Raw genomic sequence first — 115,343 nt, 5'->3', positions numbered from 1 at the left:
AGGAATGCCAATCCTCTTAACCCAGGACGGGCGACTTCCACAAGCTACGCAAACTGCACTATATGACTTGAAAGCATCCGAAACACTTGTCATTGGTGGGAAGACCGCAATCCATGACAGCGTATTGCGTCAAGTACCGAAAGCGAACCGCGTATCCGGTGCGGACCGATTTGCTACATCAGTTGAAATCGCGAAGCACTTTGACTTAGATACAAAAGAATACTATGTAACTACTGGAATGGAGTTCCCTGACGCCCTTGCCGCAGCAGCAATCGCAGCAAAAGACGACACCGGAGTAATTCTAGTAGGAAAATACGTCCATGATTACATGGAAGAATTCATCACAGCAAAAGACTTCGACATCCTTACCATCGTTGGTGGACAAGCCGCAGTAAGCGACGAAATCTTTGATGAATTTAAACGCTTGATTGACTAAATTCTAAATCTTCTCCGGCTTTTTAAAAGCTGGAGAAGATTTTTTTGGGTTGGGGCTGACAGAGGATCGGAGGCTTGTCCCACTTGTCAGTACCTTGTAGTGCTGTGAATTAGCTGAGGTGGGCACTGCTAGGAGCAGTCAGTTACCTAAAGCGCTGAAATTCAGCGGGATCGGGCACTGACCAGCCTTGTCAACGATCTACAGCAGGGATATCTTCCGGGAAAGGTAACAGAGAAGCACTCTCTAAGCCCTATTAACAGCGATTCATTGAAATACTGTCCAATAGAGTGCTTCTATTGGACAAACTTAATCGAAAATCATGCCAAGCTGTCTAATAAAGTGCTTCCATGAGACAACCTCAACCGGATCTCATGCAAAATTGTCTAATAGGGCCCTTCAATCAGACAAATTCAACAACAATACATACATAACAGTCCAATAGAAATAAATCAGCACGTAATAAGTTAAAAAAATATACACGATACAAGGTCCGAGCACGCACCCGACTGGGACAAAAGCTCTGACCCCGCTGTCCCGCCAAAAAAATCCAGAAAAACTAACAAATTTCGCTATTATTCTGGTATGATAGACTTAAACTGCCATTCTATCAAAGTAAAACATCGCACTTTTAGACAGTTAGTAGGCACTAATAACTATATTTCGTTTGGTAGAAATTTTAAAGAAAATAATAGGAGGGAACCATGAAGAAGCTAAATTTGCTCACTGTTTATACGCTCATACTCGCGTTGTTACTACCTGCGCCCCTGGCTGTCCAAGCAGAAACAGGACTGGAAGAAAAAGCGGAAGATGAGCCACGTGGGGACGTATACAACGTACACGGCATCAAGCAAGGCACCATCATCTACGGAGAAGACATCAGTGAACTCCCTGAAGAAGAACTACAATATATCCCGGAAGGCTGGCGTGACGGGGAATTCGAAGAGCCGCACGGGACGGTTGATGAAGATTATGATCCAGAGGGAGCGAAGGGTAAGCTGCAAAGCAATTATCCTGATGTCAACAAGTACATAGCAAACATGGAACATGCCGAAATCGAATATCAGCATAAGCAACAATTTCCCCGTTTTCCTTACCGTTACGGTGTAGGAAGACCAGAGGGTGTTGTTGCCCATGATACGGGAAATCCGAATAACGACAAGATTGAAAACGAAATTGCCTACATGGAACGGAATTATCATAACGCATTCGTCCATGCTTTTGTCGATCATAATCGGATTATTGAAATCCATCCGCCAGATTACGGGGCATGGGGTGCTGGACGTTATGGAAACCAGCGATTCATCCATGTGGAATTAACCAACTTACGTAATTTTGATGACTTTGCCAAGTCGATCAACAACTATGCTTACTACATCGCAACCCTTTTAAAAAACTATAACTTAGGTGTTACGAGTGCTGAGTTAAGTGGCAAAGGATCACTTTGGTCACACTGGGCTGTGTCCAAACATCTCGGCGGAACAAACTCGCCTGACCCGCATCAATACTTCGAAAAATGGGGATACAGCTGGTACGAATTCACTCAGCTTGTTGTCCAGAAATACGAAGAACTAGATGTTACTAGAATTTCCGGTGGCAGCAGATACAAAACTGCCGTGAAAGTAAGCCAGTCGGGCTGGGATCGTTCGAACAATGTTGTCCTCGCTCGTGGCGATCAATATGCCGATGCACTAGCAGGCGTTCCACTCGCTGCAAAACATGACGCACCATTACTTTTAAGCCAATCGAATAAATTAACAGAAGTGACGAAGAACGAAATTAGCCGCCTGAATGCCAAAACGGTTTACGTTCTCGGCGGGGAAGGTGCGCTGGATAAAACAGTCGAAAGCGAGCTGAAGAAGCTTGGTGTCATTGTCAAACGAATTAGCGGCACGACACGAATTGGAACAGCAACCGCAATCGCAAAAGAAATCGGCGGGAATAAAGCAGTTATCGTAAACGGCTATAACTTCCCAGATGCGTTGTCTGTTGCGGGCTATGCTGGACAACTCGGCATGCCGATTCTGCTGACACAACCGGAACGCTTGCCAGAAGAGACGGAGCAAACACTCGCAAACTACTCTGAAACAATTGTCGTTGGTGGTAAAGGAGCGATATCGAATGACGTTTTAAACAAGCTGCCAAAACCAACACGAATCAACGGAGATAACCGCTATGCAACAACTGCAGCGGTAGCGAGACATTTTAACCTAGATACGGATGAGTATTATATTGCAACCGGAACGGATTTCCCTGATGCTCTTTCAAGTGCGGCTTTAGCTGCGAAAAATAAAACCGGTGTCCTGCTCGTAAATAGAGGAGTGCCGTGGCAAGTGCGTGAAGTTTTAAAAGATCATAAGATCGAAAAAGTAACCATCATTGGTGGACCAGCAAGTGTCGCACCAGGTGTGCAGCGCAACCTTTCAAATATTATCAATTAAAAAAAGAGAGTCAGATGAAAATAATCATCTGGCTCTCTTTTCACATTTTATTCATAACCGGAAACTTGCTCATAGCTATTATTATAAGAATCTTGTTCTTGTTCTTCTTGCTGTTCATACGGCTGCTCATATTCATTCGTCGCAATCTCCAAATGTTCCTTCAACTCCATCTGAACCGCATATAAAGATTCTTCGTCTGCAATTTGGTAACTGACGCCATTAATCATCGTTGGATATGTCTCGACATTCAGCTTTTCAATCTTGTTCGTATTGAAGCCGGCATATTGTTTTGCAAAGCCGAGTCCCTCTGAAACTTTAAGATTTGTTTCGACGTTTCTACCAATCTCTTGAACGAGATCATCAACTTTCGTAATCGTGCCAACAGATACAGCTTTATCGATAATTGCTGAGATTACTTCTTGCTGGCGCTCATTTCTGCCGATATCACCACGCGGGTCTTCATATCGCATACGCGCATAAGCAAGCGCATATCTGCCGTCCAGTCGCATTTCACCTTCATAGAATTGAAGTTTCTCTGCTTTCCGGTCATCACTGTTTTGCTGGAAATCAAACGGTACATCAACCGTGATTCCACCAAGAATATCTATTATATTTTTAAACGCGTCAAAGTTTACTGTTGCATAGTAATCAATCGGGATACCTAGGAAGTTCTCTACTGTATCAATCGTCATCGTCTTCCCGCCAAATGCATGGGCGTGGTTGATTTTATCTTCATAGCCGCGGCCAGCGATTTCTACCATCGTGTCGCGCGGAATACTGACGAGCTTCAATTTCTCATCATTCGGATTAAAGGTTGCGACCATTAAGGTATCGGTCCTGCCTAAATCTCCATCCGACTGATAATCCTCAATACCCATTAATAATACGGAAACGGGATCATTACTAATCGAGACTGCTTCTTCCCGCAGTTCGGATTTCTCTCTCCCAAGGTCATCATAGGATTCACTAGCAGCTTGCATCGTTTGTACTGCTAAATATCCACCGAAACCAACAACTCCTAGGAACAACAGCAAAACGATGAAAAGAAACACCCGTAAGCGTCTAACTTTTTTTCTTTTTCTTCTAACTACTCGTTTCCCCATGGTTATTACTCCTTTTAATGGTTATCCTCATTATTATAAGTTCATTCTCGGAACATTGCAATCTTAATTTTTGGTAATAGGTCCACTTCTTTCAATGAACCACTCTCTATTATAGACGAAATAAACCTATAAAAGGTTACAATCACAATACAAATTTCTTAGTTTCATAGAAAATATGTAATGAAATTGTCTTAATTTGGGGGTCGGTACATTTCTTCGACAAATGGCTCGAGATCTAGATGTCTTCGCATTGTCTCTTGGATTTCTCGTCTGCTTTCTTCGTCGACTTGGAAATACCAGCCGCCGTCTGCCATGTAATCGCCAATTCCATCCAGATTCAGTGTGTCAATCTGAATATTGCCATCTAACGCATAGGAGAAAAATCCGCGAATCTCCGGCATTCTGAGATTTGTACTCATATTTCTTCCAACCGCTGTCATGACGTCATCCAGCTTCAATAGGGAAGAGGTGGATAACACTTCATCGGCAATTGCCTTGAGAATTTTCTGCTGTCTTTCTCCGCGCTGGATATCACTGTCATATTTCCGAGTTCGGGCGAGTGCCAATGTCTCTTCCCCATCTAGATGCTGATAGCCTGGATAGAGACGGATGGAATCCCGTTTATTCCCAGAGTTCGGCTCGGAGATTTCATACGGTACGTTATACCAAATCCCGTCAATCGCGTCGACAAGATCGACAAACGCATTAAAATTTACCCGGACATAATAATCAACCGGTACATTTAAAAAGTCTTCTACCGTTTCCACCGTCGCCCGGGCACCGCCAAATGCGTGGGCATGGTTGATTTTAGTGTAATAGCCGACTTCCGGGATATGGACATAAGAATCCCGCGGAATGCTGAGGAGTTTCACGGTGTTTGAATCTTTATTGAACGTCGCAAGCAAGAGCGCATCTGACCGGCTCCTGTCATTCTCAATCTCTTCACCGCTATCAACCCCGATGAACAGAATCGATACATGGTCATCAACTGGATCGACTTCTCCTGTTCGGAGGGCAGATTTTTCATTCTCCCGCCCGATCTCCTCATGTGCATCGGAGACGAGATTATTTGCTTCATTATATAAATAAGCCGCATAACCGATCATAGCGGTAAATGCGAGGCCGACAATTACAAGTACTGTAATGATAATTTTCTTTTTTCTGCTCAATGTTTAGACCCCTTTTGACAATCTTCTTCTAGTTTAACGCGAATCTGCTTTCCGTCATAGTGTAAAAATCAATTTTCTCTATTATTATGGATGATTTTTTCGTAATTCATGCAAGCTTGCATTGGAATATTTCTCGAAAATGTTGAGTTACCTATGATGTTTGGGGTATGATTGATTTGTTAGACATGATTTACAAAATAACAAGTTGATAAATAGAATAATTGGAGTGACATAGAATGACGAAACCAATACGAGTAATGACGATTTTCGGTACGAGGCCGGAAGCAATCAAGATGGCGCCCCTCGTGCTAGAACTAAAAAAACGTCCAGAAGAATTTGAAGCGATTGTAACCGTAACCGCTCAGCACCGGGAAATGCTGGACCAAGTGCTTGAAATCTTCGGAATCACACCGGATTTCGACCTAAACATTATGAAGAAACAGCAATCCCTCGCACAAATTACGACCCGTGCGTTAGAAGGATTAGATGAAGTAATGAAAAAAACACAGCCGGATATCGTGCTTGTCCATGGTGACACGAGCACAACATTCGTAGCCGGTCTTGCTGCTTTCTATAACCAGATTGCAGTCGGCCACGTGGAAGCGGGTCTCCGTACATGGGATAAATACTCCCCGTACCCGGAAGAGATGAACCGTCAGTTAACAGGTGTCATGGCTGATTTGCATTTCTCACCGACAGAGAAATCAAAGCAGAACCTACTTAATGAAAATAAACCAAAAGATGCGATTTCCGTTACAGGAAATACTGCGATTGACGCACTGAAAACAACGGTTGACGAAAATTATTCTCACCCGATCTTGGATGAGATTGGTGACCGTCGCCTCGTGCTCATGACTGCACACCGCCGGGAAAACTTAGGTGAGAATATGCACCAAATGTTCCGCGCGATCAAACGTCTAGTGGAGACGCATGATGATATCCATGTTGTCTACCCAGTACACTTGAACCCAGTTGTTCAAGAAACGGCTAATGAGATTTTAGGAAATGACGACCGCATTCAATTAATCGAGCCACTTGATGTTGTCGATTTCCATAACTTCGCAGCTCGTTCATACTTAATCTTAACCGACTCAGGCGGGGTACAGGAAGAAGCACCGTCCCTCGGCGTGCCAGTTCTCGTATTACGTGACACAACAGAACGCCCAGAAGGAATCGACGCAGGTACGTTGAAGTTAGCAGGAACAGAAGAAGAAAACATCTTCCAGCTGGCGAATGAATTGTTATCCGATGAGGATGCACATGAGAAAATGGCCAAAGCCTCGAACCCGTATGGTGATGGAGAAGCCTCCCGCCGAATCGCCGATGCAATCACCGCCCACTTTCGGAAATAGCGGGACACTGGGGTCAGAGTGAATGTCCCACTTTTTAGGACTGGGACATAGGGGTCAGAGCAACTGTCCCACATACTCGGACTCATTTCTACACAAAATATTTAAATAAAATAAACATCAAGAAGGCCTGTCAGCACCATTATCAACCATATCTAGAGTTGAAGGGGAACGGACAGGCCTTTTTTTGAACTAAATTTTATATGGATTAATGTGTGCTATGGTGAGATAATCTAACCTTTTTAAGAAATGTCTCATCATAGCTAGGAGGAAGACTGCATGCGAAGTTACAACATGCGTGATATTCATGTTACTAGAAGGAGCTGATTAGAGAATGGAAGCAGCGGAAAACGTAAGACAAAAAATTAGAACAGGCACATGGGCTCAGCCGACGACAGGCCAAGTCCCAGGTTACACGCAGGCAAACCTCGTTATTTTACCGAAAAAGTATGCCTATGATTTCCTGTTGTTCTGTATGCGCAACCCAAAGTCATGTCCATTAATCGAGGTGACAGATGCTGGATCTCCAGTACCGAAAAAATCAGCACCAACTGCAGATTTACGTACAGATCTTCCGAAATACCGCATTTACAAAAATGGGGAGCTAACGGAAGAAGTAACGGACATCACCGCTTACTGGCAAGATGATTTCGTATCTTTCTTAATAGGCTGCAGCTTCACGTTTGAGAAACCGTTGCTGGAAAATGGAATTCCGATTCGCTATATCGAGGAAGACCGCAATGTTTCGATGTATAAAACAAATATTCCTTGCGAGTTTGCCGGTATCTTTCAAGGTCCGATGGTCGTCAGCATGCGGCCAATGAAGCCGGAAGAGGCGATACGAGCGGTGCAAATTACTTCCAGATTCCCTTCTGTTCATGGTGCACCTGTCCATATTGGTGACCCCGAACAAATTGGAGTCACAGACATTAACAAGCCGGATTTCGGTGACGCTGTTACGATTCACGAGGGAGAAGTTCCTGTATTCTGGGGGTGCGGGGTCACTCCGCAAGCAGCGGTAATGGCGAGTAAGCCGGAACTGGTCATTACACATGCACCGGGGCATATGTTTGTTACTGATGTGAGGGAAGAGGAGCATGCTGTGTTTTAAAATGCAGGGGATGATTGTTTCGGTTGATTGAATAATTTTTTAAAGGAAAGGCCTGTCCATACTTTGAAACAGCAATAATTAGCTGTAAGGGGTGTGGAAAGGTCTTTTTTTGATGTGAATCGGAGGAGATGCTGAAGTCCACCATTAAACTGGGACACTTGCTCTGACCCCAATGTCCCACTACTTCCTGAGTGTCTAACGTTTCATTCAATGGAGAGTTGGTTAAAATGGTAGGTAAGGGAGGTTTTTCACATGGGAGCATTTACGGTGCTAGGTGCGATCATTATACTTACTGGGTGGTTTGCGCTTATGGAATACGATCAATATCCCGAATCAGAACGGAAAAGGATTGTAGAGCGAATAAAAAATAGCCCTGCAGCCATCATCGCTGTTGCGTTGATGCCTGTTGGGATTGTTGTCAATATGTTAGGAAATGCAATTGGCTCTTTATGGATGGTTGTCATCGGTGCGACGCTCATATTTGTGCAGAGTATCATCGTTTCCCTCTTGTTCTGGAAAAGAAAACGCTGGAAAAGTATTGTGCTGCTTGTTACCATGATTGTGCTGGGAGTTTTCTTGTATATGCCGTTATTTATGTGAAAATCATTTTTTAACGTGGTCATACCTTGGCAGTAATTTGATGTGTTTTGCTAATCAGTTTAATGTACTTTTCATTATACATCCATTGTTACTTTCGATTTTTAGATACAATTACTAAATTGATTACAGACACCATAAGAGCTACAAGTGAAATGATTAATGCAATCGTAACCATAATTTTCATCCTTTATGTTGATTTTTTTGAATAAAGAGGGTATGATTAACATAGAATTATGGGTAGGAGGAGATTTTACTCCCCTCCGTGGTGTTTAGAACTCTAACGTTGCGATCGTTTAGAGTTCTTTTTCTTTTTACGTCTTTTGTGTCTGTCTAATACTATGACAATCAGATTAGTGCTTGCTATTATCAAATTGGCTACAGACGTAATCAGAAGCAAAACCTGCTCCATACTTCTATGCCATCCCTTCTATAAAGGGATGGAAGGTATCATACCCTCAAGTCGAAATATACATAATTATTTACATTTACTCAAGTCACTCCAAGACTTTAAGACCCATTTACAGTATATTTTCTTCGTGCATATCACAATATTGGTGAGGATCCGATGGGATTGAAATCTTGAATACCGGAGCGGTGGATCTGATAATGGAACTATCGCTTATTTTATTTGAGAAACCTCTCAACATTGATTTCAATACTGGAATTTCCTTCTCTTCCTCTTTATTCATTGTTATTCCCTTCTATCTGAACGATATTGGCTGGAATGATTATTTTTTCCACCCACAGAATAAACTATTTCCAAAAAAGTTTCTCACCCTCACACCCCCAATCCCCACCCCCCTTCGATTATAGAGTTGAAAGGGAGGTGAGGCACATGGCAACACAAGACTTAACACAGTCGACACTGCAACTCGTTTTTCTGACAGGGGTTGACCCGGAATCGGGTAACTCCACGTACAAGAATAAGAGCTTTAACAACGTGAAAACGAGCGCAACGGCGGATCAGTTATATGAAATCGCGATTGCGTTCGAAGGGTTGCAGCAGCACCCGCTCACGCAGATCAACCGTCGTGACAACTCCGAGATTCGCGAAGGCTAAGCTCGAACACGCAGCCTAGATCCAAGCGAACCAATCAACTACAGAGAGGAGGGGGACCATGAAAAGGTTACAAATGCAATTTGAAAACCAAGAAGGAAAAGTCGTCACGTATACACTGGATGACCCGGTTGAGCCAATCGACCATGAAGCGGTAAACGAGGCAATGGATACGGTTATTGCCCAGAACGCGTTCAATTCCAGTGGCGGTGAATTAGTTGCGAAACGAGGCGCTCGTGTCGTTGAACAGATAACAGAAGAAATCGAGATTTATTAAAATCTAGAGATTAGCGGGGCCCCAATTGTTCATCTGGACGATTGGGGTCTTGCGCTATATTAAAGAAAATGAATCAATCACTTTCAAGAAGGAGGGATGAGAGATGGATGCTTGGTATTCGTTTGTCGCGGAAGTTGGCTTCCCGATTGCGGTGACTTTTTATTTACTCTACCGGATCGAAGGGAAACTCAACCTGCTCATCGATTCCATTCACCAGCTGCCGGATAAGATGAAATAATAGATGATCATTCCAGTTTATTCTTGCATAACAAAAAAACCTTATTCCGACAAATGAAGGAATAAGGTTTTTTAGACTTTTTAGCAAGCTGCAATAGCTTGATGCGCCGTCTTGGCTGCACGTTATATTATTTCATATCCAATTCCTAATATTCGAATTCCCCATGTGGTCAAATAAAGAAGTGGATCTACGTCAATATTTTGGATACAAAAAAGTTAATTTATCTAAATTTAATGAATTTCATAATAGTATTTAATGCTTCGCCATCACCATATGTAGTTGAGTTGGTTCGTTCCCAACTACATATGGTGATGGAAAAGCTGACTTTGGTAATTATGAAATTCATTCGAGTGATAAAAAATATCATGTATGTTCTAATTTAGTTAACGGAAGGGTGTACCTGCTTTCCAAGTACCCTTCAAAAGATAGGAAGAGTAGGGATTTTCTGTTTTAAAATGCCGGAACTGCTGATTCTCCTTCACGTTCCTCCAAGAACTCTCGTACTTCTTCACTTGTCATTGCTTCAGATAATTTTTGAATTAACTCTGAATCTACGTTATCTTCGCGGGCTACTAATGTAATAGCAAATTTATTATCTTCTTTTTCAGTGATAAGCGCATCATCAGCCGGTGTTAAATCTAAATGACTCGCATGCGTTGGATTCATAATGACACCATCTACATCTTCGTATAAACGTGATAACGAAGCAATTTCTGCTTGCTCAAAACCGTAGTTGTGTGAGTCATCTATGATATCTTCTAATCCATATTGCTCTCCGTCAATCTCACTTAACTCAATTAAACCATGTGAATCCAATAAGCGTAAAGAGCGATCAACATTAGATGGATCATTGGCAATACCAATTGTTACGTCATCTGGTAATTCATCAATACTTTCATATCCATCTGCATAAAGACCGAAGTTAGCAAAATAAATCGGTTGAACGTCAACTAAGTTACCATCTGCGTTTTCATTAAATTGTTGCATAAATGGTATGTGCTGTGAAAAGTTTGCATCAATCTCTTTATTTTTTAATGCTTCGTTTGGTTGAATATAATCGCCCATCTCCACAACTTCTAGCTCAATACCATCTTCAGCGAGAAGTTTTTTTGCAATTTCTACAACATCTGTCATCGGTGACTCTACAGCTGCAACTCTTAATGTTTGTGCGTTATTTTCTTCATTTGTATTATTATCTTGGTTATCACCACATGCAACGAGTAAAGTTACAAGTGCGGCGATCATTACGAAAAGTGATTTTTTCATAGATTGTTCCCTTCTTTCTATCGTTTATCTATTTTTCTTGCTAAAGTGATTCCTGCATATTGGATCAGTTGTACAAATATTACGATAATGATAATGATATAAAACATTAAATCTGTGCGATATTGTAAATAACCATAGCGAATGGCAAAGTCTCCAATTCCGCCACCACCGACAACCCCCATAATCGTTGAATAAGAAATAAAACTAATTGTAGATGTTGTCATACTTAGAACGAGTGCAGAACGTGCTTCAACATATAAAAACTTAAAGATAATATCTTTGACGGATGCTCCCATTGAAACAGCTGCATGAATCACCCCCTTTGGTACGTCAAGAAGGGATTGCTCCACAAGACGTGAGTAGTGCGCAATTGCGATCACCATCATTGGAAGTGTTGCGGCAGCTGTGCCAATTGCTGTCCCCATAACAAAACGAGTAAATGGAATCATAAAAATAACGAGCAATAAAAATGGGAATGATCGAATAATGTTCACGATTAAATTTAATGATGAGAAAACGAATCTGTTCTCAAGCAATTGCCCTTTGCGACATAAAAATAAAAATGTTCCAATGGGTAGTCCAACTAACAATGCTGCTATTACTGAAAATCCTACCATAATAGATGATTCGCTAATCGCCACCCAAATCTCAGATTGATACTTAATTAATATATCAGGAAAGATTGGTATCTCCCCCTGACTTCAGCTGTTCGACAAATGCTGCTGCACCTTTTTCAATTTTATTTACACCTGTCGGCTCTATGTCTACTACATCATAAATTTGACCATCTGCCATAACTGTCACTCGCTCAGCAAGGCTTCGAATGACTTCCAACTCATGGCTCACAATAACGATTGTTACGTTAAATTGCTGATTAATTTGTTTTAGTACCTCAAGTATTTCTGTTGTCGTTTTTGAATCAAGTGCTGATGTTGGTTCGTCACATAACAATACTTTAGGATTATTAACAATTGCGCGTGCAATAGCGACACGCTGTTTTTGTCCACCACTAAGTTGGCTAGGATATTGATCTTTATGTGTTTCTAGACCGACGAAACGCAAGCTCTCCATAACGCGTTCTGTTCGGTCCTTCTTTGTTATTTTAGCTATTTCTAATGCCACAGCGACATTATCAAAAACCGTTTTATTGCCAACTAAATGATATCCTTGAAAAATCATGCCTAAGAACTGACGTATATGACGAATCTCTTTACCTTTTAAATGGTTGAGTTTTTTATTATTAATAATGACATCGCCTTCATCAGGCTTTTCAAGTAAATTCATCATACGTAACAGCGTTGATTTTCCTGCACCGCTTGCACCAATAATACCGTGAATTTCACCAGCCTTAATGTTTAATGATATTGACTGAATCGCTTTAAACGTGCCATATCGTTTGGTAACATTGTGAAGAGTAATCATATAAATCTCCAATCTTGACTAAAGTTCATTCGGTATATTTCTGTATTCATTTTCAGGTTGTTATAGTTTAATCTCTATGGCGAGTGTAACAGTTATGTTCTGCTTATTCAAGGGTTAAAAATCTGTTATAGTCAATTAAGGGGGGCTGATCAACTGTTCTTAAATAATGTAGAATTTTATTCTCATGATGAAGTAAAGGAAAAAATTGCTAAATGGCTGAGTTAAGATGAGCAATATTAGCAATAAGTGATTTAGATGATAGCATAGCAAATAGGATTAAAAGGACTTCCACCAGCTGAGGGAGATATTGAAAGACCTATAGGGTAAACCGATTTGTATCGATGAAGAATCGGGACTTTTCGTGTACTTTTTAATATCGACCATCAAAAGCAAATCGTTTATATCGAAGCCATTGGAAATCGCGGGGATATTTATAAATAAACTTTTAATCCATGCTGTTTCAGCTTTTTGTGCTAAAGGGTGCGGAAAGTTAAATAAGAGCAACGCAAAATTTGTGCGTTGCTCTTGTGCAATTTAAAATACTTTCTGTCATATGCTGGAGAACCAATTAACAGTATTAAAGACACTTAATATCCTTAATCAGGCAAAAAATTGATTGATTAATCCGTTTTCTGCGCAACCAGCATGTATAGAGATTCCGATGGGAAGTATTTCTCCGTTATCTGGAAGCCTGCCTCTTTCATTTCTCTTTCCATTCCGTCCAAGGTAATTCTTGGTCCTGAATCGGAACCTCCTTTTGGTTTCAGTTCCAAACATATGAAATAGCCATCTTTTTTCAGTACATTTCTCAATTGCTGCAACAGTGGTCCGAGCGGCTGAATTTCATGCATTACGAGAGAAGCGATGATCACATCGACAGTGCCAAGTGACGAAAGTTCCCTGGTACTTCCTTTTAAAGGGACAATGTTCGCAAGCTGTTCCTTCAAGGCTTTTTCTTTAATTATTTCTAGCATAGCAGGATCGATATCCAGCGCGTATACATCACCTGTCGTCCGCTTTGCGATTGGGATGGTAAAATACCCAGTTCCAGCGCCAAAGTCTAAGATGCTATCTGTCTCTTTTAAAGGAATCATGTTCAGTAACCCTTCTGGTGAAAGTTCTTTTCTTCGTTCAGGACTTTCCAAGTACGATATTTTTCCTTTGCTATGCTTGCCATGTGAGTGATGCATAGATATTCCCCTTTATAAATAAATTTAACTTTTTTTCTGTTTGGCTTTCGCTTCGTCGGCAATGTCGTTTAAAAGCATGGATTCCAGTTCACTCTTCATATTTTTCTCTGCTTTCCTCATGGTACTTTCAATCAAGCAGCCTTCATGATGAATTGTGCATTCGAAAAGACTAGTATCCCCTTCAATCGCATGAATAACATCCAAAAAAGATATTTCATGTTTTGTTGTGGAGATTTTATAGCCCCCCTTCGCACCTGGTGTCGACTGAATCAAACCAGCTTTCGTAAGCTTGGTTAATATCTTAGAAAGGTACGTTGGCGAAAGACGTTGCATTTCGGCCAATTCCTGCACTCCCACCAAGCTCTCCCTGGGCTGCAGCATTAAATGGACGATTGTGTGCAGGGCGTAGTTTGTCGCGTTTGAATACCTCATACATATCCTCCTTATCCTTAAAATAGATATTACAGACTCTTGTTGTCCTTGATGTGAATTAGATTATCACTATACATGAAGGAAGTCAACTGTTTAAGAACATATTTCCTTGGGCATAGTAATATATATATTAACGAAAACCATAAAGCAACTTCTACCTGCCGATCTAGACAAAATTCTAGAAAAATATGGTCATTTGTTTCAAGCCTACAAAAATCTAAGCGATAGCGATTCCATTCACCAGCTGCCGGATAAGATGAAAACGTGAGAAGGAAGAGGAAAAGAATGTGATATAATAAGCTAGTCCTTTCTTCTGGTAGAGAAGAGGAGTTTTTTCTGATGTAAGAAAGTTTACTCCTTGATAAATTGTTTGCTTTTCAAACAATATGGTATAATAAGAGTAATAAATACATATACTGTCTCTTATAGGGATGTGGGTATATGGAAAGTAAAAATAAGGGTGATGTAAAAATGACCACTCTCAGACTAAGTGATATCGAGGCAAGGGTTTCGGGTAACTCAAAGAAATATAAAAAAACGATTGATCAGATGACTTTTAAAATTAAAAACAAAAACTTAATCAAGGCACGCATCCGTTCAAGAGACCCTATAGAAGCCAAGATTCTTGCAAGATTTACTAAAAAATAGGTGTTATATGAATATTTACCTTGAAACTGTTTAACGCACTGTTCATTCAATATGTCAGTGTGTTTTTTCGTGTACATCCCATAACTTAACAATTATCTTTTTCATTGCTTACATAAGCAAATAACTATATACTTATATACCAACCCAGCTAAAAAGGAGGAACGTTATATTGCAACCAACAATTGAAATAGATAAAGCGTCGATTATTTTAAAACTGCTAGGTGACGAGACCCGTCTGACCATGTTGAAGTTAATGGATGAGCATGCTTGTTGTGTATGTGAGTTTGTAGAAATCTTTCAAATTAGTCAGCCGGCGATTAGTCAGCACTTACGCAAGCTGAAAGATTTGGGGCTTGTAGAAGAAGAGCGACGAGGACAATGGATTTTTTATTCGATGAATAACAACCATGAATATTATGCTTTCATACAAGCCGTTTTGAAACAATTACCGAACCAAAACTATCGGATAAAAAAATTGGAAGAAGAAGGTACAAGAATTTCATGTTGTTAAATGGGAGGTATCATGTTGCAGGCAACGCTCATACTCGCACTTTTAATATTTATAGCTACCCTAGTCCTGGTCATTTGGCAGCCTAGAGGATTAAACATCGGCTGGTCTGCGATGGGCGGGGCAGTTGTAGCTTTATTAGCAGGAGTTGTCGGATTTAGTGATGTAATGGCAGTGACGGAAATCGTATGGAACGCGACGCTTGCCTTTGTGGCTATTATTCTAATATCCTTACTATTAGACGAGGTAGGATTGTTTGAGTGGGCTGCCTTACATATGGCGCGATTTGCAAAGGGAAATGGGATAAAAATGTTCGTCTATATTAGTATCTTAGGTGCGATTGTTGCCGCCTTATTTGCGAATGATGGTGCTGCACTCATACTCACGCCGATTGTACTGGCAATGGTACGGAATTTACAGTTTAAAGAAAAAATGATCTTTCCCTTTATTATGGCAAGCGGATTTATTGCAGATACAACTTCCTTACCATTTGTTGTGAGTAATTTAGTGAATATCGTATCAGCTGACTTCTTTGGTATTGGATTTGTTCAATATGCTTCACGTATGGTTATCCCAAACCTTTTCTCATTAGTTGCAACGATTTCCGTACTGCTCATCTACTTTAAGAAAAATATCCCAAAGGCGTATGATGTTTCTAAATTGGATGAACCGAAGAACGCAATTAAGGACAATAAAATGTTTCGTCTATCATGGTATGTTCTTGGTTTATTAGGAATTGGCTACTTTACGAGCGAATTTATCCATGTACCGGTCTCCATTATTGCTGGAACGATTGCTATCTTATTCATTATAATGGGCAGACAAAGTCCTGCTGTCGATACAAAAAAAGCAATAAAGGGTGCACCGTGGGATATTGTGTTCTTTTCCATCGGAATGTATGTGGTTGTATATGGGCTTGGAAATGCCGGTCTTACATCTGCACTGTCAAGCTTGATTGAGGCTACTGCTGAAAAAGGCTTGTTTGTTGCGACAATTGGAATGGGGTTCATTGCTGCTTTCTTATCATCGATTATGAATAATATGCCAACCGTGATGATTGATGCGTTGGCAATTGCCGAAACGGATACTTCTGGTGTAGTAAGAGAAGCACTTATCTATGCGAACGTTGTAGGGTCTGACTTAGGCCCGAAAATTACGCCGATTGGTTCTTTGGCAACGTTAGTCTGGCTTCACGTATTATCGCAAAAAGGTATCAAAATTTCTTGGGGAGCCTATTTCAGGACTGGAATTATTTTAACGATACCAATCCTGTTTATCACGTTACTAGGTCTATATGTAACATTGATTATTTTTTAAAAAAGGAGCATTGATATGGATAAAAAAACAATCTATTTCTTATGTACGGGAAACTCTTGCAGAAGTCAGATGGCAGAAGGGTGGGCGAAGAAACTGCTTGGAGAAGAATGGGTGGTTAAGAGCGCTGGTATTGAAGCACACGGATTAAATCCCAATGCTGTTAAAGCCATGGATGAAGTAGGGATAGATATTTCGAACCAGCAATCAGAATTGATTGATACAGACTTTCTCAATCATGCGACGTTAGCCGTAACGCTTTGTGGTGATGCAGCTGACCGTTGTCCAATGACACCGCCACATGTAAGAAGAGAACATTGGGGGTTTGATGATCCAGCAAAAGCGGAGGGAACCCCTGAAGAGAAATGGGCCGTATTTCAGCGTGTTCGGGATGAAATCGGAGACCGCATTAAACGTTTTGCAGAAACTGGGGAATAAAGATAGGTCATCTCTAGGGGCGAATAAACTATTTAAAATTCTCCTATCTACTATGTCTCGTTGTCGCAATATGGGTCTACCTTTTTGTGGCTGATTTCATGTACAATAATTGATAAGACCATAACATGATAGCGTAAGAGTTAAAATGAACCGAACGTAATATAATCAAATCTTTCCCAGCCCTTCTTATAATAGAGAAGGGTTTTTTTTCATGCATTATAAAAAAATACCCCCAACCCGAAACCTTCAGCTAAACAATTCCGTATTACGAATTAATATAAATAACAAAGAATGGTAAAATGCAATATAGGAACTAGATTAGAAGTCGTTTCGTGAATAGAAACATCAGCTTACATTAACGTTGCCGCGTCCAGTGTTGCAATTCGATTTCATTACGAAGCCCTGATTTCTTGTGTATCGAATGAAAAAGCAGAGCATTAACATATAAAGCTAAACAGATTGTACGAGAACGGAGACCATACATAATGCAATTAAAAAAGTATATCCAAACAAACTTCCCAGGCCTAACGCTAAAACCAAATCTCACCTCCGAGTGGAAACCAAGTCTCCATCTCGAACTAGCCAAAGGACTTTATCCATTCAAAGAGGGGAGTGACGAATTAAATCCAGCTTATTTTCAGACCGTCTACTATCAAGCTACCTCCCTGTTTCACGACCTATTCTCAGCCGAAGATGAAATACTATTGGTAACGAATAGTTATCGGTATAGAAAGGAAAGGAGAAAGAAGAGAAGAAAGCTTGGGGTATATCTTCATTATATTAAAAGCAAAGACGTCCGTTCGCGCTTAACACAAGCAACCTTACCTTATATGTTTGAGGACGACGAGGAGAAGGAAGAAAAATATACATGCCAATTTTCTTTACGATGCCGTAAGCAAGACATCCGGTATTCTATTTTAATAAAGGCAATTTGCAATCAGGATTTTCCGTCATTGAAGCCAAGCATACATAATCCATCTAACTTGGAGGAGCCGGATATATTCTTTATGAACACGACGAGAAATATTATTTTTTACATGTATGATGATCGCGGGTGTGAGGTGATCGCGAGGGATAGAGAAGCGATACGCCCTATTTATGAAAAATATGCGGACTGGATGGATGAAAGCAATCGGGCAGAAATCGACCAATACTTTACATGAAGTTGGAAATGGGGAATACTCGAATGAGCGGCTGCCCTCACGTGAAAACAAGATTACACTCCATTTAATATTATCCAGCATGAAGTTATAGAAAAACAAAAGGGGAAATACAGTTATGCCAGAATCTAATGATGATTCATTTCGTAATATGAATAAAAAAGAAAAAATCGCAACCGTTATAGGAATAGGACTTCTCATACTGTTTGTCGCAGGTTTTATATTTGGACTTTATTTCTTTGGACTCGCAGGGGTTTTTAAAGTGCTCGGTGTCCAGTATGATTCGGTCTGGTCATTGGCTATTTTTGTTGTCAATTTGCTTGTGATCGGCCTCATTTTTGAAGTGTTTTCCAAAGTCATATTTAAATTGTCCGTCCGAAATATGACGGGAAAAGCAAAAGTGCTCATGATCCGATTTCTTATCGAGGCAATCACGAACTGGGTTGTCATCTTTACAGTGGATGAGCTGATGAGGAGTATCACGCTATCGCTTCAAACAGAGATTATCATTGCAATCTTTATTGCCACACTCGAAATTGTTTTCGATGATAAAGATACGAAGAAAAATACCGCGGAGTGAAAAGAAAAATAGAAGGGGAAATTACATATGATTGGTTTGCTTAATGTTGGGAGTCTCGTACTTGGGCTGATTGCTTGGATCCTGCCTGTCATCAGTCTATTGAAATATAGAAGCACTAACAATACGAATTGGATTACGCTTTCCATTCTCAGTTTGAGTGCTTGTGCGGTTTCGCTAGGTTTCCAGATGTTTTACAATTATCATCTCGTGAAAATAGAGGACTGGGCTGCTCTGATGGATACAGCTGGGGCGGTCGCTTTTGCCGCCACAGTTTTGCTCATCGTGACGATTCTATTAAATGCCATAACACTGTTCGTACTCCGTTATAAATCAGCAAGGTAGGGCAATAAAAAAACATGAGGTTGAGGAGCAATGCAACTTGCATTATGTGAAGTTTCTTATTCAGGAGTCGATATTATTTGGGTTGATTATCATCGTGAATTATTTTTACGATATTCATCTTGGTCCACCATTTACAAAGGTTGATGTCCTAGCGAGCATCATATGTCTTCCTATTCTTGGTTATTTATTATTTTTGGCGTTTACGTTATTTAAACGTTTCGATTCGTTATCATTAAAAAGTAAAATCATTCTTTCTATCATTAACTTCACGATAATAGCATTCATGATTGGAATTATATTCTCGAGTGTTGTATAAAGTGATAAATCTTAAAAGCCAAGAGAGGAAAACGCCGATGACCCAATATATTTATCTCGCGTCACCCATCAGACTGCCAAAAGGTTCGTTTGGACAGTCACCTTTAGCGCCTGAACAACCGAATATCTTTAAGAGTGAATTGGATTTTGCCCACTTACATTTTGAAAACAATTATGATCCTGAATTAAAACAGAGATTTTCCTATAGCCCGCACTTTTCCTTCAAGCATCAAGTAGCGGCCGACGCTCGCAACATCCCGTTAAAGCTTCAGTTACAAGGGACGGCGGAGGAAGCGAAGTGTTTAGGCATTCTGCATGCTTATATAGAAGAAGCTCTCCAGGCAAGCGGTGTTGTAGAGTATTTCACTTGTTTGAATGGTAAAGAGGAATCCGCCATTTCAAAAAGACGGCACATTCGCTGGTCGGATGTGTTGGAACCTTATGATTTGGTCCTCGAAGACCTGGAGTTCTGGGAGATCACTTTCTAACGTTATTTTCCCGCGTCAACCGGGAAAAATCAGTTACTTTCGTCTCACGCTTTCAAAGAGCCTTCTCCGAGTAGAGAAGCAATATTTTTTACAAAAAAATCCACAAAAATTGTAGTCAAATAGTAAGTTTTCGTGTACACTTAGAAAGTATTTTTCACGTGTTTAACAAAAATGATATTAAATACACGTTGAATTAGATATAATAGTAATGATGTTTTGTTGAGAACCAAAGAATAGATATTAAGACTCATCCTTTAGGAGGAATGAAGAAATGAAAATTGTTAAAGTGAAAGATTATGAGGAAATGAGCAGGAAGGCTGCAGAAATCGTAGCCGAGCGGATGAACGCGATTGAAAAGCCGAACATTGGCCTTGCGACTGGCTCGACTCCAGAGGGTATGTATCAGATTCTGATTGAAAAATATAACAAAGGCGAAATTGATTTTGCAAATACAACGACATTCAATTTAGATGAATATGTCGGCATCACGGACGATGATCCGAACAGCTACCATTACTTCATGGATGAGCATCTGTTCAAGCATGTCAATATTCCAAAAGAGAACACGCATGTTCCAAGTGGCATGGCAGATGACTTAGATAAAGAATGCCGTGAATATGAAGAAGCAATCCAAGCTGCAGGCAACATTGATCTTCAGTTACTCGGTATCGGAAATAACGGCCATATCGGTTTCAACGAACCAGGTACTTCCTTTAACGAGCGAACTCATATTATCGGACTGAAAGATGAGACGATTCAAGCGAATGCTCGTTTCTTTGATTCCATTGATGAAGTTCCGACAAAAGCAATTACAATGGGAATTGGCACGATTCTTGACAGTAAAGAAGTTCTCATGATTATCTCTGGTGAGAATAAAAGAGATGCCGTGACGAATCTGCTTAAAGGTACTATCTCAGAAGACATCCCAGCTTCCGCTCTGTATAACCATCCGAATGCAACGGTTATTATTGACGAAGCGGCTTGGGGAGATAATGAATAATAAATAATACTATGAAAAGAGGCTATTGTCCAGACAATAGCCTCTTTTTACGCAAAAAAATGTTAAACACGCTTCGCAAGCAGCACCTTCGAATACTGCCGCACGACTAAATCTTCCAATTGATCTGCCCGCAATAAACCGAGTTCAATCGCTGCCTGAATCTTCGCCTTATCCGGCCGCCGCACCATCTCAATCAAGTCTTCCATTCGAAGCTCCTCCAACCGCTGAACCGTTCGCTCCTCATCAAACTTCTCCGTTTTCCGAATCTGCCGTTTCAGCTGATAGCCATCCCGAATAAACTCACCCGTTTGATTCTTGCCAACCGACTCGTCAAAAGCTTGATTGAATTCCTTCTTTAGTTCACCTAATTCCTGCTCAATCTCCCGTTTCATCTCCTGCAGATTATAAAACCGTTCCAGCTTGTCCGTGTTGATTTTATTATCCATTTGGCATGCCCCCTGTCACCATTCTATTGAGAGCTGGGGGAAAATATTCTGTTCATCTGGAAGTAGAATAAAAAAAGTGGCATTTTTGGTTCGTACGCGGTGCGTGAATTCCTGGGGGCGTGCGAATTTGTTTTGGGGTGGTGCGCAACTTCCAGGGTATTGTGCGACATTCCTAGCTGACGTGCGAATCTGCTTAATGATCGTGCGCTAATCGCAGCAAAATCAACAGCGCTTATAAAGATAGATAAAACTTAAATTCAACATATATCATTTTGTCTAAATCTCTTTTATTGACAATTCCAGAGAAGTATTCTATTCTATCTGAAAATACAGATAGAAAGGAATGAATATATGATTCTCCGTAAACGAAACAAACCACTACCCTTGCAAAAATATGAAGCATTACAAGCTCGGCTTCCAGCAAACTCTGAACATCATCCCCTCATCGAACGTCAAATCGAGCATGCGACCCGTGGGTATCAAGGGGAGTTGCATACCGACAAATATTTAACGATTCCTTCCACCAGGTTTACCATTCTAAAGGATGTCTGCCTCGTCTCCGATAAGCAAACATTCCAGATCGACACCATCGTCATCACTCCGAATGCCCTCTACATCATCGAGGTAAAATCACTGCGCTCGAACTTAACCTTCGACACGAATCTCGACCAATTTATCACCGGAAGTGGCAACCGACAATCCGGCTACAATCATCCAATCACCCAAGCAAAAGCACAGAAGCTCAAATTGCAAAACTGGTTATTTGAACATAATCAGCCCAACATCCCGATCCACATCTTCATCGCAATCAGCGACCCCAGCACGATTATAAATGTCATCGGTGACCACGAAAAAATAGCCAACACGGTTACCCACAGTGAAAATATCCCTTGGAAAATAATTGAATATGAAAAACAATATACAACAAATCAAAAATATCAACACCAAAAAATAGGACACGTGCTCTTGCGGCATTGTAAAGACTTTGATCTTGATATTCTTACCGAACAGGGGATTCTACCTGGGCAATTAATTCCGGGGATTCGCTGTCACCATTGCAATCATTTGGGTATGAAGCGAGTAAAGCAGAGTTGGGTCTGCCCGAGCTGTCAGTATAATGATAGAATGGCTGCGATAAAAGGAATAGACGAATATCTCTTGCTGGTGAAACCGTGGGTAACAAATAAGGAAATTTTAAACTATCTAAATATAGACTCCAGGTATACCGTTTCACGATTACTGAAAAAACATCCGAGATTGCAGTATTCTAAGAGAAGGAGGAGATGGGAGAGAATACAGGTTTGAGCGATGGAGGGGTGGGGGATGAATGGTGGGGGTGGTGCGTGTTTCCAGCTTAGCACCGCACGTTGTCGCCGAAAAAGCGCACCACTTCAGCCTGACACCGCACGTCCTTGCCGTAATTGCGCACCATCTCTGCCTTGAACCGCACGCCTTCGCGGTAATCCCGCACCACCTCAGCAGAAACCCGCACGCTCTTGTCGGAAAATCGCACGACACCCGCTCGAACCCGCACGCCACAACGCAACCTCGCACCAGTCCGGCTTCCCCCTTACCACAACACAAAAAAAGCCTCCCACCCTGGGAGGCTTCTACTATTCAAGCAGTTTAATAAAATCGCTTATAGCTATCGAAGTGTTTACCCCAATAAGAGTCATTCACGTTTGCAATGGTTACACCAGTTGATGATCCAGCATGGATGAACTGGCCATTCCCAAGGTAAATTCCCATGTGCGAAATACCTGATTTATAGGTGTTAGAGAAGAAGACGAGATCTCCAACTTGTGGTGAATTGACATAGAACGAACGATCAAAGTACCCTTGTGTTGATGTCCGGCTAATACTCATGCCAGCATTTTTGTACGCGTAATAGATGAACCCACTGCAATCAAATCCGCTAGGTGTGGTACCTGCCCATACGTATGGTACGCCAATATGGTTACGTGCCGTGCTGATGAGCTTGTCTACATTATAACCAACATTATTTTTCGGTTGCTCTTTTGGTTTATTATTGGAAGGTGGAGTTGACTTACTTCCATTAATGTTCAATTTCTGTCCAATATAAATCATATCAGAAGATAAATTGTTCCAGCTTTTCAGGTTTGCAACCGAAACGCCGTACTCTTTTCCAATTTTTGATAGTGTGTCTCCAGATTTAACAACATAAACAGTGGCGTTCCCTGTCTTTGGTGTGCTTGGAGTTTTCTTTGAAGGGTTTGAATTCTTCGGTGGTGTCGACTTACCTGAATTACCCGGATCTTTCACATGGAATACATTCCCTGGGTAAATGAGCGTTGTATTGAGATTGTTCCACTTCATCAGGTTTTGTAAAGAAACACCGTGGCGTGATGCAATTCCGCTTAACGTGTCTCCAGCCTTCACCGTGTATGTATTTCCGGAACTGCTGTTATTTGAGTTATTGTTGCTCGGCTTTGAAGTGCTCGGTTTCGATGGCGTTGCTGAACCGGATGTTTCAATTACTTGGTTTGGATAGATAATATCGGATGTTAGGTTGTTCAACTTCTTTAATGTTGATACATTCGTATTGTACTTTTGTGCAATCGACCACAGAGAATCACCTGATTGTACCTTGTGCGATGCTGCAGATGCTTCGTCCGCTCCAAATAGTGCTGCTGCAATCGCTGCTCCTGCTGTTACGGACATGTAGATTTTCTTATTTGCCAATTAAAAAATCCTCCCTCTCATTCAAGTTGTATGATTTACAAGATTCATACTCTGAAAAAATTGTCGTATTTATTTGTTAAATGCCTGCAAGATATCAAAATTAGAAATAACTACCATCCATTATAGCGTAAAATCGCTAGTTTGATAGAAAATTAATGGATTTGTAATGTCTTTGTAATATAAGAGAGAAACTTTGGAGAGGGTGTTGTGGTAGAATTGATTGGATAATTTGTTTAAAAGCTTGTCTTACAACTATTTATACATTATTAAAGTTTAAAATCTAGCTGCAACACATAAATGTTTTTTCTATATAATTCCAATCAGATTATCTAACCATCTAGCAAACTCTGAAACAATTCTAAAAAACCCCCTACTTTTTTCCCGGTTATGTGTTATAATCACATATTGTAAAGTGCAAAGTCTGAAATAATTTAAATTATATTAGCGGTAAAATCCGCGGAAATTAGAATACTAAAAGGAATATGGAGGTAACACCATGGAGGAAACAATTTCCTTGAAGGAAATATTTGAGGTGATTAAGCAGCGTATTCTGCTTATTCTAGCTATAGCGCTTGGCGCAGCTGTTGTAGCGGCGGTTGTAAGTTATTTTGTCCTGACACCAACTTATCAATCAAGTTCGCAGTTCATTGTTAACCAAAGTACACAGGAACAGGAAGTTCCGTACAATGTTAACGATATTAGGGCAAACGTGGAAATTATAAATACTTATAATGAGATTATTAAAGCTCCGGCAATTTTAGGAGAGGTTATTGATGAACTTAACTTGCCATATACTGTTGCGGCTCTAGGTCAAAACATAAGTGTCGCCAATGCAAATGAATCACAGGTGGTAACAGTGACAGTAACAGACGAAAATCCAGCAGTTGCAGTTGATATTGCAAACACAACGGTTGCTGTATTCCAAGACAAAATTCAAGAATTCATGAATGTAGATAATGTAGGAGTGTTAACAGAGGCTCAACTGAGTGCGAATCCAACGCCAGTGGCACCTAATCCGATTTTGAATATCGCAATTGCGATAGTTCTTGGCTTGATGGTCGGTGTTGGTTTAGCGTTCTTGCTAGCGTATCTTGATAATACAGTTACAACTGAAGATGACGTGGAAAAACAACTTGGTCTTCCAGTGCTTGGTGTTATCTCACATATTAATCCGGAAGATGTCCGTACGAATCACATGAGTTTCCAACCAAACAGGCAGAAGAGGGGTGGATTTAATGCTGCGCAAAAAGAATCAATCTAAAGCAAGCAGTAATGTCCGTCACTTAATTACAAAAGTAAATCCTAAATCGCCTATTTCTGAGCAGTATCGTACAGTAAGAACGAATATGCAGTTCTCTTCCGTTGATAATGATTTAAAATCATTTCTTGTAACTTCATCCGGTCCGGCGGAAGGTAAATCATCAACAACTGCGAATTTAGCGATTGTATATGCCCAACAGGGCAAGCGTGTATTACTTGTCGATGCTGACTTAAGAAAGCCAACCATGCATTATACATTCCGGCTGGATAACTTGCGGGGACTAAGCAATGTGCTTGTTGGAGAAATCTCCCTTGAAGAAGCCGTAAACGGTACGGATATCGATACACTTGATGTGATGACTTGTGGGCCGATTCCCCCCAACCCATCTGAATTGCTCGGGTCAAGAAAAATGGAGACCCTTTTAAAAGAAGCAAAATTAAGCTATGATCTCGTTATATTTGATACACCACCAGTACTAGCGGTAACGGATGCGCAGATTCTAGCTAATATAGTTGATGGTTCAGTACTCGTTGTCCGCAGTGGCAGTACAGAAATTGAGCCAGCTCAGAAAGCGAAAGAAGCGCTTGAACCTGCGAAGGCAAAACTACTCGGTGTAGTTTTGAATGATCGGGAGAAAAAAGCATCTAATTATTATTACTATTACGGCACGAACTAATGATAAAGCTCCTTCCTTTCGCGGAATCAGCGGAAGAGGGAGCTCTTTTTGCGTGGGTTTGATAGATTCATTGAATTGTACTTTAAATCTACATTAAGTATTTGGGAAGGTCTATTAAAACTCGACAAACTTTGCTATAATAGTATATCGAATAATTTATTTGTGCGAAGCTTGAAATAGGTGCTCATTTGAATAGAAACATAGAAGGGGAGTGTCTAAAATGATTGATATTCATTCACATATTCTTCCTGGTATAGATGATGGAGCTCAAACTGAGGTGGATAGTTTACAGATGGCAAGAGCTGCAGTAAAAGAAGGAATTACTACGATTGTTGCGACACCTCACCACCGAAATGGAAAATATGATAATGAACGAGATAATATCGTTCGTTGGGTGGATACGTTAAATGAATTAATTACGAATGAAGGCATTCCACTTACTGTACTTCCAGGTCAAGAAACACGAATCAACGGTGATATGATTGCTGAACTGGAGAAGGAGATCATCTTGCCAATCAATAATACAAAGTATGTGTTTGTAGAGTTCCCTTCAGCTCACGTTCCTCGTTATGCCAGTCAGATGCTATTTGATATTCAAGTTGCAGGTTATATACCAATCATTGTTCATCCAGAACGAAACCAAGAATTAATTGAACACCCAAACAGACTCTATGAATTTGTGAAAAAGGGTGCACTTACACAAGTAACAGCAGCAAGTGTAGTAGGGAAGTTTGGGAAAAACATTCAGAAATTCAGCAGGCAAATTATTGAAGCTAATTTAACTCATTTCATCGCATCGGATGCTCACAATACAACAACAAGAGGTTTTGCAATGAACGAAGCCTTTCAACTGATTCAGAATGATTATGGTGATGACTATGTGTATATGTATCTTGAGAACAGCCAACTACTGATAGATAACCAGAATGTGAACCGTGTGGAGCCATCCAATATAAAAAGAAAAAAGTTCCTTGGTCTATTTTAGTATCGACCAAGGAAGTCTTCATGTGTATTTGGTACATAAGCGTGAAATAATACGTAAATTAAGTACTGCTCTTCTGTGATATATACTAGGATTGTCGAATTAAAGTCACAATCTTGATATAAAGTGTCTTCGTATGGCAAAAGTCACTTAAAACCCGATTGCGATTTTAGTAGAATATTGTATGTGACTTTAACTAGGAAGGCTCTACTTGGTAAAATTAAGCATTTACTATTGAATTCATAATCCGACTTTAGTACCATTAAGTGGTAGTCGAAAAACTATCTAGCTTTTACATAAAATAATCTAACTGACATGAAGGCTTAAACCTCATGAGAAAGGAGATCTCATGTCTTATTCAAAACGTTTATCATTACTCTTCTTACTTGATACGTTAATCGTTGCAACAGCAATATTCGTTGCGGCATGGATTGTGTATCCTGCGTATACCGACATACTTACTTCAAATGCAATCATTACATCCGCTATTGCACTTGTCATCTTTCATCATTTATTCGCAGCTGTTTTTAAACTTTATAATAAAGTGTGGTCCTATGCAAGTGTCGGGGAATTAGTCGCTATCGTCAAGGCTGTAACACTTTCCGTCATCTCAGCTGGGATTGTGCAACTCGTATTAAATGACTTCACAATTCTACGACGTGCTTTAATTGTTACTTGGCTCTTGCACATTATATTTATTGGAGGTTCTCGTTTCATATGGCGCATGTATAGAGATCGCTATATTAACAATGATGATAAATCACAAAAACGGACTCTTGTTGTTGGTGCTGGTGCTGCTGGAGCAATGATCGTACGTCAACTACAAAATGAACATAATACAGAACTGACACCAGTTGCGTTTGTTGACGATGACTTAAACAAACAAAAAATGGAGATGTATAATCTTCCCGTTGTTGGGTCTGTCAATGATATACCGAGGATTGTCGAAGAATATAATATTGAACATATTGTAATTGCGATCCCTTCATTAAGAAATGGGGAGCTAAAAAACATTGTTGAAGCTTGTGCTAGCACATCCGCTCAAGTACAAATGATTCCGAAAATCGAGGATTTGATGACGGGGAGGATTACTGTAAGCAGTCTGAAAAATATTGAAGTAGAAGATTTACTAGGACGTGAACCTGTTAAGCTAGATATTAATGCGATTTCGGAATATGTAACTGGAAATACAGTTATGGTAACTGGAGCTGGCGGATCGATAGGTTCCGAGATTTGCCGTCAGTTGATGCGCTTTACTCCGAAAAAGATTCTCCTTGTAGGACATGGAGAATATAGTATTTACAATATTGATATGGAACTCAGAAAAGTATTTGGCGGAGAACAGACCGAGATTGTTCCGATAATTGGTGATGTCAAAGACCGAAAACGTATTTTTGAAATTGTCGGGGAACATTTACCGGCGATTATTTACCATGCAGCAGCCCATAAACATGTTCCATTGATGGAGTATAATCCGCACGAGGCTGTAAAGAACAACATTATTGGCACGAAAAACGTCGCAGAAGCTGCTGACAAGTTCTATGTAAGGACGTTCGTTCTTGTATCCACGGATAAAGCAGTGAATCCAACGAATGTAATGGGAGCCTCTAAACGGATTGCTGAAATGGTCGTGCAAAATTTAGCTAAGAAAAGTGATACCAAATTTGTAGCCGTTCGTTTTGGGAATGTGCTAGGAAGCAGGGGAAGTGTTATTCCGTTATTTCGGAAACAAATTGAAAATGGCGGACCAATAACGATAACCCATCCGGACATTACAAGATACTTTATGACAATCCCAGAAGCATCTAGGCTTGTGGTTCAGGCAGGAACCCTTGCAAAGGGTGGGGAAATCTTCGTGCTGGATATGGGCGAGCCGGTTAAAATTGTTGAGTTGGCGAAGAATTTAATCAAGTTATCGGGTTATACGGAAGATGAAATCAGAATGGAGTATTCTGGTTTAAGACCTGGTGAGAAGATGTTTGAGGAATTATTGGGTGAGGATGAGGTTCTACCTGGTGAGGTTTATGAGAAGATTTATGTGGGGAGAACGGTTGAGGTTAACCCTATCCTGATTGAAGAACTACTTGAGCATTTTGTGGAGTTTGATCGTATGCAACTAAAAGAAGAGTTGATGAAGATTGTTTATTTGGAGCGGGAACAGTTGGCTGTTCAGGCTTAATAAATATAATTATAATACAGAGCGGAGGACTTGAAATGAAAAAAGTAAAAAAAGCCATCATTCCTGCGGCCGGGCTCGGAACAAGGTTCTTGCCAGTAACAAAGGCGATGCCGAAAGAAATGCTGCCAATTTTAGATAAGCCAACGATTCAATACATCGTAGAAGAGGCGATTGAATCTGGAATTGAAGATATTATTATCGTAACGGGTAAAGGAAAACGTGCAATAGAAGATCATTTTGACCATAACTATGAATTAGAACAAAATCTGTTAAACAAAGAAAAGTACGATGTACTTGAAAAAGTTAATCATGCATCTAATATTGATTTACACTACATCCGTCAAAAAGATCCAAAAGGATTGGGTCATGCTGTTTGGTGTGCGCGGAAATTTATTGGTGACGAACCTTTTGCGGTACTTCTCGGTGATGATATCGTACAAGCGGAGACACCAGGTTTAAAACAATTAATTGAACAATATGATGAAACTAGGAGCTCGGTTGTTGGTGTACAGCAGGTATCAGATGACGAAACAGATCGGTACGGTATCGTTGATCCAGGTGACAAAGAAGGCAGAAGATACAAAGTTAATAAGTTTGTGGAAAAGCCTGCAAAAGGAACAGCACCTTCAAACTTAGCAATTATGGGGCGTTATGTATTTACATCTAAAATATTTGATCTCTTAGGCGAGCATGAAATTGGTGCCGGTGGAGAAATACAATTAACGGATGCGATTGAAAAATTAAACGAAATCGAAAAGGTATATGCGTATGATTTTGCTGGTAAACGATTTGACGTTGGAGAGAAAATGGGGTTTGTTAAAACAACCATTGATTTTGCTTTAGAAGATCCGGAAATGAAAGATGAATTGTATGAATACCTAGTAGAGAAAGTTAACGAAATGAAAGTACTGAAATAATGTAAATTAACAAATGGTGGTGGAGGTCACTTTGATATGTTCTACTCGAAAATGAAAAGATTAATAGACATTATCCTTTCCTTAGCAGGATTAGTTATTCTATCACCACTATTTATCCTTTTGATTTTAGCTATTAAGCTAGAATCGAAAGGGCCTGTCCTTTTCAAGCAGAAGCGAGTTGCTATACATAAGACGCATTTTAATATTTTGAAGTTCCGAACGATGAGGTTGGATACGCCGCAGGATACTCCTACACACCTTTTAGGAAATCCAGATCAATATATTACGAAAGTAGGGAAGTTCCTAAGAAAAACTTCGCTCGATGAACTTCCGCAAATCTTAAATATTTTAGCAGGACATATGAGCGTTATAGGACCACGTCCAGCATTGTGGAATCAATATGATTTAATAGAAGAAAGAGATAAGTATGGAGCAAATGATGTAAAACCTGGACTCACAGGTTGGGCGCAGATTAACGGAAGGGATGAGCTACCGATAGCTGTCAAGGCAAAACTTGATGGGGAATACGTGAAGCGGAAAAGCTTCAGTTTCGACCTGAAATGTTTTATTGGCACCTTTATTAGTGTCGTAAAAAGTGATGGTGTTGTAGAAGGCGGAACCGGAGTAGCTAAACGGGAAGAGGCAGCCAGTAAAGAGGAGACAACAAAATGAAGCGAATATTAATTACTGGGAAAAACAGTTATGTCGGCAATTCTTTTGAAATGTGGCTGGGGAATTATCCTGAAGAATATGAAATAGAAAAGATTAGCTTGAGAGATGGCTCGTGGAGGGAACGTGACTTTTCCAAATTTGATGTGGTGTTGCATGTGGCAGGGATTGCTCACGTTTCTAAAGATCCTAAAATGGAAGAACTGTATTACAGAGTAAACAGGGATTTGACGATAGAAGTTGCTGAAAAATCTAAAGTTGATGGTGTTCAGCAATTTGTTTTCATGAGTAGTATTATTGTCTATGGTGATGGTAGTAGCGACAGAAAAGTAATTGATGAAAATACGATTCCAAAACCAAGTAATTTCTATGGAAATAGCAAGCTCCAGGCGGAACAAGGAATTAAACCACTAGAAAGAGATGATTTTAAAATAGCAATTATTCGTCCACCAATGATTTATGGTGAAAGTTCAAAAGGGAATTATCCAAAACTCGCAAAAGCGGCAAAAAGTTTACCTGTGTTTCCTGATGTAGAGAATGAGCGTAGCATGTTACATATTGACAATCTATCAGAGTTTATTCGATTAATAATAGATAATAAGGAAAGCGGACTTTTTTTTCCACAAAATAAAGAGTTTGTAAAAACTAGTGAAATGGTACGTTTAATTGCAGAAGCTCACGGGAAGCCTATTAAGCTCGTTAAATTTTTCAATCCGCTATTAAAAGTAATGAGTGGTAGAGTTGAAATCATAGATAAAGTATTTGGAAATTTGGTTTATGATAAGTCTATGAGTGATTATAAAATGGATTACAGAATAAAAAGTTTTAAAGAGTCTATATTTGATACGGAAATTACTAGTTTTGAAAGGAACAAATCTTTATGAGAAAAAAGAAACGAAATAAAATATGTTTAATATCTTCTTCGGGAGGTCATTATGAACAGTTAAAAATGTTGGCCTCTCTAGAAAAAGAAAATGATGTATTTTGGGTTACTGAAAAAGTAAATTATACTTCTAATGCAGATTATTATTTATATCAAACTGGTATGAGGGATAAATTGTTCTTTGTGAAGATGCTTTTAAATTTGTTAAAGTCAATAAAAATATGGTTTACAGAGAAACCGGATTATGTAATAACTACAGGAGCTATGGTTGTCCTTCCTATGGCTTTTTTAGCAAAAATTATGGGTAGGAAATTAGTCTATATCGAGACCTACGCGAGAGTAAGAGGTGGTACTAGGTCAGGTAAGTTAATGTATAAGTTTGCAGATCTCTTTATTATTCAGTGGGAACCTCTGAAAGAAGTCTATCCAGATGCTGTTTATGGGGGGAGTATATATTGATTTTTGTCTGTGTAGGTTCAAGAGAATATCAATTTGACCGACTACTTAAAGAAATTGATAGATTAGTTAAAAATAATGAAATTGAAGATGAAATATTCGCTCAAATAGGACAATCCACTTACAAACCTGAACATTATACTTACAAGGAGTTTCTTTCAGTTGGAGAATTTAAATCTTGGCAGGAAAAAGCTGACTTGATAATATCCCATGGTGGTACGGGAGCATTAATAGGTGCACTAAAGCTAGGAAAGCAAGTAATTGCCGTGCCTAGGCTGGAAAAATACGGTGAACATATAGATGATCATCAAACAGAAGTAGCAGGAATGCTTGCGGAAGAGAATTATTTAGTATATGAGTCAGAAATAAAAAATCTTAAAAAGGCAATTGACAATATAAAAAAAAATCCTATAAAAAATAGGTATGATAAGCCATCACAAGTAATACATATCATACAGGATTTTATCAACCAGAGTTGAAGGAGAGGGAAATGGATACTTTAACAAAAAATATTATTTTAACTCCACTAAATTTATTATATAAAGTTTCTCCTAAACTAACTTTAAAGATTTTATTTAGACTTAAGATGGGTAAGAAACTTAATCTAAATAATCCAGTTACATATAATGAAAAACTACAATGGATTAAACTTTATGACAAAAATGAGCTAATGCCAATTTGTGCTGATAAATATACTGTTAGGGATTACGTGAAATCTCGTGGATGTGGAGAAATATTAAATGATTTATTATGGGAAGGATATAATCCTAACGATATCCCATTTGAAGACCTTCCAGAACAATTTGTAATAAAAGTAACACATGGTTCAACTTTCAATATTATTTGTGAAGATAAAAGTAAACTTAACAAAAAAGATACTATTTCTAACTTGAATAAGTGGCTAAAAGCTAAGTTTATACCAAGTTATGGAGAATGGTTTTATGGGATTGTGAAACCAAGAATAATTATAGAAAAATACTTAAAGGATAGGAAAAGTAATTCACTTTATGATTATAAGTTTTTTTGTTTTCATGGAGAACCTAAGTTGGTCTATGTTGATACTTGGAAAGACAATAAACATTCAATAAATGCCTATGATACTAATTTTAATATTATACCTAATGTGCAACTTGGATACGAAAATGACCTAACAACGAGTATTCCAAAACCTGACAAATTTGAAGAAATGCTTCAGTATGCTAGAAGACTATCTAAAGATTTTTTACATGTTCGGGTCGATTTTTATGAAGTTAACGGAGAAGTTATATTTGGAGAATTAACATTTACCAAAAGTGCAGGTTTTGGAAAGATAAAACCATATTCTTTCGATGAGAAAATGGGAAGTTGGATTAGATTACCTGTAAGGAAGGTGTGAATATGTATAATAACAATATAAGATTGCTGATTATAGTAACTACAAAATTTGAACTAGATGGTATAACAAATAATATCATGAATTACTATAAATATATGGATAAATCTGATATGAAGGTTGATTTTGCAGTACCGAATATTGTGCCGGATAGGTTAAAAAATATAATAAAAGCTAATGATGGTACAATTTTTGAGTTGCCATATAGAAATAATAACCCTATAAAGTATCTAATTAATCTCAAAAGAATTATTTCAAAAAACAATTATAATATTGTTCATGCTCATGGAAATAGTTCTACTTTAGCGCTAGAAATGTATGCCGCAAAAAGTGCAGGAATTAATATACGAATAGCTCACAGCAGGAATACAATGTGTAAATATAAAACAATAAATAAAGTTTTAAGACCAATATTCGATAGAAATACTACTCATGGCTTTGCATGTGGAGTAGACGCTGGTAAATGGCTTTTTAGGAATAATGAATTTAAAGTAATCAAAAATGGAAATGATATTGAGAAATTTAAACCCAATCAAAAAGTTAGAAGACAGGTTCGAGAAAAATATGATTTACAAGGAAAGAAAGTTATTGGTCATGTAGGACATTTTAATTATCAGAAAAACCATGAATTCCTAATAGAAGTATTCAATGAATTAGTTAGAATTAATCCAAACACAATTTTGTTTCTTATTGGCGATGGTAAATTACGACCTTTTATTAAAGAAAAAGTAGAGAAAATGGGATTAATGGACAAAGTAGTGTTTATAGGTAAGTCGCTAGAGGTTGAAAAGTTAATACAAGCTATGGATGTAATGGTATTACCTTCTAGATATGAGGGACTTCCAAATGTTTCGATCGAGTGGCAAATAGCTTGCATACCATCCGTATTTTCGGATGGTATTACAAAAGAAATAGCAATTACTGATTTAGTACATTTTATGTCCCTAGAATCAGGTGCACTAGAATGGGCAAAGTTATTAGATCAGATAGAATTAGTTGACAGAAATGAAGTGTCTGATAGAGTTGTTAAACAGATTACTGATGCTGGATTTAACATAGAAGAGAATTCTAAGGAACTTAAAAAAATATATACAAATTTGTTAACAGAAATCAAGTGAGCAAACATAATTGATTCTAAATGCTGTTATTATTGGGTGCTTAGTAGTCAATTAATTAATAAACTATCTATTAACCTCAATGTTTTAGAGTGTTTTTTAATGAACAGTCAATCATGAACTTTAAAAAAATTGTACTTAAAGAGTCTTCCGTATGAATATAAACGTTAAGTAATAAATGTAACATGAATTTTTCCGCGCTCAGTGTAAATTGAATCCTATTAATTAAGGGTAATTTTAGCACGGCCAATTCGTTAGGAGTAAGTAGATGATACTTATATTTGTTTATTGTAAAAGATCACTTAGCAAAGTAAGTCTTTGTCCGTTCGCATCACAAAGAATGCATATTAAGGGTTGATGAGGAGATCAGCGAATAGATTAAAGAAAATTCGTATCTTCAATAATTTAACAGTCTTCTTGTTTTTTCTTTGAGGAGAAGTTTTAGTTCTGCTCATCCCTGATTACTTATTCTAACAAAGGGTTCAGGCCTGCGGCCATCAACCAAATAAATGAATGAATTATCTAAGCTTAGATACAGAGGACGGTGCCAAGCTAATAGAATTATTAAAAATTCAAATCATGGTTCTCAACAGGAAAATTAGTCAAAACAGACTTGCACTAGTCAGATTTATTTATCATAAGGGAACCTAGTTATCTGCAATTAATATGGCATCCTGTTAAGCAGTTTGAAACAGAGATAATCCTTGAAGTATCTTTCAGTGAAAACATAGGAAAATAAATTGCATTTCAGTAACATATATGCTAAGTGTTTAAAAATTGTAGATATTCAGCAACTATTAAAAGGAGTATAGTGAATGTCAAAGTTAAATAAAAATATATTTAAACTTTCTAAATGGGCTATATTTTTCGGTTCAAGAGGTTTGTTAAATTTTTTACCAGATAAGGCATATATAAAATTGGTGTATTATTTAAAAATGAAAAAAAAGTTAGATCTAAATGATACGAAAGAATATAATGAGAAATTACAATGGTTAAAATTGTATGATCGAAAACCTTATTATGAAAAAATCGTTGATAAATATGAGGTAAGAGAAATTATAAAAAATAAAATTGGTGAGGATTATCTCACACCAATTTATGGCATTTGGGAGAATTTTGATGATATTGATTTCAGTGAATTACCGAGTAAGTTTGTGATCAAATGTACACACGATTCTGGTGGTGTAGTTATTTGCGAAGATAAAAATTCATTTAATATACAGAGAGCAAGGAAGAAAATTAATAAATCCATGAATAGAAATTATTTTTGGAGAGGAAGAGAATGGCCCTATAAAAATCTTAAGCCAAGAATTATCTGTGAACAATTTATTGAGCAAGATGATGGAGAAGAATTAAGAGACTATAGATTTTTTTGTTTTAATGGCGAACCCAAATTTATATCAGTTGATTTTAGTATAACCGATAAAAGTAGAACTAGAAGAAATCTATATGATTTAGATTGGAATTTGATGGATGAAGAAATGTCTTATCCAAAAGAGTTAAATATAAACGTTAATAAACCAAATAAGTTAGAAGAAATGATTGAGTTAAGCAAGATACTTTCATCCGATATCCCACATGTCCGGGTCGATTTCTATTATGTTGGGGGAAAAATACGCTTTGGGGAAATGACTTTATTTCATCAAAGTGGACTTGGAGAAATACGACCAGCAAAATTTAATAAAAAAATGGGTAGTTGGTTAAAGTTACCTGACTGATTTATGTCAGTTCTAAAACTGACATAGTTATTTCCTATTAAAATTATAGTATACCCATAGAGTTCGAAAATTTGTTTGGATATAAATGAATATATAACAAACGGTTTGTTATATTAATAATTGTTACTCAACTCTATAATCATTATATATATATCTTTAATTACAAGTATAGCTTTGTGAAACTGTAACAAGAATAAGTTGGTTTTATTATATTAAAAGTAGTGATGTTTATGAAAAGTAGAAGATTTAAATTGTACGATCAGTTTAACCACTATCTATTTGCAATATCGCTTATACTTACTATAAGCTTTTATTTTACAAATAACAGTTACTTGTTATTAATTACAGGTATATGTGGATTAATTATCTTATGTAGATATATTGTTGTAAAGACTGTAAAAGGTTTAATAGTTTTTTTGATTTTATTGGCTCTTTTTGTTTTTTTTATTATAAAATCATGGCATTATGAAAATTTAAGCTCTATGTACGATATTCTCTTTATATTTCCCCAAGTAGGACTTGCATTTTATTTATTTAAGGGAAAGTATAACAATAAAATAATCTCTATAGTATTTTATTTGTTTTCGTGCTATTTACTTTTACAAATAATCAGAGGAGTAGAGGTGGCGCAGTTAGTAATATACAGTGAGAATATAGCAAACTTTATAGTTATTGCGTTGGGTGTTGCTTTATACTATGTAAGATATATAAATGGTCAAAAGTTAATTCTCAATCCTGCAATTCTTGTTCTATTAATTTCTTCCTTAACTTTAGGTAGAACTGCTATAGTTGCATCACTTTTGCTTCTTGGAATTGTAATCTATTTTAAATATAAATGGAATTTTAAATACTTTTTGTTATTAATATTAATCTTTATGTTTTATTCTGATCGAGTTATTAACTCTATATTAACTATCATACAAAATTTAGGTTCGAAATTTGGTGAAAGAACTTCATTCGCAGAAGATGTTAGATATACTATATGGGCTGATTATATGGAGAAAATTGACTTGACAAGACTTCTATTGGGGTTCAATGAGGCTGAAACTCATTATTTCATGGGTTTTACTAACCCCCATAATAGTTTTCTTAGTGGCCACTATACCTTAGGATTTTTTATGATTGTGATAATTATGCTTATTATTTACATACTAATAAAATTATCCATTTATCGCCATTCTTTTATTGCGTTATTATTGGTCGTTTTATTAGTTAGATCTTCTACAGATATGGTGATTTTTACAGGAAATTTTGATTTTATCTATATTTCAATATTACTCTATGGGTATTTTTTGATGAAAGGTGAATTAAAATTGGAATGAAATAATTGGCAGAAATTTATGGGGTATCAAAGGGGATTCTAGCAAATGGATAGCAAGAAAAAAGTAATAGAAAATTCGTTTTTATTTACGTTTAGTTCAGTATTAGTTAGAGCAATAGGATTTCTATTACTACCAGTGTATACATTTTTTTTGACACCTGAAGAGTATGGTACGTTTAACCTAATAAATGGCTTTTTACAAATATCTATATTCATTGTTGCGTTATCACTAAATTCAGGAATAGTTCGCTTTTTTGTAGACTATCAAACTGATATAGAAAAATTAAAAAGATTCCTAGGATCTGTTATCTTATTTGTATGTGTGTCTGGTCTTTTGTTCATTACTCTAGGAGTAATATTTAAAGATATTTTAATTTCTATATTATTTGAAGGAGTATCATTTTATCCTATTCTACTCTTAGCATTTTTAACAGTAACATTTATGACATTACATAGAATGCATCAGGGTATTTTACAGGCGCTGCAAAACGGAAAGAAAATAACAGTTATTAATATAGTAGTATTTTTAACACAAGCAAGTTTGAATTTGCTTTTCATAGGACCCTTCCATCTAGGAGTTACTGGTATGCTATTAGCTCAGTTAATAGTATATATAGGATATGTAATTTTTATGGTTTTTGACCTTAGTAAAAATAATTTAATTACTTATTCAATTGATTTTAAATTGTTGAGGGAAGCTTTAAAATATTCAATTCCATTACTGCCACATAACTTATCGACTAACATAGCGACATTTGTCTCTCGAGTGTTTATCAATTCAAATAGTTCTTTAGCTGTTGTTGGCTTGTATAGCGTTGCAACACAATTTGGTATGGTTATTGATATAATTCAAACATCCGTGCATAAAGCTTTTGTACCTTGGTTCTTCAATTCAATGAAGAATAAAGAAAACAATGAAGATGTTGACATAGTTAATTTTACTAAAATATTATTAATAGCATACACTATTGCTTACATGCTTATAGGCTTATTTTCTCAAGAAGTTATTATTTTTATGACTCAAGAACGATATTTAATGGCATGGTCAGTTATACCGATCTTAGTTTTAGCATACTCTGTTAAGTCGATATATTATTTCTTTGTAAGCATACTATTTTATTATAAGAATGCATCCAATAAAATATTTATTGCTACACTTACTGGAAGTTTCGCAGATATATTACTTGCTTATTTGTTAATACCCCCATTTGGGATGTATGGTGCTGCGCTGGCTTTTTTAATTGCAAAAATTATTGTTGTTATAATAGTACTATACATTAGTTTAAGATATGATAAAGTTTTCCAAGTAGCAGCAATGCTTAGAATATTAATCCCGAGTTGGCTATTTATGGGCATAGGTTTGTATTTTAGTTATACCAAATATATGACAGAATTTAACTGGTTAAACTTCTTTTATAAAGTTCTTGTTCTTTTGATATACCTACTTTTTCTTATCTTAACTAATAAAAAGTTGATTAATATGTTTATTAGATCCGATAACGCTCTAATAAAACGAGTTAAAAATGTCATATCAAGAGGGTGAAAATCAATGAAAAATATCTTCGTTTGCTATAATTACCTGACATTATATAAGGCAATATATAACATTAGACATTACCAACAGGGTAATAAGAATGTTATCATATATAGGAACCTGGTTTCTAAATTACCCAGCAATACAAAGAAATATTTTAATGTTACTGAATTTATGATAGGTAATAGTGGAGTGTCTTCAATATTCCCCAAAAAATATATCAATGAGTTTAGAAAAATTTCTCTTACAAAGAAAATTTCATCATTTATAAAGAGGGAAGTTAGTGGGGATGAGCCCGCAAATTTATTTGTCTATAAAGATAATGAAAAGATTGAAAGTACAATTATAGAGACATTTAAGTATGTAACAAGAGGTAAGGGAAAAGTAATTTTAACCGAAGAAGGAATTGGCCTCTATGGAGAATTAGTACACACAAAGCGAAAAATAGGTCTATTATCCATGTTGGCTCAAAGGCTTCTTGGTTTATCTGAATTCTCATTGAAAAAATATCCGCAGGGTTATAATCCTAATGTTGATAAAGTGGTATGCTCAAACAGAGATCAATTTAACAAAATAAAAGGAAGAAAAGAACTAACTATATATGAACAAAAAAATATTTTTAATAAGGAAAATGTAGAGTACTTTGTTAAAGACATTTTAGGGATTAATCATTTAGACTATGAATTATATAGTAAACTTAATTATGTATATTTAACACAACCTCTCAAAGATATAAATGTTTCTATTGATGAAGAAAAAAAGATTTTAGAGTCATTATCAATTAACAGTTGTGAGGGTATCTTAATAAAAAGACATCCAAGAGATAAGTTGGAAAGAGATTTCGGAGTTAATTCTGAAACGCATGAGTTGAAGGGTAGACTAAATAATATACCGTTTGAGTGCTTTTTTCCCTTCATGGGTAATCCCATTATGCTATCTTGTAATTCTTCAGCTTGTTTTAATATCTTGGCCGATAACCCAAATGCAAATGTAATATTGTTACATAAGATTATGAAGAGAAAGGTCTCAAATAATGTTATAGAAAGAATAAAGCACCACGGGGTGTATATACCTAATGACTTAGAAGAATTAAATAAGGTAGTTAAGGAATTATTGAGAACATAATTTAATAGAGTACATGGTTATTCGATAAATTTTATGAGAATGCCAAGTTTAATTTTATGTTTTGTAAAATTACAGAGCCTATAAAAAGTAAAAATCAATTCGCTTTTTATATGTAACTTAAAACGATTTAAGAAAGAGGAGAAAATTTAATGGAAAATTTTAATGGAAAGACAATCTTAGTTACTGGTGGTACGGGATCCTTTGGAAAGAAATTTATTAATAAAATTTTATCAACAAATGTAAAGAAAGTAATTGTGTTTAGTAGAGACGAATTAAAACAGTATGAAATGAAGAAAGAATTTACAGATAGTCGTATGAGGTTTTTTATTGGAGATGTAAGAGATAAATCCCGTTTATATAGAGCTTTTGATGGGGTTGATTACGTTGTTCATGCTGCAGCATTAAAGCATGTTGAAGCTTGTGAGTACAATCCATTTGAAGCAATTAAAACAAATATTCATGGAGCTCAAAATATTGTTGAAGCTGCAATTGATAGAGGTGTAAAAAAGGTAGTTGCTTTAAGTACTGATAAGGCAGCAAGTCCAATTAATTTATATGGAGCAACAAAATTAGCCTCTGATAAATTATTTGTTGCTGCAAATTCTTATGCAGGAGATAAAGATACCTCGTTCGCTGTTGTTCGCTATGGAAACGTTGTTGGGAGTCGTGGAAGTGTTGTTCCATTTTTTGAGAAAATAAAGCATACAGGAACTATTCCCATCACAGATGAAAGAATGACTAGGTTTTGGATTACTTTAGAGCAAGGTGTTCAATTTGTGATAGATAGCTTTGATAGAATGCATGGTGGAGAAATTTTTGTTCCCAAAATTCCTAGTATGAAAGTTACGGATTTAGCAGAAGCAATAGCTCCAGAGTGTGAAATTGAATATATCGGAATTAGACCTGGCGAGAAATTACATGAGGCAATGATTACAGAAGATGATGCCCGAAGAACATTAGATATGGGGAATTATTATGTTATTCAACCGGAATTCCCATGGTGGAAAGCAGAATATGGTCATGGCGGAAAAGACTTAGAAGATGGATTTAGTTATGTTAGTAATACAAATGATCACTGGCTAACTGTTGACGAATTACAAGATTTAGTTAAGTCCAGTAAAGGTGAGAAATAATATGTCAGACGTAAAACAGAACTTTATCCCGTATGGAAGACAATCTATTGACGAAAAAGATATTCAAGCGGTTGTTGAGGTTTTAAAGAGTGATTACCTTACAACTGGTCCGGCTGTACAACGCTTCGAAGAAAAAGTTGCTGAATATGTAGGTTCTGAATATGCAGTTAGCTTTTCAAATGGTACAGCGGCTTTGCATGGGGCAGTTTTTGCTGCAGGCATAGGTGAAGGTGATGAAGTAATCACCACGCCTATGACCTTTGTAGCAAGTGCCAATTGTGTTTTATACCAAGGTGCTGAACCTGTTTTTGCAGATATTGATCCAAAAACTTACAATATAAACACCGATGAAATTCGAGATAAAATTACAGATAAAACTAAGGCAATTATTCCAGTTGATTTTACAGGTCAGCCAGTTGATTTAGATGAAATTATGGAGATTGCAAAAGAAAACAATTTATATGTAATTGAGGATGCAGCACATGCGATAGGAGCTACATATAAAGATAGAAAAGTTGGATCTATCGCAGATATGACTATGTTTAGTTTCCATCCAGTAAAACATATTACAACTGGTGAAGGTGGCATAATTACCACAAATAATAGAAAGTTATATGAAAAACTATTACAGTTCCGGACTCATGGTATTACAAGGGATATCTCATCATTGAGTGAAAATCATGGACCTTGGTATTATGAAATGCAGTTTCTGGGTTATAATTATAGAATGACAGATATACAAGCAGCATTAGGTGCGAGCCAAATTGATAATCTAGATAAATTTATTGAAAAACGTAAAGAAATTGTACAAAAGTATAATAAGGAATTTAGTCACTTGAAAGAAATAATAACACCTTATCAAAGTCCAGAAAGAAATTCTAGCTGGCATCTATATATCATTCAATTAAAAAGCGAATTATTATCCATTAATAGAAAAGGGTTCTTTGAGAAGTTGCGACAGGCAAATATAGGGGTAAATGTACATTACATTCCAGTTCATTTACAACCATATTACAAAGAGCTAGGATTTAAAACAGGTGACTGTCCAGTCGCAGAAAACTTGTATGAACATATAATTACTTTACCTTTATACCAGGATATGACAGATGAAGATGTTCAATATGTTATTAATATAGTAAAAAAATTGATTGTTGAACACCAAATTAAGTAGGTGAGAGCATGAAAGTTATAGCTATAGTTCAAGCTAGAATGGGATCGACAAGATTGCCAGGAAAAATATTGAAGGAAGTTAATAACAAGCCTTTATTAGAGTATCAAATTGAAAGAATGACTCGGGCAGAGACCATAGATGAAATTGTTATTGCTACTACTACTAAGGATACAGAACAACCTATTGTTGATTTATGTGAAAAATTAAAAATCAAACACTATAGAGGTTCTGAAGAAGACGTATTATCGCGTTATTATGAAGCGGCAACTAAATATGACGCTGAGATTGTTTTAAGAATTACATCAGATTGTCCAATTATTGATCCTAAGGTAATAGATGAAGTGTGTAATTATTATATAAATAATTACGAAGAAGTAGACTATGTAGCCAATACAATTGAAAGAACATATCCAAGAGGAATGGATGTATCAGTATTTTCATATAATTTATTAAAGGAAGTTCATGAAAATGCAGTGGAAGACGCCGACCGAGAACATGTGACAAGATATATTTATAACAGACCAGATAGATATAAACTTGAAAGTTATAAGAAGGAAAAAGATTATAGTGTACATCGCTGGACGGTAGATACAAAGGAAGATTTAGAATTAGTCACTAAGATTATAGAAACACTATATCCGGTGAATAAGTATTTTACTATGGAAGATTGTATTAGATTATTAAATGATAATCCAAAATGGATGAATATCAATAATCATGTAGAGCAGAAGTTGGTGTGAGTGCATTGAAAGAAATCTCTACATTAGAAAATAGAAAACTAGTTATTCGAGCGGACGCATCAAATGCTATTGGAACTGGACACATTATGCGTTGTTTAAGTATTGGACAGACTTGGAAAGATTATGGTGGAGATGTTTACTATATTGTAAATGAATTACCGCTATCACTAGAGAATCGACTTATAAAAGAAAATATTAACGTTTTAAAAATCCCAACTACTACTTTGGGTAGTATAAGTGATGCGGAAGAAACAATAAGAAAGTTTAAAGAAGTAAATGGAGAAGTCCTTATAATCGATGGTTACAATTTTCTGGGAAGCTATCAAGAGAAAATAATGAATAGTGGTATTAAATCTATTGTAATTGATGACCATCATTATTCAGATTTTTATTGTACAAATGTAATCTTAAATAAAGGACTAAATGCCAAAAATATAAAATATAAAATTAATACTGAAGCAAAACTTTTGCTTGGACCAGACTATACCACTTTAAGGCGAGAATTTTTGAAATACAATAGAATACGCAACATTCCGGAGAAAGCTAAAGAAATTCTAATTACATTTGGAGGGTCTGATCCAAAGGATATAACGTCGAGAGCCCTGAAAAGCTTGGTGGAAATAACAGAGGATATAAATTTAACTATAGTAGTTGGTTCTGCTTATAAATATCAAGATAAATTAAATGAGTATGCTAGTAAGCTAAATGGTAATTATCAGGTTTTATCAAATGTAGATAATATGGCTTCATTGATGGAAAGGTCTGATTTAGCGATAACTGCTGGAGGAACCACGTTATATGAACTGGCTTTTATGGGATTACCAAGTATAACGATAAAAACTGTTGCAAATCAAAAGTCGGCTAAGTATTTTGCTGATTTGTATAATGCAACAGTATATTTAGGTGATGAGGAAAAGTTAACAACGAATGATTTTCTTTCAGGAATGAATATTATTAGCGATAAAAGTCTTAGGGAGAAAATCAGTAGAAACTGTTTTAATTTAGTTGATGGAAAGGGCAACAATAAGGTTATAAAACAAATTGTAAATTTAATGAAAGACTAAGCTATATAGAAGATAAAGTCTTTTGGAGTGAAAAAATGATTAGATTAAGAAAGTTAAAAAGTGAAGATAAGAATAATATATTAAAATGGCGTAATTCACCAGAAATAGCTAAATTTATGTATACAGATCATAATATTACTGAGAGTGAACATGAAAAGTGGTTTGAAAAAGCAGTTGTGGAAGAAAATGGGTATTATTGGATTGTTGAATATAAAGGAAAAGAAATGGGTTTAGCTAGTATAACTAATATAGATTCCCTAAATTTACGTTGTTCTACAGGGTTCTACCTTTATAAGCCAAGGGCTCGAAAAGGAATAGGTACATTCGTTAAATACAAGCTACTTAAATGGTGTTTTTCCGAACTAAAAGTTGAAAAGGTTTATAGTGAACATTTTGTATTTAATGAAGCTATAATAAATCTTAATGAAAGACTTGGATTAAAACAAGAGGGTTATTTTCGGAAGCATGCATTAAAAAATAATGAATTACAAGATGTTGTTTATATGGCTATACTTAAAAATGAATGGGAAGAAAATATAGAAAAGGTTGAAGAATATCTTGAAAACAAAGGTATTCAGATATAAGAGGTGAAATAAATTGTTTAGAGAAGCAGTTAACTCCAAGAGTAATAAACCGTTTATCATTGCAGAGATGTCAGGGAACCATAATCAATCACTCGATCGGGCATTAAAGATAGTTGAGGAAGCAGCGAAAACAGGCGTTGATGCTTTGAAGATTCAGACATATACACCAGATACAATGACATTAAACGTTGACAGACCAGAATTCATTATAAAAGATAAAGAGAATTTATGGAAGAACAGAAATCTTTATGACTTGTATCAAGAAGCACATACGCCATGGGAATGGCATAAGCCTATTTTCGATAAATGTAAGGAACTAGGTATTATAGGTTTCAGTTCTCCATTTGATGAAACTGCAGTTGACTTTCTAGAAGAACTAAACATCCCATTTTATAAAGTCGCTTCATTTGAAATAGTTCATTTGCCTCTAATAAAGAAAATAGCGCAAACTGGTAAGCCAATGATTATTTCGACAGGTATGGCCACGATTGATGAAATAAACGATGCAGTGGAAACTGCAAAACATAATGGTTGTAAAGATATTGTACTCTTAAAATGTACAAGTACCTATCCAGCATCACCTGCTGACTCTGATATTGCTACTATCCCGCATATGAAAGAACTTTTTGATTGTGAAGTGGGGTTATCTGATCATACTTTAGGTTTGGGAGTCGCTGTTGCTAGTGTAGTTCTAGGAGGTACTGTTATTGAGAAACACTTTACTTTGGATCGAAACGACGGTGGTGTTGATTCTACGTTTTCCTTAGAACCAAAAGAAATGAAACAATTGGTGGAAGAGGTAAACAGGGCATATGAATCAATTGGGACTATAAACTATAAACCAACAGAAAAAGAGAAAAATTCAAGAAAAAGAAGACGTTCAATTTATGTTTCAAAAGATATAAAAGAGGGCGACATTATTAATGAAGATAATATCAAGGTAATCCGCCCTGGTTATGGTTTAAAACCAAAATATATGGATGATGTTTTAGGGAAACAATCTAGAAATAATTTAACTAAAGGAACGCCGCTTTCATGGGACGATGTATAATAATTTAAACTATACTAGTTTCAATTAATACAATGCTAGGGTGATTCTTTTTACCGTCAATTTCCAAGAAAAAAATAAGTGATAGACAATTGTTATTGGGAGTGTTTTGCAAAATGACTTATCAAGCACTACAAACAAGCAAAATCTATCTCATTACTGGTGCAGCTGGCTTTATTGGAAGCTATCTATCAAAAAGATTACTTAACGAGGGCTGTCAAGTTATTGGGGTAGACAATCTAAACGATTACTACGATGTAAATCTAAAAAAAACACGTCTGGGAGAATTAGAAAAGCAAGAAGGATTTACCTTCATCAAAGAAGATATCTCTAATAAAGAAACTGTAGAAAATATCTTCGAAGAATACAAACCACAAATAGTTGTAAACCTCGCTGCACAAGCAGGAGTTAGATACTCTATTGAGAATCCTGACGTATACATACAAAGTAATATTATAGGATTCTATAATATCTTAGAAGCATGCCGCCATTATCCAGTAGACCACCTAGTATATGCTTCATCAAGCTCGGTTTATGGAGCAAATAAAAAAGTACCCTTTGAAGAAACTGATTTTGTAGATACTCCTGTATCTTTATATGCATCCACTAAGAAATCAAATGAATTAATGGCACATACATATAGTCATTTGTATAAGATCCCAGCAACTGGACTACGTTTCTTTACCGTGTATGGTCCAATGGGACGTCCGGATATGGCTTACTTCGGTTTTACGGATAAGTACTTTAACGAAGAACCAATCAAAATTTTCAATAACGGTGACTTTGAGAATGATCTATACCGTGATTTCACGTACATCGATGACATTGTGGAAGGTATAGTACGACTATTGAATAATCCACCACAAGATGAAGATGTGCAGCATAAAGTCTTTAACATTGGAAATAACAACCCAGAGAAGCTAATGGTCTTTATCAGAGCACTTGAGAATGCTCTAAGTAATGCATTAGATAGGGATGTAGAATTCAATAAAGTATATGAGCCAATCAAACCAGGAGATGTTCCAGCAACTTATGCATCAACTAAATTATTACATGAAGCTGTTGGCTTTAAACCAGAGACGCCAATCGAAGAAGGCTTGCAGAAGTTTGCTGATTGGTATGTGGAGTATTATAACAAGAAATAGAAGATTATAAACCTTAATTTAGGGTAACAATTTAATTTAGTAAGGAGCATACCGCATGAAAATAGCAGTCGCAGGCACAGGCTACGTCGGTTTATCTAATGCAGTTCTACTAGCCCAACACAATGAAGTAACAGCATTAGATATCATTCAAGAAAAAGTAGACATGATCAATAATAAAAAGTCTCCAATCGTAGATACAGAAATCGAGACATTTTTAGAAACAAAGGAATTAAATTTAAAAGCTACCACAGATTCAGCTGAAGCTTTTAAAGATGCAGAATATGTTATCATCTCTACTCCTACAAACTATGATCCGGAGAAGAATTACTTCGATACAAGTTCTGTTGAATCAGTTATCGAAAATGTTATGGAAGTAAATCCGGATGCGGTCATGATTATTAAATCAACCATACCAGTAGGATATACAAAGGAAATACGTGAGAAGTTTAATAGTGATAATATTATTTTCTCTCCAGAGTTTCTAAGAGAAGGTAGAGCATTGTACGATAATTTACATCCGTCTCGAATTATTGTTGGAGAGCGATCAGAGCGTGCTAGAAAGTTTGCAGACCTTTTAGTAGAAGGGGCAATCAAGGAAGATATTCCAGTATTGTTCACAGATTCCACAGAGGCTGAGGCAATCAAATTATTCGCGAATACATATCTCGCCATGCGTGTTTCATTCTTTAATGAATTAGATTCCTATGCCGAGGTAAAAGGTTTAGACAGTGAGCAAATCATAGAGGGTGTCGGATTAGATCCTCGAATTGGTGGCCACTACAATAACCCATCTTTCGGATATGGTGGTTACTGCTTACCAAAGGATACAAAGCAGTTGCTTGCTAACTTTGAAGATGTACCGAATGAAATCATTCGAGCAATTGTTGAATCGAACAATACCCGTAAGAATCATATTGCAGATATGATTACAAAACGAAATCCAAAAGTAGTAGGCGTCTACCGGTTAACCATGAAAACTGGTTCTGATAACTTCAGACAGTCAGCGATTCAAGACGTTATTAATCGAATCCAGGAGCAAGGTGTAGAGGTAGTGATCTACGAGCCTGTGCTAGATGCTGCAGAGTTTGAAGGATCTCGTGTGTTTAAGGACTTTGATGCATTTAAGGCAAAGGCAGATGTTATTGTTGCTAACCGTTTGTCTGAAGAGCTGAAGGATGTGGAAGAGAAGGTTTATACGCGGGACGTTTTCAGCAGAGATTAATAAGCTTTAAAATGAATATGTTTTGTTTAAGTTGAGTAGCTGCAACTATTAAGTTAGAGTACACAATGAACATACATGGTAAGACGATTATCACCGCAGGTGTATTTTGCAAAACAAAAATACACAAGATTGCAATTGCAATTACATAATGTTGCAACTTGACTTTGAGCCTCTGCGGGCATGAGTACAAAGCCATGAAGCCAGCCGTAGCAAGGGCTGACTTTGCCAATGAAGGCTATCATGCCCGCCTCTCAAAGTAAAGTTGCAACGCTAAAATCCTTTGCAATACTCTGCACTTTTATTTTGCACTATACAGCAGGTATCAAAGTCAATTCTCGTGGAAAAGTGCCATCCAGCCCAGTATATTAAACAATAAACCGTGCTGGATGGCGTCTCTTTTTTCCATGATACTTTTATGAAGTGAAGTTATTATACCAGTCGGTTATAATAATAGACTAACTTAAATTATTTATCTAATCTATACTTCTCAATAACAGAAAGATTAAGTGTTATTCCAAATCCAGGTCCATCGGGTATTTTATAAAATCCATTTTTAAACTCATTTCTATTCTCAATAATCTCATAAAACAATGGATCACGGTCAGGATGAAAGACTTCTAGAAATGTTCCGGTAGTCGTAGATCCCAATAGATGTGCTGATATATGAGGCTCTTCGTGGTGAGCCATGTCAAAACCTAATGCCTCTGCAGCTCCAGCAGCTTGCTTCCATGCGGTAGGTCCTCCACTCCAACTAGCGTCGAAATTACATACATCTATTGATCCGCTCTTCATTAGCTCAATACATGCAGCTGGTGAATCTTCACTTTGGCCTGCTGCAACTGGAATTCCAGACATTAAACGAATATCTTTCATAGCATCTCTGTCGTAGCTCCAACGACAAGGTTCTTCAAACCATCTAATATTATAATCCCTAACGCCTAAAGCAAACTTTAGCGCATCGTTTCTGTCCCATCCTTGGTTAGCGTCTACCGTTAAAATAAAATCATCACCTGCTGCTTTTCTAGCGATTCTGACTCTCTCGATATCGACATCAGGCGATCTTCCACCTACTTTAAATTTACAGGCTGCAACGCCCATTTCTTTATATGTTTCTATATCTTGGATAATCTTCTTTTCATCTACATCTTTTCCCTCGGTGTAATAGCCACCTATTAACATTACTGGAAGTTCTTCTTTTGAACCTCCCCATAACTTTACAAGGGGCATACCGAGAGTTTTTCCAACAGTATCATGGACGGCACTATCAATACAAGCTAAAGCGTTTAGAGCAATTTTTCGATCAGCAAGAATATTGAATGTTAATGGATATAGTTTTTGCCATATTTTCTTCACTTCGAATATATTTTCGCCAATCAATAAGGGAGCCATTTCATTCTTAATCATCTTAACAATGAGATCCAGGTCATCTAGCTCATCACCGTTATAAATTTCTCCAACTATTCCATCTTCTGTGGTAATTCGGGTAATTACTGTAACTCTGTACTCCATGAAATAGTTACTCCCTTTAAACACACGCTTTAATGGCATTTTAATTGGGATTGCCTCCACATCAACAATCTTTGAATTTAATTTGTTTGTATTTAATTTCTTATTTTCAATATCTAGCATTATACTTCCTCCTCTATTTTTTTATAGATACTGGTTTGCAGGATTCTCTTATTATAAAGTTTGTAGGAATTACGACAGGGTCTAATTTTCCATATGTTTCGGGGTTATCAATATAGTTAATTAATGTATTGACGATACTTTTCCCCATTTCATCAATTGGTCTATGAATTACGGTAAGTGGTGGATCGAGTAATTCCATTAGTTCACTATCTTCAAAAGTGATAAGTGAAATATCGTCTGGGTATTTCAGCTTTGCTTTTCTCATGCCCCGTAAAACTCCATAAAACATTTGATTATTTAAGCATAAAATAGCTGTTAATTCCCCTTTTTGAATATTGGGTAATAACTCATTAAATAATGCTTCTCCTGATTCGCTTGATAATTTTCCGTTCTTAATATAATTGTTATTTAGTTTAACCCCGTTTGATAGAAAAGCATCCTTATAGGCACTAATACCTTCCCGAGTTGGTCTGATTTTCTTATCGCCCCCTATAAGAGCGATGTTTCTATGTCCTAAATTTAATAAATAATGGATCGCCTCATTTACTGAAAAGTAATAATCTGTTACTACTCCTGCAGGAAGAATTGGTACATCACGATTAATCGTAACTATAGGTACCTTAATATTCGCTAGGGATCTATTTAACTCAAAATCATCTTCTTTAGGGATAGACAAAATAATACCGTCCGATTTTCTACCTTCTAAAAAAGATGAAATTTTATTACCAATATCTTTTTCACCGATATTACATAAAGATAAGGTATATCCGTGTTTGTCTAGTTCAATTTGTGATTCCTTTGCAATTTGTGCGAAAATAGGGTTTGATATATCAGCGAAAAAGGCGATATTTTTATATCTTTGTGAACGCATGCTTTGAGCAACATTATTAGGAGTATATCCTAGTATTTTAATGCTCTCTAAAATTTTTTCTTTTGTACTCGTACTGATATTTGGATTCTCATTAATTGCACGCGAAACTGTTCCAATACCGACACCAGCATGTTTAGCGACATCTTTGATTGTAATTTTTCTACTCATAGCATTGTCTCCAAATCAAATGTAATGATTAAATTATTTGTCCACTAGAAGTAAAGAGATTTCAGGTATAAATATAACCAATATTAAACAAATAACCATAATAATAAAGAATGGGATGACACCTCTTACCACAGTACCTAATCTTTCTTTTGCAATTCCGCTTACAACAAAAAGATTGAGCCCGACTGGTGGGGTTATCATCGCTAGTTCCATGTTAATCGTCATTATAATCGCAAAATGGATTAAATTGATATCGAAAAATAGTAAAGCAGGAAGTAATATTGGTAAGGTTATCAATATAATAGCCACCGCTTCTAGGAACATTCCTAGAATAAAGAATAAGACGTTAACTCCAATTATAAATATCCATTTATTTGCACTGTTGTCTGCAATCCATTCTGAGAAGAATTGAGGTACTTGTTCAATCGTAAGAAATGTAGAGAATATCAATGCAGATGCAATAATTAAGAAAATCATTGCAGTTGTATTTATTGATTCTTTGACAATCTCTATGAATTTCTCCATATTCATTTCTTTATAAATAAATACTGAGATAATAATAGAATAAAACACTGCAACAATAGAGGCTTCTGTTGGCGTTACAGCTCCCATATATATACCACCAATAATTATTACTGGCAGGAAAAATCCCCAAATTGCTTTAATAGACATTTTCCTTCTTGTGTCCCAAGTGGCTTTCTCTAATCCGCCAAGGTTGTGTTTTCTTGCATAAATAATGGCAAAGATTATTAACATTAACCCTAAAAGGATTCCAGGAATAACACCTGCAATAAATAGATCACTAATGGATTGTTCAGTAATCGAACCATAAATAATTAACGCAATGGAAGGGGGGATTAGAATTCCTAGAGTTCCACCAGCAGCTATTAAGCCCATTGCATACTTTTTACTATAACCAGCATCTATCATAGCAGGAATCATAATGGATCCAACTGCAGCAGCGGTTGCTGGGCTTGAACCAGAAATTGCTGCAAAAATCATACAGGCTAGGATAGTTACGACAGCTAAACCACCTTTGATATGACCGACCCAAGACTTTAAGGCTTCTATAAGATGATAGGATATCCCTCCTTTTGCCATTATCAATCCTGCAAAAATAAAACCAGGTATTGCCATTAATATAACACTGTCAACTGCTGAAAACATGTTGTGGGGAATGGTTCTTATATTGAAATCAATAAGCACTAGTCCCACTATACTTGAGATTCCCAAGCTAATACCTATTGGAACTCGCATAACAAGAAGTAAAGCAAAGGTAATAAACAAAACGATAACAGCATTATCCTGCAAGAATTCCATCATTCTGTTCCTCCCCTTGCCCCTTATTTTTGAAGAACATTATGATTTTCTCTATATATGCCAATAATAAAAGGAGCCCTGTCAACGGCATAATTAGGGAAGTAATCCAAAGAGGGATTCTTGCATCAAGTGAAACCCCTCCAATTTTAAAAGCTTCGATTACCATTAAGGTGCCATAATAGAGGAAGAAGATAGAAAATGCGATCCCTAAAAGATATCCAATAAAGTCTAAAACTCTTTGTGCCTTTTTTGGCAATACTGCATATACAAGATCTAAAGCAATATGGTTGTTGTTTTTCAAAGCTGTGCTAAACCCAATGAATATGGCCCAAACTAATGTTAAAGAAAATATCTCTTCAACCCAATGAACAGGACTGTTAAAGATATAACGCATAATTACTCCAAAAAAGCTTACACACATTCCAGTTAAGAATAGGGGTACCATTATAAACTTTTCCAGCATTTCAATTCGATGCAATGTAATCCCTCCTATATCTAATTAATTTAGTTACCTGTTTAAGGCATCTTCTACGACATCCTCACCAAATATTTCTTTGTACTTCTCGTATACTGGTTCAAATAACGTTCTAAATTCATCCTTCTCCGCGTCAGAGAATTCGTGGATCTCAATGTTTCCTCTTTCCTGCATTGCTTCAAGACCTTCTTCATTAAGTCTTTGTACCTCAGATCTAGCTGTTTGTGTTCCCGCATCAATTCCTTCTTGGATTACTTCTAGAGTCTTCTCATCCAGGCTATCCCAAAAGGTGTTATTGGTTAATAATACATAGTCAACTCTACTAAAATTATTTATAGTCAAATATTTTTGAACTTCGTCAATATTAGCCGATGCAATACTGCTTAGTGTGTTTTCTTGACCGTCTATTGTGCCTTGTTGAAGTGCCGTATATACCTCATCAAAAGCTATGGAAACGGATCCTGCCTTTAAGATATCAAATACATCTGCAAGCACCTCTCCACTCGATGTACGAATCTTTAGCCCTTTGTAATCTTCGGGGCTTTTAATGGGATTTTTATTGTTTGTTATTACTCTAAACCCGTTTGGCCACATTGATAATGCCTTAACTCCTTCTTTTTCGATCGTTCTCATAATATCTTGTCCATGCTCACCATCCCAGAAATCCTCAGCTGCTTCATCTGAATTAAAAACTAATGGTAACGATGCCATATCAAAGGCAGGTTCGTACTTTACCAATTTAGACATATCAGGAAGAATAAACTGCACGTTATTTGAAACTAGGTTTTCAAATTCATTTTTATCATTGTATAATGAGCTGTTAGAATAGACTTTTACTTCAATTTCTCCGTCAGTAATATCTTCTATTTTTTCCTTCATAGCCATGGCTCCTACGTGTTTAGCAGTGTTTTCGGGTGCTACATGAGAGATCGTAATTTCGTCAATGGAATAGTTACTTTCCTTAGAGCTTGTTTCATCGCCACAGCCAGCAAGAATGATCAATCCCCCTAAAAACAACATTAAAAAAACAGTTTTCAACTTCATAATATTCCTCCCTTAAATTTGGAAACGTTTCCATGTTTGTTTTCGATTATAATTTATATTCAGATAAATAGCAAGGTGAATTTTATAAAAACTTTATAATACTTGCTTATTATTTATAAATAACACTGGAGTTATAAGCTTTAGCATGTTATTTATTTATATCTTTTCGGTGATTATTTATTTTGGAGAGACTTTTTAGGCCTGAATTTAAATATTTAGTCTATACAATTAAAAATATTGTGTTAGAATTATTGGCAATTAACTTTCAATATAAAAAATTATAAAATTAGGAGGAGTTAATTTTGAAAATTGTTGATGTAAAAGTCATTCCTGTTAATCGCTTCTTGTTTGTTGAAGTTCATACCGATGAAGGAATAACGGGGGTAGGGGAGTCTGGAAGTTGGGGATTTTTAGATGCATCTGCTGAAGCCGTTAAAACATTTAAGACATATCTTATCGGACAAGATCCTTTAAAAATTGAACATCATTGGCAGTACATGTATCGTAGTTTTCACTTTCGAGGTGCAGCTATTATGGGGGCTTTAAGTGCTATTGATATAGCGCTATGGGATATAGCAGGAAAATATTTCGATACTCCAACTTATCAATTGCTAGGTGGAAAAACGCGAGATAAAGCTAGGGTATATTATCATGTCGGGGGCGATACTACAGAAGATATCATTGATAATTTAAAAGAGGCAAAAAGGCTGGGCTATACTGCTGTGGGACATTTGACTCCTTTTTTAGACGAGGACAGAGCTATTCCATACTATGAAACGCATGCTCAAAAGATAGGAAATGCGATTGAAAGAGTTAGAATGTACAGAGAGGCAGTGGGGGATGAAGTTGATCTTTGTATTGAAATTCATAGAAGACTAAAACCAGCCGAGGCTATAGCTTTAGCTAAAGGAATTGAAGAATATCATCCTTTATTTTTTGAAGATCCAACAACACCTGATAATTTCGATTCAATGGTTAATATAGCAAATAATATTAGTATCCCGCTTGCTACAGGGGAAAGATTTCATACACCGCAAGAATTTACCTACCTATTGCGGAGGGATGCTGTTGACTATGTTAGACCCGATGTTTGTATGTGCGGAGGGATCACAGGAGCTAAGAAAATCGCTGCCCTAGCCGAAGCAAATGATGTTATGGTAGTTCCTCATAACCCTTTAAGTCCGGTAAGTACCGCAGCTTGCATTCAGATTGCGGCATGTATTCCAAACTTTGCATTGCAGGAATATCCAGGTGATGATAGAGCTTCCGCGACTGAACGCTATATTTCAGCTAAAACTGATGATGAAGATAAAAGCTTTAGACAATCGGATATAGTCAAGAAAACATTAGAAGTGGAAAATGGTTATATAATTATACCGGAAGACCCGGGGATTGGTGTGGAATTGGTTGAAGATGTTGAAAATCTATTTCCATACTCTAGAAGAAGTATAGAGACTCGGCTCCATGTTGATGGTTCTGTGGTGGATCAGTAGTTTTAGATAATTGATGCTTAGCTGTAATATGAATAGGAGTTAGTTGTTTATTAAAATATTAATAATTAAATGAGCTGAATGGTTATGATTTGCCATTCAGCTTATTTGGTTGGCTATTTGCTTACAATTGGTTCTCATTATCATCCCCGTCCTCTACTAAACGTAACAATTCATTCGTATCCGTAATATCCAATGCCTCCGCAATTTTACTCAAATGTTCCGATTGGACGCGCTGTCGCTTTCCGTTTGCTAATTCACTTAAAGTAGCCCGCCGAATGCCGGTTTTAATATGCAATTGTGTAATGCTGAGATTATGCGGATGAAGTAACTCGTTGATTTGTAACTTTACCTTTTTTAAATTAATCCTACTCCTTTATAGACTGCACCTTCAAAAGTACGGTGCAATAAGGTTAATGTTGTACGATAAAGATACGGAATTAAACATTAATTAGGAGGAGTGATCACATGCTAAGGGAAAGGTCCTGAAAGAAAACCTTGTCAGAAACCTGTATCGTAAACTTACCCTGGTAGAAATCGAAAGAGAACTCATTAAAATATCCTGTAGTTTGATGGAAGATGATGTATACACTGTTGATGATGCGGTAGGTGAACTAATAGAAATTATAGATTTGATAGAAATGGAACGGCAGGGGATTGTGAGTGATATGAGGATTTCTTAATATGTAAACGAGACAAGCGAGAAACTAAAAATATTTGAAAATGAAGTAAGCTGTTAAGCTAAAAAATTAACTTAACAGCTTACTAGATGACTATGTACATTTCGTTATACACCAAAAGTAGGAAAGTTATTAAATAAGGTAATAATCCCGATAACCGAGTGCAACTTGTTGAAATTAGTTCATCAAGTCTTAATTTTTAGGCGCTCGATATCCAGCCTGTTCAGCCTCTGTAGACGAACAAAACCACTGCGCAACATTTTTTGTTTGGTTATAATATCGACTTCCAGGAGTATGATAAATCCCGTTCACACTTCCTTTTATGTCACATTCTCCAGTTTGAGTTTCACTAGTTGAACTACTAGAGCTAGTGCTACTACTTGATTGACTGGTGCTACTCGTTGTATTTGAGGCAGCAGTTTGATTCTCCGTACTACTATTGGATGCTGAATCTTGCTCGGAACTACTGGCCGTTTTACTACTCCCACTATTTGTACTAGAGCTTGATTTATTGTTCGAATCACTGCTTGCAGTACTTTTTTCCGCTTCAGCTATCTTTTCGGCCTCTGCGGCGGCTGTCTTAAGTTCATCTAGTTCTTCTTCCATAGTAGTAATTTCGTCAGTTAAATTTCCATTTTCTTCTTCAAGTGAGTCATATTTCTTTTGTAAGGAGTCTTTTTCCTTGGTGACTGCAGTTAATTCGTCTTCCAAATCAGAAATTGAAATCTCTAATTTCTCCAGTTCCTCTAACTCCGATTCTAATTTTTCCTTACTGTTTTCTAGGGCCGTAATATTTTGAGAAAGTTCTTCATTTCTTTCCCGTTCTTCTGTAAGATCGTTTTGAAGTGTATCGTCTATTGTGATGAAACCAAGGATAGTAAAAAAGACAAGGAAAGTAGCGGCGGAATACCCAACTTTCTTCCACCTGCCCATATCTTTTACACGAAACCATACCTGAAATAAAGTGACAAATAATAGCAATATCAAAGTTATTTCAATCATTTCTAACCCTCCAATTGTATTAGTTAATTTGAACTAGCATTAGTGCAAAAAAATATAATGAACATGCACATTATATTTTTTGTATACAACTTTAAAACCGCTGCATTTTCTAAGGAGTTATTCATGGTGTGAGTTAGTATTGGATATAAGTGGCTACTGAATGAGTCTATTTATTTTAGGGATGATACCTGGCAATTGCTTCATAAAGGTAGGGGGACTCTTAATCATAGCTGTTTTGTTAAATGGGAGAATTAATCTTCTTTCTTCGATGCTCTTAATTCTTCCTTTGCTTCATCGACGATCGTTTGAGTATTGATTCCTAGTGTTTGGCAGACTTTATAGAAAGTCGGATACAAAGGGATAATTTCAGCTCGTTCAATCTTACCTAAATGCTTTTCACCCAGCCCCGCTTTATATTCGATTTCTTCTTGGCTTTTTTGTAGCTGGATCCTCTTAATTTTTAATTTTTCTCCAACCTTTTTATATAACGTTTCATCAAACAAAATAATCTTCCTTTTTAACTAATTATTTAGTAAAAGAAAGACGGATCCCACAGAAGGGAATACTCCAAAGGTGACTACGCGAAATAAAGTTGGTTTATTGCAATTATTTTTCGCTATGATGCTGAAAATCTCGGTATCTGTCATCGTCACATAATTGGTGATTCTAGATTGAAATCGTGTTTATCTATTATTTGCCGGCAATATTCAGCTCGTTGCATTTGACTTTTTAATATGTAAGTAGACACTGGCAGTATAATTTCTGTGCCATTCATGAACAGGACGATAGAGGACTTTGAATCTGGTGAATGTGGTGTGATGTCGTATATATGTTGGGAGGATATCCAGGAGCAATCGATATGGTTAACGGCATGTGTAGGAAACATAATCTGGTTTGGGCCAATCATAATCGGAACTTTCCGTTTAAAGCTTGTATGATAGATCATCGCTTGCTTTCTACCTTCATATGTAGAGTAATTTTCCAGACAGGATGTTTGAATTAAGTGGAATGCTGATGAATTAACATAAACCTCTTTTTCCTTTTCTAGTACGAATGTTTCGCATGTTATTTGTCTGCTGGGGATAAGTGCCATTGTTTCAGGATGAATAAGATAATCAGAAGGGATAGTTTTCACGAGGAGACACTCCTTTATGTTTGGAAGACTTGTGAGGGTGGAAGGGGGAGCCTATTATCTTGCTAGAGTATATAAAGTAAGATGTGACGGAAGCAGTGTAATTCTTTCGTTTCTTGTTTTTCTAAACCCAAGCTTGAAAGATTATATACAGCCAGGCAAGAGAATCTTCCTTGTTGTATTTATTATTAAGAGTTTTGAAAGACTTTTAAACAGAATGGAATGCTCTTAGTTTGGGATAGAGCAAACTTGTTTGCAATAAGGCGGGAGGATTGAACTTTCTATCGCACCAATGTGTGCTCCTGATGAAAGAGTTAACTAAAGGTCTCGTTTCTTATTCTCGCAAAAAGGGTCTTATTTAGAGAAAAAGCTTTAAAATTAAATTGTGCAATACCCATTGGACCAAGTTTTATAGAAATGCATACTATTTTTAGCCTTATTTTCGCTCCTTGTTGGTTTTTTAGCGAAATAAGGCTCTTTTTCAAGTGGGGCATTTTTTCTTATGATGAATGGAGGGTGAAAAAACTGAATAAAGGAGAGGAGTTTTACAATGACAGATCAAAAGCATCTTACATTCGAGGAGATTTTCAAACAAAATGAGCGGAGAATCCATTACCACATTCACCGCCTGGGCATCCGTGATCCGTATCAAGATTTTTACTCAGAAGGTCTCTTCGCCTTATGGACGGCCCATCAAAAGTACAACCCCAACAAAGGCCCCCTCGGTACCTACTTCAACTACACCATCCGCAATCGCCTCGTCGATCTGCTCCGTAAAGAAACCCGTGAGATGGAGAAGAAAGATTCCATTGTAGAAACAGAGAAGCAGCGAATCAGCGATGCAACGACGGAACTCAGGAATACGACGATAGATATGCCGGGGAGTAAGCTGGAAGAGCGGGAGATGTGGCAAGACGTGAAGGCTGAGCTGACCGCGAAACAGTGGGATTGGGTGTATTACTATATCATTCAAGGCATGCGAGTCAAGGAAATTGCGGAAATGAAAGGCGTTTCCGTTGAGGCGGTGAAGGGCTGGGGGAAGGGAGCGAGGCGGAAGTTGCGCAAGTGGGCTGCCAGGAAGCATCCGAATCGTCCAAAGTGAGGATTTATCGAACGTGAAAAAAATCCCAGCTGAAGTAGCATGTTCAGCTGGGATGATTGATGTATTTTTTATTTTAACCTAAAGAGAAAGTGGAAAGGAATAGATGAAGATGAATTACATAAAAGAAATTAATGCGTTTTATGATCACCAGGAACGGGAGCCGCTTTCGGGAAGTGCGGTTGCGTTGTGGTATGCGCTCATGCATATGAACAATAAAACGAGATGGAGAAATGCATTTACGTCTCCTGGATCGGTGCTCCAAAATAAGGCAGGCCTCTCCGCAAGTAGTTTTAAGCGGGCGCGGACGGAGCTTGTGGATGCAGGGTATATTGAAGTAGCGTCACAGGGAAGAAATAAAGCTCCAATTTACAAGATGCGTAGTTTAGTTGTGGAAGTGGTGGAAGAGGATGGGCAGGCGCTTGAGCGTGCGGCGGAACCTCGTCTGGAAGAGAACGGGCAGAGCGGGCAGCCTTCCGCTTATCTTCCGAATCAAAATGAAAACCATTCATTACTCCAACCGATGAACCACTCTTCGGACCAGCACCTGAACCTCCAGGCGAACCACCTTCCAGACCACTCTCCGGACCACCATCCGAACCAAACCCCGGCCCCTTTAATTAAACAATACAAGAACAAAACAAATACAAAAGAAAACAAGGATGATGCAGCTGCAGCAGGTGTGCGTACGTCTATTTTTGGGCGTGAAAATAAAAATCAAGAACCGGGAGCGCCGGACGCGTTGAAGTTTTATCAGGAGAACTTCGGTGTGGTAAGTCCGTTTGTCGCGGAATCACTGATGGACTGGATTCGGAGTTTGGGGGAGGAGTTGGTGATGGAGGCGATGAAGCGTGCTTTGGAGCGGAATGTTTTGTCCTGGGCTTATGTGAGGAGTATTTTGAAGGCGTGGGAGGGGAAGGGGATTCGGACGGTTGCTGGAGCGGAGGCGGAGTATGTGGCTTTTCAGAATAAGCATAAGCTGGAGTATCGCGGGAATCGTGGGACAGGTGCGCCTGTTTCGGGGAGTGCGGATATTGTGCCGGATTGGTTTGGGGAGCATGTGGAGGAAAGTAAGCGGAGGAGAGAGGAACGGGAGTACGCGAGTGTACAAGGGGAGAGGGGGCGAGAGTTGCTGGAGCAATATTTGGGGGGAGCTAGTGGGGAGTGAGACGGTGAAAGGTGCCTGGGTGATTGCGGAAATCTGGTTGACGCAGTTGTGCCGAACCGAGTCGAATTACGATGGCAGCCGATAATCTTGAAACTTGCGAAGAGATGGTAAAGGCGGGGTTGGGTAATGCTTTTTGCCGGGTATTTGTTTAAAAGATGAAAAAAGCCTCTTTTTAAGCCCACTCTATCATGGGGATGGGGGGTCGATTAAAAGAAAAACCTGGCTATACGCCCGGAATAGTACAATGCACTATGCTCTTGTGAGAGCATTTTTTGACTTTCTCAATAAATAGTTAGTAACCTTGAAGCTTACTATGAAAGATCGTACGATGGTGTGTCTATGCCAAATCCCCTTCAAAATAAATGTTTGGTGAACCACTTTTTTTCTAAATATAAACGGGTTTCAATAATGTAACATTTTACATAAATGGCTTGGCAAGAGTCTTTTTTTTGGAAAACGTAGGGAATTATGGAAATGGGGACGACAAGATCAATACAACATGCTAGTACTTTAAACATTGTAATTAAGGCTACTAGTGTATGGAAGGCCGAATATCTTACTGGAGCAACAAAATTGTTAAAGGAAAAAAAGGAGATTTTCGGAGGGACTTACTAAACATATTTCGCTATTAGGGAACATATCAATTTTCCTGGGGAATACACTTTTGAATGGAAGATGACCAATATCATGTTATTCAGGAAGATGAAGCGTGTAGCTTTCCGACTCGTCGAGAAATGGAAGACTTTATGAATCGCCTCCCAAATATGACGGTGCTGGAGTTATTGAGAGCAATAAAAACTCAATTAGTTTCTTTCGTGTGTCTGGGCTTAAGATTTTTTACTGTATTCATGATTTGAATTATATTTACGGAAATCTCTTCTAGTTCGGAAGAGAAGAGGGAGGCTAAATTTGCATTTGGAGTTGTCAATATACTGTTTAACAATTTTATATCGAGGATTTCTCCACATAATTACCCTCTCCATCATAAGAATATCCCCCGAAACATCCAATTTTTATTCAAGCCCAATCTGAAATACAACTACTGGTTTATCCTTGATTTTTGTTCGATGATTAGAATCCATCTCACATGATGACCTTATTGATAAACAATGAAATCATTTGCATTACTATTGAAAATTGATTATGTAATAAAGTAAAATTTTTAGAATCTATAAAGGAAAAAAGTTTATAATTTAAATATATAGACAATTAAATAAAATTTTATTATTAAAAGTATTGCATTTTTATTAAGCTCATGGTAAGATTTCTTCAAATACTTTGTACGTACATACTAACATATGTACATAAGGAGTGTTTTAAAAATATTGTATTGGAGGGATTTAGTTTGAGAGAAAGATTAAAAACAAAGCCATCAGAAGAAATCATTGAAAATATCTTTGAGCCGAGTATTCGGAATGATATCAATAATTACTTTGTTAGTATGATTGTTGCGAGTAAGGCTCATCTCATTATGTTAGTTAATGAAAACATTATTAATGAAGAGAAAGGTAAGGTGATACTGGAGGTATTAAACGAAATGGAGGAAAGGGGAGGTGGAGTCTTAGAAATAAATCCAGAACTTGAGGATTTATATTTCAACATTGAGAATTATATCGTAGAAAAAGTAGGAGTGGAAATTGGTGGAAGTTTACACACTGGTCGCAGTAGAAATGACTTAAACGCGACGGTGTTCAGAATGAATACAAGGGAAAAAGTATTGGAGATTCTAAAAGATTTAAACGAATTACGTAGTAGTCTCATAAACTTGGCGGAAGAGAATTTGGATGTCGTAATGTCCGGTTATACACATATGCAACCAGCCGAACCAATAACCTTTGCCCATTACATTTCGGGAATATTATTCTCATTAGAAAGAGACTTCTCAAGGTTAAGACATGCGTATACGAACCTTAATTTCAGTCCATTAGGATCAGCAGCCATGGCTTCTACATCGTTTCCCATTAATAGGCTTGTTACAGCAAAATTATTAGGCTTCGATAGCATCACCTTTAACTCTTTAGACAGTGTAGCCTCAAGGGATTTTGTCTTAGAGATTCTCTCAGCCCTAAATACGACACTAATTACATTAAGTAGAATCAGCCATGACTTTTATATTTGGACTACCGAAGAGTTTTCGTTAATCGAACTTGAGGATTCAATAGCTGCTGTTAGTAGCATTATGCCACAGAAAAAGAATCCAATTATTTTAGAACATATTAAAGCTAAATCAGCACATATACAAGGTGCATATGTTTCGGCTTCCAGTTCGTTGAAAAATACGCCATTCGGTCATACGCGAGATAGTAGTGTGGAGAGTGTAAAGTTTTTTGGAGATGCATTAGAAGAAGCGAAGAAGGCACTTATCTTAATGAGAGTAACCGTTAAATCCATTAAAGTAGACAGTGATTTAGCATATAAACGCAGTGCATCTAATTTTTCGACAGTTACTGAATTAGCTAATATGTTGGTGAGGGAAGAAGGTTTATCATTTAGAATGGCACATAGTGTGGTCGCTAAATTTGTTAACCAAAAAATTACTTCTAGTGAGTTAACAAATGATAATGACCAAGAAATTTTACAATATGCTTATAAAAGCGTTCTTGGTGAAGATAGTAACCTTTCGAAGAGTCTCATTGAATTAGCATTAGAACCTTTTCAAAATGTATCAAAAAAGAAAACACTTGGAGGACCTGCGCCATCTGAGGTGGAACTTCAGTTAGGAAGATTAAAAAACAACTTAGCGGAAGACCAAAAATTATATTCAAATAAGAAGAAACAAGTAGAAAATAGTAAAGACATCTTAGATGAGAAGGTAAGCCGTTTTATTCAATCAGCAAATAAAGTATGAGAGGGTTAAGTAGATGGATGAGAATAATGGAATTCCTTTATATTACCAATTAAAAGAATTGATAAAAGAAAATATTAGTAAAGGAGTTTGGAAGCCGGAAGAAAAAATACCAAATGAAATTGAGTTAGCGGAACAATATAATATCAGCAGATCAACTGTTAGGCAGGCGATATTACCATTAGTTAGAGAAGGATTGCTATACCGTAAACAAGGCAGGGGAACATTTGTTTCAAAACCAAAACTTGCCGCAGATTTTATAAATTTTTATTTACCTAGAGAGTTAGGAAATAAACATGTTTTGGTCAAGCTGAAAGAGATTGAACCGTCCGACTTTGTGAGGGAGGCATTAAGGCTTGACTCCATCCAGAAAGTATATGAATTATCCCGTATCAGGTATATTCAATTGGCTAACGAAGAACCTGTAGCAATAGAAAAATCGTATATAGCTTCTGACTTAGTTCCGAGTTTCACCGATCATACATTAGATGGGAGATTACATGACTTACTAAATGATGAATATGGCATCAAAATTGTTAATGCGGAAAGTTATATAGATCCTGTTATCGTCGATGAATATGAGGCAAGCCAGTTAGATGTAGAACCAGTGACTCCAGCTCTGAAAATAACTAGAATTGCAAAGCAATTTAATGAAGAACCTGTAGTCTTAACCATTAGTATTATTCGGGGAGATAGGTGTCGAATATTCCTGAAATCGGAACAGCCCGTAAATCAAATGTGAAAGGTTGGAGAGGATATTGATTAAAAAAAACATATTTATTATTACGATTAGTATAATGGTTGTTTTCGTACTTGCTGGCTGTGGTTATGAATTGAATGAAGGTGAAAAAGAAAATGAAAGTGAAAATGAAGACCTAGAAGTAAATGATGATGCAGTATCAGTCGCGGCTTCTGACTTTAGTTTAAAAGATGAGGAGAGCAGACTGTTATTAGGCACTTCCAGTCAAGGAGGGACTTATTACGTTTGGGGTGGCGGCTGGGCCAACATAATGGGGGAGAGTATTCCAGGATTAGATATATCTGTCGAAGTTACTGGAGGCCCGGTGACAAACGTACAATTGATTGATCAGGGAGAAATGGATATCGGTTTTGTTACAACTTGGCTCGGAGGAGAAGCTTATGAGGGTATAGGTTGGGCGGATAAGAAATATGAAAGTTTTGGATCACTTTTCCCTATGTATCCGAGTGTTTTATATTTGTATAGCTTACAGGATACTCCAATTGAAACAGTCCAAGATTTTAATGGGAAACATATCAGCGTCGGCCCCCCGGGAGCTACAAGTGATATAGCAGGACGTGCTGTGTTAGAAGTTTTGGGGATTGAAGCGAGAGAAGTAAGTGCGTTACCAACTAATACTCAAGTAGATAATCTAAAAGATGGCTTAGTAGATGCTAACTTTGCAGTTACAGGAGCACCTGGTCCGTTTATGTTGGATTTAGAAGCTACCCATGATGTAGAACATATTGAGTTAAGTGATGAAGAGATAGATAAAATGCTAGAAGAATACCCATATTGGACTACTTATGAGGTTCCATCAGATATGTATAAAGATTTAGATGAAGATATTACACAAATAGCTTTTTGGAATGTGGCGATAGCCTCTCTAGAACTTTCAGAAGAATTAGTATATGAACTTGTAAAACAAACTTTTGAAAATCATCAACAATTACTAAATGTTGATCCTACTTCTAAGGATACATTAGCTGAAAATGTGATTCATAATGGGATTCCCCTTCATCCTGGGGCATATAAGTACTATGAAGAAATAGGAATTGAGATTCCCGATGAACTTGTTCCTCCTGAAAAGAAAGACTAGTTGTATCAATCACTTTTTAAAGGATGTGTCTTATCATGGATGAACTTCAAAGTAATTCTGTTAAGCAAGATCAACATAAAGATAATCATAAAGATGTTCAGGAGTTGGATCGCGAAAGTAATACAAGGGATTTAAAAAAAGTGTATCGTTATATGGTTATATCAATTGCAGTAGCAATGTCTCTTTTCCATATTTATGCTTTAGGGATTAAACCTGTTACTCCTTGGATATTATATTCTGTTCATTTAGGGATGGGGGCTGTATTAGTATTATTCTTATATCCCATGGGTAAACAGAGCAAGAAGAATAGTATTAATCTATTAGATGCAGCTTTAATTCTATTAACCATTGGGACAACTAGCTATTTGATTATTAACGGTGATGAATTAGTTTATCGTATTGGAATTAATCCGACAAATTGGGATGTAATAGTCGGCGCAGTTATTTTAGTAGTTGTATTAGAGATAACGAGGCGTACATGTGGATTACTTTTGCCTATAATTGCCGTAATATTCATTGTATACGCAAGGTTCGGTGAATATGTGCCTGGAATTTTAGGGCATAGAGGTTATAGCTGGGAGCGCATTATCAGTTATTTAAAGGGGATGGACGCTATATTCAGTGTTCCTTTAGCAGCTTCCGCTACCTTCGTATTTCTTTTTATTGTATTTAGTTCATTTGTCCAGGTATCTGGGGCGGGTAAATTCTTTATTGATTTTGCAATGAGTTTGACTGGTAAAACGAGAGGTGGCCCGGCAAAAACAGCTGTGGTGGGAAGTGCGTTATTTGGAACCATAACTGGGAATTCCGTTGCAAACGTTGTATCATCTGGGGCTTTTACCATTCCATTAATGAAGCAGACAGGATATAAAGCGAGATTTGCAGCCGCAGTAGAAGCTGTAGCATCTACTGGCGGGCAAATCATGCCACCTATATTAGGATCTGCGGCCTTTATCATGGCTATGTTAGTTGGAGTGCCTTATTCAACCATTGTTATAGCGTCAATTATCCCGGCGTTTTTGTATTTCACATCTATATTAATTATGGTAGACTTTGAAGCAGCTAAAAAGGGACTTAAGGGATTACCAGCTTCTAAGTTACCTGAATTTACTGAAGTTATGAAGAGGTCCCATCTAATCATTCCTTTACTTGTTTTGATTTTTATTTTGGTCATTCTTCAGTTCAGCCCGATAAGAGCTGCGCTCTGGGCCATTGCTACTTGTATTATCGTTTCATTATTTAGAAAAGATACAAGGATGAATTTAAAGAAAATTGTGGAGGCGCTTTCAAGTGGAGCGCAAAATGCTCTGCAAATGATTGCAGCATGTGCAACAGCTGGGATTATTATAGGAGTCTTGAATCTGACGGGTAGTGGTTTAAAATTTGCTAGTGTAATTATTTCATTAGCTGGGGATATGTTGCCAGTTGCCTTAGTTCTAACAATGATAGCTACAATTATATTAGGGATGGGATTACCTACTACGGCAGCATATTTGATTACAGCAGCAGTTATTACACCTGCTCTCGTTGAATTAGGAGTTGATCTTCTAATAGCTCATATGTTTGTATTTTACTTTGCATGTCTATCTGCAATTACTCCGCCTATTGCTTTGGCGTCGTACGCAGGTGCGGGAATTGCAAAAGCAAAACCTTTAGGGGTTTCGTTTACATCTGTGAAATTAGGCTTGGTTGCTTTTATCATCCCTTACATGTTCGTATATGGACCATCATTATTAGGGATTGGTTCCCCATCTGCTATAACGTTATCATTAGTTACATCCTTAATAGGTGTATTCTCATTAGGCTGTGCTTTACAAGGCTGGTTCTGGGGCCAGCAGGCCAATCTAGTGTTACGAGGTTTGTTGTTAATAGCTTCTATAGTATTAATTTACCCAGGTGTTATCAGTGATTTAATAGGATTTTCTCTAATTTTAGTTTCTTTTATTTTAAGGTATAGCATTTACAAGTATTCATCCATAAAAGGTGAAAAAATAGCGTAATGCTTAATAAATAAGGAGGAATTTAAAAGATGAACATTGCAATTATTGGAGCGGGAAATGGTGGTCAAACAATGGCAGCTCACCTTACATTAAAAGGTCACAAAGTGAAACTATATGATATAAATGAAAGCTTAATTTCAGAATTAAATAATGTAGGAGGAATTCATTGTGATGGTGTGATTAAAGGGTTTGCACCTATTGAGGCTACTACTGATCTTAGAGGCACACTAAAGGATGCGGAAGTTATCATGTGTACGACCAATGCAAACTCCCATTCTAAGGTTGCTGAATCTATTGCACCTTACGTTCAAGATGGGCAAGTTATTTTAATTTTCCCTGGTTACTGGGGAGCGTTGGAATTCTCCGAAGTGCTAGATAGAGTGGGGAATAATAAGCGGGTTTACGTTGCAGAAACAGAGTCTTTAATCTATGCATGTAGGTATAATAAGCCTGGCTATGTCACAGTAAGAGGGGTGAAAGAAAAATTAGAGTTTGCCACTTATCCATCCGAAGACGTAGGGCAAGTGAAATCAAAATTGGAAAAAATATATCCTCAATTATTACCAAGAGAAAGTGTGATTCGAACATCGTTAAATAATGTGAATCCGATATTTCATACTCCTATAACTCTTATGAATATAGGCTGGATAGAATCTGAAAAAGATTTTTACTTTTATCCTGAAGGTGCTTCGCCATCTGTAGTTAGAGTAATGGAGAAATTAGAAACGGAGCGTTTAGCTTTAGGTAAAGCAATTGGTGTTGAATTATCTTCCGCCTTAGAATTACTTCATCGTTTTTATGGTGTGAATGAAAGTACATTATATGAGGCGATTAATAAAAACAAGGCTTATCAGACAGGGAAAGCTCCTACAACCTTAAAATACCGTTATATATATGAAGACATCCCATACGGCCTTGTCCCTATCTCTGAATTGGGAACAGCATTGGAAGTGCCAACGCCGTGTACAGATTTGCTTATTGACTTAGCAGAAATGGTTGTTGGTGAAGATTTAAGAGGAATGGGAGTTAAATTAGAAAGGTTTGGTTTAAAAGATATGACAAAAGGCGAGATTATTGAATTATTGAATTACTAACCTCGACATATAGCTAGTTAATCATGAGTCGGTAAGACAGGATCTCCTAAAGTTGCTGAAAATGAGAAAAATTAAAAGTAGCGACATGTCACATCTTATTGTGCATATCGCTACTTTTTATTTTTGTGTTTTTAATTCTCATCTAATGCAAATTCATCCTTTATAAATTCCCAATAGCGATGTAATCGTCCGACATTTTTATCGGGATCTTTTCCTAGTTCTTCAAGAAGATTTAATTCTTTCATTCTATTTATTACATCTAATTCCGATTCATTTAGTATTAGTTTTTCAGAGATGAGATAAGTAGTGGCATGATTAGGGGTATCTACCTTCCCTAATAAATAATCAGTGGATACATTAAAGAAACGAGCAATATTATAAAGTGTTTCTAAAGAAGGCTGATTTCTGCCCTGCTCATAGTAACCGTAAGCACTTGTGGTAACATTCAGTTCTTTAGCTACTTCTTCTTGCTTGTATCCGTGTTCAATCCGAAGGTCTATTAGTCTCTCTTTAAACACTTCCATGTTTAAGTTCCCCCTTCTAACTTACAACGAAATTATACCTTTAGAAAGAAGTTTTTTAATTTTTTACAATAAATTATTGTTTCTATATTTACAAACAACATATTGTTGTATATAATGATTGTCAAATAGTCAGAAGAATCAGCTTGCTAGGATCCCAAGGCAAGACCACTTATAAAATAATTTTGGAAAAGGAGCGATTCTTTTCTTATTATTTTGTAGTTATTGGTCAGACCACAAGACATACTACCAAGGTAAGGAGATAGTGATGAAACCTTTATTCGAAAAAATACCTCAAAGAGACTCAACGCGTGAAATTATTATGAATCAATTTACAAAAATGATTAAGAACGGAGAACTATCAATCGGTGACAAAATCCCGCCGGAAAGAAATCTAGCGGAACAATTTGGAGTAGGAAGATCTACCATACGAGAGGCAATTAAAAGTATGACTTCTATGGGATTGCTGGAAGCTAGATTAGGAGAAGGGACATTCGTCAAGAAAGTAGATTCAGATGATATCAAACAGCAATTACAGTGGGGTCTATATCTTGATCCAGTTCCATTTAATGAACTAGTTGAATTAAGAATGATTTTGGAACTTGAAACAGTTAAAAAAGCAGCTTTAAATCGAACAGAAAAAGAGATAATTGAACTGCAATCATGGATAAATAAGATGAAGGAAGAGGGTAAAGTACAGCGCAATAAGGAGAATGATTTGATGTTCCATATGACGATTGCTAAGGCAAGCAATAACAAAATGATTTATAACTTATTGGATCTAATCAGGATGTCGTTAGAGGAGTGGTTTGAAAATGTATTAAAGGAACCAATTAATGTTGAGGAATCGATTGATGAACACGAGTTAATATTAGAAGCAGTTATACAACAAGATGTTGTACAAGCAGTGAATTCAATGAGATCTCATTTAGAAAGGGGTGAACAACGATTATTTCAACAAATTAATCAACGAAGATATTAGTTAAGAAATATTAAAAAGCATTTACTTTAAGGGGGTGATATTTGCTACTTATATAAGAATTACCAATATATAAAAGGGAGGTGGACTATATGAAAAGGATTGTATTTATTATAGGGCTATTATTAGTTCTGATTATGAATGGATGTGGAAGTTCGAATGGGGAAACAGATGCAGCTGGTAATGTAGAAATTAATATTGGTCACGTTGGAGCGCCAGAAAGTCCACAACAAGGAGCTGCAGACATTTTTGCTGAATTAGTGGAAGAGAAGACAGGTGGTTCAGTAGAGATTAAGATTTATAATTCATCACAGCTTGGTGATGAGAGGGAGTTAGTGGAAGGGATTCAAATGGGCACGATTGACGGAGGGATAATCTCCGCTGGTCTATTTGCTTCCAGCTACAATGTGATGGAAGCATTTGAAGTACCATTCTTATTTAAGGATACAGAACATGCTTTAAAAGTCACTAATGGAGAATTAGGAAGAGAGATATTAGACAACTTAGAAGCAAATTCCGGATTGAAAGCCCTTTCGTTGTTGGAGCATGGATTCAGACAAATCACGAATTCTAAAGGTCCTATTAAAACACCAGCAGATTTAAAAGGACTCAAAATAAGAAGTCCTGAAGTGCAATCGTACAGTATTGCATTGAAAGAGTTTGATGCGAACCCAATTCCGCTTGCATTCTCAGAATTATATGTAGCAATGGACCGAGGAGTAGTTGATGGACAGCATAATCCTTTAATGCACATTGAAAGCCAACGGTTTTATGAGGTACAAGATTATTTAACTATAATGGATTTTGCTTATACACCCAACGTTCTAGCATTAAGCGATGCAATTTGGCAAGAGTTATCAGAGGAACAACAGTTAGCATTAAACGAAGCTGCAATAGAAACGACAGAGCTTTGGTCAGAAGAAGCTGCTCAACTGAATGAAGAATTATTGAGTGAGCTAGAGCAGGAAATTGAGATTGTTACAAAAGAGGAGATTAATTGGGAAGAATTTAAAGAAATTGTTGAAGCGGTTTATCCTGAATACGAAAAAGAATACGGCAGTGAATTTGTAGAGTTTCTGGAAAAGGTACAAGCAGTTGCTGAATAAACAATATGAGAGGATGTAAACAAGATGAATGAAACAAGAATACAGTATGCAACAGGTGAAATTGGTAAGACGGTAGCAGCTAGGTTGTTACCGGGAACGGATTTAATTACAGGTATTGAGGAGATTTGTAAAGAAAACGACATTACTTATGCTTCTATTGCCAATTGTTTTGGTAGTTTTCAAAAAGCAGCATACATGTATCTTGTTCCTCAGGAAGAATCTGTAGTAGGAGCAGGGTATGGAGAGTTACTCAAAGCAGAAGGACCAGTAGAGTTTTTAAATGGTACAGGTGTTGTATGTCAACGGGATGGAGATTATGATACTCATTTTCATGCCACGATGTGCGATAAGGAAGGGAAGGTATTCGGCGGGCATATGGTTAAGGGGGAAACACCGGTCTTAACCACTGTAGATCTAGTTATCAATGAAGTGAAAAATGTGGACATGTACCGCGATTATGATGAAGAGACAGACTTGATTCAATTTAATCCAAAAGCAAGATAATAGATGGCTAAAGGAATTTATTAAAAGACATAGCCATCTGAACTAAGGACATCTTCGACAATGTTTTTCAGATGGCTATGCAAATCAACTATAAGGAGATTATACAATATGAATAATAAAAACTCAATTGGCTTTATCGGACTGGGTGTAATGGGTTTTCCAATGGCTAGTAATCTACTCGAAGCTGAGAAGGAATTGGTAGTATACGATATTAATGAAGAACAAGCGGCAAAGCTTCCATTCCAGGAGCGGGTCACTATTGCAGCTTCAAAGGCAGAATTAGCAGAGAAAGTCAGTATTGTATTGCTTATGTTGCCTAATAGTCCTCATGTACAAGATGCAATCCTCAGTAAGGATGGACTAGCAAGTAATTTATCCCCTGGGGATCTCATTGTTGATATGAGTAGTATTTCTTCAACTGTAACGAAGGAAATTAGCGAGGAACTTGAAAAAAATAAAATTGAGATGATAGATGCACCTGTTAGTGGTGGACAATCTGGTGCTGTAGAAGGAACTTTAACGTTTATGGTTGGTGGGAAAAAAGAGAACTTTGATAAAGCTTTTGAATTCCTGCAAATCATGGGTGAAAAGATTATTCATTGTGGCGAAGTAGGGAGCGGTCAGACAGTAAAGATTGTCAACCAATTAATGTCAGCTGTGAATTTAGTGAGTATGTCTGAAGGGTTTACATTAGGAGTAAAAGGCGGGGTTGACCCTGAAATCATGCGTGAAGTTATTCTCAATGGTTCGGGGAGATGCTGGGCGCTTGAGGATAGAATGCCTGTTATTTTAGAGAGAAACTTTGAACCTGGTTTTACAATTGATTTGCATACGAAAGATATCTCATTAGCTCTAGAGGTTGGTAAAGAACTTCAGGTCCCTTTATATGCAACCACTCTCGTACACGAGCTTTTTAAAACAATGCAAGTAAAAGGGAAAGGTAAAAATGATAACTCTGCAATAATAAACCTGTATGAAGAGTTAGCTGATATTGAAGTTACGAAGGGAAGTAGGGTGATTTTACAGTGAGTGCTGCAGTTGTTTTATTCGTAACTTTTATTATCTTTTTACTGCTAGGTGTACCAGTTGCCTTTGGATTAATAGGATCTTCGATTATTTCCTTATTAATGATCGATTCGGGGACATTAACACCAATTTTCACAAAGATGTTTTCCGGGGCCAACTCCTGGTTACTTCTAGCGATCCCATTTTTTATCCTTGCTGGAAATATTATGGAAAAAGGTGGTGTGACGAAGCGCTTGGTTAATTTTGCAGATGCTTTAGTAGGTTTTTTACCGGGAGGACTTTCTGCGACCAACGTTACGGCGAGTATGTTTTTTGGAGGAGTTTCAGGATCCGCCGTGGCAGATACATCGGCCACCGGCACAATTTTAATTCCAGCTATGGTTAAGCAGGGGTATAGCTCAAGGTATTCGGCAGCGATAACAGCTGCTTCCTCTCCCATTGGTATTATTATACCGCCAAGCATTCCCATGATTCTATGGGGATTTACGGCAGGTCTTTCGGTAGCGGATTTATTTATCGCAGGAATTGGTGCAGGGATTCTAGTAGGTGCTGCACTTTTAATTGCATCAACAGTTATTTCAATTAAAAGGGGGTATAAATCTTCTATCCCATTTTCACTAAAAAATGTGTATGAAAAAGGAAAAGAAGGGATTCTTGCTTTAGTTACTCCAGCAATTATTATTGTAGGTATTATTACAGGATTTGTAACACCAACGGAAGCGGCGGTAGTGGCTGTATTATATTCTATGATTCTTGGATTTTTCGTTTATAAAGAACTCAAGGTTAGACACTTAAAAGAAATTATTGTGAGTTCTGGGAAAATGACTGCTACTGTCATGATGATTATAATTGCCGCCGCAGCCTTTTCTTACTTGCTAACAATTAACGATGTGCCTAGTAGTTTGGCGAATTTCGTTATTGAAATGAATCTTTCACCCTTCTTCTTGATGATAATGTTTATTCTTTTATTTTTGTTTTTAGGAATGTTTTTAGATGCAAATGCGGCTATTATTATGACTGTTCCTGTAATTGCTCCAGTAATTATCGCTTCAGGAATTGATCCGATTCATGCAAGCGTAGTTCTAATAGCGACATTAGGCATCGGATTATTAACGCCACCGGTAGGGTTATGTACGTACGTAGCTGCCGGTATTGCCAACTTGAAGTTTGATGACTTAATGCGTGATTTGGTACCGTTTGTTCTAGTCTTATTATTTTGTGTTGTGTTAATGCTTGTATTTCCACAAATTATTACATTTATACCAAGCATGTTAACTTCATAGAAAAAAGGTGGGGAATAATTGTTGATTTCAAAAGTTAGTAGAGGATTGGATAGATTGTGTATATTCCTGTTGATTGTGACTACAACAGTAATGTCCGTTAGCCTTGTCATCATGATTTTTGGTCGAAATTTCTTTAATATGTCATTTGCATCCTTAGAAGAAATTTCAAGGTTTACTTTCGTATGGTTAACCTTTACAGGAGCAGCCATTGCTTTTAAAAGAAAAGAGCATATGGGCATGGATTTTGTTGTTAGTAAATTAAGAGGGAAGACAGCAACTGTTGTAGAAATAATACAAGATATTGTTGCCTTAATCCTATTTGCGTTATTTATATTTTACGGGATTGAGTTGGCGGTTCTTAACATTGAAGTAGTCAGTTTACAATCTGGAATACCAATGGGATATGTTTATTTTATTATTCCTGTTACTGGATTTATTATGGTGATACACGCGTTAGATCATATTATAAAAAGCATCAAAAGAAAACATACCGAGAGTACGAACGGTAAAGTCGTGATGGATAAAGTGTCATCAATTTGATCGTAATCATAGTTCCTAAGGAGGAATTTTCAAATGCAATTAAAACCAAGACTATTAAGTTTCTATGGTGATGATTTCACAGGCTCTACGGATGCTATGGAAGCATTAACAATCAGCGGTTTTAAAACAGTGTTGTTTTTGGAACCGCCTACAAAGAATCTGCTTGATGAACAATTCCCTGATGTTCAATGTATTGGTGTAGCTGGAACAAGTAGAACCATGACTCCAGAACAAATGGAACAGGATTTAACCACTTTATTTACTCAAATAAAGGAACTAGGGGCTCCAATTAATCAATATAAAATATGTTCAACTTTTGATTCTTCACCATCCGTCGGTAATATAGGGAAAGTGCTAGAAATTATTTTGAAGATAAATGATACACAGTCATTTGTTCCAATACTTGCAGGCGTCCCACCTTTAGCTCGTTATACCGTATTCGGTAATCATTTTGCGAAGGTTAAAGAGAACGTGTTTCGTCTAGATGAACATCCTGTAATGTCTAAACACCCTATAACTCCTATGCAAGAAGCGAACTTATTGAAGCATCTAGGAAAACAGACGAATCTTTCAATTGCTTTGATGGATATTACGTTTATGAATAATGATGACTCTAACTTAGCTAATGAAGTGAGTAGGCTAGTTAGGGAAGAGGGAGCCAAGGGTCTGTTGTTCGACGTAACCACAGATGATGATTTAACGAGAATTGGAGAACTGATTTGGGAAGGGTCTGAAGATGAGCAACAATTTGTTGTTGGCTCTTCGGGAATAGAATACGCACTAACTAATTATTGGAATACGAAAGAAAATATGAACTCGGAATATGTAAATAAGAAAGAAGGGGAGCAAGTAGAAAAAGAACAGGTATTAATTGTTTCAGGTAGTTGTTCAGCAATTACTTCTGATCAAATTAAGTATGCTTTAGATAATGGATTTACTGGTTTAAAAGTTTCTCCTGCAAAGCTTATGAAGTCTGCATCGTATTCAGAGGAGCTTTTAACTAAAGTGATTAGGATGGTGGATGCTGGGGAAAACGTTATTGTTTATAGTGCCCTTGGTTCGGAGGATTCGTCCATTATGGATACAAGGGAATATTTAGAATCAATAGGGGTGAAACCTGCTGATAGTGGACAACTACTTGGAGTGAAGTTTGGAGAATTAATAAAGACTACAGTTGAGCGTACATCATTAAAACGCATTGTTATTGCGGGTGGAGACACATCAAGTTACGCTACATTGGAAATGGAAATATATGCACTGGAGATGATTAAACGTGTTGCTCCGGGAGCGCCGCTTTGCAAAGCCTATTCAAATGATCCTAGATTTGATGGTTTAGAAATTGCATTAAAGGGAGGCCAATTAGGACAAGTCGATTATTTTACAAAAGTCCATCAAGGTAGTGGCGTAAAAGTATAAGTCTAATAGAAGGAGAATTCAATTATGGATATAAAACTAAAGCTTCTTCATATAGATAATCAATTATTAATGAAGAATCTAGTATGGGGTAACTCAGGAAATATTAGCGCTCGATCTGATGAAAGCCGAATGGCTATCTCCGGATCGGGAACAAATATTGGGAATCTATCAGAAGATGACTTTGTTTTTGTAAACATACAAACAGAAGAGTGGGAAGGCAACAAAAAGCCATCTAAAGAGATACCAATGCACCGTGAGATTTATTTGAATCGTACGGATGCAAATGTAATTATACATGCTTCCCCTTTCTGGTCTACTTTGATAGCCTGTTCCGAAAAAGCTGTTGAATCAAAACTATTTATTGAATCTATGTATTATCTTGAGAATATCAAAACTGTGGATTATTTTCATCCAGGAAGTGTGGCTTTGGGAGAGGCAGTTGGAAAAGCTGCAAAGAAGGCAAATGTTATTTTCCTGAAAAACCATGGTGTGATTGTTTTTGATGATAGCGTTGAAGAGGCTTTGATGAGATTGGAGACATTGGAATATACATGTAAAATGATTGTTATGGCTAAGGCTTCAGGTATGTCTCTGAGTGTTTTATCGGATGAAATGGTGGAGGATTTTTTGGAGAATTCGGGGTATAAAGAGAGGAAGTTGGTGTTGTGAATGGGATTGTGTTAGGGATTGATTTCTAGTAGGTGGTTTCGCCTATTTTTCTCTTATGGGGTATATTAAGAATACTACTGGTGAGTATACAACAGGCTTTGTTGGTTTGATTGTGGCAACTTTGATATTAACCTTTATTGTTGCTTTGATTGGGAAAGGTGTTAGGAAGAAGAATGGGGTTAAAAATATGAACGATGAAAGTTTAGCAAATTAATATATTTAACTTTCTACTACTGACTTCGAGGAATTAATTTATCTCGAAGTTTTTCTTGATATTTGAGATGGTGGTTTTTGTTCAACAGCTGAAAATCCCACGGGTTATTTAAAATACCGCATGGGATTTTCTTTTATTATATGGCTTGACTTGCTTCTTAGAGGGCAACTTGTTGCAGGGGAGCAATTTTGTGTTTTTTTGTACTTTACGTAATCCTGTCCACGAGTTCGTTTCTTTACTTTTCGGTGTTAATGGACTATCACTCGGCTATATCCCATGTAAGGAACTTTTGCTTTGGTTCATAGTAAGTTAGTCAATACTTAGAGCCCTATTTCATTTTTCTCCACAATGTACTCCTGCTAATCCCCAGTCGCTTTGCAGCACTTGTTTGATTAAAGTTTTCCTGGGACAAAATGAGCGTAATGACATCTTTTGTAATTTCATCAAGTGTTTTATTCAAGTCTATCGAATCGGGATGAAAATGAGATGTAATGTTTTCATTTCCTAGGACCCTTTTTACTGTTTCCTCACCGATATAATAACCATCCGTTAGAGTAATACATTCTTCGATTACTCTCTCTAGCTGATCGATATTGTATGTCCAATTAAATTCTTCTAATAAATTCAAAGCTTCGGGCTGTATACCCAATACTTGTTTTCCATATTTCAAAATAAATTCACTAATAAACAAACTCGTAAGGCTAGTTATATCCGCTTTACGTTCATTTAAGTTTGGCATTACAAGTTGAAAAGAACTAAGTTTGTTTTGAATAAACGGGAGCAGGCCCCCATCTTGAAGATTCTCAATATAGTTTGATATATACGAGAAGATTAATTTATTTCTTTTGTGAATATGCGTGTTCATAAAATAATATTCTACTAATCTCTGGCAATCTGGGTTCATGGTATGGATGTTTTTCATGTAAATTGTAATATTGCTCATAGTTAAGAAAGAATTTTCTTCTTTAAATAATTTAGTCCACTTTATATCATTCATATAATCTGCATCGATTATGACAAAAGTATTCTCAACGAAAGAACCATTCATATACAATTTTTGAGCCAACAAGTCTTTCCCTGTTCCCTTCTCGCCAGTAATCAGAATAGGATTCGAGGTTTTGGAGTAAATCTTGATATCTTTTAGTATTTTATTCAGTTGTTCATTACTTGTTGTCATTATTTTTGAATCTATTTGTTCAGTGTCTGAATGATTGATAATTGTAATTGCTGGATCAGTAGAGTGTAAGGTAGATTTTGCTTCTTCAATATAAAACACCGCAAACTCCTCTTCCTCCAATGAAATCAATTCTCCCCTGATAAGAAAGACCTGATAGTTCCTATGTTTAATAACTTTACATTTCCTTTTTTGCAACAAATCTTGGAATAAAGCATCCAAATTCACTTTGAAATTTGAGTATATATTTTGTTCGTTTGTGTAAACTAAGTTTCTCTGATTATCCAATGCAATAATAGCCGAGTCCACATGCTGAATGATTTTATTAATAAGAGACGTCCTCTTTTTTTCATAAGAAAGCACGCGAGAGAGGTTTATAATTTCTTCAAATGAATTTAATACACTATCCTTACCAGAAGTTACAAGGATTGTTTGAAACCCGAGTTTTTTGGCTTTGTTGCTTGTAATGACATCACAGATAATTAGGTTAGTTCCCCTGCTTTTTAGTTCATGGAGATAACCCGAAATTTCGGTGTGTGAATATAACGTCTTTATGTCGTAGGAACCACCATTCAATTGTTTCACAGTCTCAGCTTGTTCGGTAATACTTTTAAAACCTACAATTGCAAATCTCCTCGAATGGTTTTTTGCAAGATTGATTGCACTGATCATATCAATAATGGATACCTTGATATCAATAACAGGGATATCTATTATTTCTCTAATTAATTCGGCGGTTCCTGCTCTAGAAATAATAAAGTCATATTGTGTATTTTTAGTAAGTGATATTACTAATTCCATACCTTCTAACATATCTGCAATATGGACATCAATTTCCCAATTCGTATGTTTTTCAGCTTCATTTAGAATTAATTCTTTTAGTCCTTTATAAGGGGCAATTGCAAGAATACGTATCTTTTTCATTCTGTCCTCCCTTTCATTTATTTCATATTTATACATATCATATAATATAATGGTTCAAATTTAAACGATTTAGATAGAAAAAGTGATTATATTTCAAAATTATATAAATTGTTTCACTTTGAAACGATTTTATTCTGATAACCTATTGAAAACGCTTCAGGATGTAAATATAATAAAAATATCACAGTTATATAGGGGGCATCATGATGAAGGCTGCATTCGTAGTAGATGAATGTAAAGTAGAAATAAAAAATATAGAAATTCCACAGATTAAAGATAATGAAGTATTAATCAAGGTGAAGACCGTTGGAATATGCGGTTCCGATTTACATTTGTTCCAAGGAACACATGCATTCAGAAAACCACCAGTAATATTAGGCCATGAAGTTGCTGGTGATGTTGTAGAAATTGGAAAGGATGTAACAAAATTCAAAGTAGGTGATCGAGTTACGGTTGAACCGCATCTTGGCTGTGGCGAATGTGAACACTGCAAAAATGATTTAGTAAATATTTGCCTGAATAAAAAGGCTCCTGGTACGGCCGACTGGATAGGTACCTTTGCAGAGTATTTTAATGCACCAGAATCTGTAGTTTATAAAATTGAAGGCGATGTTTCTTATGATTTGGGGACGTTAATTGAACCGCTTGCGGTTGGAGTTCATGCAATTGATAGAATTTCTGTTCCTGAAAAAGACACCATTGCCATTTTAGGCTCTGGAACAATCGGTCTCTTAACGCTCGTTGCTGCAAGAGAAGCTGGTTATAAGAATATTATCTGCACCGATACGCAGGCCTTTAACCTTGATATGGCTAAAAAGCAAGGTGCAAAACTCGTACTCAACCCATTAGAAGATGACGTAGAAACAGAAATAAAAGCGTTCACAAATGGAAAGGGAGTAGATGTCGCAATTGTTTGTGCAGGAGCGCCAAATATAATTGATCAAGCCTCTGCTATTGTTAAGCGCCGCGGAGAAGTAGGGATTGTAGCGATGATTACAGAACAAATTCCAGTGGACACGTATCAGTTTGTTTTTAATGAAATTAATTTATTTGGAGCCATGACATATGAAACAAAAGATTTCTTAAAAGCGGCAGACATGATAAATAAAGGACTTGATCTATCCGATTTTATCACCCAGAAACTTCCGCTTGAAAAGGCAGAAGAAGGCTTAAATATTCTAAACGACAAAACAGAAAATGTCGTAAAGGTACTGGTTGAAATTTAATTACTAATTAGGAGGAAAAAAGATGAAAAGACTTTTAGGATTAGCATTTTTATTCGTATTAAGTATGAGTTTAATCGGTTGTTCAGAGGATAACGCAGAAAGTGCTGATGGCGATGTAACTGTACTGAAGCTAGGTCATATCCAATCCGAAAGTGATTTGTGGCATGATGGCGCTTTAAAGTTCAAAGAAGAAGTTGAAAACTTATCTGACGGTGAAATGACTGTAGACATTTATCCTAACTCAACCCTTGGTGGAGATAGGGACATGGCTGAAGGAATGCAGATGGGAACGATTGATTTTGCGTTGATTGCAGGTGTGTTAAGTAACTTCGAACCCTCTATTCAATTACTTGAGTTACCGTATTTACTTGAGAATGAAGAGGAGTATAACAATATTGTGCATGGTGAAGTTGGAGAGGAAATTGCGGATAGAGTCTTAGAATCTTCGAAAATTAAAATTCTAAATTGGTGGGATCGTGGACCAAGACATATCACAGCTAATAAACCAATTGAAACAATGGATGACATTCAAGGTTTGAAAATTCGTATTCCAGAAATAAAAGCGATGGAAGATACGTGGAGAGAAATGGGAGCATCTCCTATAACGATGGCTTGGAGTGAAGTCTACACTGGACTTGAACAAGGAACCATTGATGCCCAGGAAAATCCAATTCCATTTACATTCGGAGGAAGAATTCATGAAGTTCAACAATATTTATCGCTAACTGCTCACAAGTATGAGTATGTTACATTGGCGATGAGTGGGAATACATGGGATAGCTTAAATGAAGAGCAACAGGAAATTATTCAAGAAGCCGCAGATGTTGCAACAGAGTTTGAGAATGATTTAGTAAAGACAGAAACGGAAAATATTTTGGAAACGATGCAAGAAGAAGGGATGGAGGTCATAACCCCGGACCGAGAAGCAATGGTTGAAGCTGCAAAGGCTGCACATGAAGATTTTGCAAACACAATCGATATCGAGTTGTATAATAAAATTATCGAACAGAAATAAGGAATGAATGGATGGGAGTAAAAACATAAAATCTACTTCCATCCTTTTAACAGCCTGGTATGCTAGGGGGATGGTTTTTTTGAAGAAAATAAATGATATAATTGATAAGTTTTTATATTACTTTTTAGGGCTACTCATGTTCAATATGCTTGTTGTCATTTCGGCACAGGTTGTTTCTAGGTATCTTTTCGCAAGCCCCTTTACCTGGACAGAAGAAATGGGGAGATATACCTTTGTTTGGTTATCTTTTCTTGGGATGGGTTTAGCGGTAAAGAAGGGTGGACACATTGCACTTGACCTATTACTGAAAGGTGTAACGGGTAAATTGGAAAAAATTCTCCAAACGATAGTATATGTACTTGTTGGAATCTTTGGTGGTATTTTTACAGTGGGGGGGATTAAGTTGATGCAACTTGGGGCTGGACAAAGCAGTCCATCCCTCTCCCTGCCAATGGAATTGGTTTACGTTGTCCTACCTATTTCAGGAATATTGATTATGTACTATGTAATCGAGAAATTGATAAAAGAATTTAAAAGAAGGGAGGAGACAGTCTGATGCTAGGAATTTTATTCGGTTTATTTATTGTATTGCTCATCCTAGGGGTTCCGATTGGTTTTGTGATAGCTTTATCTTCTTTTGGGGGGATCGCATATTTAGGTTTACCGATCGAATTACTGGCCCAGCGTTTCTTTACCGCTCTTGATTCTTTTTCATTAATGGCAATTCCGTTATTTATACTAGCAGGTGTTGTTATGACACATGGTGGTATCACAAGAAGGATTATTGACTTTGCACTTTCCATTGTAGGAAGCGTTCGTGGTGCTTTATCCCAAGTAGTTAGTGTTTCGGGTGTGTTATTGGCCGGTGTCTCTGGGTCGGGGGTGGCAGATACGGCTGCGCTTGGTTCGATTATGGTTCCGGAAATGAAAAAAAGAAATTATGATCCAGGTTTTTCAGCAGCACTTGTTGCCTCTGCAGGTAGTATCGGCCTGATTATCCCCCCAAGTATCGCACTTATTGTTTATGGTGCAAGCGCACAAGCCTCTATCGGGGACTTATTTATGGCAGGTATCATCCCTGGTCTTTTAATTGCTGTGGGATTCATGGTTTATTGTTATATTGTAGCAAGAATTAAGAACTATCCAAGGGAAGGTAAATTCTCATTTTATAATGTGTGGAAAAATTTCAAATCTGCATTTTGGGCGCTACTTATGCCGATTATCATCCTTGTTGGAATTAGAGGTGGAATTTTCACAGCAACGGAAGGAGGAGCTGTTATTTCGGTATACGCCCTCTTTGTTGGAATGTTCGTCTATAAGGAAATTAAAATCAAACAACTACCTAAAATATTTTACGAAGCTACAATGGGAACAGCGGTTATCACGTCAATCATTGCTGCAACTTCTTTATTCGGTTGGTTATTGACGAATCAACAAATCCCGCAAAAGTTTGCGAACACCTTGTTGAGTATATCAGATAATCCAATCATTATTACGTTAATTCTAATTGTAATTTTAATATTAGTGGGGCTTTTTATAGACAGCAGCCCAGCAATTCTACTATTAACACCAATTCTAGCTCCAGTTGCAACAAGTATTGGAATGGATCTAGTTCAGTTTGGAATTGTAATGGTCATTACCCTAACAATTGGATTATTAACGCCACCAGTGGGTACCGCCTTGTTTGTGGTTAGTAACATCTCTAAAGTTCCAATTCTTGAATTATCCAGAAAGCTTATCCCGTTTTGGATCATTATGATTGTTGTTACCTTATTAGTTGCGTTCATACCAGGACTTACGAATCTACTGTATTGACTATTATCTAGGGAAGGGAATATAAAAAATGGGGAAAATACTTTTAGGAATTGTTGCGGACGATTTTTCTGGAGCGAGCGATGCCGCTTCATTTCTTGTCGAACAGGGTATAAAAACATACTTATTTAACGGAGTTCCAGAAGAAAAAACTTTCCAAACGGATGAGGACATCGCGATTGTCATTGCACTTAAAACGAGAACAGAAAGAACCGATTTGGCTGTACAACAATCTTTGGATGCTTTTCAATGGTTGATAGACAACAAGGCATCCAAACTTTACAGTAAGTACTGTTCTACGTTTGACTCCACAAGGGAAGGAAATATCGGTCCCATTATTGATGCGGTTCTTGACAAATATGAGATACCATATACAATTATCGCTCCTGCTCTTCCGGTCAATGGAAGGATAGTGAAAGATGGACACTTAATCGTGAACGGGATTCCACTCGATGAAACGCATATGAAAGACCATCCACTGACACCAATGTGGGATTCTGATTTAAAAAAACTAATCGAACCTCAGGGGAAATATCAAGCGATTAAAATTAATGATGATTTATTGGAGAATAAAGAAAATCACGAGATACTGAAGATGATTGACCAAATTGCTAAGGATAATAAGAAGTTTTACATTATTCCTGATTACACAAACGAAGTTCATGCGAAAAGAATTATAGAATTGTTCGGTGACTTAAAACTCTTAACAGGCGGATCTGGTTTAATGACAGAACTCGGCAAAAAGTTTAAGAAAGAAATACAGCAGACATCGGATAAAGTTGAAAGTTCGACAAAAGGTAAAGCGATTGTATTAGCAGGAAGTTGCTCACAGGCGACACTTTCGCAAATTGATGTTTTTAAACAAAATAATCGGAAAGCGATTAAACTGAATCCAATTGATCTAGTAAATGGTAAACAAACGAAAGAGGAAGTTTGGAAAGAAATAGAGGAATCAGATGAAGATGCGATTCTAGTTTATAGCTCAGACAAACCAGAAAATGTAAAAGAGGCACAAGAAGGAGCAGGGGCAGAAAGAGTATCTCAATTGCTTGAAGAAACTACTGCTCATATTGCTTTAAAAGCAATAGAAAATGGTTATAACCGATTAATCATCGCCGGTGGAGAAACTTCAGGTGCAGTTACAAAGGTTTTAGGGCATGATTCTTATATTATTGGCGAAAGCATTGCCCCCGGTGTGCCGATTTTAGTACCTTTGGAGAATAAAGGTCTACGATTAGTTCTTAAATCGGGAAACTTCGGTCAAGAGGACTTTTTCTTAAGAGCAATTGAATTAACAAAGGAGGATTAAGATTGGCAAATTTAGAACAGAAGCTACAAGATGCAATTTGGGTTGGAAAAGTACTGTTCGATCGAAATAAAGCAACGGGTTCCTCTGCTAATTTAAGTTTTCTTCATGGAGACAAAGTATATATCACGGGGAGTGGTACCTGCTTTGGAAATTTAACGAAAGATGACTTTTCCGTAACCGATAGGGAGGGGAACCATCTTAGTGGGATAAAAGCGAGCAAAGAGCTACCACTACACCTATCACTCTATAATAAAGATCCCGGTATACAGGCTGTCCTCCATACGCATAGCTATTATTCTACGGTATGGTCTTGTTTGGAGCACGAGAACCAAGTGGACGTAATCCCTGATTATACGCCGTATCTTCGGATGAAACTTGGAACGGTAGGAATGATTCCGTATGCAAAACCTGGCTCCCCTGAACTATTTAAGTTGTTTGAGGAAAGAATTAATGATAGCGATGGTTATTTACTACAAAATCATGGGCCAGTTATTGGGGATAAGAACATTATAGCTGCCTTTTATGTATTAGAGGAACTAGAAGAATCAGCAAGGATAGCTATAGAATTAAGAAAAGAAACAAATGCGCAACTAATTAAATAGAAATGATGAACAGCTGTCGGAGGCGTATTAGGTTTCCGGTGGCTGTTTTGTTTTCATAGAAGTGCTTCAGTGTTTGTTTTTGTGGTGATAAGACACCACCGTCTTAACAGGAATATCATTTAAAATTATTTATCGATGGGGAATTCATGAACGTAGGACAGAGAATCATCTTATTATTTATGCAATCATAACTATCATGAAGTAATTATGCTTTATTATTTTGATAAATAATATAACGGTTTAATAAAAAGAGAAGATTTAAATTCCAAGGTAACGATTAGACGTTATTTTTACTTTGCGAAAGTTGAGTTATTAAAAAAGAGACTAACTCCCAAAAATACAATTCTTGGGTTAGTCTTTTTTTAATCTATTTAACTCACGTTTAATAAACCTCCAAAATCTTACAAAGCATTTATTATTTTCACTGGGGTTCTCGCCTGACTCGTCATAATAGAAGCATAAAGGTCTATAATCTCTAAAGTATTAAATAATATTTATTGAAAATGCAGCATATAATACATTCAACAATGTTGAATACTTCGAATAGGGGCGATTGTATGGTAACACGAATTTCGGGTTTCTATAAAAATTCACCTGAAAAAAGACTGGAAATCATTGCGAAACAATTGAATCTTTCTACAGAAGAAAAAAATACTCTACTTGGTAACGCAGGACTTTCAGTGAATGTAGCTGATCATATGGTGGAGAATGCTATTGGATCTTTTCCTATTCCATTAGGTATCGCTGTTAACTTTAAGGTGAACGAAAAAGACGCTTTTGTGCCTATGGCAACGGAAGAGCCATCTGTCATAGCAGCTGCAAGTAATGCTGCAAAGCACAGTGCAAAGGGTTTTTTCACTTCTTATACTGGATCAATCATGCGGGGACAAATCCAGTTAACGAATGTGATCGATCCCTATGGTGCACTTGCTCGTATATATGAAAATAAAGAGGAAATTCTCCATCGATGTAATGCCCAAGACCCTACACTTGTATCACTTGGCGGGGGAGCAAAGGATTTGGATGTACACGTTATTGATGGAGTGGCAGAGAAAATGGTCGTTACCCATCTGCTGGTTGATACGAAAGATGCGATGGGAGCAAATGCTGTGAATACGATGGCGGAAGCTGTTGCTCCTTTCATTGAGAAAATTACTGGTGGCAAAGCTATTCTGAGAATATTATCCAATCTCGCTGATCAGCGTATTGTGCGTGCGCGTGGTGTATTTGAAAATCCTTTCTCAGGAGATAAAAATGTTCAAGAAAAATTCATTCGTGCCGCGGAACTTGCCGAAGCCGACCCCTATCGTGCCGCAACGCATAATAAGGGAATTATGAATGGAATTACAGCAGTAGCTTTAGCAACAGGGAATGATACGCGAGCAGTGGAGGCTGGTGCACATGCCTATGCATCCATAACGGGAAGGTACCGCCCCCTGTCTCACTGGGAAATTGGTGAGGATGATTCAATGATTGGAAGTATTGAACTTCCCATGCCTGTTGGTTTGGTTGGTGGTGTGACAGCATCTCATCCTGTTGCCAAAGTGGCAATAAAAATTCTTGATGTGGAATCAGTGGAAGAACTAGCGGGAATAATTGCATCAGTGGGACTTGCGCAAAACTTCGCTGCACTGAAGGCACTTGCAGGAGAAGGAATACAAGAAGGTCACATGAAGTTACATGCTAGAAATATAGCTATGCAGTTAGGTGCAAAAAATGATGAAATGGATAAGGTTGTAGAATTAGCAATGAAACAAGGAAAAATAAGTTACGATAAAATAAAGGAAATTTTATTATCATTGCAAAAAAATAACAGTAATCATTAATCACTTGTTTGAATGTTTCAATAGATTACTAATGACTTTAAAGTGGTACCTATCCATGCTATACCATAATGAAAACGGTTCTGAATGATCGTATACAAGCATAGCCTATTCGAAACGGCAACATTTCATTACTAGATACAAAAACTTGTAGAAATCCATATACCCAAATAAAAGAAAGGGCCCGGTGGTGATTCATTGTGCAAAATTAAAAATATATTTCAGGAGGAGGGTTACTATGGAAGGCGATAACAAGGAGCGAGGAAATTTAGTTGAGATATGGGAAGATAATGTTGATATCAAAGATTTACTTATTGCAATGATTTTTTGTGTTGGTTTTTCACTCGGTGGTTATGTAGTGGCATTCGGTGAGACACCACCATTAATATTTGGTCTTGGTGGTGGCGTAATTGGATTTATTATCTCTAGTATTCTTATTAAACCTAAAAGAAAATTAACTATGTTGAAAGAGGGTGAGGAATAATGGATCCGACCATCATTATGCAGATGATTCTTGCGGGTGTTCTTGGAGCTATATTATATACGATAATCGGTATTGCACCCGGTACGGATGAAACCGCCGTACTTGCCCCAGTAACCATTGCACTTGCACTTCTTGGATTATCTCCCCATGTTATTCTAGCCTTTTTTATTTCAGCAATTGTAGCTAAAAAACTTACGGACTCCATCCCTGTTGCTATAGCGGGAATACCTGGAGGTGTAATGGCTGCTCCGATGGTAGAGCATGCCATGGTACTGAAACAGCATGGATTACCAGATGTAAGTATTCGAAAAATGGCATCGGGATCTGTGATAGGCACACTAGTGTCCCTCCCTGTCAGCTTACTAATCGCCTATTTGATTTTACCAGTTGCAGATACAGTAGCCGAGTACGCTGGGTTAATTTTCACATTAGGAGCGATTTTCCTAGCATTATTAACAAGAAATAAAATATTATCACTTGCTATCATTGTCCCATTCGCAATGCTTATCATGGGACTACGTCATCTATACTGGGGACTTGGCATCGTTCCGGAAGATACCAATGTTTTTGTATCATTCTTTTTAGGAATTACAATTGGACCGATTGCCTTTACACTGTTTGAACTATTAAATAAAAAGATGCGCAAAAATATGCCTCGTGTAGGATATAAGGAAATTGATATGAGAAAAACGGGGAAGGAAAAGGGATTCCCTAATCCATTTAAAATTTTAACGAAAAAAGAATCGATAACCTCAGCAATCGGAAGTTTATTTGGAACGATAACATTTTTTCTTACCCCTGTCGGTATGACGGTTTTCTGGGGAGAATTAATCACAAGGCATATTAAGGATCCTGTTCAACGCGCCTCTAGAGCAATATCGACGATGGATGGCCTTACAAATGCAACTTATATTGCGGGAACATTAATTCCTTTGATTGCAATTGGGCTACCGTTATCACCAATGGCGATTGGTCCTGCTGCAGGTCTCTTTAATGCACCGCCGGTATTTACTCCGGAACATAATATTCATCATTTACTATCCATTGGAGAGATTATGACAGCAACGATTATAGGCGCAGCAATTGCACTTGCGATAACCTTTTTTATTACGATTAAGTTTTCTACGCAAATCTGTGCGGTTGTTTTTAAATATATTCCCCATGAAGCATTAATTGGATTATTTGCAGGTCTTGTTGTTATGCTTGCCTACATGGATGCTGGTGTTATGAATATTTTCGGTACTATTCTTGTCGCACTTGTAGCTGGATTACTGTATAGAAATGGTGTCAATTACGGTGTTATGTTTATGGTTTTATATGCTGCGCCATGGATGCTTGGATTGTTTTAAAATAAATGTAAAAGATGTACTTCAAGCAATGGAAGGCCATTATATTAGAGGGTATGGAGATAGAATGTGAGGCGCAGAGATTGATTTATTAGCTGGTGCGGCAGAAGAAGCGGAGCAATTTTAGCAACAAATGATGACACTCTTTCTCTGTCCAAGAGGATCTTGTCGGGATATTCCAGTAAGTCAATACCATAAACAAAAAGAGAGCATATTATAAAAAAATAGGCTCTCTTTCTTTATATTTATCGAACTAAAAAGCGTTCCATTTCTTGTTTACTTAATTTATCGGGAGTAACCCCTTTTATTTTCTCCAGGGTAGGTACTCCAAAGTAAGGCAGGCCTCTCCGCAAGTAGTTTTAAACGGGCGCGGACGGAGCTTGTGGATGCAGGATATATTAAAGTAGCGTCACAGGGGAGAAACGAAGTTCCAATTTTCTGATAACTAGGGAGAGTTAAGACAGTTCAATTTATCAAGAAAGTTGCACCCGATGGGGATGCGTATGGAACCTGCAGAAGATAATGAATACGGCTATACATTTGAGATTGGGAGTGAATTGGATTGTGACCAGCAGGTACTATTCGAACAAAATGTTTACGTTGTCCAATTTCTGTACGAGAAATAATATCCATCAACGTATGCTGTTTGAAGTTGCCCTAATTGAATTCTTTCAAAATATGGCTATGAACAAGAGGGTGAGCTGCTACTCAATTCGTAGCTACTTCTTTTAGTTGTATATTGTATATGTTAAAATGAGCATAGAAGGTAACGGATGAGGTGGCAAGTATGCCGAAGAGTAAACTATTATACCATATCACACATATTAACAACTTAGAGTCGATTTTTAGGCAAGATAGTTTGTTACCTCATGCACACATTAAAAAATGTATAATAAATTATAAAGATGTTGCAAATCAAGATATACAATCACGTAGAGAGCGTACCATAATACCAGTAGGTGCGGGTGGCTATCTACATGACTATGTACCATTCTATTTTGCACCCCGCTCACCTATGTTGTATGTACTAAAAATGCAACCAATTCCTCAAGATGATATTGTTTACTTTATGACAAATATAGAATCCATTCAACAGCATTCTTTATCTTATGTTTTTACCGATGCACATGCAATCCGAAGACTAACAAATTTTTATACGAACTTGGAAAACATTAGCCAAATTGATTGGGATGTCATGCAAGCGTCAGTATGGACCGATACAGATGATGACCCCAATAGAAAAGCTAGAAGACAAGCTGAATTTTTAGTACATAAGGAAGTTCCATTATCAGCATGTTTAGGGTTTGCGGTATATAGTGATCAAACGAAACAAAGGGTTAAAGAAATGCTTAAAATTGCTGGCCTAACGGTACCAGTTGCTGTTCGTCGTCATTTTTATTTCTAAAGGGAGGTGGATGAAATGATTCAATCAGTAAAAGGAAACCTGCTTGAAGATTCAGCTGAAGCATATGTAAATACAGTGAATACAGTGGGCGTTATGGGGAAAGGAATTGCACTTCAATTTAAGCAAGCATTCCCTGATGTATTTGACCAATATGTGAAAGATTGTAAAAAAGGGCTTGTACAAATAGGGGTAATGCATGTAGCGGAAGTACAAGGGTTAGCCGCACCAAAGTACGTGATTAACTTTCCCACAAAAGAACATTGGCGTCATCCATCAAAGCTTGAATATATTCAAAAAGGTTTAATCGATTTAGTAAAAGTTGTCCGGAATTTAGAAATTAAATCGATAGCATTACCTCCTCTTGGATGTGGAAATGGTGGCCTGGAATGGAGTGAAGTACGTCCGTTGATTTTAGAGGCATTTCAACCATTAAAGGTAGAAGTACATTTATATGAACCAGCGGGTGCACCACCATTAGATAAAATGATCGTTCGAACAAAAAAACCAAAAATGACAATGGGTAGAGCTTTATTATTAGCAGCAATGTCTCGTTATGCTGGTCCTGGCTATCGAATGTCATTATTAGAAGTACAAAAGATTGCTTATTTCTTGTATGAAATTGGCGCATTACCAAAACTGAAATATGAGAAAGGCAAATTTGGACCATATGCGGACAATTTAAATCATGTACTTCAAGCAATGCAAGGCCATTATATTAGAGGGTATGGAGATAGAACGCAAGGTGCAGAGATTTATTTATTAGATGGTGCGGCAGAAGAAGCGGAGCAATTTTTATCAACGGATGATGAAGCGAAAAGTTACTTGCAGCAAGTAGCCGATTTGATATACGGATTCGAAACCCCTTATGATCTAGAGTTGCTGTCTACAGTTGGATGGATTCTAAAAGAAGAACCAACGAAAGTAGACAATAAACATTTTGTAGTAGAGGCGGTAATGAATTGGAATGAAAGAAAGAAAAGAATATTCCCAGAAGATCATATCATGCAGGTCTGGGACTATCTTGTACATGAAGTGAATTTTACATGGTGAAAAATGAGTGATCGTCTTCAATCGACGGTCACTTTTTCTCTGTCCAAAATGGTTTTAGGTACGCTTACATCAATTATTATTATATTTGGTACCTTTTTCGCTCACATTATAACAATATTACCTTTGAAACGGATTAAGTTCTCCAAAATGGAAATGGAATTCGACTCTCATTCAACTAGGGAGAAAGAAATAGCTAATCAATTTCTTTATTCATCGACAATGTTACATAATCACACAGACAAAGTTAGATATTTATTAACTAATAGTTTTTTTGAACTGAAAGAGGTGTTGCAATTTCTTACCGACAGTTAGAAAGCTAACACGCTTGAGTATAGTAATAAACTAGCTCTAACAATTGATATTGTAGATCCATCTGAATTAAGAGGGAGAGAAGAAAGGAAACTTTGTAAATCACTAAGTCAACAGGAGGTCGTTAAATCAAGAACTGCTTATATTAATCGGTTAATAAGAGGAGAAAATATCCTTCTCGGAATTGTTCCAGTGACAGATACAGATGAAGCTGTCGTGGTGGTTCGTAGAGAATATGATCAACCATTTGAGCAATGAAAGTTAGATTACAGATTAAAGAGGTATAATAAATACAAAAGGGAGATAGAAATCTATGAACTTATGCTGGATGCTGAAGAGAAGGTTTATACGCGGGTTGTGTGTGTAGGGATTAATGATAGAAATATCTTGATTATTAGGTTGTCTAAGTAACCTATCTCACCGTAGATGATTGATTACAACCATCCGAATAAACAGATGCGTCATCTAATACTGCTAATGACGGACACTTCCAAGGTTAAGGACAGTGGATTGATCCTATGATCGTCAGGGTAAAAAAGTCCACACCTAAAAGGTGCAGACTTTTTTCCTTTACTTTATACCCACCAAGCTTCTGCAGCTGGTTCATTGATACTTACGGATTTTAAATTTTTGACTGCTTGGCTAAATCCTTCATTTATAGACATGATTGGATCTTCGTGTTCAATGCTAACTACATAATCATAGCCGTTGATTCTAAGGGCGCTTATAATATCAGACCACTCTTTTATGCTATGTCCATAGCCAACTGAACGAAATGACCATGCTCTCGTCTTTATATCTGTATAATTTTGCATATCTGTAAGCCCATACATATTTACATTTTCTTGGTCAATGTACGTATCCTTTGCATGGAAATGATGTATTGCATTTTCTTTACCTAAAATTTTAATGGCCGCAATTGGATCAATACCCTGCCACCATAGATGGCTTGGGTCTAAGTTTGCACCTATTGCATCATTCGTTGCATTTCTTAATTTTAGCATTGTATAGGGTGTGTGGACAGAGAATCCGGCATGTAGCTCCAAACCAATCTTTACTCCATGGTCTTTTGCAAAACTCCCCATTTCTTTCCAATAAGGAATCAATTTTTGTTCCCATTGCCATTCGTATATATCTGAGTATTCTGTTGGCCATGGTGTTACAGGCCAATTTGGATATTTTGAATGTTCCCCTGATCCGGGTATTCCAGAAAAAGTATTAACCACTGGAACATTCATTAATTCCGCTAATCTAATTGTTTTTCTTAACGTTTCTGTAGCCTGTTTAGCATGTTCAGCATCTGGCGAAATTGGGTTATCATGGCAACTGAATGCACTTATCATTAGTCCACTCGATTCAATTTCATGTAAATAAGATTTACGTTTATCCTCGTTTTCTAGTAATTCATCCAAATTACAATGATGATTACCTGGATGGCCTCCGGTTCCAATTTCGATAGCATCTAGCCCTGAATTGGAAACGATTTCAAGCATGTCCTTAAATTTCTTATCCGCAAATAAAACTGTAAAAACGCCTAATTTCATATGATATCCTCCCGATGAATTATTTTCAAACTGATAAAATTAAAAAAATGTAATCCATTACATTTCAATATAGTTAAAATAAAAGGAAAAATCAAGTTAATTTAAAGATTCTTTTTTAATGTTGACAAATAATCCTAATTAAATTATCATAGATTTTGTAATCGATTACAAATGGTGGGGATGTCAAAATGGCTAATATTCAAGATGTTGCTCAAGCGGCAGGAGTATCCGTAGCAACTGTTTCAAGATTTTTCAATGATAGAAGTGCTGTTTCCCTTAAATCAAGAAAAAAGGTAGATGAGGCAATTAAGCAATTAAATTATGAACCTAGCGTTTTGGCTAGAAATTTAAGGAAAACGGAAAGTAGGTTATTGCTCGTATTAATACCTAAAATTTCAAATCCTTTTTATTCGGAAATCATAAATGGAATCCAAGATGTCGCAATAAATAATCGTTATAATATTCTACTTTGCGAAACAGACTCTAATCCAGAGAGGGAGGATATTTATTTTAACCTAGTCAGGAACAAGATGGCAGATGGAATTATTACAATGGATCCAGCTGTTCAAGTAGATTCTTTAATTGAATTGGCTGCATCACATCCGATTATTCAATGTAGTGAATATGCAGTGGAAAGTGGTATCCCGTATGTCACGATTGATCATGAGGAAGCAGCTTATCAGGCGGTTCGACATTTAATTCAGCTCGGGCACAAAGAAATAGCATTAATTAATTCCCACGAGAAGTTTCTATATTCAAGAAAACGAGAGAACGGATATAAGAGAGCGCTTGAAAAAGATAATTTACCGTTTAACGAGGAATGGATAATCAGATGTGAGGAATTAGAATTTATTAATGGACAATTAGCTATGAGAAAAATATTAGGCGGTAACAACCGGCCAACTGCAGTGTTTGCCGTTTCTGATTTACTTGCAATAGGGGCGTTGAAGGAGTTACATCATGCCGAATTAAATGTTCCAAATGACGTTGCGTTGGTTGGATTCGATAAAATAGCATTTTCTAATATGACATATCCAGCATTAACCACTGTTGCTCAACCGATGTATGAAATGGGTAAATTATCAGCAAAAATGCTTATTGACAAGATTAAAGGTAAGGAAGTAGAAAATGTCACACTTGATTTTGAGTTAGTCATAAGGGAGTCAACACTTGGAAGATAGGATGGAGGTTAGTACTAGGCTCTTAAATGTGAATTTAAGAGTCAAGTAGTGGCTGGTTTGTAATCGATTACATCCAAGTCCATTAAAATAAAAGGGGGGTATCCTTTTTACTATATAAATCATTATTAAATCGTTTATAGGAGTAGGATTTTATAGAAGCGCTCATTTATTAAATTACTGAAAAACCAAATTACGGAAAGGCGGTCACAATTATGAAATTAGCTTGCTTAACGAATGGTTGGGGCAGTGTATGGGGTACACCTGGAGGAGTTACTTCTATCAAAGATAGTTATTATATGTCTAGTGGATCAACAGAAGAAGCCATCAAAGAAATTAGTAAATTAGGTTATAGCGGGATTGAAATATTTGAGGGGAACTTAATGGAGTTTGAAGAAGAAGAATTTAGGAACCTTATGAAGAAATACGATTTAGAATTGGTGGGAGTATACACCGGAGCTAATTTTATTTACTCAGAAATATGGGAAGAAGAAAAGTCTAAAATTGAAAGTGTTATCAAACGGGCCTCAAGCTTAAATTGCCTGAACCTTGTAATCGGCGGCGGGGCGATAAGAAGTACAGGTATACTGGATGAGGATTACAAAATTCTTGGAGAGAGGTTAGATGTAATCAATGACTTGGCGGCACAACACGGCTTGGTATCCCATTATCATCCACATTTAGGATCGATGGTTGAATCACCAGAACAAATAGAGAAGTTATTTAAGCACACTTCTATAAATCTATGCCCTGATACTGCCCATCTGGAGGCGGGTGGTGGTGATCCAGTAGAAATAGTAAATACTTATGCTGATCAAGTAAAATATATTCACTTAAAAGACTTTAAAGATGGAAAATTTTTACCTTTAGGTGAAGGTCACCAAGATTTTGATAGTATCCTAACTAAGTTGAAAAGCCTCGAAGATTATTCCGGTTGGATAACCGTAGAATTTGATTCTTTTGAGGATGCAGAATATGCAGCTCGTGTAGGCAAGGAGTTCTTAGATAATAAGTTAAGTTAAATTTATAAGGGGGGGACATGAAATGAAAAGACTATTAATCATGTTGTTAGCATTAACAAGCATCCTAGTTTTGGCAGCTTGTGGAAGCGGAAACGATTCAACAAATGGTGAAGGTGGAAGTGAAAGTGGGGACACAAATTTTACTGGCTCTATAAAGATAAATGAAAATATCTCGGAAGAAGTAGAAATTAAAAGTGAAGGACCAAAAGGAGAAGTAGCAACATCTGCAACTAGTTTAGAATTGACTGAAGAAGAAGTAAAGGAGATTCAAGAAGGAGATTATACAGCAGCGATAGCTATGCACTATGCGGGTAATGACTGGGCAAGGGCTCAAATTGAAGGACTAGAAGCTACTTTTGAAAAAATGGGAATTGAAGTTCTTGCAGTAACAGATGGTCAATTTAGTGTAGAAAAACAAATGGCAGACATTGAAACTATTTTGGCGAGACAACCTGATATTCTAGTTAGTATTCCAGTTGATCCTGTATCTTCAGCAGGTGCCTATAGACAAGCTGTACAAGAAGGGGTTCATGTTGTATTTATGGATAACGTGCCAGAAGGTTTTGAGCCGGGCGATGATTATGTAAGCGTGGTTTCAGCAGACAATTATGGAAATGGAGTTCTTGCTGCGGAAATATTGGCAGAGGAATTAGGTGAGGAAGGCGACATTGGAGTTATCTATCACGACGCGGACTTTTTCGTAACAGGACAACGAGTAGAAGCTTTTGAGAAGACGATTGAGGAAAACTATCCAAACATTAATATTCAAGCGCGTAATGGTATTGCTAATCCGGAAGACGGTGAAAGTGTAGCTTCAGCAATGTTAACAAAGGATTCGGATCTTGATGGTATGTTTGTTGTTTGGGATGTACCAGCAGAAGGAGCGCTTGCTGCAATTCGGAGTGCAGGTCAAGATGATATGAAAGTAACTACGATTGATCTTGGAACTAACGTAGCAATTGACATAGCCGGTGAAGGCAATATTGTCGGATTAGGTGCCCAGCTTCCATATGAGCAAGGAGTAGCGGAAGCAATTTTAGCCGGATACTCTTTACTTGGAAAAGAGGCGCCATCTTACGTAGCGGTTCCAGCAACACGGGTGACCAGAGACAATCTGCTCGAAACTTGGGAGCTTGTTTATAACCAGGAAGCACCTAGCGAAGTCAAAAGCAAGATGGAATAAAAAAACAGGAGGAGATTTAAAATGAAAAGATTAAACATTGGTATGATTGGCGGAGGATTTATGGCAAAAGCACATTCTATGGCATATGCATCTGTACCTATGTTCTTCTGGCCGACAGAAATAATTCCTTATCGTAAGACTGTAGTAGAGGTGAATGAAGAATTAGCAAAAAATGCCGCAGAGCGCTTTGGTTTCGAAAACTATTCAACAGACTGGCGTACATTACTTGATGACCCGGAAATTGATGTCATCGATATTGTTACACCAAACCATCTACATGCAGAAATGGCAATTGCTGCAGCTAAAGCCGGTAAGCATATTATTTCAGAAAAGCCATTGGGAAGAAATGCTAAAGAAACAGAAAAAATGCTTAAAGCAGTTAAAGAAGCTGGGGTTAAACATATGGTTGCTTTCAATTACCGTAAAACGCCTGCGATTGCTTTAGCGAAGAAATTTATTGAAGAAGGAAAGATTGGGAAAATCCTTAATTTTAGAGGTACATATTTACAGGATTGGTCAGCAGACCCTGAGTCACCGTTATCATGGAGATTCAACAAAGAAAAAGCAGGGTCTGGTGCACTGGGAGACATTGGAACGCATGTGATTGATCTCGCACGTTATCTAGTGAGCGATATCAGTGAAGTCATGGCTTTAAGTAAAACGTATATTAAAGAAAGACCCATCTCTTCGGGTCCGCTTGATAATTTAGGCACCGTAAAAAGTGAAAATACGGAAATGGGCACGGTAGATGTAGATGATGAAATCTCTACTCTAGTCCGTTTTGATAGCGGTGCCATTGGTAGTATTGAAGCTACTAGAAATGCATGGGGACGTAATAACTTTATTACATTTGAAATCCATGGTGAGGAAGGCTCTATTTACTTTAATTACGAGAGACGTGATGAATTACAAGTTTGCTTTGCTAACGATAGTGCAGAAGAAAAAGGATTCAGAACAATTTACACTGGCCCAGCACATCCAAACGGTGAGTTTTTATGGCCAATACCTGCGCTTGGTATAGGATATAGCGAAACGAAAATTATCGAAGTAAATGACTTTATTCAAGCGATTGCTAATGATACAGAATGTGAGCCGAGTTTTGAGGATGGTCACCGAATTGCATTGATCAGTGATGCAATCCTAGAATCTGCTGAGAAAGACGAGTGGGTTAAAATAGAGGGGTAATAGATAAAATTACGGACCCTTTTTAAAAAAAGGGTCCCTCTTTAAAAGGAGGATAGCCATGTCACAGATAGCTTTACAAATGAAGGGAATTAATAAAGCATTTTCCGGTGTAAAAGTCCTGAAAAAAGTAAACTTCGAGGTGGGAAAAGGCGAAACTCACGCTCTCATGGGAGGTAATGGGGCTGGAAAATCTACTTTAATGAAGATCCTTACAGGAGTTTATACACTGGATAGTGGCGAGATTATCATAGATGGTAAATCTGTTGAAATAAATAATCCAAACGATTCAAATCAAGCTGGTGTGGCTATGATTTTTCAAGAGTTTAGTTTAATTCCGAAGTTAACCGTAGCTCAGAATATCTATTTAAATAGAGAGCCCCGGACGAATCTTGGTTTTATCGATGACAGCAAAATGAATGCAGAAACGCAGAGATTATTAGATGAATTAGACCTTCATATCAAAGCAACGGATCTGGTTGAGGATATCAGTGTCGGTTATTGGCAAATGACAGAGATTGTAAAAGCGATATCGAACAATGCAAAGATCGTTATTATGGATGAACCTACATCCACCCTTTCTTTAAAAGAAACAGAAAAGCTATTTGACATGATTGATAATTTAAGAAAGAAAGGGATCACCATTATTTATATTTCACACCGCATGGATGAGATATTTAAAGTCTGTGACCGGATTACCATTCTCCGTGATGGTGAAAACGTCATAACGGAACGCTTGAGCGAACTGACAATGGATGATGTTGTTCAGCACATCATCGGCGGGAAATTAAAGCGGACTTTCGTATGGGAACCAAGAGAAGTTGATTATACTAAACCCCCGCTGCTGGAAGTTAGAAATCTTCAGTCCGGAGATAAAGTAAAGAATGTTTCCTTTGATTTATATAGAGGAGAGATTCTAGGGTTTGCAGGTCTAATGGGGAGCGGGCGTTCGGAGACCGTCCGTGCTTTATTCGGTATTGATAAGATTAGACAAGGAACTGTCTGTATCGATGGGAAAGAGATTGTTGTCAATAATCCGATGGATGCGATGAAGTTGGGATTGGCTTTAGTGCCAGAAGACAGACGTGAGCAAGGTTTAATATTGGAACATTCTGTTAAGGAAAACATGATTTTACCGATATTGAAGAAAGTCAGTAATAAATTCTTTGTCCAAGAGAGAAAGGTAAGTGAAGTTGTAAAAGATTATATTCAGCGGTTAAATATAAAAACCGATAACGAGGATAAAATTATATCCTTATTATCAGGCGGGAATCAGCAAAAGGTTGTATTATCCAAATGGTTAGCAAATAGCCCGGATATCTTAATTTTGGACGAACCAACGAGCGGAGTGGACATTGGAGCTAAGAGTGAGATTCTTAAGGTTATCAGGGAATTAGCTGATCAAGGAAAGTCCGTTATTGTTATTTCTTCTGAGATTACGGAATTATTAGCCGTCAGTGACCGTTTAATTATTTATCATCAAGGAACGATTGCGAATTCTATCCCGCGGGAAAATCTTAAAGCAGAGGAGGATGTTGAAATTGCCATCCAAAATGTCTAACTTCTTTCGTAATATGAGTTGGAGAAATTACATCGTTTATATAGCGTTTATTTTTGTGTTTATCTTTTTTTCAATCTATTTATCGGATGCAGGATTTCTAACTGCTGGTAATTTAATGAGTATTGCCCGTCAAACAGCGATGATCACTATTATGGCGGTGGCCATGACATTTGTAATTAGTACAGGGGAAATCGACCTTTCCGTTGGTTCCACTGCAGCATTATCGGCAATGACAACCGCACTGACTCTGCAAGCTGGGATGGGCATCGTTGCAGCTGTTATTGTGGGCTTAGCGACCGGGTTTATCATTGGAGCAATAAATGGATTGTTAGTGTCGAAAGTTCTAATTCCTTCATTTTTAGTAACGCTAGCAATGATGGAAGTAGGCCGCGGAATAGCAATGTGGATTACTGGTACAGCACCAGTGCCGATTTTGCATGATACGTATATCTTTTTATTCGGCTCCGGTGATATTTTGGGTATTCCTGTTCTGCTCATTTGGACAATAATCATTGCGGTTATAGGATTCATCTTGCTGAATAAAACACCATTTGGCAGGCAAACCCTTGCAACAGGAGGAAATGAAAAAGCAGCTTTATTTACTGGAATAAAGACAGCGCGGATCAAATTATCTGTATTTATATTCACTGGAACAATGGCAGGTTTAGCTGGTATGTTATACGCAGGCAGACTTGAGGCGGGACGCTATACGTTTGGTCAGGGTGATGAATTATCTGTTATTACTGCCGTTATTTTGGGTGGTACAAGTCTTGCTGGCGGTGTAGGGAGTGTAATTGGTACTGTAATTGGGTCGATTATGATCGGCACGATTAACAACGGGCTGATTTTAATGGGGTTAGATGTTAGCCAGCAGATGATTGTTTTAGGAATTATTTTAATACTGGCAGTTACTTTTGGTAAAAAATCTAAGTCAACTTAAGTTAAGTACTGATATAGGAGGATATAAATTGAAATATAAGGTAGGAATTGTCGGGTGCGGCTCTATTACAAAGTTTCGTCATGCGCCAGAATATAAGGCAAACCCTTATATAAAAGAAATTGTTTTTTATGATAGAAATATAGAAAGAGCTGAAGCGTTGGCAGAGGAATTTGGTGGTAGTGTAGCTGAAACGTTTGAGGAGCTAATAGAAGACCCATCGATTGATATGATTAGTGATTGTTCATCGAATGAAAATCATAGTTATTTCACTAGTAAAGCACTAGCTCATGGAAAGCATGTGTTATGTGAAAAACCGATAGCTTTAACAATCGAAGAAGCGGAGCAGATGATTGCTGCACAAAAAAAATCAAAGAAGAAACTGATGATCGATCATAATCAGAGATTTACTCCAGCTCATCAGAAGGCAAGAGAAATTATACAACAAGAGGAACTGGGTAAAGTATTATCATTTAAAACCTCATTCGGGCATAAAGGACCTGAATATTGGGGTGTAAATAAATCAAATTCTACTTGGTTCTTTAAAAAAGAAAGGTCAAAGCTCGGTGTCTTGGGTGATCTCGGTATTCATAAAATAGATTTGATTCACTATTTGCTTGATGATCAAATTGAGCAAGTTAGCGCATTTCATGGTGCACTGCACAAGAAAGATGAAAATGGCGATCCGATTGAGGTTTCAGATAATGTGGTTAGTAATTTAAGGACAAGGAAAGGTGTTCTCGGAAATGCGGCCTTCTCTTGGACTTATTATGGTGAAGAGGACAATAGTACTATTATTTATTGTGAAAGAGGAATTATAAAGATTTACCACGATACAGAATACCAGATTGTTATTACAACTATGGATGAACAAGAAGTGAATTATAAGTTAGAAACAATTCAAACGAATGATAATCAGACAAATACCGGTGTTATAGATGCATTCGTAGAAAGTGTTCATCATGATCAAACTCCTCTTGTAACTGGGGAAGACGCATTATTAGCTCTGAAAGTTTCTTTAGCACTACAGGAGGCTGCTGAAACACATCGTGTAATCACTATTTAATGAATTTCATAATACGTATTTAATGCTTCACCATCACCATATGTAGTTGAGTTGGTTCGTTCCCAACTACATATGGTGATGGAATAGCCGACAATATTAATAAAAAACCAGGAGGAGCTATTAGATGGAAAAGCTTGTAATTGGTTTAGATATCGGTGGAACAACAGTAAAAATAGGGTTCCTTACAAGCGATGGGAAAATCCTCAAGAAAACAGAAATTCCTACGAATAAGGAGGAAAATGGAAAATATATCGTTAAAGAAGTATGGAACAAGATATTGCTCACATTAGATTCAATGAATATGGATTGCAAGGATATCTTAAGTATCACTGCCGGTGCTCCTGGTTTTATTAATAGAAAGTCCAAGAATATATACGAGGCTATCAACATTGGATGGAAAAATTACCATTTGGGGGATGAGTTAGAAGCATTAGCGAATGTTCCAGTTTTTATCGAGAATGATGCTAATTTAGCTGCATTAGGAGAAAACTGGAAAGGAGCGGGAACCGAAGCGGAGAATATGATTCACGTTACCCTTGGCACTGGGGTAGGCGGAGGTATTATTCTGAATGGAGAAATTGTATCTGGTGTCAACGGAACTGCTGGGGAAATTGGGCATATAACAGTTGAAAAAAATGGTTCTCTTTGTAACTGTGGAAGGCTTGGCTGCTTAGAAACGGTTGCTTCCGCTACTGGTATTGTTCGTCAGGCACATGAAATAATAAAAGGAAATCGCTCAACAGAGCTATTTCGGCTTATAAACGAGAGAGGGAACATAACTGCGAAGGATATCTTTAATTTAGCAGATCAGGGAGAGCCGCTCTCAAAGCAAATAATTAAAAAAAGTGCCTCTACGCTTGGATTCGCTCTCGCTAACTTATCTGTAGCCCTTAATCCATCCATTATTACGATAGGCGGCGGCCTATCGAAAGCTGGGGAAGGATTGATTTATGCAATTGAAAAAAGCTTTAGAGTCAATGCACTTCCCAGAATCAGCAATAGTTGTGAAATCAAGGTTGCCAAGTTAGGAAATGATGCAGGAATTATAGGAGCCGTTCGGGCAAGTCAGCTTTATCTTGGGATGGAGAAGTAGGTCCTCACCTTCATTATGGATGTAATGGGGGGAGGGCTTTTTTTGTGCAGGGGGTGTATCAGCGTATTCGGTAGGTTAAGCTTATTTAGTGAAGAGGAAACCAATTATTCGGCATCGTGGCTATTTAATTGGTGAGCTTGTCCGGGAGAAGGATGCGGTACAGGTTTGTTTGTTGAGTGCAGAAGTCGCAGCTTATAATAAGGCTAATAATAAGAGGTTGTATGAAGGAGTAATGGAGCTATATGAGACATATGGCTATTATCGTGAGGATTTTGTTTCTTTAACATTGAAGGGTAAAGATGGAGTGCAGCAGATTGCTGCCGTCTTAAGCGATTTTCGTAGTAACCCGCTGAATAAAATCGCGGGGAGAACTGTGTTGAAAGAATTACTAGGTACATATTGAAATGTCGGTCTACAAGTTCTCTTATAAAAAGTGAGTATTGCGGACATGAGCAAGTGGGTAAGTGCTGAGTGGGGAGGCACTAGAACTAAAGCATAAAAACGGCTATTGAAATCCCAAAAGGTTCCAATAGCTGTTTTTGCTTACTTAAGACTAATCTTTTACTAATTCTGTCAAGAGTCCAGTAAATAGATAGGCATGCTGAAGCTAATGAGGTAAATAGCCCAACAGATGATGAAAGCTGTTGGGCTTGGTCCACGTGTTGGATGCATTATAATAACTGATTCTTTGGCTACGGTAGCTATTTGATATGTTCCTAATATAGTAGTCAGAGAATAATAGGTGCCGGCAAAGTTCTAAACCTTTCTTTGCATATGTATAAAGCATTAGCCTACAAAATACACGAGCAATTTAAATCAATACAGAAATAAAAATTTACCCAGTTCTAATCACTACTTTTTAAGTTTTGCTCATTTTCCATTTTGACTTGAATCGATTGAACGAAATAATCACATACTAAATGATCGACCGTTTGCTCTAAATTAAGTTGTTTTCCCAATGCCGCACTTGCTTCATTAATAAACCGAGCCAAATAATCAATATCTGTTGCATCATGCCTATTTTTCGTATTGAAGAAAGGAGCAATATGGCCAAACAGCTTTTGTCTTTCTAAATAGTGCTTGTGTTCAAAGGTTGGTGTGTAGTCTGCAAATACTTCCCTAATATCTAAATTAGGCAGCTCATCAGCCGAGAGCTGTTCATTTTGGTAATCACCCCAGTATTCTGAGATGACGTTCTGTATTTTATCCATAATAATTTTCTTAACTTCATCGGGGATATCAATACGCCGCTGTGAGTATTCATATAATCTTTTTAATCCAAATCCCTTCCAATACTCTATTCCATTTTCCTTGAAATATCCTCCCCTTAAATCCTTTGAAATTAACTTAGCGATTGTATCAAAGTTAATGTTCTTCTCTTCTTCATTAATGACTCGATCTTTTATATCAGGGAGTTTTTTAACTTTAGTTGAGGTCTTTCTTCCGTTTCCAGTATCAAGGAAATCTTGGATATATGATAAAAGTATATTTCTGATGTCACTAGATTTCAGGTAAATGGATAGATCACGATAACTTTCGTTTTTAATATGATAATCAACTTCAGAGAGATTATTTTTCTTATTTCTATCATGCTTATCATTCCAAATGACAAGGCAATAATCCATATGAGAAAACTCTCCAAGAAAACGGAATGGATTGCAATCCTGACGATGAAAGATGCGTCCTAATTGACTATCTTTAAATCCCTCTAACTTTAGAGATTCTATTTTCGTTAGTTGTTCTCCTGAGTGAACGATTAATGTGCGAATATCTAACAGGAATTTTAACTCATCTGATTTTTGAATCTCAATTTTCCACAGTCTTGCTAAGTAATCAATGGCATTGGTTAATCGATAAACGTTGTTTACAAAGTGGTCTGCTTCCATGCTTGGGACACCTGATGCATTCCCTTTACCTAAAAAAGAGGGATCCAGCGTATCGAAATAATCTATGCAACCGCGGATAATCCATAATAAGGAGGCTTCTGTGTTCGCATAAGTGGTTGGACTGTGATAGAGTAGCAGCTTTTCTTCAAGATTGTCTTTCAATTCCTCTGCTGTACCGGAGAACTGCTGGGGTGAGAGTAATTTTATATTGTTCATTGGTGGAGCACTTCCTTTATTGAGATTGTGTAATGACTGGATGGGTTTATTGGGCTTATATTTGTAGTTTATCATAGATGGTTGGAGATATTTTGGCTTGGAAAGATCTAGAACGAGTAAGAAGGATGTAAATATGTGTAAAGCATATTGCCAATATGATTACAAAACGAAATCCATAAGTAGTAAGCATCAATCGATTAATAATGAAGAATAAGTTGAATGTATATTGAAATAGACAACACGAGCGATGGAGAAGGCCGGTGTTGTCTGTTTTTTAATCGGAATTAGCAGTGCTGGTATAGTATTGAAAGAGTATTATGAAGCTCCTAATTCTCCAGTAACCTCAATATTTATAGTAGCCTTCATTCCCATTGCTTCCATTACGGATTCAATTTTCTCTGCGGTAGCCCCGTAATATTCGTGTCTCTCATCTCTTGATATTTGAGAGTTACTAACCCCTAATTTTTCAGCTAATTCAGCCTGTGTCATTCCTGTATATATCCTGTATGCAATAAGGGTTTTTCCAATATCAGTGAATTTATAAATTGGATTAAATGAACCACGTTTTATCTTTTCGTAATGCTCTACTTCTTCTTTCAATTGTTCATGAAATGATAGTAAAGGATCTATTGCCATTTTAATTTGATCAGAGTTTAAACCCATTTCTTTGAAGCGTTTTTTTTCACTGGCAATAAACTTTTGATCCTCTTTTAATTTGTCGACAGCTTTTTGATATGCAGATTCATTTTTAATCATTATTCCCACTCCTTACTTGATTATTTGAATAATCCCTTTTGGAAGGAATGTATCACGGGTTTTTCTAAATGCAGCTGGAAACTTTTGTTCATTTCCATATTCATCTAAAATTCCAGTTCCCTGCCCTACATGAGGGTATAGCTCTACCCGGTATCGATGCCACATTGGTAATTGAGCTTTTGCTGAATTACGATCATAAATTCCGTCATTCCAGTCCCAAGTCCATACTTTATGCGGATCTATTTTATTTAATTCTGTTACTATATCTGGAAGTTTATTGGGGTCAGTAACAAAATAACCATCAATATCGCTGGGGTTGGCCTTATCTTCAACAAAGGAACCGTCAATAAAGATTTCATCAATTCCCACTGTGTATAGTTGATTTACTAAAACATCCAAATTATTCACTAACATTAAACGCATTTGCGAATTCCATGGAGAATCTTCTCCTGGCCCATGTACCAATAATGAGTTTTTTAATTGTTCGATTGTCATTGGATAATCTTGAGGGGGTAAGACCCCATTGTCATTAAATTGTAGCGACATTTATTACACTCTCCCTGATAATGTAAACTATACGCTCTAATTAAGTTAACAATATTGTTGTGTTAACAGATAAGTTAATTATATAATATGCGATATTCTTCATTTTGTCAACGGGCAGTTAATAAAATAAGGCTTAACACTCGATGGATTTTTACTTTTCTAATAAAGTTAAAATAATCAATTGTATTTTATATCTCAATCAGAATCAAGGAAATTAGAGGGATAAAGACAAAATCCTTTTGCAACTTCAAAGAGCAACACCAGTAATTCGTTATGTCGTTTGTTGTCAAATTTAAAATATCTATTTTCTGATTTAATTATAGATTCTATCTAAAGTGGATGATATGATTCAATTAGTAACTATTAATTATAGAAGGAGCGATTGTATTGAGCGATTATTCTTCAATGGTAGTCCATTCTACTGCAACAATTCTTGAACTATGCAAGGACCTTGATAAAAAGCTGCAGGGATATTTAATTGATACAAATCATCGGCCGGATATTGCATATGAGTTGCTGAAAATATTAATGATAGCAGACGATCTTGTTCAATTAGCAAACCCAGATAAAACATCTGGGGAGTTTTTTGGCTTGCCAAAAGATGTTGTAGGAGGTTCTAAGGAAGAAGCAGCTTTTTCTAACAAGCATGGTTGGGATTTCGGTCCTTGGTTTGGTGAGAAAAGTAGTTCAGTCAAGGAAGGGATTAAAAAAGTAATTAAGTACTGGGAATTGGACCCTGGAAAAATTGCATTAAAAGAGGAAGCTAGTATGACACCTAACGAATTTACTCGATATGGGATTGATAGTGGACTCCATGAAGTAAAGACTTATGCAAAAGTTATTTTTGACCAGTTTTTTTCAGATAAAGTAACGGTGGATAAGTAACGAAATTCTTCGGTACCTTTTTTCCGAGGGTTGTCAAATTTTTGAATGAAAATTTTAATTATTGTCACATACTAGTGAGTAAGAATGACAGTCAATAAGTGAAATCACTCTAATGAAGAAGTGGGGAGTAGCGGATGGACGAAAAAATTGATATAAGAAATAGGTATTCCAGAGAATTAATGGAGATTAATAATAAATTAAATCAGCTTGAAGATCCCTTCAGCATTTTCTATGACTTGGTCTGAAACACGCTTAATTTTCCGTTCTAAAGACTTAATATCTTCTTTTGTTGCCATATTCGTTTCTATCGCTTCAATTCTCTCATTCACGGATTTCAGTTCTTTAAGAATTAATTCGATTCCATTTTCCTTCATTCCTTTTCCTCCTCATTTTAGTAGTCTTTCATCCTTTATTCTCTCCGACCGAATCGACGCACATGTAATATCTCCTGTTACGATCCATTTTAAGCTAGTATACCATAAAATATATCATTCATTTGCTGATCTTACATACAGGATAAACAATTTTTTTAGCATTGTAAAGAACAAGTGTTCGCATTATTTTTAAATTTTAAAGCCGATTATTCAATTCATTTTCATATATAATGGGACAGCAGGAGATATGAGTTGGAAGGGAATCCGTAGAGTTGCAATTGGGGTGACTTTTAGATGGAGGGGTATTATGTGATTCATCCCCTTCAAGACCATAATAATTCTTTTTTTTTGAAAAAGAGAGCTCCCATGACAAGAAATCCAAGGGCAACAACAGAGAGGATTATGACTCCCTGAACCCCTATATGTAATGCTTGTGGACATAAAAAAAGTTATTTTTTTATTTATTTCCAATTCTATCCAAGTGCATGATAGAGTTATAATGATAGAAAGTGACATAAAGAAATTACAAAGGAGAAGTATCTTGAAGAAAAAACGAAATGTAACGATAGTATTAGCACTTCTGGTTACATTAGCGGCTGTATGGTTTTTTTCAACCAATAAAAATGCCGAGCAATCAGGAGAGGAAATGGAAACAGAACAGTCGGAAAAGCATGGGCAAGAAAAAAATAATAAAGGAGATGAAAAAAGCACCATCCGTTATGAGAACGGGGATTATGTCTTCGTTCCAACAGATGAGGATATCGTTTATGACCGTGAAGAAAGATTAACGTATTATAAAAATATATTGGATGTTTTCCTTGTTGGGGAACTATCGGATAAGGATGCAGAGGAGCTAGCTCATTTAGTAGAAGGGAATATGGTTGGAAGATTACAGGGAGCGATGAATACCCTTCAACTTCAGGTAGAAGCGGATTCCTATCATGAGCTTCAGCAGTTGGCAGATCGTCTAATGGATGAGGAGTCGGTGAAATATGCTGGGCTATCAACACCAATCTTTCCTTCTGACTTAAATTCGGAAGATTCCCAGACAGGCGGCATCAATAAGGTAGAATACGAGGAAGACGATCGTAAATGGTGGCTTGATTCCATTCATGCTTATTCTGCGTGGGATTATATGGATCGTAACCATAAGGAATTTGAAAGAGTCCGAGTGGATGTAGTGGAATTGGGTAATCTAGATAAAAATGATCCTGCTTTAGAGAAAGTCGAGGTAAAGTCTCCGTCCGAAAGTGCATCCAACAGTACGCATGCAGAAGTTGTTACTAAAATTATAGGAGGAGATATGCACTCACAGGGAATCCGTGGAGTTGCTGCTGGAGCAGTGGATGTTGCATTTTGGAGTATGAACGATGCATTTGAAAGGGACGCACGTTCCGATGCAGTCGTTAACCACGAAGTTATTGCAGGGCTTAAATACATTGTTGAGGATGGCGCGAAAATCATCAATAATTCATGGGGAGAACGACCGGTAAGTGAGTTGAACTTTGAAAAGACAAATGACTCCTCTTACGAAACTTATGACGCGTATTTGGAAGCAATTCAAAAGAAAAATGATTTAAATTCAGCAGCTCTTATTGTGGCATTAGATAGTCTTCTGGATTCTGGCTATGACTTTTTGTTTGTCCAAAGTGCTGGAAATGGTTTTAAACCGTATAAGGAAGGAGAAGATGATAACGAGGAGAAACCATCTGAAAAAAATCAAGTTGCAGCAGAATATACTGGTTTTTTTTCTAATATCAATCCGGATACATTTGATAAAGTAGATGGTAAATTGAATCATCGTCTAGAAGATATACGAAACCACATTATCGTTGTCGGAGGTGCTAAAAAGTCAGGTAACAGGTATGAATCACCAGTGAATCGTGGGTATGGAAATTCGGTGGATATCGCTGCTCCTTCTGAAGAGATCAATATGGAGCTTAAGGAGAATTATGGGGAGCCAGCGGAAAATAAACCATGGTCTGGCACATCCTTTGCCGCACCGATGGTATCTGGAGCGGCTGCGCTCGTTTGGTCTCACAATCCGGACTTTACTGCTCATCAAGTGAAGGAACGTTTAATTGAAAGTGCAACACATATCGTCATAGAGCAGAAAGGGGAAAAGGATTCTTATCCGCTATTGAATGTAGCCAACTCGTTAAATCCCGTTCTATTTACGAGAGACATCCCTCCCTATTTTAACGAATTGGTGGAGACGTATCGGACAGCCATCGATGAGCAATGGAGTCCGTCTGACTTAGAAAAAGAGGAGAATTTAGGGCCGAATCAATATGAGCCAAGTCCTCTTCCACTTGACTATGGATATGTTTTTGCCGATTTAAATGGCGATGGGTTCGAGGAAATGATTGTAGGCACGCATTCCAATGAAAAGCCGTGGGTTCAAGAAATCTATACGATTACGGATAAGAAGTCAAAACCGTATAAGGCCGAAGAAAGCGCAATTCGGCGTTCGCTCTCCATTTATAAAAATGGCACGATTGAAGTCTTCGAATCGTATGAAGCTGGAAGAATGATTTCTACAACATTTTATGACGTGGACAAGGATCGGTTTAAAGATGGTTATGTAGAGGATTTGGCAACAGAAACCTATGCAAGCTTACTAGATACCGGTCATTCTTTTGAACCGGGTGATGAATTAAGTGAAGAAGCTGTAAATGATATACGAGCAGGATTCGGAGAGCTAGCAGAATTTACGTTTACAAAATTTGTTGATACAGAGGAATGATTTGGTGTTAGATGCCCGCTGCGTTAGTGCGAGAGTGCACGATGTGGCGGGTTTTTATTTGGGTTTCGTGCTTTCGTTAGCGAAAACATATGGTTTTAAACTTTTGTTTGTCTAGTAATTTACCATGTTTGTTATAAGTCTTTCGAATTAACTAAAATGACCTAGATAAAAGCGCGAATTATGGTATGATTTAGTTTGAAAGGATTAAATATTGAACTGTTTCTAGTAAAGAAGGGAGAAAGGAACGGAATGAGTCATTCACGAGAGGTTTTGTTACATAATCTGGCGAGTTTAAAGAAGGACGGGAAAGTGCTGGATAGGAATAATAAGAAAATCAGCCGCTTGCACCGGAAAATGATGGATAGAACGAGCTCTCATTTACGGTTATTCTTTTTGCTTATCACGTTAGGCCCTGTATTTTTATTGTTTTTTATTGAATCGCAAAGGATTCCGATTTTAGATCCAATCCTTTTTGGTCTTTTACCGAATCTCATCCCAGGATATAGCATATTATTACGGCTATTTATTCTAGGATTAATCATCTTATTTTTCTATAGCATGTTTACGTTAGGTAAGGAAGACTCTTTTCTAAGAAGGCTTGGTTTCGTGGAACAAAGGGTTGTAAAGACGCAATCTCGCTTCCAGCAAAAAATAGGGGAGTTGGAGGATGAGAATAATCATATTGTCAACGCTAGTAATCTCGGTATCCTCCCTCGGAAATATAGACGTTCACGAGCCATCAATAAAATCTACACATATCTTGAAAATCTGCAGGCCGATACGTTACCCGAAGCAATCAGATTGTACGAAATAGAGGAAGCTCAAATGAGGCAAGCGAGAGCAAGTGCGATGTTGGATAGCTTTGCTGCATCAGATAGGAGGCGGGCGGCGGAAGAACAAAACAGAAAACTTCAATCGATGGAGCGAAAGGTTAAAGAAATACAAAACTCGTTGCCCCGCAGACGTTATTAGGCTATTAGATAAGTAGTCTTAGGGTATTTTATATGAAAAGGGAAAGCAAGTTCATGCTGTGTTTAGTGATGAACTTGCTTTTTTTGTTAGTGAGCGTAAAATAGGTTCTCCTTATTTTTACTAAGGGATTAGGTTAGTTATGTAGCGAAGAAACTAATGAGGTCATCTTTCACTTTCTTCAAAAAATGGGAAGCATAGAAAGAAGTTAAAATGCCACTGTGATTAGGATTATTTTGTTATGCTAAAATATCTCCTTTAAACAATTTAAAGAAAAAGATTAAATATCGTCGTTAGAAAAACGTAAAAATTCCTTTAACACAATTGCACTTGCTCCAATAACTCCACTATTTTCTTCAATACTTGGTTTTACAAGCTTATAAGAAGTTTTTAATGGTGCCCAAACGTAATTTTCTGCAATTTTTTCAATATCTTTTGTAATTTGTGGGTACTGTCTAACCATCGGTCCTGTGATTAAAATTGCTTCAGGATTATATATACAGCTTATATTAGATATAGCCAGACCTATATATAGCCGAGCCTGGTTGATTAATCGTACAGCCCAATCTTCTCTTAATTCATATGCTGTAAAAATTTCTCGGAGTGGTTTTTGAGCTTTTTTTTCTAAACTTGAGGAACAAAAAAACGTTTGCAAACATCCAAGTCTTCCACAATCGCATAAGTCCCCATTTGGATCAATTGTTATATGACCAATTTCTCCTAACATATTGTCATGACCACGCACGAGTTCTCCGTTAACCATTACAGCACTTCCGACACCACTCCCTATATAGAGACATACAGCATTTTCATAATTTGTTAAGCCTCCATATAGATGCTCTGCTAAAAGCTCTGTTCTAGTATCAGTATCAATGTACACAACAAAATTCAATTCTTTTTCAATATATTCCTTAATATTCACTTCTCTCCAATGAAATTGCGGGACAACAAGCACTTTCCCTTCAGGCCATGTAATTAGTCCGGGGAGATTAACACCAATTGCTAAAATTTTATCAAAGAGATCAGTACTCATTTCGGAAATTATTTCCTTAGTTTCTAAAATAATTACATTTAGGACTGTTTCTGGAGATTGATTTGCATTAAGGTTTAAAATTCTACGTTTTACGATTGTTCCGTTTAACGAAACAACAGCTATTTCTGAGTGATCTAGATTAATTTCTACTCCGATAATATAAGCGCCTTCTGAATTGATTTTTAATAAAGTTGCTCTCCTTCCTAAATCGCCAACTACTTGCCCTACCTCTTTTACTAATCCATCTTCCAAAAGCTCTTTTATAATTTTTCCAACAGTGGTGTTACTCATATTTGTAATCTTAGCCAACTCAGTTCTAGACATTTTTTTGTGCTTTTGAATCAAACTCAGCAATAAGAAATAATGATATTTTCTAATTCTTTTTTGATCATAACGCATGTTAAACATGAAATCACCTTCTAATCCATTGAATTTATGATGTTTAGTAGTTGAAATATTACTTCTTATGAGAAGAATGTATTTCGCAATTGAATTTTGAGTCACTTCGCAATTAAAATTGAGCCACTAAAATTTAGTGCATTTCACAAACTATAGTGGTATCACTTTTCATCTGCGTTGGCTTAACATGGAGCCTCTGTGGGCATGACTACTTAGCGAAAACGTGCGATATTAAGGGATTTCGCACCCTGATGAGGATATCATGCCCACCTCTCCATGTAAAGCCGTTAAAAGGTAGTGTGAAAAATTACTTCACAAAGTATAAGTGGCTCAATTTTAAGTTGTTATATGGCTCACTTTTCATGTGCGATTAACAGAAGAATTAAATTCGCGATTTTGCTTTATATAATAGCATAATTTGCACATTTATTGTAACAGCTTGATTGCAGCCATCGAATCGATATTGTTGTGTTTTACCTATCTTAAGAAAACTAATCCACTTATGCATACTTGAAAACGAAACTAAACCAGGTAATAAATATGAGGAACTTAACCATTTTATATATCTACCTTTAAGGAGTTACTCGAAAGGCCTATTACTCTAACTCTTGCTTACCTAACTAAACTACTATTAATTATTGTTAAGACAAACGAAATAGCGCTGTACCTATCTACACGTAACCATCTTTTTTCTTTTTCATTTACGCAATCTAATGAATTTCATAATACGTATTTAATGCTTCACCATCACCATATGTAGTTGAGTTGGTTCGTTCCCAACTACATATGGTGATGGAAAAGCCGACTTTGGTAATTATGAAATTCATTCAATCTATAAAAAAATAAAATATAACATAATAATACACAACAGAACAAACCATTATATTAAGAGATGAAGAATTTTACTAGTATTCTTAAATAATAGTTAGAAATGTATTGCATTTCCTTCAGTTAGGTGATAAGTTATTATTAAACCTAGTTTAATAATAGAGTGAAAAAAACTCGATATATATATTTAATGTATATTAAAGCGATTACATTATAATTATAGTTAAACTAAGTTTATTAATGAGGCTATTATCTTAAATTTAGAGGGAGGAAATTTAGAATGAAAGTTATTCAGGTTAAAGATTATGAAGCATTATCAAAGGAAGCTTATTCAGTTATTGCTGAAACCTTACAGGAAAATCCAAAGGCGGTAATCAACACAACAACAGGTGCAAGTTATGATGGGACATTTGAATTACTAGTTAAAGCAATTAATTCGGGGAAGGTTAATATTCAAGAATCGGTTTTCACCAATTTAGATGAGTATGTAGCTGAAAGGAATAAATCGTTTACTGTTTTTTCTTATATGCACAAAAACTTCTATGACTTAATTGATACCAAACCAAGATATGTTGGATTATTGGATGGTAGTGGAAGCGTAACGGATCTTGAAAAGGAATTAGAACGATATAAAGAGGTTTTAAATAAATATCCAAGAGACTTACAAATTGTGGGATTAGGAGTAAATGCACACTTAGCTGCGAATGAGCCTGGAACACCTTTTGATTCCCGCCTCTTTTTGGCTGATAGTGATCAATCAACTATTGATAGTACAATGGGGTATCATAATCTATCTAAAGAAGAAGCTCCAACCCAAATGTTAACGATGGGGTTAGCTGACATTATGGATAGTAAACATATTTTAGTTGCCTCCTCCGGAAAACGTAAAGCTCAAGCAGTAAAAGAAACGTTAGAGGGACCTATTTCCGAAGAATGTCCAGCTTCCATTTTAAGAACCCATCCCAATGTAACTTTTATTATGGATGAAGATGCGGCCTCTTTATTAGAGAAGAAGTATTAAAATAAGTGCGCAGAAATTAAGAGAAGGATGACAGCGAGATGGGCAATAAGCTAATTGGAATTGATATAGGGGGCACATCCGTAAAAATTGGTGTTTTGGATATCAATGGGTCTATTATTCAAAAATGGGAAATTAAAACAAGGAAGGAAAATAAAGGGATAAACGTTGTGAGTGATATTTGGAAATCTATAAACGCTGAACTAACGTGGAATGAAATTAACAACGAAGTAATAGGAATCGGCGTTGGTGCTCCTGGTTTTGTTAGTCAACAAACCGGGATGGTTTATGAAGCTGTAAATATAGGTTGGAAGAATTACAGGTTAAAAGAAAAATTACAAAGTCTAACGAATTTACCAGTATTTGTTGAGAATGATGCAAATTTGGCGGCGTTAGGGGAGAATTGGAAAGGAGCTGGTAATAATACTAATGATATCATTGTTATCACTTTAGGAACGGGTGTTGGTAGTGGAATTATTGCTAATGGAGAACTCCTTAGTGGAATCAATGGAACAGCTGGAGAAATAGGTCACATCATTGTCGATCGAAATGGATTGCCTTGTAATTGTAGAAGAAGAGGATGTCTGGACACAATTGCTTCAGGTCCGGGTGTGGTTTATAAAGCGATGAAAGTGATTGAAAAATATCCAACAAGTGACCTGGCAAAATTTTATGAATCTGAAGGAGATATAACATCCAAAGATGTTTTTCAATTAGCAAGAAAAGGAAATCAATTATGCCAAGGTATAGTAAAGGATATAACAGATATTCTAGGTTATGCAATTGCAGCAGTATCTTCAGTCACCAATCCTTCTAAGATATTGATAGGAGGAGGATTGTCGAATTCAGAAGAACAATTATTAGATGCAGTAAATATATCATTCGAAAAATACTCATTACCACGGGTTTTTCAAAGTTGTAAATTAGAAATAGCTAAATTAGGAAATGATGCGGGAATTATAGGTGCAGCTTATTTGGTTAAAAAACTTAAACAATCTTCAACCTAATGCCTTGTTAGAGTGAAAAGTAAGTTGTGCGTAAAACACAATAAATTTATAGAAACGGAGTAATTGCTATGAGTATCGAAGTTAAACCAATCAATGAATCATGGAAATTAATTAAATTAAGAAATAAAAATAATGTATCAGTTGATATCTTAAACTACGGTGGGATTATTACTAATCTAACGGTTCCAGATAAAAATGGTGATATGGAAAACGTTGTATTAAGTTATGCGGATTTTGATAGTTATAAAAATGATCCAAATTACTTTGGTGCAACAATAGGGAGAGTAGCAGGTAGGATAGCAAACTCAAAATTTGACTTGGAAGGAACCAGCTATTCGTTAGAATCCAATGAATCCAATCATCACCTACATGGCGGGACACGTGGTTTTCACCAAATGTTATGGGATTATAAAGTATTTGAGACTGATTCAGATGTCGGTGTTGAGCTTCAAAATGAAATATCTGAAAGCGTGGACGGGTATCCAGGAAATCTTAAAGTGAGTGTGACCTTTAAACTTAAAGATAATGACGAGCTTATTATAGACTATCGCGCTATTTCGGATAAAACTACAGTATTAACATTAACGAATCATTCTTATTTCAATTTAAATGGTAATTTAAAACAACCAATAAATAATCATATTATTACACTAAATAGTAGCTACTTTATTGAATTAGATAAAGAGCTGATACCAACTGGGGATAAAGTTGATGTAAGCGGTACACCTTTTGACTTTCGTGAAGGGAAAGTGTTAGGAGAGGGAATTGAAAATCCTATTAGTCAAAATGAGTATGCCAAAAATGGTTTTGATCACTATTTTATTTTTGATAATCAAAATGAAGATAGTGTAATTTTAGAGGAACCAAATAGCGGAAGGGTAATGACTATTAAAACAGACCAGCCTGGGATTGTAATTTATACTGGGAATAATTTAGATAACAATTTTGAACTTGCTGAAGGGAAATCAGAAAAATAT

114 protein-coding genes and 1 pseudogene (2 of these 115 running past the window's edge) are annotated in these 115,343 nt (G+C 36.9%); 85 read left to right on the top strand and 30 right to left on the bottom strand.

Going from position 1 to position 115,343, the window contains the following annotated elements; all coding sequences use genetic code 11:
* Window positions 1-436, top strand: the 3' portion of a protein-coding gene (locus L3V42_RS03435) for a cell wall-binding repeat-containing protein (protein WP_238471329.1). Its footprint begins 4,184 nt before the window's first position; only the last 436 of its 4,620 coding nucleotides appear in the window; the start codon falls outside the window, past its left edge; its stop codon occupies window positions 434-436.
* Between the two features lie 701 nt (window positions 437-1,137).
* Window positions 1,138-2,874: a cell wall-binding repeat-containing protein gene (locus L3V42_RS03430; RefSeq protein ID WP_238471328.1), complete on the top strand. Its 1,737-nt coding sequence runs from the start codon at window positions 1,138-1,140 to the stop codon at window positions 2,872-2,874.
* A 47-nt stretch (window positions 2,875-2,921) separates the two neighbouring features.
* Here the strand turns inward: L3V42_RS03430 and L3V42_RS03425 are convergent, their stop codons facing one another.
* Entirely contained in the window at window positions 2,922-3,977 is a 1,056-nt protein-coding gene (locus tag L3V42_RS03425; protein WP_235761804.1) for an LCP family protein, read from the bottom strand.
* Window positions 3,978-4,168: 191 nt separating this feature from the next.
* Window positions 4,169-5,146 carry an LCP family protein gene (locus tag L3V42_RS03420; RefSeq protein WP_238471327.1) on the bottom strand — a complete coding sequence of 326 codons (978 nt, stop codon included), beginning with the start codon at window positions 5,144-5,146 and terminating at the stop codon, window positions 4,169-4,171.
* A gap of 236 nt (window positions 5,147-5,382) precedes the next feature.
* Here L3V42_RS03420 and wecB point away from each other — a divergent pair, with 236 nt between their 5' ends.
* From wecB to L3V42_RS03405, 3 genes are all read left to right on the top strand, one after another.
* Window positions 5,383-6,498, top strand: a complete 1,116-nt coding sequence (gene wecB, locus L3V42_RS03415; RefSeq protein ID WP_238471326.1) for a non-hydrolyzing UDP-N-acetylglucosamine 2-epimerase — start codon at window positions 5,383-5,385, stop codon at window positions 6,496-6,498.
* A gap of 331 nt (window positions 6,499-6,829) precedes the next feature.
* Window positions 6,830-7,606 (top strand): putative hydro-lyase, encoded by a 777-nt coding sequence (locus tag L3V42_RS03410; RefSeq protein ID WP_238471325.1) that lies wholly within the window; start codon window positions 6,830-6,832, stop codon window positions 7,604-7,606.
* A gap of 252 nt (window positions 7,607-7,858) precedes the next feature.
* On the top strand, window positions 7,859-8,206 hold the full coding sequence (locus L3V42_RS03405) for a hypothetical protein (RefSeq protein WP_238471324.1): 348 nt from the start codon (window positions 7,859-7,861) through the stop codon (window positions 8,204-8,206).
* Window positions 8,207-8,724: 518 nt separating this feature from the next.
* Here the strand turns inward: L3V42_RS03405 and L3V42_RS03400 are convergent.
* Complete coding sequence (locus L3V42_RS03400; protein ID WP_238471323.1) at window positions 8,725-8,895, bottom strand: hypothetical protein; 171 nt, start codon at window positions 8,893-8,895, stop codon at window positions 8,725-8,727.
* A gap of 146 nt (window positions 8,896-9,041) precedes the next feature.
* Between L3V42_RS03400 and L3V42_RS03395 the strand changes: the two genes are divergently transcribed.
* The 3 genes from L3V42_RS03395 to L3V42_RS03385 all read left to right on the top strand — a co-directional run bounded on the left by L3V42_RS03395 (window position 9,042) and on the right by L3V42_RS03385 (window position 9,778).
* Window positions 9,042-9,266 (top strand): DUF1659 domain-containing protein, encoded by a 225-nt coding sequence (locus L3V42_RS03395; protein WP_235761790.1) that lies wholly within the window; start codon window positions 9,042-9,044, stop codon window positions 9,264-9,266.
* Between the two features lie 58 nt (window positions 9,267-9,324).
* The gene (locus L3V42_RS03390) at window positions 9,325-9,540 is read left to right on the top strand and encodes a DUF2922 domain-containing protein (RefSeq protein ID WP_188858020.1); all 216 of its coding nucleotides are present in this window, start codon (window positions 9,325-9,327) and stop codon (window positions 9,538-9,540) included.
* A gap of 103 nt (window positions 9,541-9,643) precedes the next feature.
* Complete coding sequence (locus tag L3V42_RS03385) at window positions 9,644-9,778, top strand: YvrJ family protein (RefSeq protein ID WP_188858022.1); 135 nt, start codon at window positions 9,644-9,646, stop codon at window positions 9,776-9,778.
* Between the two features lie 220 nt (window positions 9,779-9,998).
* Here the strand turns inward: L3V42_RS03385 and L3V42_RS18250 are convergent, their stop codons facing one another.
* The 6 genes from L3V42_RS18250 to L3V42_RS03360 form a co-directional block, all read right to left on the bottom strand.
* On the bottom strand, window positions 9,999-10,124 hold the full coding sequence (locus L3V42_RS18250; RefSeq protein ID WP_255783380.1) for a hypothetical protein: 126 nt from the start codon (window positions 10,122-10,124) through the stop codon (window positions 9,999-10,001).
* 104 nt (window positions 10,125-10,228) lie between these two features.
* Entirely contained in the window at window positions 10,229-11,044 is an 816-nt protein-coding gene (locus tag L3V42_RS03380; RefSeq protein ID WP_238471322.1) for a MetQ/NlpA family ABC transporter substrate-binding protein, read from the bottom strand.
* Between the two features lie 17 nt (window positions 11,045-11,061).
* Window positions 11,062-11,661 carry a methionine ABC transporter permease gene (locus L3V42_RS03375; RefSeq protein ID WP_238471321.1) on the bottom strand — a complete coding sequence of 200 codons (600 nt, stop codon included), beginning with the start codon at window positions 11,659-11,661 and terminating at the stop codon, window positions 11,062-11,064.
* Between the two features lie 55 nt (window positions 11,662-11,716).
* Window positions 11,717-12,466: a methionine ABC transporter ATP-binding protein gene (locus tag L3V42_RS03370; protein ID WP_235761787.1), complete on the bottom strand. Its 750-nt coding sequence runs from the start codon at window positions 12,464-12,466 to the stop codon at window positions 11,717-11,719.
* A gap of 620 nt (window positions 12,467-13,086) precedes the next feature.
* Complete coding sequence (locus tag L3V42_RS03365) at window positions 13,087-13,656, bottom strand: class I SAM-dependent methyltransferase (RefSeq protein ID WP_235761786.1); 570 nt, start codon at window positions 13,654-13,656, stop codon at window positions 13,087-13,089.
* 24 nt (window positions 13,657-13,680) lie between these two features.
* Complete coding sequence (locus L3V42_RS03360; RefSeq protein WP_235761785.1) at window positions 13,681-14,088, bottom strand: RrF2 family transcriptional regulator; 408 nt, start codon at window positions 14,086-14,088, stop codon at window positions 13,681-13,683.
* A gap of 441 nt (window positions 14,089-14,529) precedes the next feature.
* Here L3V42_RS03360 and L3V42_RS03355 point away from each other — a divergent pair, with 441 nt between their 5' ends.
* The 10 genes from L3V42_RS03355 (at window position 14,530) to nagB (ending at window position 20,881) form a co-directional block, all read left to right on the top strand.
* Complete coding sequence (locus L3V42_RS03355) at window positions 14,530-14,736, top strand: hypothetical protein (RefSeq protein ID WP_238471320.1); 207 nt, start codon at window positions 14,530-14,532, stop codon at window positions 14,734-14,736.
* 166 nt (window positions 14,737-14,902) lie between these two features.
* Window positions 14,903-15,247: an ArsR/SmtB family transcription factor gene (locus L3V42_RS03350; RefSeq protein WP_238471450.1), complete on the top strand. Its 345-nt coding sequence runs from the start codon at window positions 14,903-14,905 to the stop codon at window positions 15,245-15,247.
* A gap of 12 nt (window positions 15,248-15,259) precedes the next feature.
* Entirely contained in the window at window positions 15,260-16,561 is a 1,302-nt protein-coding gene (locus L3V42_RS03345; protein ID WP_238471319.1) for an arsenic transporter, read from the top strand.
* Between the two features lie 15 nt (window positions 16,562-16,576).
* On the top strand, window positions 16,577-16,996 hold the full coding sequence (arsC, locus tag L3V42_RS03340) for an arsenate reductase (thioredoxin) (RefSeq protein WP_238471318.1): 420 nt from the start codon (window positions 16,577-16,579) through the stop codon (window positions 16,994-16,996).
* 485 nt (window positions 16,997-17,481) lie between these two features.
* Window positions 17,482-18,159: a DUF3885 domain-containing protein gene (locus L3V42_RS03335; protein WP_238471317.1), complete on the top strand. Its 678-nt coding sequence runs from the start codon at window positions 17,482-17,484 to the stop codon at window positions 18,157-18,159.
* 115 nt (window positions 18,160-18,274) lie between these two features.
* Complete coding sequence (locus tag L3V42_RS03330; protein WP_238471316.1) at window positions 18,275-18,736, top strand: regulatory YrvL family protein; 462 nt, start codon at window positions 18,275-18,277, stop codon at window positions 18,734-18,736.
* Between the two features lie 27 nt (window positions 18,737-18,763).
* Window positions 18,764-19,078, top strand: a complete 315-nt coding sequence (locus L3V42_RS03325; protein WP_238471315.1) for a hypothetical protein — start codon at window positions 18,764-18,766, stop codon at window positions 19,076-19,078.
* A gap of 37 nt (window positions 19,079-19,115) precedes the next feature.
* Complete coding sequence (locus L3V42_RS03320) at window positions 19,116-19,394, top strand: hypothetical protein (RefSeq protein WP_238471314.1); 279 nt, start codon at window positions 19,116-19,118, stop codon at window positions 19,392-19,394.
* A gap of 37 nt (window positions 19,395-19,431) precedes the next feature.
* The gene (locus tag L3V42_RS03315; RefSeq protein ID WP_238471313.1) at window positions 19,432-19,881 is read left to right on the top strand and encodes a hypothetical protein; all 450 of its coding nucleotides are present in this window, start codon (window positions 19,432-19,434) and stop codon (window positions 19,879-19,881) included.
* Window positions 19,882-20,152: 271 nt separating this feature from the next.
* The gene (gene nagB / locus L3V42_RS03310; RefSeq protein WP_238471312.1) at window positions 20,153-20,881 is read left to right on the top strand and encodes a glucosamine-6-phosphate deaminase; all 729 of its coding nucleotides are present in this window, start codon (window positions 20,153-20,155) and stop codon (window positions 20,879-20,881) included.
* Window positions 20,882-20,943: 62 nt separating this feature from the next.
* Here nagB and L3V42_RS03305 read toward each other — a convergent pair whose 3' ends face one another.
* A complete protein-coding gene (locus L3V42_RS03305; RefSeq protein WP_238471311.1) occupies window positions 20,944-21,327 on the bottom strand; it encodes a hypothetical protein in 384 nt (127 codons plus the stop codon).
* A 351-nt stretch (window positions 21,328-21,678) separates the two neighbouring features.
* Here L3V42_RS03305 and L3V42_RS03300 point away from each other — a divergent pair, with 351 nt between their 5' ends.
* On the top strand, window positions 21,679-22,632 hold the full coding sequence (locus L3V42_RS03300; RefSeq protein WP_238471310.1) for a nuclease-related domain-containing protein: 954 nt from the start codon (window positions 21,679-21,681) through the stop codon (window positions 22,630-22,632).
* A gap of 49 nt (window positions 22,633-22,681) precedes the next feature.
* On the opposite strand, the gene L3V42_RS03295 is transcribed toward L3V42_RS03300, so the two are convergent.
* On the bottom strand, window positions 22,682-22,861 hold the full coding sequence (locus L3V42_RS03295) for a hypothetical protein (RefSeq protein WP_238471309.1): 180 nt from the start codon (window positions 22,859-22,861) through the stop codon (window positions 22,682-22,684).
* Window positions 22,862-22,953: 92 nt separating this feature from the next.
* The gene (locus L3V42_RS03290) at window positions 22,954-24,030 is read right to left on the bottom strand and encodes a C40 family peptidase (RefSeq protein ID WP_238471308.1); all 1,077 of its coding nucleotides are present in this window, start codon (window positions 24,028-24,030) and stop codon (window positions 22,954-22,956) included.
* Between the two features lie 496 nt (window positions 24,031-24,526).
* Here L3V42_RS03290 and L3V42_RS03285 point away from each other — a divergent pair, with 496 nt between their 5' ends.
* The 23 genes from L3V42_RS03285 to L3V42_RS03175 all read left to right on the top strand — a co-directional run bounded on the left by L3V42_RS03285 (window position 24,527) and on the right by L3V42_RS03175 (window position 48,345).
* The gene (locus tag L3V42_RS03285; protein WP_238471307.1) at window positions 24,527-25,291 is read left to right on the top strand and encodes a YveK family protein; all 765 of its coding nucleotides are present in this window, start codon (window positions 24,527-24,529) and stop codon (window positions 25,289-25,291) included.
* Window positions 25,266-25,967 (top strand): CpsD/CapB family tyrosine-protein kinase, encoded by a 702-nt coding sequence (locus L3V42_RS03280; RefSeq protein ID WP_238471306.1) that lies wholly within the window; start codon window positions 25,266-25,268, stop codon window positions 25,965-25,967. Before L3V42_RS03285 ends, L3V42_RS03280 begins: the two co-directional genes overlap by 26 nt.
* Before the next feature lie 220 nt (window positions 25,968-26,187).
* On the top strand, window positions 26,188-26,952 hold the full coding sequence (locus tag L3V42_RS03275; protein WP_235761769.1) for a tyrosine-protein phosphatase: 765 nt from the start codon (window positions 26,188-26,190) through the stop codon (window positions 26,950-26,952).
* Between the two features lie 346 nt (window positions 26,953-27,298).
* A complete protein-coding gene (locus tag L3V42_RS03270; protein ID WP_238471305.1) occupies window positions 27,299-29,128 on the top strand; it encodes a polysaccharide biosynthesis protein in 1,830 nt (609 codons plus the stop codon).
* Between the two features lie 35 nt (window positions 29,129-29,163).
* Window positions 29,164-30,045: a UTP--glucose-1-phosphate uridylyltransferase GalU gene (gene galU / locus L3V42_RS03265; protein WP_238471304.1), complete on the top strand. Its 882-nt coding sequence runs from the start codon at window positions 29,164-29,166 to the stop codon at window positions 30,043-30,045.
* Between the two features lie 36 nt (window positions 30,046-30,081).
* Window positions 30,082-30,717, top strand: coding sequence for a sugar transferase (locus L3V42_RS03260; protein WP_238471303.1), 636 nt, complete (start codon window positions 30,082-30,084; stop codon window positions 30,715-30,717).
* The gene (locus L3V42_RS03255; protein ID WP_238471302.1) at window positions 30,714-31,598 is read left to right on the top strand and encodes an NAD-dependent epimerase/dehydratase family protein; all 885 of its coding nucleotides are present in this window, start codon (window positions 30,714-30,716) and stop codon (window positions 31,596-31,598) included. The genes L3V42_RS03260 and L3V42_RS03255 overlap by 4 nt, the downstream gene beginning before the upstream one ends.
* A complete protein-coding gene (gene pssD, locus L3V42_RS03250; RefSeq protein WP_238471301.1) occupies window positions 31,595-32,056 on the top strand; it encodes a PssD/Cps14F family polysaccharide biosynthesis glycosyltransferase in 462 nt (153 codons plus the stop codon). Before L3V42_RS03255 ends, pssD begins: the two co-directional genes overlap by 4 nt.
* Window positions 32,053-32,532 (top strand): PssE/Cps14G family polysaccharide biosynthesis glycosyltransferase, encoded by a 480-nt coding sequence (gene pssE, locus L3V42_RS03245; protein WP_238471300.1) that lies wholly within the window; start codon window positions 32,053-32,055, stop codon window positions 32,530-32,532. Before pssD ends, pssE begins: the two co-directional genes overlap by 4 nt.
* 11 nt (window positions 32,533-32,543) lie before the next feature.
* Complete coding sequence (locus L3V42_RS03240; RefSeq protein WP_238471299.1) at window positions 32,544-33,428, top strand: ATP-grasp fold amidoligase family protein; 885 nt, start codon at window positions 32,544-32,546, stop codon at window positions 33,426-33,428.
* Between the two features lie 2 nt (window positions 33,429-33,430).
* The gene (locus tag L3V42_RS03235) at window positions 33,431-34,543 is read left to right on the top strand and encodes a glycosyltransferase family 1 protein (protein WP_238471298.1); all 1,113 of its coding nucleotides are present in this window, start codon (window positions 33,431-33,433) and stop codon (window positions 34,541-34,543) included.
* An 812-nt stretch (window positions 34,544-35,355) separates the two neighbouring features.
* Window positions 35,356-36,258, top strand: a complete 903-nt coding sequence (locus L3V42_RS03230) for an ATP-grasp fold amidoligase family protein (protein WP_238471297.1) — start codon at window positions 35,356-35,358, stop codon at window positions 36,256-36,258.
* A gap of 623 nt (window positions 36,259-36,881) precedes the next feature.
* Entirely contained in the window at window positions 36,882-37,580 is a 699-nt protein-coding gene (locus L3V42_RS03225; protein WP_238471296.1) for a hypothetical protein, read from the top strand.
* A gap of 45 nt (window positions 37,581-37,625) precedes the next feature.
* Entirely contained in the window at window positions 37,626-39,122 is a 1,497-nt protein-coding gene (locus L3V42_RS03220; protein ID WP_238471295.1) for a lipopolysaccharide biosynthesis protein, read from the top strand.
* A 6-nt stretch (window positions 39,123-39,128) separates the two neighbouring features.
* On the top strand, window positions 39,129-40,238 hold the full coding sequence (locus L3V42_RS03215) for a polysialyltransferase family glycosyltransferase (RefSeq protein WP_238471294.1): 1,110 nt from the start codon (window positions 39,129-39,131) through the stop codon (window positions 40,236-40,238).
* A gap of 149 nt (window positions 40,239-40,387) precedes the next feature.
* Window positions 40,388-41,371 (top strand): UDP-N-acetylglucosamine 4,6-dehydratase (inverting), encoded by a 984-nt coding sequence (gene pseB, locus L3V42_RS03210; protein WP_238471293.1) that lies wholly within the window; start codon window positions 40,388-40,390, stop codon window positions 41,369-41,371.
* A 1-nt stretch (window position 41,372) separates the two neighbouring features.
* Complete coding sequence (gene pseC, locus L3V42_RS03205) at window positions 41,373-42,542, top strand: UDP-4-amino-4,6-dideoxy-N-acetyl-beta-L-altrosamine transaminase (protein WP_238471292.1); 1,170 nt, start codon at window positions 41,373-41,375, stop codon at window positions 42,540-42,542.
* Between the two features lie 8 nt (window positions 42,543-42,550).
* Complete coding sequence (locus tag L3V42_RS03200; RefSeq protein ID WP_238471291.1) at window positions 42,551-43,282, top strand: cytidylyltransferase domain-containing protein; 732 nt, start codon at window positions 42,551-42,553, stop codon at window positions 43,280-43,282.
* A complete protein-coding gene (gene pseG, locus L3V42_RS03195) occupies window positions 43,279-44,346 on the top strand; it encodes a UDP-2,4-diacetamido-2,4,6-trideoxy-beta-L-altropyranose hydrolase (protein ID WP_238471290.1) in 1,068 nt (355 codons plus the stop codon). Before L3V42_RS03200 ends, pseG begins: the two co-directional genes overlap by 4 nt.
* 35 nt (window positions 44,347-44,381) lie before the next feature.
* A complete protein-coding gene (pseH, locus tag L3V42_RS03190) occupies window positions 44,382-44,930 on the top strand; it encodes a UDP-4-amino-4,6-dideoxy-N-acetyl-beta-L-altrosamine N-acetyltransferase (protein ID WP_238471289.1) in 549 nt (182 codons plus the stop codon).
* Window positions 44,931-44,943: 13 nt separating this feature from the next.
* Window positions 44,944-45,981 carry a pseudaminic acid synthase gene (gene pseI / locus L3V42_RS03185; protein WP_255783377.1) on the top strand — a complete coding sequence of 346 codons (1,038 nt, stop codon included), beginning with the start codon at window positions 44,944-44,946 and terminating at the stop codon, window positions 45,979-45,981.
* Between the two features lie 113 nt (window positions 45,982-46,094).
* The gene (locus tag L3V42_RS03180) at window positions 46,095-47,123 is read left to right on the top strand and encodes a GDP-mannose 4,6-dehydratase (protein WP_238471288.1); all 1,029 of its coding nucleotides are present in this window, start codon (window positions 46,095-46,097) and stop codon (window positions 47,121-47,123) included.
* 55 nt (window positions 47,124-47,178) lie between these two features.
* Window positions 47,179-48,345 (top strand): nucleotide sugar dehydrogenase, encoded by a 1,167-nt coding sequence (locus L3V42_RS03175; RefSeq protein WP_238471287.1) that lies wholly within the window; start codon window positions 47,179-47,181, stop codon window positions 48,343-48,345.
* A gap of 465 nt (window positions 48,346-48,810) precedes the next feature.
* Here the strand turns inward: L3V42_RS03175 and L3V42_RS03170 are convergent, their stop codons facing one another.
* The 5 genes from L3V42_RS03170 to L3V42_RS03150 are packed head-to-tail and all read right to left on the bottom strand — an operon-like array spanning window position 48,811 to window position 53,852.
* The gene (locus tag L3V42_RS03170; protein WP_238471286.1) at window positions 48,811-49,974 is read right to left on the bottom strand and encodes a mandelate racemase/muconate lactonizing enzyme family protein; all 1,164 of its coding nucleotides are present in this window, start codon (window positions 49,972-49,974) and stop codon (window positions 48,811-48,813) included.
* A gap of 13 nt (window positions 49,975-49,987) precedes the next feature.
* Window positions 49,988-51,013 carry a LacI family DNA-binding transcriptional regulator gene (locus L3V42_RS03165; protein ID WP_238471285.1) on the bottom strand — a complete coding sequence of 342 codons (1,026 nt, stop codon included), beginning with the start codon at window positions 51,011-51,013 and terminating at the stop codon, window positions 49,988-49,990.
* A gap of 33 nt (window positions 51,014-51,046) precedes the next feature.
* The gene (locus L3V42_RS03160; protein WP_238471284.1) at window positions 51,047-52,336 is read right to left on the bottom strand and encodes a TRAP transporter large permease; all 1,290 of its coding nucleotides are present in this window, start codon (window positions 52,334-52,336) and stop codon (window positions 51,047-51,049) included.
* On the bottom strand, window positions 52,314-52,811 hold the full coding sequence (locus L3V42_RS03155; RefSeq protein ID WP_238471283.1) for a TRAP transporter small permease: 498 nt from the start codon (window positions 52,809-52,811) through the stop codon (window positions 52,314-52,316). The genes L3V42_RS03160 and L3V42_RS03155 overlap by 23 nt, the downstream gene beginning before the upstream one ends.
* Before the next feature lie 30 nt (window positions 52,812-52,841).
* On the bottom strand, window positions 52,842-53,852 hold the full coding sequence (locus L3V42_RS03150) for a TRAP transporter substrate-binding protein (RefSeq protein ID WP_238471282.1): 1,011 nt from the start codon (window positions 53,850-53,852) through the stop codon (window positions 52,842-52,844).
* A 302-nt stretch (window positions 53,853-54,154) separates the two neighbouring features.
* Here L3V42_RS03150 and dgoD point away from each other — a divergent pair, with 302 nt between their 5' ends.
* Window positions 54,155-55,345, top strand: a complete 1,191-nt coding sequence (dgoD, locus tag L3V42_RS03145; protein ID WP_238471281.1) for a galactonate dehydratase — start codon at window positions 54,155-54,157, stop codon at window positions 55,343-55,345.
* Between the two features lie 121 nt (window positions 55,346-55,466).
* Here the strand turns inward: dgoD and L3V42_RS03140 are convergent, their stop codons facing one another.
* From L3V42_RS03140 to L3V42_RS03125, 4 genes are all read right to left on the bottom strand, one after another.
* Window positions 55,467-55,682, bottom strand: coding sequence for a helix-turn-helix domain-containing protein (locus L3V42_RS03140; protein ID WP_369412835.1), 216 nt, complete (start codon window positions 55,680-55,682; stop codon window positions 55,467-55,469).
* 532 nt (window positions 55,683-56,214) lie between these two features.
* The gene (locus L3V42_RS03135; protein ID WP_238471279.1) at window positions 56,215-57,024 is read right to left on the bottom strand and encodes a sunset domain-containing protein; all 810 of its coding nucleotides are present in this window, start codon (window positions 57,022-57,024) and stop codon (window positions 56,215-56,217) included.
* Window positions 57,025-57,275: 251 nt separating this feature from the next.
* The gene (locus L3V42_RS03130; RefSeq protein WP_235761744.1) at window positions 57,276-57,527 is read right to left on the bottom strand and encodes a helix-turn-helix domain-containing protein; all 252 of its coding nucleotides are present in this window, start codon (window positions 57,525-57,527) and stop codon (window positions 57,276-57,278) included.
* Window positions 57,528-57,673: 146 nt separating this feature from the next.
* A complete protein-coding gene (locus L3V42_RS03125) occupies window positions 57,674-58,159 on the bottom strand; it encodes a competence protein ComK (RefSeq protein WP_238471278.1) in 486 nt (161 codons plus the stop codon).
* Window positions 58,160-58,706: 547 nt separating this feature from the next.
* Between L3V42_RS03125 and L3V42_RS03120 the strand changes: the two genes are divergently transcribed.
* The 7 genes from L3V42_RS03120 to L3V42_RS03090 all read left to right on the top strand — a co-directional run bounded on the left by L3V42_RS03120 (window position 58,707) and on the right by L3V42_RS03090 (window position 68,200).
* Window positions 58,707-59,258: a sigma-70 family RNA polymerase sigma factor gene (locus L3V42_RS03120; protein WP_238471277.1), complete on the top strand. Its 552-nt coding sequence runs from the start codon at window positions 58,707-58,709 to the stop codon at window positions 59,256-59,258.
* Window positions 59,259-59,367: 109 nt separating this feature from the next.
* On the top strand, window positions 59,368-60,423 hold the full coding sequence (locus tag L3V42_RS03115) for a DnaD domain protein (RefSeq protein ID WP_238471276.1): 1,056 nt from the start codon (window positions 59,368-59,370) through the stop codon (window positions 60,421-60,423).
* A 1,345-nt stretch (window positions 60,424-61,768) separates the two neighbouring features.
* Window positions 61,769-63,271, top strand: coding sequence for an argininosuccinate lyase (argH, locus tag L3V42_RS03110; RefSeq protein ID WP_238471275.1), 1,503 nt, complete (start codon window positions 61,769-61,771; stop codon window positions 63,269-63,271).
* A 13-nt stretch (window positions 63,272-63,284) separates the two neighbouring features.
* Window positions 63,285-64,010 (top strand): GntR family transcriptional regulator, encoded by a 726-nt coding sequence (locus L3V42_RS03105; RefSeq protein WP_238471274.1) that lies wholly within the window; start codon window positions 63,285-63,287, stop codon window positions 64,008-64,010.
* 16 nt (window positions 64,011-64,026) lie between these two features.
* On the top strand, window positions 64,027-65,106 hold the full coding sequence (locus L3V42_RS03100; protein WP_238471273.1) for a TAXI family TRAP transporter solute-binding subunit: 1,080 nt from the start codon (window positions 64,027-64,029) through the stop codon (window positions 65,104-65,106).
* 35 nt (window positions 65,107-65,141) lie between these two features.
* A complete protein-coding gene (locus tag L3V42_RS03095; RefSeq protein WP_238471272.1) occupies window positions 65,142-67,106 on the top strand; it encodes a TRAP transporter permease in 1,965 nt (654 codons plus the stop codon).
* 29 nt (window positions 67,107-67,135) lie between these two features.
* Window positions 67,136-68,200 (top strand): NAD/NADP-dependent octopine/nopaline dehydrogenase family protein, encoded by a 1,065-nt coding sequence (locus L3V42_RS03090; protein ID WP_238471271.1) that lies wholly within the window; start codon window positions 67,136-67,138, stop codon window positions 68,198-68,200.
* A 131-nt stretch (window positions 68,201-68,331) separates the two neighbouring features.
* On the opposite strand, the gene L3V42_RS03085 is transcribed toward L3V42_RS03090, so the two are convergent.
* Window positions 68,332-68,724, bottom strand: a complete 393-nt coding sequence (locus tag L3V42_RS03085) for a helix-turn-helix domain-containing protein (protein WP_238471270.1) — start codon at window positions 68,722-68,724, stop codon at window positions 68,332-68,334.
* A 265-nt stretch (window positions 68,725-68,989) separates the two neighbouring features.
* Here L3V42_RS03085 and L3V42_RS03080 point away from each other — a divergent pair, with 265 nt between their 5' ends.
* The 8 genes from L3V42_RS03080 (at window position 68,990) to L3V42_RS03045 (ending at window position 76,244) form a co-directional block, all read left to right on the top strand.
* The gene (locus L3V42_RS03080) at window positions 68,990-69,703 is read left to right on the top strand and encodes a FadR/GntR family transcriptional regulator (protein WP_238471269.1); all 714 of its coding nucleotides are present in this window, start codon (window positions 68,990-68,992) and stop codon (window positions 69,701-69,703) included.
* Between the two features lie 89 nt (window positions 69,704-69,792).
* Entirely contained in the window at window positions 69,793-70,806 is a 1,014-nt protein-coding gene (locus tag L3V42_RS03075) for a TRAP transporter substrate-binding protein (protein ID WP_238471268.1), read from the top strand.
* Window positions 70,807-70,830: 24 nt separating this feature from the next.
* Window positions 70,831-71,310, top strand: coding sequence for a PPC domain-containing DNA-binding protein (locus L3V42_RS03070; protein ID WP_238471267.1), 480 nt, complete (start codon window positions 70,831-70,833; stop codon window positions 71,308-71,310).
* Window positions 71,311-71,418: 108 nt separating this feature from the next.
* The gene (locus tag L3V42_RS03065; RefSeq protein WP_238471266.1) at window positions 71,419-72,339 is read left to right on the top strand and encodes an NAD(P)-dependent oxidoreductase; all 921 of its coding nucleotides are present in this window, start codon (window positions 71,419-71,421) and stop codon (window positions 72,337-72,339) included.
* Window positions 72,336-73,619: a TRAP transporter large permease gene (locus tag L3V42_RS03060; protein WP_238471265.1), complete on the top strand. Its 1,284-nt coding sequence runs from the start codon at window positions 72,336-72,338 to the stop codon at window positions 73,617-73,619. Before L3V42_RS03065 ends, L3V42_RS03060 begins: the two co-directional genes overlap by 4 nt.
* A gap of 18 nt (window positions 73,620-73,637) precedes the next feature.
* On the top strand, window positions 73,638-74,159 hold the full coding sequence (locus tag L3V42_RS03055) for a TRAP transporter small permease (RefSeq protein ID WP_238471264.1): 522 nt from the start codon (window positions 73,638-73,640) through the stop codon (window positions 74,157-74,159).
* A gap of 33 nt (window positions 74,160-74,192) precedes the next feature.
* Entirely contained in the window at window positions 74,193-75,575 is a 1,383-nt protein-coding gene (locus tag L3V42_RS03050; RefSeq protein WP_238471263.1) for a four-carbon acid sugar kinase family protein, read from the top strand.
* A 24-nt stretch (window positions 75,576-75,599) separates the two neighbouring features.
* Window positions 75,600-76,244, top strand: a complete 645-nt coding sequence (locus L3V42_RS03045) for a class II aldolase/adducin family protein (protein ID WP_238471262.1) — start codon at window positions 75,600-75,602, stop codon at window positions 76,242-76,244.
* 542 nt (window positions 76,245-76,786) lie between these two features.
* On the opposite strand, the gene L3V42_RS03040 is transcribed toward L3V42_RS03045, so the two are convergent.
* Window positions 76,787-78,556, bottom strand: a complete 1,770-nt coding sequence (locus L3V42_RS03040) for a sigma-54-dependent transcriptional regulator (protein WP_238471261.1) — start codon at window positions 78,554-78,556, stop codon at window positions 76,787-76,789.
* Window positions 78,557-78,762: 206 nt separating this feature from the next.
* Between L3V42_RS03040 and L3V42_RS03035 the strand changes: the two genes are divergently transcribed.
* The 12 genes and pseudogenes from L3V42_RS03035 (at window position 78,763) to darG (ending at window position 90,628) form a co-directional block, all read left to right on the top strand.
* Window positions 78,763-79,782, top strand: a complete 1,020-nt coding sequence (locus L3V42_RS03035) for a zinc-dependent alcohol dehydrogenase (protein WP_238471260.1) — start codon at window positions 78,763-78,765, stop codon at window positions 79,780-79,782.
* Window positions 79,783-79,804: 22 nt separating this feature from the next.
* Window positions 79,805-80,797 (top strand): TRAP transporter substrate-binding protein, encoded by a 993-nt coding sequence (locus tag L3V42_RS03030; RefSeq protein WP_238471259.1) that lies wholly within the window; start codon window positions 79,805-79,807, stop codon window positions 80,795-80,797.
* A gap of 79 nt (window positions 80,798-80,876) precedes the next feature.
* On the top strand, window positions 80,877-81,353 hold the full coding sequence (locus L3V42_RS03025) for a TRAP transporter small permease (protein ID WP_238471258.1): 477 nt from the start codon (window positions 80,877-80,879) through the stop codon (window positions 81,351-81,353).
* Window positions 81,353-82,612, top strand: a complete 1,260-nt coding sequence (locus L3V42_RS03020; protein ID WP_238471257.1) for a TRAP transporter large permease — start codon at window positions 81,353-81,355, stop codon at window positions 82,610-82,612. Before L3V42_RS03025 ends, L3V42_RS03020 begins: the two co-directional genes overlap by 1 nt.
* A 28-nt stretch (window positions 82,613-82,640) precedes the next feature.
* Entirely contained in the window at window positions 82,641-83,918 is a 1,278-nt protein-coding gene (gene otnK / locus L3V42_RS03015) for a 3-oxo-tetronate kinase (protein WP_238471256.1), read from the top strand.
* A 2-nt stretch (window positions 83,919-83,920) separates the two neighbouring features.
* Window positions 83,921-84,520: a class II aldolase/adducin family protein gene (locus tag L3V42_RS03010; RefSeq protein ID WP_238471255.1), complete on the top strand. Its 600-nt coding sequence runs from the start codon at window positions 83,921-83,923 to the stop codon at window positions 84,518-84,520.
* Between the two features lie 503 nt (window positions 84,521-85,023).
* On the top strand, window positions 85,024-86,346 hold the full coding sequence (locus L3V42_RS03005; protein WP_369412821.1) for a hydroxymethylglutaryl-CoA reductase, degradative: 1,323 nt from the start codon (window positions 85,024-85,026) through the stop codon (window positions 86,344-86,346).
* A 235-nt stretch (window positions 86,347-86,581) separates the two neighbouring features.
* A complete protein-coding gene (locus tag L3V42_RS03000) occupies window positions 86,582-86,827 on the top strand; it encodes a hypothetical protein (RefSeq protein WP_235763287.1) in 246 nt (81 codons plus the stop codon).
* A complete protein-coding gene (locus L3V42_RS02995) occupies window positions 86,827-88,176 on the top strand; it encodes a tripartite tricarboxylate transporter permease (protein ID WP_235763286.1) in 1,350 nt (449 codons plus the stop codon). The genes L3V42_RS03000 and L3V42_RS02995 overlap by 1 nt, the downstream gene beginning before the upstream one ends.
* A gap of 458 nt (window positions 88,177-88,634) precedes the next feature.
* Window positions 88,635-88,799 (top strand): annotated as a pseudogene (locus L3V42_RS18245) (DUF7686 domain-containing protein); the annotation flags it as partial.
* A 161-nt stretch (window positions 88,800-88,960) separates the two neighbouring features.
* Window positions 88,961-89,578 carry a type II toxin-antitoxin system toxin DNA ADP-ribosyl transferase DarT gene (darT, locus tag L3V42_RS02990; protein WP_238471253.1) on the top strand — a complete coding sequence of 206 codons (618 nt, stop codon included), beginning with the start codon at window positions 88,961-88,963 and terminating at the stop codon, window positions 89,576-89,578.
* A 15-nt stretch (window positions 89,579-89,593) separates the two neighbouring features.
* Window positions 89,594-90,628 (top strand): type II toxin-antitoxin system antitoxin DNA ADP-ribosyl glycohydrolase DarG, encoded by a 1,035-nt coding sequence (darG, locus tag L3V42_RS02985; protein WP_238471252.1) that lies wholly within the window; start codon window positions 89,594-89,596, stop codon window positions 90,626-90,628.
* Between the two features lie 884 nt (window positions 90,629-91,512).
* Here darG and L3V42_RS02980 read toward each other — a convergent pair.
* Window positions 91,513-92,481 carry a sugar phosphate isomerase/epimerase family protein gene (locus L3V42_RS02980; protein WP_238471251.1) on the bottom strand — a complete coding sequence of 323 codons (969 nt, stop codon included), beginning with the start codon at window positions 92,479-92,481 and terminating at the stop codon, window positions 91,513-91,515.
* Between the two features lie 188 nt (window positions 92,482-92,669).
* Between L3V42_RS02980 and L3V42_RS02975 the strand changes: the two genes are divergently transcribed.
* The 7 genes from L3V42_RS02975 to L3V42_RS02945 all read left to right on the top strand — a co-directional run bounded on the left by L3V42_RS02975 (window position 92,670) and on the right by L3V42_RS02945 (window position 100,610).
* On the top strand, window positions 92,670-93,662 hold the full coding sequence (locus L3V42_RS02975) for a LacI family DNA-binding transcriptional regulator (protein ID WP_235763282.1): 993 nt from the start codon (window positions 92,670-92,672) through the stop codon (window positions 93,660-93,662).
* 212 nt (window positions 93,663-93,874) lie between these two features.
* Entirely contained in the window at window positions 93,875-94,681 is an 807-nt protein-coding gene (locus L3V42_RS02970; RefSeq protein ID WP_235763281.1) for a sugar phosphate isomerase/epimerase family protein, read from the top strand.
* A 22-nt stretch (window positions 94,682-94,703) separates the two neighbouring features.
* Complete coding sequence (locus L3V42_RS02965) at window positions 94,704-95,864, top strand: substrate-binding domain-containing protein (RefSeq protein ID WP_235763280.1); 1,161 nt, start codon at window positions 94,704-94,706, stop codon at window positions 95,862-95,864.
* Window positions 95,865-95,885: 21 nt separating this feature from the next.
* Window positions 95,886-97,049, top strand: a complete 1,164-nt coding sequence (locus tag L3V42_RS02960) for a levoglucosan dehydrogenase (RefSeq protein ID WP_235763279.1) — start codon at window positions 95,886-95,888, stop codon at window positions 97,047-97,049.
* Between the two features lie 58 nt (window positions 97,050-97,107).
* Window positions 97,108-98,607 (top strand): sugar ABC transporter ATP-binding protein, encoded by a 1,500-nt coding sequence (locus L3V42_RS02955; protein ID WP_235763278.1) that lies wholly within the window; start codon window positions 97,108-97,110, stop codon window positions 98,605-98,607.
* The gene (locus L3V42_RS02950) at window positions 98,588-99,547 is read left to right on the top strand and encodes an ABC transporter permease (protein ID WP_235763277.1); all 960 of its coding nucleotides are present in this window, start codon (window positions 98,588-98,590) and stop codon (window positions 99,545-99,547) included. The genes L3V42_RS02955 and L3V42_RS02950 overlap by 20 nt, the downstream gene beginning before the upstream one ends.
* A 28-nt stretch (window positions 99,548-99,575) precedes the next feature.
* Window positions 99,576-100,610 (top strand): Gfo/Idh/MocA family protein, encoded by a 1,035-nt coding sequence (locus L3V42_RS02945; RefSeq protein ID WP_238471250.1) that lies wholly within the window; start codon window positions 99,576-99,578, stop codon window positions 100,608-100,610.
* Here the strand turns inward: L3V42_RS02945 and L3V42_RS02940 are convergent.
* A complete protein-coding gene (locus L3V42_RS02940; protein ID WP_238471249.1) occupies window positions 100,607-100,774 on the bottom strand; it encodes a hypothetical protein in 168 nt (55 codons plus the stop codon). The genes L3V42_RS02945 and L3V42_RS02940 overlap by 4 nt on opposite strands.
* Between L3V42_RS02940 and L3V42_RS02935 the strand changes: the two genes are divergently transcribed.
* Window positions 100,735-101,703: an ROK family glucokinase gene (locus L3V42_RS02935; RefSeq protein WP_238471248.1), complete on the top strand. Its 969-nt coding sequence runs from the start codon at window positions 100,735-100,737 to the stop codon at window positions 101,701-101,703. The genes L3V42_RS02940 and L3V42_RS02935 overlap by 40 nt on opposite strands.
* An 88-nt stretch (window positions 101,704-101,791) precedes the next feature.
* Window positions 101,792-102,106, top strand: coding sequence for a hypothetical protein (locus tag L3V42_RS02930; RefSeq protein WP_238471247.1), 315 nt, complete (start codon window positions 101,792-101,794; stop codon window positions 102,104-102,106).
* A gap of 442 nt (window positions 102,107-102,548) precedes the next feature.
* On the opposite strand, the gene L3V42_RS02925 is transcribed toward L3V42_RS02930, so the two are convergent.
* The 3 genes from L3V42_RS02925 to L3V42_RS02915 form a co-directional block, all read right to left on the bottom strand.
* Complete coding sequence (locus tag L3V42_RS02925; protein WP_238471246.1) at window positions 102,549-103,805, bottom strand: hypothetical protein; 1,257 nt, start codon at window positions 103,803-103,805, stop codon at window positions 102,549-102,551.
* 315 nt (window positions 103,806-104,120) lie between these two features.
* On the bottom strand, window positions 104,121-104,561 hold the full coding sequence (locus tag L3V42_RS02920; RefSeq protein ID WP_235763263.1) for a helix-turn-helix domain-containing protein: 441 nt from the start codon (window positions 104,559-104,561) through the stop codon (window positions 104,121-104,123).
* Window positions 104,562-104,573: 12 nt separating this feature from the next.
* On the bottom strand, window positions 104,574-105,107 hold the full coding sequence (locus L3V42_RS02915; protein ID WP_238471245.1) for a DUF6932 family protein: 534 nt from the start codon (window positions 105,105-105,107) through the stop codon (window positions 104,574-104,576).
* 387 nt (window positions 105,108-105,494) lie between these two features.
* Here L3V42_RS02915 and L3V42_RS02910 point away from each other — a divergent pair, with 387 nt between their 5' ends.
* The gene (locus tag L3V42_RS02910) at window positions 105,495-105,992 is read left to right on the top strand and encodes a hypothetical protein (RefSeq protein WP_238471244.1); all 498 of its coding nucleotides are present in this window, start codon (window positions 105,495-105,497) and stop codon (window positions 105,990-105,992) included.
* Between the two features lie 197 nt (window positions 105,993-106,189).
* Here the strand turns inward: L3V42_RS02910 and L3V42_RS02905 are convergent, their stop codons facing one another.
* A complete protein-coding gene (locus L3V42_RS02905; RefSeq protein WP_238471243.1) occupies window positions 106,190-106,366 on the bottom strand; it encodes a hypothetical protein in 177 nt (58 codons plus the stop codon).
* Between the two features lie 541 nt (window positions 106,367-106,907).
* On the opposite strand from L3V42_RS02905, the gene L3V42_RS02900 reads away from it, so the two are divergent.
* Complete coding sequence (locus L3V42_RS02900; RefSeq protein ID WP_238471242.1) at window positions 106,908-109,112, top strand: S8 family serine peptidase; 2,205 nt, start codon at window positions 106,908-106,910, stop codon at window positions 109,110-109,112.
* Window positions 109,113-109,361: 249 nt separating this feature from the next.
* Entirely contained in the window at window positions 109,362-110,084 is a 723-nt protein-coding gene (locus L3V42_RS02895; RefSeq protein WP_235763246.1) for a DUF443 domain-containing protein, read from the top strand.
* 277 nt (window positions 110,085-110,361) lie between these two features.
* Here L3V42_RS02895 and L3V42_RS02890 read toward each other — a convergent pair whose 3' ends face one another.
* Window positions 110,362-111,522, bottom strand: a complete 1,161-nt coding sequence (locus L3V42_RS02890) for an ROK family transcriptional regulator (protein ID WP_235763245.1) — start codon at window positions 111,520-111,522, stop codon at window positions 110,362-110,364.
* Window positions 111,523-112,621: 1,099 nt separating this feature from the next.
* On the opposite strand from L3V42_RS02890, the gene L3V42_RS02885 reads away from it, so the two are divergent.
* The 3 genes from L3V42_RS02885 to L3V42_RS02875 all read left to right on the top strand — a co-directional run.
* Window positions 112,622-113,362, top strand: coding sequence for a glucosamine-6-phosphate deaminase (locus tag L3V42_RS02885; protein ID WP_235763244.1), 741 nt, complete (start codon window positions 112,622-112,624; stop codon window positions 113,360-113,362).
* A 38-nt stretch (window positions 113,363-113,400) separates the two neighbouring features.
* Window positions 113,401-114,366, top strand: coding sequence for an ROK family glucokinase (locus L3V42_RS02880; RefSeq protein WP_235763243.1), 966 nt, complete (start codon window positions 113,401-113,403; stop codon window positions 114,364-114,366).
* Between the two features lie 68 nt (window positions 114,367-114,434).
* Window positions 114,435-115,343, top strand: the 5' portion of a protein-coding gene (locus tag L3V42_RS02875) for an aldose epimerase family protein (RefSeq protein ID WP_238471241.1). It continues 132 nt past the right edge of the window; 909 of the gene's 1,041 nt are visible here — the first part of the coding sequence; it begins with the start codon at window positions 114,435-114,437; its stop codon lies beyond the right edge, outside the window.

This window comes from Oceanobacillus alkalisoli (genome assembly GCF_022213125.1).
GTDB lineage: Bacteria > Bacillota > Bacilli > Bacillales > Amphibacillaceae > Oceanobacillus > Oceanobacillus alkalisoli.
This window is presented reverse-complemented; position numbering and strand designations above follow the sequence as displayed.

Excerpts from the sequence above, each read along its gene's own strand:
- L3V42_RS03430 (WP_238471328.1), top strand. The coding sequence starts at position 1,138 with ATGAAGAAGCTAAATTTGCTCACTGTTTATACGCTCATACTCGCGTTG.
- L3V42_RS03425 (WP_235761804.1), bottom strand. The coding sequence starts at position 3,977 with ATGGGGAAACGAGTAGTTAGAAGAAAAAGAAAAAAAGTTAGACGCTTA.
- wecB (WP_238471326.1), top strand. The coding sequence starts at position 5,383 with ATGACGAAACCAATACGAGTAATGACGATTTTCGGTACGAGGCCGGAA.
- L3V42_RS03410 (WP_238471325.1), top strand. The coding sequence starts at position 6,830 with ATGGAAGCAGCGGAAAACGTAAGACAAAAAATTAGAACAGGCACATGG.
- L3V42_RS03405 (WP_238471324.1), top strand. The coding sequence starts at position 7,859 with ATGGGAGCATTTACGGTGCTAGGTGCGATCATTATACTTACTGGGTGG.
- L3V42_RS03400 (WP_238471323.1), bottom strand. The coding sequence starts at position 8,895 with ATGAATAAAGAGGAAGAGAAGGAAATTCCAGTATTGAAATCAATGTTG.
- L3V42_RS03395 (WP_235761790.1), top strand. The coding sequence starts at position 9,042 with ATGGCAACACAAGACTTAACACAGTCGACACTGCAACTCGTTTTTCTG.
- L3V42_RS03390 (WP_188858020.1), top strand. The coding sequence starts at position 9,325 with ATGAAAAGGTTACAAATGCAATTTGAAAACCAAGAAGGAAAAGTCGTC.
- L3V42_RS03385 (WP_188858022.1), top strand. The coding sequence starts at position 9,644 with ATGGATGCTTGGTATTCGTTTGTCGCGGAAGTTGGCTTCCCGATTGCG.
- L3V42_RS18250 (WP_255783380.1), bottom strand. The coding sequence starts at position 10,124 with ATGAATTTCATAATTACCAAAGTCAGCTTTTCCATCACCATATGTAGT.
- L3V42_RS03380 (WP_238471322.1), bottom strand. The coding sequence starts at position 11,044 with ATGAAAAAATCACTTTTCGTAATGATCGCCGCACTTGTAACTTTACTC.
- L3V42_RS03375 (WP_238471321.1), bottom strand. The coding sequence starts at position 11,661 with ATGGTAGGATTTTCAGTAATAGCAGCATTGTTAGTTGGACTACCCATT.
- L3V42_RS03370 (WP_235761787.1), bottom strand. The coding sequence starts at position 12,466 with ATGATTACTCTTCACAATGTTACCAAACGATATGGCACGTTTAAAGCG.
- L3V42_RS03365 (WP_235761786.1), bottom strand. The coding sequence starts at position 13,656 with ATGCATCACTCACATGGCAAGCATAGCAAAGGAAAAATATCGTACTTG.
- L3V42_RS03360 (WP_235761785.1), bottom strand. The coding sequence starts at position 14,088 with ATGAGGTATTCAAACGCGACAAACTACGCCCTGCACACAATCGTCCAT.
- L3V42_RS03355 (WP_238471320.1), top strand. The coding sequence starts at position 14,530 with ATGGAAAGTAAAAATAAGGGTGATGTAAAAATGACCACTCTCAGACTA.
- L3V42_RS03345 (WP_238471319.1), top strand. The coding sequence starts at position 15,260 with ATGTTGCAGGCAACGCTCATACTCGCACTTTTAATATTTATAGCTACC.
- arsC (WP_238471318.1), top strand. The coding sequence starts at position 16,577 with ATGGATAAAAAAACAATCTATTTCTTATGTACGGGAAACTCTTGCAGA.
- L3V42_RS03335 (WP_238471317.1), top strand. The coding sequence starts at position 17,482 with ATGCAATTAAAAAAGTATATCCAAACAAACTTCCCAGGCCTAACGCTA.
- L3V42_RS03330 (WP_238471316.1), top strand. The coding sequence starts at position 18,275 with ATGCCAGAATCTAATGATGATTCATTTCGTAATATGAATAAAAAAGAA.
- L3V42_RS03325 (WP_238471315.1), top strand. The coding sequence starts at position 18,764 with ATGATTGGTTTGCTTAATGTTGGGAGTCTCGTACTTGGGCTGATTGCT.
- L3V42_RS03315 (WP_238471313.1), top strand. The coding sequence starts at position 19,432 with ATGACCCAATATATTTATCTCGCGTCACCCATCAGACTGCCAAAAGGT.
- nagB (WP_238471312.1), top strand. The coding sequence starts at position 20,153 with ATGAAAATTGTTAAAGTGAAAGATTATGAGGAAATGAGCAGGAAGGCT.
- L3V42_RS03305 (WP_238471311.1), bottom strand. The coding sequence starts at position 21,327 with ATGGATAATAAAATCAACACGGACAAGCTGGAACGGTTTTATAATCTG.
- L3V42_RS03300 (WP_238471310.1), top strand. The coding sequence starts at position 21,679 with ATGATTCTCCGTAAACGAAACAAACCACTACCCTTGCAAAAATATGAA.
- L3V42_RS03285 (WP_238471307.1), top strand. The coding sequence starts at position 24,527 with ATGGAGGAAACAATTTCCTTGAAGGAAATATTTGAGGTGATTAAGCAG.
- L3V42_RS03280 (WP_238471306.1), top strand. The coding sequence starts at position 25,266 with ATGCTGCGCAAAAAGAATCAATCTAAAGCAAGCAGTAATGTCCGTCAC.
- L3V42_RS03275 (WP_235761769.1), top strand. The coding sequence starts at position 26,188 with ATGATTGATATTCATTCACATATTCTTCCTGGTATAGATGATGGAGCT.
- L3V42_RS03270 (WP_238471305.1), top strand. The coding sequence starts at position 27,299 with ATGTCTTATTCAAAACGTTTATCATTACTCTTCTTACTTGATACGTTA.
- galU (WP_238471304.1), top strand. The coding sequence starts at position 29,164 with ATGAAAAAAGTAAAAAAAGCCATCATTCCTGCGGCCGGGCTCGGAACA.
- L3V42_RS03260 (WP_238471303.1), top strand. The coding sequence starts at position 30,082 with ATGTTCTACTCGAAAATGAAAAGATTAATAGACATTATCCTTTCCTTA.
- L3V42_RS03255 (WP_238471302.1), top strand. The coding sequence starts at position 30,714 with ATGAAGCGAATATTAATTACTGGGAAAAACAGTTATGTCGGCAATTCT.
- pssD (WP_238471301.1), top strand. The coding sequence starts at position 31,595 with ATGAGAAAAAAGAAACGAAATAAAATATGTTTAATATCTTCTTCGGGA.
- L3V42_RS03240 (WP_238471299.1), top strand. The coding sequence starts at position 32,544 with ATGGATACTTTAACAAAAAATATTATTTTAACTCCACTAAATTTATTA.
- L3V42_RS03235 (WP_238471298.1), top strand. The coding sequence starts at position 33,431 with ATGTATAATAACAATATAAGATTGCTGATTATAGTAACTACAAAATTT.
- L3V42_RS03230 (WP_238471297.1), top strand. The coding sequence starts at position 35,356 with ATGTCAAAGTTAAATAAAAATATATTTAAACTTTCTAAATGGGCTATA.
- L3V42_RS03220 (WP_238471295.1), top strand. The coding sequence starts at position 37,626 with ATGGATAGCAAGAAAAAAGTAATAGAAAATTCGTTTTTATTTACGTTT.
- L3V42_RS03215 (WP_238471294.1), top strand. The coding sequence starts at position 39,129 with ATGAAAAATATCTTCGTTTGCTATAATTACCTGACATTATATAAGGCA.
- pseB (WP_238471293.1), top strand. The coding sequence starts at position 40,388 with ATGGAAAATTTTAATGGAAAGACAATCTTAGTTACTGGTGGTACGGGA.
- pseC (WP_238471292.1), top strand. The coding sequence starts at position 41,373 with ATGTCAGACGTAAAACAGAACTTTATCCCGTATGGAAGACAATCTATT.
- L3V42_RS03200 (WP_238471291.1), top strand. The coding sequence starts at position 42,551 with ATGAAAGTTATAGCTATAGTTCAAGCTAGAATGGGATCGACAAGATTG.
- pseH (WP_238471289.1), top strand. The coding sequence starts at position 44,382 with ATGATTAGATTAAGAAAGTTAAAAAGTGAAGATAAGAATAATATATTA.
- L3V42_RS03180 (WP_238471288.1), top strand. The coding sequence starts at position 46,095 with ATGACTTATCAAGCACTACAAACAAGCAAAATCTATCTCATTACTGGT.
- L3V42_RS03175 (WP_238471287.1), top strand. The coding sequence starts at position 47,179 with ATGAAAATAGCAGTCGCAGGCACAGGCTACGTCGGTTTATCTAATGCA.
- L3V42_RS03170 (WP_238471286.1), bottom strand. The coding sequence starts at position 49,974 with ATGCTAGATATTGAAAATAAGAAATTAAATACAAACAAATTAAATTCA.
- L3V42_RS03165 (WP_238471285.1), bottom strand. The coding sequence starts at position 51,013 with ATGAGTAGAAAAATTACAATCAAAGATGTCGCTAAACATGCTGGTGTC.
- L3V42_RS03160 (WP_238471284.1), bottom strand. The coding sequence starts at position 52,336 with ATGATGGAATTCTTGCAGGATAATGCTGTTATCGTTTTGTTTATTACC.
- L3V42_RS03150 (WP_238471282.1), bottom strand. The coding sequence starts at position 53,852 with ATGAAGTTGAAAACTGTTTTTTTAATGTTGTTTTTAGGGGGATTGATC.
- L3V42_RS03135 (WP_238471279.1), bottom strand. The coding sequence starts at position 57,024 with ATGATTGAAATAACTTTGATATTGCTATTATTTGTCACTTTATTTCAG.
- L3V42_RS03120 (WP_238471277.1), top strand. The coding sequence starts at position 58,707 with ATGACAGATCAAAAGCATCTTACATTCGAGGAGATTTTCAAACAAAAT.
- L3V42_RS03115 (WP_238471276.1), top strand. The coding sequence starts at position 59,368 with ATGAATTACATAAAAGAAATTAATGCGTTTTATGATCACCAGGAACGG.
- L3V42_RS03105 (WP_238471274.1), top strand. The coding sequence starts at position 63,285 with ATGGATGAGAATAATGGAATTCCTTTATATTACCAATTAAAAGAATTG.
- L3V42_RS03095 (WP_238471272.1), top strand. The coding sequence starts at position 65,142 with ATGGATGAACTTCAAAGTAATTCTGTTAAGCAAGATCAACATAAAGAT.
- L3V42_RS03090 (WP_238471271.1), top strand. The coding sequence starts at position 67,136 with ATGAACATTGCAATTATTGGAGCGGGAAATGGTGGTCAAACAATGGCA.
- L3V42_RS03085 (WP_238471270.1), bottom strand. The coding sequence starts at position 68,724 with ATGGAAGTGTTTAAAGAGAGACTAATAGACCTTCGGATTGAACACGGA.
- L3V42_RS03080 (WP_238471269.1), top strand. The coding sequence starts at position 68,990 with ATGAAACCTTTATTCGAAAAAATACCTCAAAGAGACTCAACGCGTGAA.
- L3V42_RS03075 (WP_238471268.1), top strand. The coding sequence starts at position 69,793 with ATGAAAAGGATTGTATTTATTATAGGGCTATTATTAGTTCTGATTATG.
- L3V42_RS03070 (WP_238471267.1), top strand. The coding sequence starts at position 70,831 with ATGAATGAAACAAGAATACAGTATGCAACAGGTGAAATTGGTAAGACG.
- L3V42_RS03065 (WP_238471266.1), top strand. The coding sequence starts at position 71,419 with ATGAATAATAAAAACTCAATTGGCTTTATCGGACTGGGTGTAATGGGT.
- L3V42_RS03050 (WP_238471263.1), top strand. The coding sequence starts at position 74,193 with ATGCAATTAAAACCAAGACTATTAAGTTTCTATGGTGATGATTTCACA.
- L3V42_RS03045 (WP_238471262.1), top strand. The coding sequence starts at position 75,600 with ATGGATATAAAACTAAAGCTTCTTCATATAGATAATCAATTATTAATG.
- L3V42_RS03040 (WP_238471261.1), bottom strand. The coding sequence starts at position 78,556 with ATGAAAAAGATACGTATTCTTGCAATTGCCCCTTATAAAGGACTAAAA.
- L3V42_RS03035 (WP_238471260.1), top strand. The coding sequence starts at position 78,763 with ATGAAGGCTGCATTCGTAGTAGATGAATGTAAAGTAGAAATAAAAAAT.
- L3V42_RS03030 (WP_238471259.1), top strand. The coding sequence starts at position 79,805 with ATGAAAAGACTTTTAGGATTAGCATTTTTATTCGTATTAAGTATGAGT.
- L3V42_RS03020 (WP_238471257.1), top strand. The coding sequence starts at position 81,353 with ATGCTAGGAATTTTATTCGGTTTATTTATTGTATTGCTCATCCTAGGG.
- otnK (WP_238471256.1), top strand. The coding sequence starts at position 82,641 with ATGGGGAAAATACTTTTAGGAATTGTTGCGGACGATTTTTCTGGAGCG.
- L3V42_RS03005 (WP_369412821.1), top strand. The coding sequence starts at position 85,024 with ATGCAGCATATAATACATTCAACAATGTTGAATACTTCGAATAGGGGC.
- L3V42_RS03000 (WP_235763287.1), top strand. The coding sequence starts at position 86,582 with ATGGAAGGCGATAACAAGGAGCGAGGAAATTTAGTTGAGATATGGGAA.
- L3V42_RS02995 (WP_235763286.1), top strand. The coding sequence starts at position 86,827 with ATGGATCCGACCATCATTATGCAGATGATTCTTGCGGGTGTTCTTGGA.
- darT (WP_238471253.1), top strand. The coding sequence starts at position 88,961 with ATGCCGAAGAGTAAACTATTATACCATATCACACATATTAACAACTTA.
- darG (WP_238471252.1), top strand. The coding sequence starts at position 89,594 with ATGATTCAATCAGTAAAAGGAAACCTGCTTGAAGATTCAGCTGAAGCA.
- L3V42_RS02980 (WP_238471251.1), bottom strand. The coding sequence starts at position 92,481 with ATGAAATTAGGCGTTTTTACAGTTTTATTTGCGGATAAGAAATTTAAG.
- L3V42_RS02975 (WP_235763282.1), top strand. The coding sequence starts at position 92,670 with ATGGCTAATATTCAAGATGTTGCTCAAGCGGCAGGAGTATCCGTAGCA.
- L3V42_RS02970 (WP_235763281.1), top strand. The coding sequence starts at position 93,875 with ATGAAATTAGCTTGCTTAACGAATGGTTGGGGCAGTGTATGGGGTACA.
- L3V42_RS02965 (WP_235763280.1), top strand. The coding sequence starts at position 94,704 with ATGAAAAGACTATTAATCATGTTGTTAGCATTAACAAGCATCCTAGTT.
- L3V42_RS02960 (WP_235763279.1), top strand. The coding sequence starts at position 95,886 with ATGAAAAGATTAAACATTGGTATGATTGGCGGAGGATTTATGGCAAAA.
- L3V42_RS02955 (WP_235763278.1), top strand. The coding sequence starts at position 97,108 with ATGTCACAGATAGCTTTACAAATGAAGGGAATTAATAAAGCATTTTCC.
- L3V42_RS02935 (WP_238471248.1), top strand. The coding sequence starts at position 100,735 with ATGGAAAAGCTTGTAATTGGTTTAGATATCGGTGGAACAACAGTAAAA.
- L3V42_RS02925 (WP_238471246.1), bottom strand. The coding sequence starts at position 103,805 with ATGAACAATATAAAATTACTCTCACCCCAGCAGTTCTCCGGTACAGCA.
- L3V42_RS02920 (WP_235763263.1), bottom strand. The coding sequence starts at position 104,561 with ATGATTAAAAATGAATCTGCATATCAAAAAGCTGTCGACAAATTAAAA.
- L3V42_RS02915 (WP_238471245.1), bottom strand. The coding sequence starts at position 105,107 with ATGTCGCTACAATTTAATGACAATGGGGTCTTACCCCCTCAAGATTAT.
- L3V42_RS02905 (WP_238471243.1), bottom strand. The coding sequence starts at position 106,366 with ATGAAGGAAAATGGAATCGAATTAATTCTTAAAGAACTGAAATCCGTG.
- L3V42_RS02895 (WP_235763246.1), top strand. The coding sequence starts at position 109,362 with ATGAGTCATTCACGAGAGGTTTTGTTACATAATCTGGCGAGTTTAAAG.
- L3V42_RS02890 (WP_235763245.1), bottom strand. The coding sequence starts at position 111,522 with ATGTTTAACATGCGTTATGATCAAAAAAGAATTAGAAAATATCATTAT.
- L3V42_RS02885 (WP_235763244.1), top strand. The coding sequence starts at position 112,622 with ATGAAAGTTATTCAGGTTAAAGATTATGAAGCATTATCAAAGGAAGCT.
- L3V42_RS02880 (WP_235763243.1), top strand. The coding sequence starts at position 113,401 with ATGGGCAATAAGCTAATTGGAATTGATATAGGGGGCACATCCGTAAAA.